Raw genomic sequence first — 115,343 nt, 5'->3', positions numbered from 1 at the left:
CAACGCCCATTGGGTGCACTGCGCAAGGTCTTCCCGCGCGACACGATCGTGGTGGTCGGCTCGGGCAATACCCAGGGTGCGGTCAAGCAGACCTTCCCGGTCTACACCCCACGCACGCACCTGACCTCCGGCGGGTTCTCGTCGATGGGCTGGGCGGTACCGGCAGCCATCGGCGCCAAGCTCGCCGCGCCGAACCAACCGGTGGTGTGCATCCTGGGTGACGGTGACTTCCTGATGACCTCCCAGGAAATCGCGATCTGTGTGACCAACAATATTCCGGTGGTATTCCTGATCCAGAACAACGCAGGCTACATGTCGATTCGCGGTGGCCAGCGCAAGCAGACCAGCCGCCATATCGGCACCGAGTTCAACCACCCGGACGGCACGCCGTACAGCCCGGACTTCAAAGCAGTGGGCGAGGCCTTCGGCTTGAAATCCTACCGTGTCGAGCGCCCGGAAGACCTCGAACCCATCCTGCAGGAAGCCCTGGACCTGAACGTGCCGGTGCTGATCGAAGTGCCGACCGACCGCGACGCGGCAGGCCCGTGGGTGCCGGGCTGGTGGGACTTCCCGATCCCGGAATACATCACTGACGAACGCCAGGATGAATACTGGCAAATCCGCAACTCCGAACAACACCTGTAAGCGCTGGAGCAGCTCAACATGAGTGATGCATTGATTTCGCATCATGCAGAGCTGACACCACACCCGAGGGCGCCCCGCGCCCTCGACGTGGTGACACCTGATGCAGATGGCACTATCCATTGTGACGTGGTGATTATCGGCTCGGGCATGGGCGGCTCAACGTTCGCCCACGCCCTGCGCGACAGCGGGCTGGATATCGTCATCGTTGAACGCGGCGACTTCCTGCCGCGAGAAATCCAGAACTGGAGCGCCGAAGCCGTCTTTGGCCGAGGCCGTTACCGCAACGCCGAAGCCTGGCTGGACCACAATAACCAGGCATTTTCTCCCGGCGTGTTCTATTACGTCGGCGGCAATACCAAATTCTATGGCGCCATGCTGCCGCGGTTTCGCGAGGCGGACTTTGGCGAAATCAGGCATGCCGAGGGCGTTTCCCCGGCATGGCCGATCAGCTATGCCGAATTCGAGCCCTGGTATGCCGAGGCCGAGAAACTCTACCGGGTGCATGGCGAAGCCGGCGTGGACCCCAGCGAACCCTGGCGCTCCGGCCCCTACCCGCAACCGGCGCTGGCCCATGACCCGGCGCTGGCCCCGCTGGCCCAGAGCATGCGACTCGCAGGGCTTACACCGTTCGTGATGCCGGCTGCGGTGGACTATGGCGACGGCGGTGAGTGCGTGCTGTGTTCAACCTGCGATGGCTACCCCTGCCTGGTCGACGCCAAGGCCGACGCCGAAGTCTCGGCGCTGCGACCTGCCCTGCTCGGCAATGTCCGCCTGCTCACGCGAACCACTGTGCAGCGCTTGGTTAGCGATGGCCGCACGGTCACCGAGGCCCACGGCCAACTGGACGGGCGCGACATCACCCTGCGTGCCAAACGCTTCGTGCTCGCATGCGGCGCGGTGAACAGTGCCGCGCTGTTGTTCAAGTCCTCCAGCCCTGAGCACCCGGACGGTTTGGGCAACAGCTCAGGCCAATTGGGGCGCAATTACATGGTGCACAACAGCACCTTCATGCTGGCCGTGGACCCTCGGCGCAAGAACACCGTGACCTTCCAGAAAACCCTGGCCATCAATGATTGGTACGGCAGTGGTCCACACAACGCGTTTCCCTTGGGAAATGTGCAGATGCTCGGCAAAATCCGCGAGCCGATGATCAGTGCCATGCGCCCCTGGCTGCCCAGGTTTGCTTCACGCTACATCACCGACCACAGCGTCGACCTGTACCTGACTTCCGAGGACTTGCCGGTGGTGGACAACCGCGTCACCTATGACAAGGCACGCGGGGCGATCAAGGTGCAGTGGACGCCCAACAACCTCAAGGCCCATGAGGGCCTGGTCAGCAAAACCAGTGAAGTGCTGCGCAAGGCCGGCTACCCGCTGATCCTGAAAGCGCGCATGGGCATCGCCACCAACTCGCACCAATGCGGCACCGCTGTGATGGGCAGCGACCCGGCCAGCAGCGTGCTGGACCTTAACTGCAAGCTGCATGACCTGGACAATGTGTGGGTGGTGGACAGCTCGTTCTTTCCTTCCTCGGCGGCGGTCAACCCGGCGCTGACCATTGCCGCCAATGCCTTGCGCGTGGCGGCACACTTCAAACGCGAGCCAGTCAGTTAAGAAGCAGCAAGAGCGAAAAGTAACCTGTGGCGAGGGAGCTTGCTCCCGCTGGACTGCGTAGCAGTCCCAGGCTTTTTAAACAAAGAGCCGGGGCAAGCTCCCTCGCCACAGGAAAGGCCGAGTCAAGCCTCTGTGGGGGCCAGGGCTTGAGTCGAGGTGCGCACCACCAGCTTGGTCGCGAAGATTTTCTGCTCGGGCGCCAGCGGTGCGTCCGCCGGCGCATTGAGCTGGTCGGTCAGTAGCCGCGCGGCATACACGCCCTTCTCGACCATCGGCTGAGCGATGGTGGTCAGGCCCAGTTGTACGGCCTCGGGAATGTCGTCAAAACCAATCACCGAAAGGGTCTGCGGCACGTTGCGATTCAGCGCATGGGCGGTTTTCATGCAGGCAATCGCCATCACGTCCGAGCACGCCACCACCGCGGTGACCTCGTTGGAGGTCAGCAAGGTGAAGGCCGCCGTTTGCCCGGAGGTGGAGTCCAGCCCGCCCGCCTCAATCACACTCAAATCCTCGAAAGCCAGGCCTGCGGCATTCGCCGCTTCCACGTAGCCGGTCAGGCGCTCGCGCACGATGCGTTCGCTGGCGTTCTTGAAACGCTGCTTGTCGATAGGGCCGCGATACCCGTCGGGGTTGAGACGGTCGATAATCACGCCGATCTTGCGGTGGCCCAGGTCGAGCAGGTGCTGCACCTGTGCACGGGCAGCGGCGCGGTCGTCGATCCCGACAAAAAACGAATTTTCCACCAGTGGAGAATCGATCACCACAAACGGCAGGTTCTGCTTGACCACTGCCAGCACGGCCGGATGGTCATCGGGCAAGGTCGAGATGATCAAGCCGTCCACCAGGCCACGCAGGGCCAGGCTGCTGTGGCTGGCGGCCTGGGCGCGGCCGACCAGGCGGTTGTTGTTGAGCGGAAACAGGGTCAGCGCGACGTTCTCCAGCTCACCCACCTCGCTGATGCCGCGCAACAGCGCGATGGTGCAAGGGTCAGCGAAGGCCAGGGACAGCTTGTCCATCATCATCAGCCCGATCGCGCCGATCTTGCCCGAGCGCAGGCTGCGCCCCAGCACATTGGGGCCTGGGTAGCCCAGTGACGCGGCTACCTCAAGGATATGCTCACGCTGGGCCGGGGACAGTTTGGAGGGGCGGTTATAGGCATAAGACACTGCAGGCTGTGACACCCCTGCCGCCAGTGCAACGTCTTTCATTGATACGGCTGCCATCGCGTGTTTCCCGATCTTTTTGAACACCTCAGACGAGGTCCGTGAAAAAACAATGCGCTCAGTGTACCTGTTGCGGGGAAACCTTCGGAACCAGCCGTGTGGCACTGAACATGACCGCAATCATCAACGAGGCCACCGCCAGCAGCGCCCAGGATAAATTCGTTGCATGGGCGAACAGCCCGATCACCGCCGGGCCCATCAAAATGCCGAGGTAACCCAGGCTGGTCGCGGCGGCAATCGCCAGTTCTCCCGGCATCGTGCGTTGCGCGCCGGCCAGCGACAGGTACACCGGGGCGATGTTGGCCAAACCGATGCCGATGACTGCAAACCCCACGAGGTTGATCAGCCAGTTGGGCGCGAGCACCACCACCAGAAAGCCGAACACCACAATCAGCCCGCCGCCGATCAGTACGGTTCGTGCACCGAGCTTTTGCAGGATGCGGTCGCCACTCAGGCGTCCCAGCGCCATCATGACGGCAAATGCGGCATAACCGAGGCCAGCAATCGAATGTTCGACGCCGCGCACTTCGGTCAGGAACACCGCGCTCCAGTCCAGAATCGCGCCTTCCGCCAGAAAGGCAAACAGACACAGCACGCCCAGCACCAGGACTTTGCCGGTGGGTCGCACAAAAATCGGGCTGCCTTCTTCGCCGCTGCGGCCGAGCATCTGCCGACCGTAAGTGAGCACAAACGCCGCCAGCGCGGCCATCACCGCGCTGGCCGCCAGCAAGGGCGTGGCGCCAGACCAGAGCAAGGCAGTGATCCCGCCCGCACTGACAATCGTGCCCAGGCTGAACAGGCCATGAAAGCCCGACATCAACGAACGCCGCGTGGCGCGCTCGACCATCACGCCCTGAACATTCATGGTCACGTCCACCGCACCGCACCCGGCGCCGAACACCGTCAACGCCAGCATCAAGCCGACGAACGAATGGGTGGTACACAGCACCGGCAAGCTCAGCAGCACCAGCGCAATCCCCACGTGCATGGTAAAGCGGCAACCCTTGCGGGCATTCAAGATGCCCGCCAGCGGCATCATCACCAAGGAGCCCAGCCCCAGACACAGCAGCAACAGGCCCAATGCACCGTCATCAACCCCCGCGCGGCTGCGCGCATAGGGCACGAGCGGCGCCCAGGCGCCCATGCACAGGCCGGACATCAGGAAGGTCAGTCGATAGGCAACCATATCCGGGGTAGAACGGGGCAACAGCAATGCTTGAGACGACACGGCAATCCTCGGTGCTTGTACAATTCAGGTTATACGTATAACTCAAAATAATTACCGAATCCATACCGTGCGTTTTAGCGGATTGACAGCTCATCGGATGAGAGTGTTATTTTGGAAGAGTTATACGTATAACTCATCATCAAGCATCACCCCCCAACAACAATAAAAGGGACCCAGCAGCGTGATAAACAACGTCCGGAAAACACCGATTCCCCCGCGTATTCGCAAAGCACGTATCGCGACCTTTCTTGGTTTCATGATGATCGGCGCGATGATGTACATCTGGTCCACTGGCGTCAGTGTGTTCAGAAGCCAACTGGGGCTGGGAGGCGAATTGGGGGATGCCGAGTTCGGCCTGATCGCCCTCGGCGTTGGCGTCGGTTCCGCCGCAGGTGCCTTGCTGGTCGGCCGCCTGCTTGACACCTTTGGCGCCAGGCCGGTGATTACGGTGGGCGCCCTCGCCTATCCGCTGTCGATTATCCCGCTGGGTTTCGCCGAGGGTTTCTGGTTTGCCTTGTGTTTCGGCGTCGCCCTCGGCCTGTTGCGCGGGGCGCTGGACACGGCGCTGAACGCCCACGGCGTGCAAGTCGAGCGGTTTTACCGGCGCTCGATCATGTCCAGCTTCCACGCGTTCTATTCCCTGGGCGGTTTTTTGCTGGGGATGGTCTGCAGCTGGCTGACGGGGCATTACACCGACAGCGTTTTGGTGCCTTACAGCGTGCTCGGCCTGGCGATGTTTGTGCTGGGCTGCGTGTTCAGCCGCTGGTTGCTTGGCAAGCACGATGTGCCCGACGCCGGGCTCGAAGACTGGCAGGCCCACGCGCCAGCAACGAATGAAACCGCCAAAGCCTCTGCCACCAAGACCCTGCTGGTGATGATCGCCTTCGGCACCCTGTTGCTCGGCAGCATGATGGGCGAAAACGCGATTGCCGACTGGGGCCAGGAATACATTCGCCGCGAGTTCGCCACCGGCACGTCCACCGCAGGCATGGCGGTGTCCCTCTTTGTGGGCGCCGCCTTTATCGGACGTTTGTTTGGCGATCGCCTCGCGGCCGCGTTCGGTAATGCTCAGGTGGTGTTCGGCTGCGGCGTGGTGTGCGTGCTGGGCATGATCATCACCCTGGCCGGTCACTCGGCAGTCACCGGTATTTTTGGCTTTGCGCTGTTCGGCCTCGGCTTGTCCTGCATCGCCCCGCTGATGATTTCAGCCGCCGGGCGCCGCGACCCCGCCCAAGCGGGGCGCAATATCGGCATCGTCAACGGCATCGGCTTTTCCGGCATGCTGGTGGGGCCGGCGCTGATCACCCTCATTGTCAGCAACTTCGGCCTGGGCAAACTGATGTTTTTCCCGTTGATCATGCTGGGGTTGCTGGCTACGTTCGGTCCGTTTTTGATGCGTGCGCCGAAGGCCGCTGCGTCCGATGTGCAGCCTGTGGTCCACGGTTCCACACCGTGAGCCGCAGGCCGGTGTTGAGTACATTCAAGGCCACTGAACATGCTCCAGACGAGATGGCTACAGCATCCTTGAGTCATGGGGGATATTCGTTCAGATGCCCTGGCCGCCGGACACTTCAATACGTTGCGCGTTGACCCAGCGGTTGTCTTCGGACAGCAAGTTGGCGATCATCGGGCCGATATCGTCTGGCACACCGGCGCGTCCCAGGGCAGTCATGTCGGCAAAGATCTTGTTCACTTCGGGGTTGTCGCGTACCGCGCCGCCGCCAAAATCCGTCTCGATCGCGCCGGGCGCCACGGTGTTGACGGCAATCGCGCGGCTGCCGAATTCCTTGGCCATGTAGATCGACAACACTTCAACCGCCGCCTTCACCGCGGCATAAGCAGCGTAGCCCGGGAAGGACACGCGGGTGAGCCCGCTCGACAGGTTGACGATACGCCCACCGTCGGCAATCAGCGGCAGCAGGGCCTGAGTCAGGAAATACACACCCTTGAAGTGTACGTTCACCAGCCCGTCGAACTGCGCTTCGGTCGTCTGGTCGATCAGCGCGTGGTCGCCATGGCCAGCGTTGTTCACCAGGTGGTCAAAGCTGTCACGCTGCCAGGTATCGCGCAGCACCGAGCGCAAGGCGGTGGCGAACGCCTCGAAGCCTGTCACATCGCCGGTATCGAGTTGCAAGGCCACCGCTTTGCGGCCCAGGGCCTGGATGTCGGCGACCACGGCCAGTGCGTCTTCGGCACGGCGCTGGTAGGTAATGATCACATCCCCGCCATGGCGGGCAATGCTCAAGGCGGTGTTGCGGCCGAGGCCACGGCTGGCGCCGGTGACGATAGCGATCTGGGTCATGGCAAAACTCCTCAGTGGGTGTGAGGCCATGATAGGAAGCCGCCCGCCAAAGAGCGTTGCCGGAAACTGGAGGTTGTTTGCCCAATCCGCCCAACTGTGTAAGCGGGCGCTTGCGACGGCCCCCTTTGGCAAGCGGGCTTGTTGTGGCAAGCGGGCTCCTGTGGCGAGCCGGTTCACCATAGAAGCCCGCTCGCCACAAAAGTTGATGAGTCAGGCGGACGCTTTGGCCCAGCCCTTGACGGCTTCGACGTCCTTGATCGGTGGCAAACCAAACATGCGTGCGTATTCACGGTTGAATTGCGAGACGCTTTCATACCCGACATTGAACGCCGCGCTGCTCGCCGAAGCGCCTTCGGCCAGCATCATTCGTCGGGCCTCAATCAAGCGCAGGTTTTTCTGGAATTGCAGGGGCGACAAAGAAGTGACCGCGCGAAAATGCCGGTGGAACGATGACGGGCTCATGCCGGCGGTAGCCGCCAGTTGCTCAACCGGCAATGGCCGCTTGTACTCGGCCCGCAGCACGGCCACTGCCTGGGCCACTCGCTGGGCCTGACCTTCAACACAGCCAAGCTGACGAATCGCCGCGCCATGGCGCCCGGCCAACAACCAGTAATGCAACTCACGCACCAGCTGTGCGTGCAGAACCGGCCCGGACGCCGGGAAATCCAGGATGCGCATCAACCGCAGCGCCGCATCCGCCACCTCAGCGTCGGTGCGCTCAGCCGCTTTCACCGGCATTGCGGCCGACGTGGTTTGCAGTTTCATCTGCAATGACAGTTCGGCAATCACCTCCGGGGCCAGGTCCAGCACGATCGACAGGTATGGCGCCTCAGGGCTGGCCTGGGTGATCTGGCTCACCGTCGGCACATCGGCAGTGATCAGCAATGAGTCCCCGGCCTGAAAGGTGAAAGTCTCAGTGCCCAGGGTCACTTGTTTGGTGCCTTGCAGTACCAGGCAGATCAACGGGTTGGGCATCGAATGGATCAAGCCGCTGGGCGCTGTCGAACGAATCGTGGTCAAACCCGGAACGGGCGTTTGGGCCACACCGGTTGCATCGGCATTGGCCTCGACGTATCGGCTAACCGCGTCAAGCAGTGTGGAGTTCATGGAGGCTTCTTCCGTTTCGGTCAGGGTAGCGCCGTGTGGGTTTCACCCTACTGTACCAAGCATTCGGGAATAAAAGCGCGGCCCGTACGTCGTACCCGGTAATGATTATACAGCGAGCTTTAATTCAACTTTTGTTAAAAAGTGAACACTCTTTCAAGTTAGCTACCCACCCGGTTGTATAGACGTATTACATCACTGGAACGTTATATATCTGAACGTTAACTGAATAGCCTCGGTATCGAAAAAGATGTGCTTGACGACACTTAAAGCGACACCCTATTGTTTGTAAAAGCATTACATTATTTCACTTGCTTTCAGGAAAAACGGGCGTTTCAGCCCGACCATCAAGGACTTCGACTAAATATTCAGCCATACGAAGGCGTGCATATTTATTCGCATCGATACGTCTTAAAAGTTCCCACTCATTTCTACGCAAGCGAGATTAATCGATGATCCGATGTGTACGTATCTGGACTAACGCGCAAGGCGATTCAGTTTTTGAAGAAGGCATTATCGATCTTCCCAAGGGAGAGCGCGGCGATGTGTTGAGTGCCATGGCGGCCACCTCATCCATTTCCTTTCGTGAAACCCGCGCGGGCGGTGCGTTCGATCCTCACACCGCGCCAACCCGCCAATTCGTCATCACCCTGCGCGGTTCCCTGCTGTTCAAGACCCGCAGCGGCGACACCTTTTCCATCACCCCGGGTGACATTTTGCTGGCCGAAGACACCGTCGGCAGCGGCCACAGCTGGCAACTGGTGGATGACGAGCCGTGGCTGCGCGCCTACGCGATTCTCGCGCCGGATGCCGCCCCGCTGTTCAAAGCCAACGCCTGACTTTCCTACTGAAGGTAACCCCCATGTCCCAAGCAAACGTTTCCCGCACGGCTGATGTACTCCTGATCGGCGCCGGCATCATGAGCGCCACCGTTGGTACCCTGCTCAAGGAGCTGGAACCCGGCCTTGAGATCGCGATGTACGAGGCGCTGAACGATTGCGCCCAGGAAAGCTCCGATGGCTGGAACAACGCCGGTACCGGCCATGCGGCCAACTGTGAGCTGAACTACACGCCGCTCAAACCCGACGGCACGGTGGATATCGCCAACGCGCTGGAAGTGAACGTGGAATTCGACATTTCCCGCCAGCTCTGGACCTACCTGGTTCGCAAAGGCGCGATCGCCGACCCCGCCGCGTTTATTCATGCCTGCCCGCACATGAGTTTTGTGACCGGCGAAGAGAACCGCGACTTCCTGCGCAAGCGCTTTCAGGCCATGTCGGCCCACCATTGCTACCACGGCATGGAATACAGCGAAGACCCGCACGTCATCGCCGGCTGGGCGCCCTTGGTCATGGAAGGCCGTGACCCCAAGGAAATTGTCGCCGCCACGCGCATGATCACCGGTTCCGACGTGGATTATGGCGCCCTCACCCACTTGCTGGTCGCCCAACTGGCCAGGCAGCCTGGTTTTACCGTGCAGTACCAGCATCAAGTCGTTGACCTGAGCCGCAGTGACGATGGCCAGTGGTTGGTCAAGGTGAAAGACCTGGCGACCGGCACTGCGCAAATCACAAAGGCCAAATTCGTGTTTATCGGTGCTGGCGGTGCGTCCATCGAGCTGTTGCAGAAGTCCGGTATTCCCGAGGGCCACGGCTACGCGGGCTTCCCCGTCAGCGGCATCTGGCTGCGCTGTGATGTGGCAGAAGTCGCCGCGTGTCACCAGGCCAAGGTCTATGGCAAGGCGCCCCATGGTTCGCCGCCGATGTCGGTGCCGCACCTGGACACGCGCATTATCGGCGGTAAACGTTCAATGTTGTTCGGGCCGTATGCCGGGTTCTCCAGCAAGTTTCTCAAATCCGGCTCCTACCTGGACTTGTTCAAGTCGATCCGCCCGGCCAACCTTGCGCCCATGCTGGACGTGGCCGTGCACAGCTGGGACCTGGAAAAGTACCTGATCAGCCAGGTCACCCAGACTGCCGATGAGCGCTTCGCCTCGCTCAAGGAGTTCTTCCCCAACGCCACCCAGGCCGACTGGAAAGAAGCCGTAGCCGGCCAGCGCGTACAGATCATCAAACCGACCGGCCATGGCGGCGGCCAACTGGTATTCGGCACCGAACTGATTGCCGCGCAGGACAAATCCATCGTGGCCCTGCTCGGAGCTTCACCGGGCGCGTCCACCGCCGCGCATATCTCGCTGCAAGTGCTGCAAAAATGCTTTGCCGACAAGCTCACGCCCCAGGCGTGGCTGCCACGCTTGCAGGCCATCATTCCCACCTATGGCATGGATTTGAAAACCGATGGCGATGCTTGCCGCACCTCCCGCGCCGACACGGCGCCGGTACTGGGCTTGCAGAATGTCTGAGGCGTCACTCGAACGCGTGGCCCATCTGACGGCGCGCATCGGGCGAATCCTGCTGACCCACGGCGCCGACACCCCTCACACACAACGCATCCTCACCGACGTGGCCCGCGCACTGGGCCACCCGGTGCAGGTCATGGTGACGGCTGAGGCGCTGCTGGTCACGGTGGGCTCCGAAGCACAGTTCCAGACCAAAGTGGGGCATGCGCTGAGCGCAATGACGGTGGACATGGGCACGTTGATGGCGCTGCAACAGGTGGTCGACGGCATTTGCCTGGGCACCCTGAAAGCGCAGGCAATCGATGCGCAACTGGATGCCGTGGAGCAGGCGCGACCGGAGCATTCCCCACTGGTCATGACGCTGGGCATTGCCATAACCGCAGCCTCGCTGGCACGCCTGTTCGGCGCGCAGTGGTCGGTGGTGCTCGCGGCATTTATGGCGGGTTTGCTCAGCGTCGTGCTGCGGCGGTTGATGGGCCGTTATTCGCTCAATGGCGTGGCGACCGTGTTTATCACCGCGTTGCTCAGCGGCGTGGGCAGCATCCTGGTGTTGCGCGCGTTTCCGGGCGCTTCGCCGGTGCTGTGCCTCACGGCGGCCGGGATGATTCTGGTGCCCGGTGTGCCGCTGATCAATGGCGTACGCGATCTGGTCAGTGGCCACCCCGGCAATGGCTTGGCGCGCATTGCCACGGGAGCGATGACGGTACTGGTGATCAGCTTTGCGCTGTTTGTCGCGGCCGCCTCTGCCGGCGACAGCCTGCCGGTGGGCACTGGGCCAGGCTCGCTGGCGCTGGGCCAGGACGTGCTGTTTGCCGCCACTGCCGCCTTGGGTTACGCGCTGTTTTTCAATGTGCCCTGGCGTGTGCTGTGGGTGTGCGTGCTCTGCGGCATGGCGGCGCACGGCACTCGCACGGTGGCGCAACACCTCGGGCTGGACCTGGCCTGCGCATCGCTGCTGGGTGCGTTTGCTGCGGGCTTGGTGGCGTTGCTCGCTGCCTCGCGTTTTCGAGTGCCACCGGTGGCATTTGCCTTCCCCGGTATCGTCGCGCTGATCCCCGGTTCCTATGGGTTTCGCGCCGGTATCGGCGGTTTGCAGTTGATGTCTCTGGGGGCCGATTCACCGCTGGCGTTGATCGCCGACACCACCTCGCTGGCCATCACCACCGTGATCGTCAGCGCCGCCATTGCCGTGGGCTTGTTGCTCGCGCTGGCGATTCAACCTGAACGCCATTTATCTGAGGGTTAAGAGATGACAGACATTCCAATCGGCCTTGATGCCACCGGCAACCGCAGTGAATTCGACAGCATGGGCAACGTCGATGTGCCCGCCGACAAATACTGGGGCGCGCAGACCCAGCGCTCGCTGCAGCACTTTTCCATCGGCAATGACCGCATGCCCAAGGCGGTGTATCACGCCTACGGCGTGGTGAAAAAAGCCTGTGCACTGGTCAACGCCAGCGCCGGGCGCCTGCCGCAATGGAAAAGCGAGGCCATTGTGCAGGCTGCCGATGAAGCAATCGCCGGTAAGCTGGATGAGCACTTCCCGCTCTACGTGTGGCAAACCGGCTCGGGCACCCAGTCGAACATGAACGTCAATGAAGTGCTGTCCAACCGTGCGATCCAGTTGCTCGGCGGCACCCTCGGCAGCCAGCAGCCTGTGGGCCCGAACGATGACGTGAACATGGGCCAGTCGTCCAACGACAGTTTCCCCACCGCCATGCACATTGCTGCCGTGACCCTGATCGATGAGCGGCTTGTACCGGAGCTGAACCGGCTGGCCGAAACCATCGAGAAAAAGGCCGAGGGCTGGATGGACGTGATCAAGGTCGGCCGCACGCACCTGGAGGACGCCACACCGCTGTCGGTGGGCCAGGAATGGAGCGGCTGGGCCGCGCAGATTCGCCGCTGCAGCGCCGAGATCGAACACAGCCGTGAAGGGCTCTATGAACTGGCGCTGGGTGGCACTGCCGTCGGCACCGGCTTGAACGCACCCAGCGGTTTTTCAGTACACATCGCGGCAAAAATTGCCGAACTCACCGGCAAGCCCTTCGTCACCGCGCCGAACAAATTCATGGCACAAGGCTCGCTGGACGCCATGGTCCGCGCCAGCGCGGCCTTGCGTGGCGCCGCCGTGGCACTGATGAAGATCGCCAACGACATGCGCTGGCTCGCCTCCGGCCCGCGCTGCGGCTTTGGCGAGTTGCAACTGCCGGCCAACGAGCCGGGCTCCTCGATCATGCCCGGCAAGGTCAACCCGACCCAGTGCGAAGCCATGGTGATGATCTCGATCCAGGTGATCGGTGACGACACGGCAATTGCTTTCGCGGGCAGCCAGGGCAACTTCGAGCTGAATGCGATGCGCCCGATCATCATCAATAACTTCCTGCACTCGGCGACCATCCTGGCCGACGGCTGCGAGAAATTCCGCACGTATTCGGTGGAAGGCACGGAGCTGAACCGCGAAAAGATCCAGAGTTATCTGGACAACAACCTGATGCTGGTGACGGCCTTGTCGCCGGTCATCGGCTACCAGAACGCGGCGCATATTGCCGAGGATGCCCAGGCGACAGGCTCGACCCTGAAAGCCGCCGCGCTGAAATCCGGCAAGATCAGCGAGCAGGATTACGACCGCATCATCGTGCCGAAAGATATGGTTGGCGACGGTGTAGCAGGCGCCTGACGGCAAGAAAACCTGTGCCGGGTTCCGGCACAGGTGTTTATCACTCAGTAGTTGACACTCGGATTTCCCGCATCCACATAGCCATTTTTCGGCGCGATGATCACATCCAGCGGTGGCGGCGTGATGCCGAACCCCTTGAATTGATCGCTGAGCCCCTTGTACCAGTCTTGCTGCTGCTTGGCGCGCGCATTGTCGGCCTTGATGTCGGCAATGATCGCGTAAATCAGCCCGCCCACCGCCGCAATCCCGCCCACGGCACCGGCCAATGCACCGGCGGCGCCACCGATGACACCGGCGGCTTCGGCCACGCCTGCCGCCACGGTGGTAATGCGCGGCACCACATAGGTGGCAACTTCGACAGCACCGGCCACGGCAGACAGGCCATTGAGGCCCGCAAAGGTGCCCTGGAAGCCTGCCGCAACCTTGTCGCCACTCTGCGCCGAGTTTTTTGCGGAAATCGCCCCGGTCACCAGACCCAGCACGTTCCCTGCGACGCCGCCGAGGCTCTTGCCGACGTTCTCCACGTCTTTCACAAATTTGGGAGCATCAAACTTGTAAGTGCCTTGTTTGGTGCGGTCGAACTGGTCCTGGACGAACTTGGCGCCGCCTTCCATAAACAGCCCGGCCGCCTGAAATGACTGGCCCACCGTTTGCGCGGTGCTGCCGCCTTTGCCGCTGGCAATCCGCGTGCCGATGGCGCCGGCCAGCAACACGCCGGAGACGCCGTGCATCACCCCGGCCTTGTACGTTGCACTGACGCCGGCGGGCAGCTTGCCGCCCCAGGTGCTTTGGACTTTCTTGATCGCGTCGTCGAACTTGGCTCCGCCGCGCATGGCGTCTTCCACCGCGCGAATACCGCTGATGATATCAGCGGTTTTTGGCGGTGCTTCGCCGGGCGCGGTGAACGCGGCAATGTTGTCGTTGATGACCTGCTCAAGGCGCGGATCATTGGCGCCGGTAACGCCCAGGCCACGGTAAAAGTCGTCGATGGACTGGCCCTTGAGCAAGTCCTCGCGGCCCAGTTTGGCGGCAGCGTCGTTGAAGGAGGCACTGCCCGCCTGCACGGTTTTGTCGTCGAGCACCGCGTCGTAGACCGCCTTGTTCACCCCGGACTGAATAACCGCCTTGTCCGCCGGCACGCCGCTGGCGATCAGGTCGTTGATTTCCTTGCCGGAGGTGATGCGCTCGTACTCGGCCTTGACCTTGTCCTTGATGTCTTGCGGGGCGTTTTCCAGGGCTTTTTTGTAGTCCGGCTGCTTGCCCAGGGCCTGGGCGTAAAAATCCGGGTATTTGATAAAGCTCGACAGCGCATCTGTGGTGCTGGCGCCCTTGACCGCAAACGCGCTGTCGAGCGCGTCGGTGCTGGAAGAAGCCTCGAGGCGACGCTCCATCTCGGCTTTGAGGGCCGGGTCGGCAGCCACGGTTTTCTGCAACTGCTCGGTGCCCTGGGTATTGAGGAACTGCTGGACGTCCGGGTCCTTGCTGAGTTTGTCGATGCGGCTTTGCACGTCGTTGATAAAATCTTCACGCTGCTGGCCCGGCGACTTGCCGTCACCGGCCCACTCATTGGCCGCATCCGGCCCTTGGTGGGCAAAGGCGTCGGCACCCGCCTTGTAGTTGGCCAGCCCGGTGGACAGTTGGATGATTGCGGCGGTTTTATCCGCGCCGCTGGCACTGCTGTTGCCACTGACGAAATAGTCGGCGCCGACCTTGGATGCATCGCCACCGGCTGCCTTCACGGCTTCTTCGGTGGCCTTGGCGTTGAGGTCCTTGATCTGGTCGTCGGCGCTGTTGCCGTCCAGGCCCTTGAGGTTGTCATAACCGTATTTGCCGAAGTCCTGCAGGCGCCCCGCTTCGGTGCCGTGGCGTGCTTCGCCATCCTTGGTGAAGCCGTCGATGCGGCCATTGCCCACGTTGCCACCGTCAATGTGCTTGCCGGTTTCGTCGTAGTTCTCCACGTAATTGAGTACCTGTGCCGCGCGCCAGGCGGCGTCCGGGTCGTGCTCGAAATCGCCGACACGCTCGCGCAGTTTGTCTTTCACGCCACTTTGGTTGCCGAGGTTCTTCAACAGCGGGTTGTCGTCGATGATTTGCTGTGCGCTGCGCGTGTCACCCACCGGGCGCCCTTCGCCAGGCAATGGCAGGTGATTGGAGGGCGCATCGCCCTTGGGCGGGGTTTTGGGTTTGCTGACCGGCAAATCACCCTTGAGTGTGTCCCAGCCGTACTTGCCGAAGTCCTGCAGGCGCCCGGCTTCGGTGCCGTGGCGCGCGTCGCCGCCTTTGGTGAAACCGTCGATCTTGCCATTGCCGGCGTCATTGAGCTCTGCGCGTTTAACCGTGGGTTTGCCGTTTTCGTCGAGTTTTTCGATGTGCTCCAGCACGCGGCTCGCACGGTAGGCGGCATCCGGGTCGTGCTCGAAATCACCCACGCGCTCACGCAGTTTGTCTTTCACGCCGCTCTGGTTGCCCAGGTTTTTCAGCAAGGGGTTGTCGTCGATGATTTGCTGCGCGGTGCGAAAGTCACCTTGAGGCCGCTTTGTATCCGGGCCGAGACTGTTGTCGCCAGCCTGATTGTCCACCGCTTTGGACACCGCTGCGTTCCAGTTAGGGTTGTTGCCCGTTTTGGGCGTGCTGTCGACCGGGTTCACCTGCATGACCTTTCTCCTGTTTCGGCGTGGGAGAAGGATTATTGGATGGCAAGTGCAACAGTCTTGTTACATGCGGATAATCGGTATAAATAGAGTCACACTGCCACTACTCGGGCAGTATGTTTATTTATTAAAAATTAGTTACTTTAGTTTAACAAGCAAAAAAATCCGCCGCAGAGCCTGCGGCGGCAAACCAAAGGTTTTTGTCGAAGCAGAGCGGCTAAGACCCCATCAACGCTACACCTGTGGCCGATTAAAAAACGTGAAGTTTAATTAATCGAGTTTAATCAGTTTCATGGCTGCAGGCCGCGCAAACTGTGCTTAGAATCAGCTTCGGCAAACACGCCGACTACAATAAGAACGGCTACGCCTCACTTCAAACCCTGCCCATAAAACCTTATGCAATATCCAAATAAAGTGCGGTGTTTCTGTGCGCGCGTTAATTATTCCGGGGAAGTAAAAACATGATCAAACAGTGGAGCCTGTTAACGCTGGCGGTGTGCGCCGGTATCAGTCAAATGGCCTTCGCCGATTCGGTCACCGACCAGGCGGATTCCAAAGGCTTTATCGAAGGCAGCAGCGTCACCGGGCTGTTGCGCAATTATTATTTCGACCGCGACCGGCAAAGCGGCAAGGCCGACAACCGCGACTGGACTCAAGGCGCGATGCTCAACTACGCCTCGGGCTTCACCCAGGGCACCATCGGTTTTGGCGTGGATGCCTACGCCTACGGCGCAATGAAGCTCGACGCTACCCACGAAGACAACAACACCGGCAACCTGCCGACCGACCGCAATGGCGACCCCAAAGATGGCTACGGCTCAGTCGGCGCTGCGGTGAAGATCAAAATCTCCAAAACCCAGCTCAAATTCGGTGACATGCAGCCCACCGCCCCCGTCTTCGCTACCGGCGGCACACGCATTTTGCCGCAGACCGCCACCGGTTTTGACCTGACCAGCAGCGAAATCGCCGGGCTGGACCTGGAAGCCGGGCACTTCACCAGCACCAACAGCGGCATGACCAGCAACCATGACCACGATATCTACGCGACCTACGCCAACGTGGCGGCCAACAGCGCGAGTTTCGTCGGCGGCAAGTACACCTTCACGCCGTCTCTGAGTGCGACGGTGTATGCCGGTGAATTGGAAGACATCTGGCGCCAGTACTACACCAACCTCAACTATGTCCTGCCGTTGGGCCATGACCAGTCGCTGGCACTGGACGGCAACCTGTACCGCACCCTCGACACCGGCAGCGCCAAAGCCGGTGCGATCAACAACACCACCTACTCGGTGGCAGCGGCCTACTCCTTCCTGGCGGCCCACACCCTGACGTTGTCGTTCCAGAAAGTGCACGGCGACACGCCGTTTGACTACATCGGCACCGGCGACAACGGCGCGGGTGAAGGCGGCGATTCGGTGTTGCTGGCCAACTCGATCCAGTGGGGCGACTTCAACGGCCCGGGCGAGCAGTCCTGGGGCATTCGTTATGACCTCAACATGGCCAGCTACGGCGTGCCGGGCTTGAGCTTCATGACCCGCTACGTCAATGGCTCGGACATCAACGGCACCCACACCCCGGCCAACAGCGCGTATGTCGGTGACTACGGTGCCGATGGCGACCACCATGAGACGGACGTGGAAGCCAAATACGTGCTGCAAAGCGGTCCGGCGAAAAACCTGTCGTTTCGCGTGCGCGACGCCATGGTTTCATCGAATGCCGACCAGCGTGACGGCAAGCTGAACGAGCTGCGGGTGATCGTCGACTACCCGTTCACTCTGCTGTAACTGACTCCAGCCGCTGGCGCATTCCCGCGCTGGCGGCTGGACCGGCCTGCAACCTGCACTGATCCAGCGCCACAACCTCCCCCTCGGCATTCGCCAGCATCGGCTTTACAAGCCGGCCCGTCTCGCGATCCACCAGTTCAACGCTGGCGCCTTCCTCGGCGAAATGCCGGTTGCCGAACGCGACCAATGCCATCAACACCATCCGAAAATCCTCGCCCTTGGGCGTCGGCGCATATTCGTAGCGCGGCGGGCGTTCGCTGTACTGCCTGCGCTCAAGCATCCCTGCCTCCACCAATGCCGTCAGACGCCGCGTCAACATGTTCGGCGCAATGCCCAGGCTGCGGGAAAATTCATCGAAGCGGCGCAAGCCCTGCAACGCGTCGCGCATGATCAACATGCTCCACCATTCGCCAACCCGTTCGAGGCTGCGGGCGATGGGGCATTCGTCGCTGGTAAGGGACTTGCGTTGCATGAGTGTTCCTGTGGGTGATTACAAAGTTGCGTGACGCCATGTTACTTTCATGATGATAGTGACGTCCACAGGTGTGTATCCCTCAACGCAACAGGAGTCGATTGATCATGAGTAAACGTATCGTCGTGACAGGCATGGGCGCGTTGACGCCACTGGGGGCGAGTGTGGAAGCCACCTGGCAACGCCTGCTGAACGGGCAGTCGGGGATTCGGCGCCTGCCTGAGGCATTGATCGGAGATTTGGCCGTGAGCATTGGCGGCCAGGTTCAGGATGTACAGCAAGACCCGGAGGCCGGGTTTGATCCGGATCGACTGCTCGCCGCCAAAGAGCAGCGCAAAATGGACCGCTTCATTTTATTCGCCCTGGCGGCAGCCGATGAAGCGCTGAAGCAAGCGGGCTGGGCGCCGACTACGCCCGAACAACAGGAACGCACCGCGACCATCATCGCCTCGGGCGTTGGCGGCTTTCCGGCGATTGCCGAGGCCGTGCGCACTACCGACAGCAAAGGCCCACGGCGCTTGTCACCTTTCACCATCCCCTCGTTTCTGAGCAACATGGCGGCCGGGCATGTGTCGATCAACTACGGTTTGAAAGGCCCGTTGGGCGCCCCGGTGACCGCCTGTGCTGCCGGGGTACAGGCGATTGGCGACGCCGCGCGGATGATTCGCGCCGGCGAAGTCGACGTGGCCGTGTGCGGCGGTGCCGAGGCGGCGATCCACCGGGTCAGCCTGGCCGGGTTTGCGGCGGCGCGGGCGCTGTCGAGTGACTTTAATGAAACACCTGAGCTGGCTTCGCGTCCTTTCGATCAGGCCCGCGATGGTTTCGTCATGGGCGAAGGCGCCGGGATTCTGGTGATTGAATCGTTGGAACACGCTCTGGCTCGGGGCGCGCAGCCGATTGCCGAGTTGGTCGGTTATGGCACCAGTGCTGATGCCTATCACATGACCGCAGGGCCTGAAGACGGTGACGGCGCGCGTCGGGCGATGATGCAGGCGTTGCGTCAGGCCGGTATCGAAGCGTCCCAGGTCCAATACCTGAATGCCCACGCCACCTCCACCCCGGTGGGTGACAAGGGTGAGCTCGCGGCGATCAGGACGGTATTCGGTGCCGGCGGCAGCCCGGCGATCAGCTCAACCAAATCCGCGACGGGCCACTTGTTGGGTGCAGCGGGCGGTATTGAAGCGATCTTCACCGTGCTTGCGTTGCGCGATCAGGTTGCGCCGGTCACGCTCAACCTGGAAAACCCGGACGCCTTGGCAGACGGGCTGGACATGGTGCGCGGTAAAGCGCGGCACTTGCCGATTGAATACGCACTGTCCAACGGCTTCGGCTTTGGCGGGGTCAATGCCAGCGTGCTGTTCAAGCGCTGGCAGTCGCAGTAATTTTCGGGGACCATGGGCGCTTTTCCGTTCCTGCCAACACGAGGCGCCCATGGCCAATCACGACCTGTCCTTCACTCCCGATCCGGATGCCGACTCCATCTCTTCCGACGTCATCGGCTTCAACGGCATCCTGGTTTCGACCCAAGTGCCAACTCGCGCCGATGGCAGTCTTGAGCTCGGCGACATCACCCTGCAAAGCGAATGCACCCTGCAAGCGCTGAAGGTCGCGCTGGAAAAAGCCGGCAGCTCCATGGACCGGGTGATGCACCTGACCATCTACCTCACCGACATGGCTGATCGGGCGGCGTTCAACGAAGTCTACAAACGCTTTTTCGCCAAGCCCTGGCCGGTGCGTGCGGCCGTGGGTGTGGCTGCGTTGGCAGTCGAAGGCATGCGCGTGGAAGTCACTGCGATGGCGGCGAAGGCCTAGGTTCTCACTCGCAATACAGATCAAATGTGGGAGCTGGCTTGCCTGCGATAGCCTCACCCGGTGCAACTGACACACCGAGGTGTCTGCATCGCGGGCAAGCCCGGCTCCCACACAAGCCCGCTCCCACAGTTGATTGGGTTTTCAGTCCGAAAGTATCGAGCGCACGGGCTGCGCGACCCGGCTGTCCTGCGGTAGGTGCCCGCCCAGCATTTCACAGCTACAATGCGCGCCTCAACCGTGACAAGCCTGACTAAAAAAACTATGTCCTTGCCCAAGCATCACCTGGAATTGCTCAGCCCGGCCCGCGATGTCGCCATCGCGCGCGAGGCTATCTTGCATGGCGCCGACGCCATCTACATTGGCGGCCCAAGCTTTGGCGCCCGCCATAACGCCTGTAACGAGGTGAGCGAAATCGCTCAATTGGTCGAATTCGCGCGCCGTTATCACGCCCGTGTGTTCACCACCATCAACACCATCCTGCATGACAACGAGCTGGAACCCGCGCGCAAGCTGATCCATCAGCTCTACGACGCCGGCGTTGACGCGTTGATCGTGCAAGACCTGGGCGTGATGGAACTGGATATTCCGCCCATCGAGCTGCACGCCAGCACCCAGACCGACATCCGCACCCTCGACCGCGCCAAGTTTCTCGATCAGGCCGGTTTCTCGCAGCTGGTATTGGCCCGTGAGCTGAACCTGCAGGAAATCCGCGCCATCGCCGATGAAACCGAGGCAGCCATCGAGTTCTTCATCCACGGCGCCCTGTGCGTGGCGTTTTCCGGGCAGTGCAACATCTCCCACGCGCAAAATGGCCGCAGCGCCAACCGTGGCGACTGCTCCCAGGCGTGCCGCCTGCCGTATACCCTCAAAGACGACCAGGGCCGCGTCGTGGCCTTTGAAAAACACCTGCTGTCGATGAAAGACAACAACCAGAGCGCCAACATCCGCGCGCTTGTCGAAGCGGGCGTGCGTTCGTTCAAGATCGAAGGCCGCTACAAGGACATGGGCTATGTGAAGAACATCACGGCCTACTACCGCCAGCGCCTTGACGACGTGCTTGAAGACCGCCCGGACCTGGCCCGTGCGTCCAGCGGCCGTACCGCGCACTTCTTCTTGCCGGACCCGGAAAAAACCTTCCACCGCGGCAGCACCGACTACTTCGTCACCGATCGCAAGATCGATATCGGCGCCTTCGACACCCCGACCTTCACCGGCCTGCCGGTGGGTGTGGTGGAGAAAGCCGGCAAGCGCGACTTGCAGGTGGTCACCCATGAGCCGCTGTCCAACGGCGACGGCCTGAATGTGCTGATCAAGCGCGAAGTGGTGGGTTTTCGCGCCAACATCGCCGAACCCAAGGGCGAGTTCGAAGAAGACGGCGAGAAGCGCTACCGCTACCGCGTCGAGCCGAATGAAATGCCGGCGGGCCTGCATCAACTGCGCCCGAACCATCCGCTGAACCGCAACCTGGACCATAACTGGCAACAGGCGCTGCTCAAGACTTCGTCCGAGCGCCGTATCGGCTTGTCCTGGGCCGCACGGTTGCGTGAAGAACAGCTGGAAGTCACCGCCACCAGCGAAGAAGGCATCAGCGCCAGCATCACCCTGCCCGGCCCGTTTGGCGTGGCCAACAAGCCGGAACAGGCGCTGGACACTTTGCGCGACCTGCTCGGCCAACTCGGCACCACTGAGTATCACGCCACTGACATCCAGCTCGACGCGCCGCACGCGTTCTTCATTCCCAACTCACAGCTCAAGGCCTTGCGCCGCGAAGTGATCGAAGCGCTGACCGCGGCCCGTGTTGCCGCTCACCCACGTGGCGGGCGTAAAGCCGAGACCACGCCGCCGCCGGTGTACCCGGAAGCGCACCTGTCGTTCCTTGCCAACGTCTACAACGCCAAGGCGCGCGAGTTTTACCATCGCCACGGCGTGAAGCTGATTGATGCGGCCTTTGAAGCTCACGAAGAAACCGGCGAAGTGCCGGTGATGATCACCAAGCACTGCCTGCGGTTCTCGTTCAACCTGTGCCCGAAACAGGCCAAGGGTGTGACGGGCGTGAAAACCAAGGTGGCGCCGATGCAGTTGATCCACGGTGATGAAGTGCTGACCCTGAAATTCGACTGCAAGCCGTGCGAAATGCACGTGGTGGGCAAGATCAAGGGGCATATCCTGGGTTTACCGCAACCTGGCAGCGTGGTTGGTTACATCAGCCCGGATGACCTGCTCAAAACCATCCCGCGCGGGATGCACTGACCGAACCCCGCTGGTGTACCGACAGGCACCACAGCGGGAACGGCAAGGTCACCAGCAGCAGCAACCACAACAAGGCGTAGACACTGTCTACGCCTTCGTTTTGCAGGTTGACGAACAACTTCACCGGTATGCCCTGCGGAAAGTAGGCAAATACCATCACAATCCCGAACTCGCCAATCACCCGCACCCAGACAATCGCCAATGCGTTGGCCAAGGCGCGTCGGGTCACGGGCAAGGTCACCCGACGAAATACTTCAGCTGGCGAGCAGCCCAGGCTTCTGGCCGCATCCACTATCGAACGCGGTACGGACTCGAACGCCGTGCGGGCGCAGAGAATGTAATACGCCAAACCCCCATAGAGCTGCGCGAGGATAAACGCCGGCAGGTTGTTGCTCAGGGTAATGCCCAGTCGGCCCAGCGTTTCGCCAAGGGTGGCGTAAGGGCCGTAGGCGGTGACCAGTAAAATGCCCATCGCCAGCGGCGGCGTCAGCAGAGACACCAGCAGCAGCGCCTGCAAAGCGCCACGCCATGCAGATTGACTGCGCGCGAGCCACAGGGCAAGCGGTGTGCCAAGCAGCACGATCAATAGCGTCGACACACTGCTCAAGCCCAGCGAGACCGCCACCGCAGCGCCATCGCCGTAAGCCAACTGCAGCTGCATCCAGTCTGTGGCGCCCATCAGCGCAACAAAGGGAATCGCCAACAGGATTGTCGCCGGCAAGCCCAGCCATAGCGCTCGGCTCAAAGCACCCCGCCTTTCGGCTGGCCATACCCATTGGCTTCAAACAGCTGCTGGCCGTCAGCCGACTGCAAGAACTTCACAAAATCTTCAGCCTGTTGTGGATGCGCGGCGTTTTTCAGCACCACGGCGTAGAACACCAAGGGTTGTGGTTTAAGGGTCTGCGGTTGGCCGTTTTTATCAGGCAGTTGCAGGTCGACGGTGTCGTACCAATCCTTCGCGAAGGCCGGGTTGCTCAGGTTGATTTCATCGGGCAGCGCAACATACGGCAGCTTGGCGGATATCGTCGCGCTCTCGTAGCCCGAGGCCGCATCGATTTGCCCGGCTTGCAGGCGGGTCAGCAAGCCGCCTTCGCCGAAGACCTGCTGCGGGTTTTGCACATCGCCGAGGATGTGTTGAGCCAGGCCCGGTTGTTTGTAGTACTTTTCCGCGAGTTTCATCGTGAATACGATGTTTTGCCCTTGAGGATCAGTGCCCGCATCGGTACGACCAAAGCGCAGGCCGGGGGTTTGCAGCACTTGCCACCAGGTGCCGCTGGCCAGTTGCGATGCGAAACGGCTTTTGGGGTTGTAGGCAATGACCATCCGAGTACTGGCAACCGGAATCCCATGGTCGGCCAGACCGGCCTTTTGCAGAATCTCGATCGGCCCCGGCGTGATTGAAACGAAGACATCCGCCTGCAACTTTTTCGACGCCAGCAGCCGCGCCAAACCATAGGCGCCCTCACCCTGCCCCTGATACGTCACCTTCTCACGCTCGGCAAACGCCGGGCCCAGCGCCTTGTCCATCACCACGCCCATGGAGCCGGCGTAGGTCACATGAATTTGCCCCTCGGCGTGGGCCGACATCGCGGCGCTCAACAGCAGGCTACCGAGTAGCCATCCCGTGGTTTTGCTCAGCATTGGCTCGCTCGCTATAACCATTGATATATAGCGGCGAATAGTAGCGAAGCCGTCGCAGGCGCTTCATGAAACCTGTGGCAGCGATACTTTCGCGCGCCACCACCAGCCGCGCTGCAAGCCTGCCGCTGCCAGCAGAATCGCCGCCACGCCCAGCCATTGCAGCCAGCCCAGGCGGTGGCCGAAGGCAAACCAGTCGACGAAAATCGCGGCGATGGGGTAGATAAACGACAGCGCCCCGGTGATGGCCGTCGGCAGTTTCTGGATCGCGCCGTACAGCAATACGTACATCAAACCAGTGTGCACCACGCCCAGCGTCGCCAGTGCTGCCCAGGCCTGCGTCGAGGCCGGCAGGCTGTTCCACGGCACCAGCGGCGCCAGCAATAGCGCGCCGGTGGCGACTTGAATCAGCGCCATCAAATGGGCTGGCACTTCCTTTAAACGCTTGATGATCAGCGCAGCAATCGCATACAAAAATGCCGCCCCCAACGCCAGCGCAATACCGGACAGATAATCGCTGCCACCGCTTTGCTCCTCACCGTGGGCGGTGACAATCGCCAACATGCCGAGGAATGCCACGCTCAACCACGCGAGTTTTTGCACAGTGATTTTTTCACCCAGAAACACCGCCGCCAACAGCACCAACATGAACGGCTGCAGGTTATAAACCGCCGTGCTGATGGCGATCGAGGCATGGGAGTACGATTCGAACAGCAACAACCAATTACCGACAATGGCCACGCCGCTGAGCATCGCCAGACCGAATTTGGCCCACGTCAGCAAATCCAGGCGCAGGTAACCCAACCAGGCACACACCAGCAGCAACGTCAGCCCGCCGATCACACAGCGCCAGAACACCACCTCGATCACCGACACGCCCGACACCAGCACAAACCAGCCGATGGTGCCCGAGATCAGCATGGCGGCGACCATTTCCCACGACCCGCGACGGATAGATGTGTCCACGATGAGTGCTCCTCAAATGAGGCTCAATTATGGCAATCTGTTTGGCAGCAGCTCCAGCGACTAAAAAAGGCAAATCCTGGAAATCACCTTTTCTTATTAGGCAGGCACCATGATTGACACCATCGACCAGCAACTGATTGCCGCCCTGATGGACGATTCGCGCCTGTCCCTCAAAGCCCTGGCGGGGCTCACCGGGCTGTCCTCGCCCAGCGTCGGCGAGCGCCTGCGCCGCCTCGAAGAACGCGGCGTACTGACCCACTACACCGTCGATATCGACGCCAAACACTTCGGTTACCTGCTGCAAGCCATCGTTCGCATTCGGCCATTACCCGGCAAATTGCAGGAAGTGGAACGCCAGATCCAGGCCATCCCGCAGTTCACCGAGTGCGACAAGGTCACCGGCGAAGACTGCTTTATCGCCCGCCTGCATGTGCGCACCATGGAACAGTTGGACACCCTGCTCGACCGCCTGAATGTCTACGCCGAAACCAACACCGCCATCGTCAAGAAGACTCCGGTGAAACGCCGGTTGCCGCCGTTGGCGGATGAGTGATTTCACCTCACTGTGGCGAGCGGGCTTGCCCCGCGTTGGGCTGCGAAGCGGCCCCATACCAGCCGATGAAATATGCCTGGAAAAACGCGGTGACTATTTTGGGGCTGCTGCGCAGCCCAACGCGGGGCAAGCCCGCTCGCCACAGAAAGCCCGCTCGCCACAAAAAGCGCTCAGCCGTGCAGTCCCTTCGCGGCGTTTAACAAACCCTGGAATTTACGATAACGAATCTCCAGCACCTCCTGCTGGGAGACATCAGGCAAGTACCGCGCCTTTACCGGCATGCCCGCTTGCAGCAATTGCGCACCCTGCCCAATCGCCAGGAACCCAAGCTTCGCCGCGCCAATGCACGCGCTCAGTTCACTGCCTTGCAGCGTAAAAATCTCCCGCTGCAGGATATTCGCCAGCAACTGCGCCCAATAATCGCTGCGCGCGCCGCCGCCCACCAACGCGCAGGCGCCGACGCTGGCACCGGCTGACTGCACTGCGCGCAAGGCATCCAGCAAACCAAAACCTACGCCCTCCATCACCGCGTAACCGAGCATCGCCGGCGTGCAGTCATGCCCCAGGCTCATAAACCCGCCGCGCAACAAAGGATCGTTGTGGGGCGTGCGCTCGCCGGCCAGGTAGGGCAAAAACAATGGCGTATCCAGCGGCACCGGCTGTGCGATCGGCAATTGCGCTTGCACTTGGTCCAGCAGCGTCTGTTCATCCGCCGTACCGGTCAGGCGTGTGACCCAGCGCAAGCAACTGGCACCGGCCAGCATGGCGCCCATGGTGTACCAGCGGTCTGGCAGCGCATGGCAAAAACTGTGCACGGCGCTCGCCGGGTTGCCGGCGGCGTGGTCGGTGATCGCGACAATCGCGGCGCTGGTGCCCAGGGTGATAAAGCCGTCACCGGCGTTGATCGCGCCGATGCCAACCGCAGCCACCGGGTTATCCCCACCGCCGCCGGCGATAACGACCTCGGGCGACAACCCCAAACCGGTCGCGGTTAAAAGCCCACTGGCCGCGCCGCCTTCCACCAGTCTCGGCATCTGCGCAGGTGTCAGGCCCGTCGCGCGCACCATCGGGGTGAACCATTCACGGCGTGCCACATCCAGCCACAGCGTGCCGGCAGCGTCCGACATCTCGCTGATGCGCTCACCGCTCAAGCGCAAACGCAGGTAGTCCTTGGGTGACAGCACGCAATCAATCGCCTTGAACACCTCAGGTTCATGTCGCTGCAACCATAAGAGTTTCGGCGCAGTGAGCCCGGCCATGGGCAGGCTGCCGGTCACCTCGGCAAAGCCCGCGCCGAGTTGTTCGGCCTCGGCGACGGCACGCGAGTCATCCCACAGGATCGCCGGATATAACACACGGTTGTCATCGCCCAGCAATACCGCGCCGTGCATTTGGCCGGACAGACCGATGCAGGCCACCCGCCGAAACGCTTCATGGCCACGCAGCTCCGACAGCGCCTGCAAACAGGCTTGCCACCAATCTTCAGGGGCTTGCTCGGACCAGCCGCTGTGACGGCGCAAGACGCTCAGGCGCACGCCAGCGTGGGCCAGCACGACGCCATCGGCGTCCATCAGGATCGCCTTGAGTTCAGAAGTGCCCAGATCAATGCCGAGGGAAACAGGACTGCTCATACGAGGGTGGTTCCAATCAGATACAGCCACAGGAATTACGCCATTGCAGGCTCGGCGTCAGGCGCACGCTCTGAGTCGGCGCGTCTGGCGTTGCCATGCGCTGCAACAGCATCTGCACCGCGCGAGCGCCCAGCGCCTTGACCGGCTGGGCGATCAGGGTCAGGCGCGGCACGAAAAAATCCGCCCAGTCAAAATCATCAAAACCGACCAGGGACATCTGCCCTGGCACCTCAATGTGCGCATCACGCAGAGCGTGCATGGCGCCCAGCGTCATCAGGTTATTGCCCGCCATAATCGCCGTCGGTGGCACCGGCAACCCCAGCAATTGCGCAGTTGCAGCCCGGGCCGGCTCGCTGTTGGAGCCGCCGTTGACCAGCAACTGCGGATCAAAATCCACGCCAGCCACCTCTAACGCGGCGCGATAACCCGCGACGCGCTCATCGGTCGTCCCAAGCCCCGCGCGCCCGGCGATAAACCCGATGCGGCGGTGCCCGTGTTCAATCAAGTGCGTGATCAGCGCCTGCGTGGACAGGGTGTTCTCCACCCCGACCTGATCAAATTGATCGCTCATCATGCGATCCACCAGCACCGTCGGCATCTCGTTCGCCTGCAAATATTCCAGGGCCCGCGAGCCGGTGGACGGTGCCAGTAAAATTCCGTCGACACGCCGGTGATGCAGCGCCGTGACCACCCGCAGCTCCTGCTCCGGGTCGTCGTGGGTGTCGACAAACAGCATCATGTAGCCGTGCTTGGCGCACTCGGTTTCAATCGCGTGCACCGTCTCGCTGAAGTAGTGGTTGGACAGCGCCGAAATCGCCACGCCAATCGTGCTGGTGCTGGAACGCGCCAGCGAGCGCGCCAGGGTGTTGGGGATGTACCCCAACGCCTGAATCGCCCGCTGTACCGCCTGCACCGTATCGGGGCTGACCTTGCGGGTGCCGTTCAACACATGGGACACCGTCGATGTCGACACCCCCGCTCGGCTTGCCACGTCATCCATGGTGACCACAGCGCTGCTCCCCTTTCAGTGGATCAATGTTTGCTCGACCAGCCGCTGTACGACCCGACGTTGTCACGGGTGATCAGTTTTGGCGTAAGCAGGGTTACCGCTTCGGCCGGGGCCTTGTCATTGAGAATGTCATTGCCCACGTTGACGGCGGTTTGCGCCATGGCCCACGGGTCCTGGCTGGCGGAGGCCTGAATTTGCGTGTCGGTTTTCAGCGCGTTCTCGATGTCCGGCGCACCGTCCACGGAGGTGATGATGATGCCGCTGCGTTTAAGCTGCTTGGCCGCCAGGTCGCTGCCGATGGCTTGCGGGTCGTTGATCGCGAACAGGCCGTCGATTTTCGGGAAGCGCGTGAGGTAACCCTGCATCACGTTCAAACCGCCTTCGCGCGAGCCTTTGCCGTCCTGATCATCGGACAACACCTTGATGTCCGGTGCAGCGGCCAGCGCGGCCTTGCAGCCTTTGACGCGGTCGGTCACCGCGGTGACTTGCGGGCCGTTCTGGATGATCACATTGCCTTTGCCGGAGAGCTTGTCCACCAGGAACTGGCAGGCCAGTTTGCCGGCTTCGACGTTGTCGGTCTGCACGGTGGCGTTGACGCCTTTGGCGTCCACATCCACGGCCACTACGACAATCCCCGCATCGCGGGCTTTCTTGATCGCCGAGGCCATGGCAGACGGGTCAACCGCGTTGATCAGGATCAGGTCGACCTTGGAGGAGATGAAGTTGTCGATCTGCGAAAACTGCTTGCTCAGGTCATAGTCAGCCGACACCGAGGTCACTTTGACGTTGGGGTTCAGCTCCTTGGCCCGGGCTGTGGCGCCGTCGGCCAGGGTCACGAAATACGGGTTGCCGAGCGAGCCCATGCTGATGCCGAGGGCTTTGAGTTCACGGGCTTCGACGGCTTGGGACATCAGGGCAGCCAAGGCAATAACGGGAAACAGGCGTTTGACGTTCATGCGGGTCTCTCTTGTGATTGTTGTTTGAGTGAATTCAGGTCCGCGCACCGGACTGGCGATAACGATCCAGCGCCACCGCGCCAATGATCACGATGCCCTTGATGATGTACTGCCAGATATCCGATACGCCCAGCAGCACCAGGCCATTGGTGAGTACCGCGATGATCAGCGCGCCAATCAGCGTGCCGCCGATGGTGCCGACGCCGCCGGTAAAACTGGTGCCGCCAAGGATCACCGCCGCAATCGCATCCAGCTCATAGGATTGCCCGAGTTGCAGGCCATTGGCGGCGAACAGGCGCGAAGCGCTCATCACCGCACCGAGCCCGGCGAGTGCACCGGACATGGCGTAGACGAACAGCAACACCTTCCACACCTTGATCCCCGACAGCCGCGCCGCTTCCGGGTTGCCGCCCACCGAATAGATCTGCACGCCCATCACCGTACGGCGCAGGATGAACCACGACAGTGCCACCACGGCCACGGCAATGATCACCAGCCAAGGCACACCGAGCACCGAGTCGTTGCCGATAAATGCAAACGGCAAGTCGGGGTTGAACACGGTTTTGTCATCGGCGAGCAAGCGCGCCAACCCGCGCATGGCGGTGAGCGCACCCAGGGTCACGATAAACGGCGGCAGGCGCATAAACGCGATCAAGCCGCCGTTTACCAGGCCGAGTAACAGGCCAAAGCCGATGCCGGCAGCAATCCCGAACATGCCGAACTGCGGCGACATCGAGGCCTGCAAGGCAACCACGGCCGAGGCCGCGAGAATCGCGCCCACCGACAGGTCGATGCCCGCCGTGAGGATCACAAAGGTCATGCCCGCCGCCAGCACCACGTTGACCGAGGCCTGTTGGGTGATGATCGACAGGTTCTGTACCGTCAGGAAGTTCTCGCTGGCCAGGGCAAAGCCCACCAGCAACAGGATCAGCACCGGCAGCATGCCGACCGTGCGCATCAGCTCGCGAACCCGCTCGGCTTTACCTGTTGTTGCAACGTTCAACTCAGCCATTGGCTACCACCTGATCGCCACCGGTGGCGAGGTCAATAATACGTTCCTGGGAAATGACGTGGCCGGACGCCCCGCCAACTTCGGCCACCAACTGGCCTTCGCGCATGATCAGCACACGGTCGCAGGTACCGATGATTTCCGGCAGCTCGCTGGAAATCACCACGATGCCGACACCGGCCAGCGCCAGTTGATTGATGATGCGGTAGATCTCGGACTTGGAGCCGATGTCCACACCCCGCGTGGGTTCGTCGAGTATCAGCACGTGCGGCTTGACCTCCAGCAGGCGAGCCAGCAAGACCTTCTGCTGATTGCCGCCGGACAGCGCGCCGACGTTGACCTTGCCCGACGCCACACGAATCGACAGCGACTTGATGGCGTCGTTTGAGCGCTGCAAGGCGTGGCCACGGTCGAGCACGCCACCGGCATGGGCGTCCGGCACGCAGGCGCAGACGTTGATGTTGTCCGCCACGCTCATGTCGAGGAACAGGCCCTGAGCCTTACGGTCTTCGGTGAGGTACACCACGCCCGCGCGGATAGCATCTGCCGGGGTGCGCAATTGGGTCACGGTCTTGCCGACCACTTCAAGGGTGCCGCTGGTGCGTGGGTCGGCGGCGAAGATCAGCCGCGCCAATTCCGTACGCCCGGCCCCGACCAGCCCGGCAATGCCCAGCACTTCACCGGCGTGCAGGTCGAAACTGCAGTTGCGCACACGCTTGCCGTCGGCCATGTCACGCACGCGCATCACCACGTCTCCGGGGTTGTAAGCGGCGTGTTCCTTCTTGTAGAAACCGGAGAGGTCGCGGCCGACCATCATTTTCACCAGCACTTCGGCCGACAGCGCATCGCGGGTCAGTTCGCCGATGTATTGGCCGTCGCGCAGCACCGAAACCCGGTCCGACAACTCGTAGATCTCGGCCATGCGATGGCTGATGTAGATAATCGCCAGGCCCTGGCCTCGCAGTTGTTTGATCAGCGCGAACAGGCGGTCCGTCTCGCGTGAAGACAGCGGCGTGGTCGGCTCGTCCATCACCAGGATTTTCGCGTGGCCGTGCAGGGCGCGGGCGATTTCGACCAACTGGCGCTCGGCAATCGACAAGCTGCTGACCGAGGTGGAAGGTTTGAATTCGGCGCCCAGGCGTTGCAGCACTTCCACGCAACCGGCCTGCATGCCTTTGCGGTCGATGGTCCAGCCCCGCCGCAGTTCACGGCCCAGGTAAATATTTTCGGCCACGCTTAGGTTCGGGCACAGGCTCAGTTCCTGATAGATCACGGCGATGCCGAGGGCTTTGGCGGTGGCGGGGTCGAAGGTGGCGACAGGCTGGCCGCTGATGCGGATTTCACCGCCAGGGTCGGCCTGGTAAGCGCCGGAGAGGATTTTCATCAAGGTCGATTTGCCGGCGCCGTTCTCCCCCATCAAGGCGTGAATTTCACCGGGGTAGACCTTCAGGCCGACATTCTTGAGCACGCGCAAACCATTGAAGGTTTTGCTGATGCCCTGCATCTCAAGCAAGGGTTCAAGGCTCATGGATGAGCTCCTGGATTTATTATTTTTGTAATCGAGTGCCGCCGACTCTAGTCAGTTACATTTCCTTACGCAAGCGCTTGCGTATGCCGTTTATCGCTTGATGAATCGTTTCATCAAGCGCACAAGCCAGTAATCCGCAGATTCGGCACGCTCATGAAATGAATTTTAAAAGACAGCGGAATAAACCCGTCGGCCCAGCCGTTTCTCCTGCATTCACTGGAAGACATCAGGATGCGTCATGACCTCACCCTCAAGCGTCGTCGTTTATATCTGGTATCCCCATGGGGCCGACGTGGGCCATGCGGCGATGTACATCGGCGATCCCGTGATCGGCAAAATGATCGAAGTGCGCTATGACCGTTATCGCAACGAAGGCGAACGTGATCGCGACCGGGCGTTTATCGAGCAATACAACACCGCGTATGTGAGCTGGTGGCCGGAGGGTCGAGCGGCCATGACCGGCAAGCAGCCGCAGGAACGCAATTTGTTCCTGGAGTCGGACATCCGCGCAGAGGGCTGCAAACCGCACGTGGTGTACACCATTACCGGGCTGAATATGCAGGCGATGCAGGCCGAGTGGTACAACATCCGCAGCAAACCCAACGCCAATTACCAGATGCTGCGCAAGAGCTGCTCGACCATCGTGCTGCGCGTGCTCAAGGCCGGTGGCGCGATGGAAGAACTGCCGCTGATCAAGCGCGCATGGTTCTCCAACAACCTGTACGTCACGCCGAAAAACATTGCGCAGGTCTGTAACGAGCTGCGCGACAGGGGCCTGGCGACCAAAGCCAAAAGCGCGTTGTGCCCGGAAAAAGGCGCCTTCATGTTTGGCCTTCGATAGAGGCGCAGGGCTGTATAACCAAATCAAATAGCGTAAATAAACAGATACGCCTTCCACAGCGAGCGGCGCGGGTGAATGATCCGCTGAAAATTCCTCCCACCACCCTGCAGGTCGCACCATGAGCTCAAACCAAAACTTCACCTTGCTACTTGGCCGTGCGTTGCTGGTCGCGCTGTTTTTATTCAGCGGGATCGGCAAACTGATGGCGCCCGAAGCGACCATCAGCTACATCGCTGCGTCTGGCGCGCCCTTCCCTTCACTCGCCTACGGCATTGCGCTGATCGTCGAGCTCGGGCTGGCCACCGCCTTGTTGCTGGGCTATCGCGTGCGCCCGGTGGCGCTGTTGATGGCGGCCTTTACCTTGCTGACCGCGTTGCTGTTCCACAACCACTTCGGTGACAAGGGCCAGTTGATCAACTTCCTGAAAAACGTCGCGATCACCGGCGGTTTCCTGCAAATCGCCGTGTTTGGCGCCGGCACGTTCAGCCTGGATCACCTGCGCGCGCAACGCGCCGTCCACGCCTGACCGCTCTGGGTTGAGGGCTGAAAGCTTCCGGGGGGACGCTTTCAACCCTCAAAACGCCATAATCTCTGCTATTGTCCAAAGACCTCATCTCCTCCTCGTCGCCTCTGTGCGATCTTCTGTGAGCATGCTCTGCGCCATCTTCTGTTGACGATGGCGGGCCTGAAGTTCACGGATATCTTGCGATGGCTACACGCTCAACCGACCAACCGCCCGAACCGCAATCGCGGGCTGAAAAAATAGTCGAATTCAAACGCCAGAAAACCCTGCTCAAGACCGGGGCCCTGCAAGACGCGATCTTCAACAGCGCGTACTTCTCAAGCATTGCCACCGATGAAAAAGGCGTGATCCAGATCTTCAATGTCGGCGCCGAACGCATGCTCGGTTATGCCGCCGCCGATGTGGTGAACCGCATCACACCCGCCGATATTTCAGACCCCGCAGAGCTGATTACTCGCGCCGCCGCCCTCAGTGCAGAACTGGACACGCCCATCACTCCAGGCTTCGAAGCCCTGGTGTTCAAGGCCTCGCGCGGCATCGAGGACATCTACGAGCTGACCTATATACGCAAGGACGGCAGTCGGCTGTCGGCGATGGTGTCGGTGACCGCCCTGCGCAACCGCCATGACATGATCATCGGCTACTTGCTGATCGGCACCGATAACACCGCGCGCAAACAGGAGGAAGCCGAACGCAAAGGCTTCGAGCGAGCCCTGGAAGAAAAAAACCTCGAGCTGGAACACGCCAGCCACATGAAGTCCGAATTCCTCGCCACCATGTCCCATGAACTGCGCACGCCGCTGAACGCGGTGATCGGTTTTTCCGAGGCGCTCAAAGATGGCCTGGTCGGAGACATGAGCGACACCCAGCGCGAATACATCGGCGACATCTTCACCAGCGGCCAGCACCTGTTGTCGTTGATCAACGACATCCTCGACCTGTCCAAGGTCGAGGCCGGCATGATGGAGCTGGAACTGGAGCCCGCAGAGCTTGCCGGGCTGCTGGCCAACAGTTTGCTGATCGTGCGCGAAAAAGCCGCGCTGCAACGCATTCAGCTCAAGCTCGACTACACAGACGACGTCGGCTGCCTGGAACTGGACCTGCGCAAGACCAAGCAAATCGTCTACAACCTGCTGGCCAACGCGGTGAAATTCAGCGCACACGGTAGCAGCGTCACACTGGCTGTGCGCGAAGTGGACCGCGAGCAGGTCGGGCAGATTTGCGGTGATTGGCCGGCCCACAGCTTCGCCCTGCAACCCAGTACGCATCAGCGGTTTCTGGAGTTAAGCGTCAGCGACACCGGCATCGGTATCGCCAGGGACGACATGGGCAAGCTGTTCAAGGCGTTCAGCCAGATCGACAGCAGCCTGGCGCGCAAATTCGAAGGCACGGGCCTTGGGCTGGCGATGGTCAAGCAGCTCACCGACCTGCATGGCGGCAGCGTGGCGGTGGCCAGTCGTGAAGGCCAGGGCGCACGGTTTGTCGTGTGGCTGCCCTTGCTCCGTGCAGTGGAGGCCTCATGGCCGAAATCCTGATCGTCGAAGACAACGAAGCCAACATGCGCCTGGCGCGCTTGTTGTTGGTGAATGCGGGCCACAGCGTGTTGTGGGCCGCGGATGCCGAAACCGGCCTGACCTTGGCCCGGGACGCGCAGCCGGCGCTGATCCTGATGGATATTCAGCTACCGGGAATGGACGGCCTGGCCGCCACCTCACTGCTCAAGAGGGACCCGCTGACGGCGCACATCCCGGTGATCGCCCTGACGGCCATGGCCATGAAGGAAGACCGCGAGAAAACCCGGCTGGCCGGCTGTGATGCCTACATCATCAAGCCGCTGCGCTACAAAGAGCTGTACCAGGTGATCGACACCTTGCTGCATACGAACATCAGCCCTCTTACATGAGTCCTCTCCATGGCCAGCCAACCCGCAACGCTGTTGATCGTTGATGATGAACCCCAGGTTCGCAAACTGTTGGAAACCCTGCTGCAACACGAGGGCTACCAGACTCTGTGTGCGAGCAGCGGCGAAGAAGCCCTGCAACTGGTGGCGCAACAGCCACCTGACCTGATCCTGCTGGACATCATGATGCCGGGCATGGACGGCTACGAAGTCGCCAGCCAATTAAAGAAGGACGAAACCACAGCAAACATCCCGATCATCATGCTCTCGGCCCTCAGCGAGCCCAGCGCACGCGTCAGCGGGCTGGAAACCGGCGCAGAGGAATTTCTCAGCAAGCCGGTGGAGCGCGTCGAATTATGGCTGCGGGTGCGCAACCTGCTCAGGCTCAAGGCTCGCGGCGATCAACTGAAAAACCACAGCCTGATGCTGGAGCAGCAATTGCAGCAAAAAACCGGCGCAATGGCCGGCATGAACGTGCATGACCTGGCCCGCCATGACCTGGAGACGGCCCTGCGCCTGGCCGTTGAGCAGCGTGATTTTACGGTGCATTACCAGCCCAAGATTGAACTGGCGGGCGGGCAGATTTGTGCGCTTGAAGCCCTGCTGCGTTGGGAGCGCCCGGGCTACGGCGCGGTGTCCCCCGCCGTGTTCGTGCCGGTGCTGGAGAGCCTCGGGCTGATTGTCGAGGTGGGCCGCTGGGTCATCGAAACCGTGTGCCAACAGATTGCCGAATGGCAGCGCGGCGCGATCGGCGCCGTTGAGGTCTCGGTGAACGTCTCCGGCCATCAATTGATCGAGGGCGACCTGATTGCCGATATCGAGCGCATCCTCGTGCAAACCGGGGTCGAGGCGCACTGGCTGGAGGTAGAACTGACCGAAGGCTCGCTGATGGAAAACACCCAGCACACCATTGCCAGCCTGCAGCGGCTGCGCGCCATGGGCGTGAAGATTTCCATCGACGACTTCGGCACCGGCTATTCGAGCCTGGCCTACCTGCGACGCTTTCCGATCGACACGCTTAAAATCGATATCGCGTTTATCCGCGAAGTCACCAGCAACCCGCAGGACGCCGCGATCACCCGCACCATCATCGAGTTGGCCCACAGCCTCAGCTTGCGTGCGGTGGCCGAAGGCGTGGAAACCCAGGCGCAGCTGGCATTTTTGAAAGAGGCCGGTTGCGATCAGATCCAGGGCTATCTGTTCAGCCGCCCCTTGCCCGTGGACACCCTCGAGCGCTTATTGCTGGAGCGTCTACAGGGAGCGTGAAAGATCCTCGCGCAGGCACTCGATCAAGCCGCGGTGGGTCGCACTCAGGCGCTCCGCGCCGCTGATCAACGCCAGTTCGGACGGCGGTACCGGCGGCAGTTCCGTGCAAATGCGGTGGCTGGGCAATACTGCCGTGTTGGGCAAGATGCTGATACCCAACCCGGACGTCACCGCCGCCTGGATGCCCGTGAGGCTATGGCTGCCAAACGCGACGCGCCAGCTGCGCCGGGCTTTGTCCAAGGTACGAATGGCGCGCTGGCGATAGATGCAACCTTGGGGAAACAACGCCAGCGGCAGGGTTTCGGCGCTCAGGTCCTGGCCTTCGCTGCACACCCACACCAGCGGCTCCGGCCAGCTGGCATGGCATTCGCCGCTGCCGGCTTCGCGCTTGACCAGGGCGATGTCGATCTCGCCGTTGTCCAGCTGACGCCGCAGATCAGTGCTCATGCCGCTGACCGTTTCCAGGCGCGCTTCGGGGCGGGCGCGCACAAATTCAGAGAGCATCGAGGCCATGCGCGTCGCGTCGAAATCTTCAGGCACGCCCAGGCGCACAGGCACCACGCTGGCTTCGGTGCTCAGGGCATCACGCGCTTCCCGGGACAGGTTCAGCAGGCGGCGCGCGTAGTGGGTCAACAGTTCGCCGTGTTCGGTCGGGCTGACCTGCTGGCCCGATCGATCACGTACCAGCAACGCCTGGCCGACGTTTTCTTCCAGCTTGCGAATCTGTTGGCTCACGGTGGATTGGGTGCGATGCACGCGCTCGGCAGCGCGGGTGAAGCTGCCTTCGTCCACCACGCAGACCAGGGTTTGCAGCAGTTCAAGATCAAACATGGCGGGCGTCCTGCTTATCGATAAATCAACTGTATAAAAGAGGTTAATTTAATTTCCAACTAACCACCAGACTTCCTATGCTCTCTCTGTCCCCACCATTGCCTGCAGGTGCCCCATGTCGCTTGATAACTCCCCTCGCCCGCTGTGGCTGACCTTCGACTGCTACGGCACGCTGATCCAGTGGGACGAAGGCCTGCGTGCAGCCGTGGACCGCATCCTTGAAGAAAAAGGCGAGCATCAGGTCGACCGGGATACCCTGATCAGCGTCTACGACCATCACGAACACGCGCTGGAACAAACCCCGCCGCATCGCAGCTTTCGGACCTTGGCGGGATTGGGGCTGCAACTGGCGCTGAAGGAACTCGGCCTGCCGGCCAACGAACACGACGGCGCGACCCTGACCGACAGCATCAGCGCGATGCCGCCATTTCCCGAAGTGGTGGGCACGCTCAAACAGTTAAAGGATTGGGGTTACAAGCTGTGCATCGTCTCCAACACGGACGATGACGTAATTGCCGGCAACGTCGCGCAGCTGGGCGGCTATATCGACCGCGTGATTACCGCGCAGCAGGCCGGCGCCTACAAACCCAATCGCCGCTTGTTCGACTACGCGCATGAGCAACTGGGCGTGAGCCTTGAGCAGGTGGTGCATATTTGCGCGAGCCCGCACCTGGATCATGCCGCGGCGCGGGATATCGGCTTTCGGTGCGTGTGGATCGACCGCGGCACCGGGCGTCAGTTGTTGGCGGATTACACGCCGGATGCGATTTTGCCGACACTCGACGGGGTGCCTAAACTATTCAAATCGATCAATTGGTGAACTTGATCGCGGGTGCCGTGTGTGTGTGCAAATGCCGAACCGGTTCTCGTCTTCGCGATACGGTAAATAAAAATGGGCAGCCACCTTGTGGCCACCCCTGTTTATCCAACGCCAGACTCCTTCATTTCATGGAAAGTACTTTTCGACCAGCGCATACAGAATGGCCGCTGTTTCAGGGTCCAGCACGCCGTCGTACGTTTTAGCGCGAAAATGCAGTTGAAAGGCTCGTATCAGATTCTCGTAGTTCTTTTGAACGTTTGCTCCAGACACGTCATACCCGTATCGACTCAAATTCGCCAAGACATTCGCTTGCGTCGGTAAGAGATTATCAAATTGCACCTCGTAGTTTTGCTTTGTTGCCTCGTCATACCATGCTCCAACTCCAGCCTTATAAAGTTCTTTCCAGGGAAATGCAGCACCCGGGTCAGATTTCCTGCCAGCTGAAATATCACTGTGTCCGAGGACTTGGGGAGGTGTGATATCGGGATAACGGTTCAGGATGGCTTGTAATAGCTCTATCACTGCATCAATCTGTACGGGGTTATAAGGCGGAAATGTAAAAACACCTTTATTGTCGGTGGCAAGATTAACCATCTCGATCCCAATGGACGTGTCGTTAAGGTTACTGCGTCCGGCCCAACTGCTGACGCCCGCATGCCAAGCCCGTTGTGTTTCGTCGACCAGGTTGAAAATGGTCATACCCGTGAACCCTGCGTTAATGTAGGTTTGGTCGGTAGGATCTGGCAGCGAGTAATGTGCGCTCACAGTGCCGCCTGTCAATGCGTTTATAGAGTCTATGAAGTTGCACGCTGTATAGTGCAGTACAAGAAATCGAATTCGACTGTTAAATCCTTTAACAGAGCGATAGCTGGTGGTGTCAATCTTATACATAAAAAGTCCCTTTAATTTGAACGAGCGACAATTAGTCAGCCGATGTGCCTCACTGTCACAGCACGCGTCTTTCGTGCTGCGCTACTTAATTTGAGTGATTGACTGGCGCCGCACATCTGTCAGGTATGACAGTTTTTTAGGCTTATTCGAAATAACCAACAATCGCAACTGGCTTCATTTACAAACTTGCCAGGTTGAACCCTCCTGGGGACACAGAACGCGCGCGCCCACACATCTGCAGCTGCACCTACCGAGTTATTGAGTGCTAGCCCTTAGTGATCGCAACGACGCATTGCGTCAAGGGTCCAGCACACCGCCGCTGTAGCTGTCGGATAAACGCGTGCCGGTGAATTTGGCCACCACCGAGCCCTGTGCTGCGAGGCGTTCGCGGTGGCCGGTGACCATACGGCCGGTCTGCGCTGCGTGCAGGATGACTTCGGAATCCGGGTCGCCGGGGCGCGCGATAATCCGTGCGAATGGCTGGCCTTCTTCGACGTAATCACCCAGGCCTTTCTCGAACACCAGCACGCCGGCGCAGGGCGCAAGGATGGTTTCCATGCAACCCATGTCCACCACGTCGCCCTGCCATTCGTTGATGACCGCCACTTCGTCGATCACTCCATTCACGCACAGCCAAGCCCACAGGCCATCGGCGTCCTGCTGCGCCAGTGCGTCGCTCACGTCTGCTTGCCCGCGCAGTTCAATCGTTGCGGCCAGGCGCGGGGCGCCGTGATTGATGATGGTTTCTTCGAAAGAGCCGTCGCCGCCTTCGTCCCAGACGATCACCACGTCCACCTGCAACGCCGCCGCCAGTGCCAGGCCTTGTTCCGGCCAGAAACGGCGGTGGATGTAAAGGTAGGGCAAGGCTTCATCGTCGGTGTGCAGGTCGAGCACCAGGTCCGCGTCAGCGGCGAGTTGCACCAGCTGTTTTTGCCACTGTGCGAGGTTGCTCGCCGGGCGCTCCATGGCCAGGGAATGGTCGAAGGCGCGGTTGAAGTTCTGCCCGGTGGCTTCATGGAACCGCCCGAGCAGTTTGCCCTGGCGAAACTGGCCGATGCCGAACGGGTTGGCTTGCGGCACCACGGTGACACTGCCGCGCAGCAAGCCCTGCGCCTGGCAGGCCTGCAAGCGCGGCAGCAGTTGGTGCAGCACCAGCATCCCGGCGATCTCGTCAGCGTGCACACCGGCCTGCAGGTGAACCGAGGGCCCGTTACCGTTACCGTCAAAGCGCCAGGCACCGATGTTCAGCGTATTGCCAGCGTCGCCGGTGACCTGCCACGAAAGGTCTTTTGCCATGCCTTGCCCTCCTCCGATCATTTTATCTGTAGAGATTGAACACACGTTCAACTAATCTTGACGCTCTGGCTTTTATCAAAGGCATTCCCGTGAGCATCGACCCTCCCAAACTGCGCCGCGCCGACCCCGATGAACGCCGGGACCTGCTGATTGCCGCCACCCTGACCAGCCTCGCCCGCGACGGGCATGCGGGTATTTCCGTACGGCGCATCGCGGCAGAGGCCGGGGTCTCCGTGGGTTTGCTCAACCACCACTTCGGCACCATCGATGCCTTGATTGCCGAGACCTACCACAAGCTCGCCAGTGAATTGACCAGCGCCCTTTGGCAGCAAGTCGAACTGGCCGACGGCGCCGCAGCGCGTCTGGATGCGTTCCTCAGTGCCTCGTTTTCGCCAAGGGTGATGGACCCCGACCTGCTCGGCGTGTGGGTGGTGTTCTGGAGCCTGATCCGCCACTCGCCCCACGTAAACCAGTCCCACGAGAACAGCTACCGCGCCTACCTGGCCCTGATCCAGCAACTGCTCGACGACTTGGCCCGCAGCGAGAACCTCGTTATCCACGACAGCCACCTCGCCGCCATCGGCCTATCGGCGATGCTCGACGGGCTCTGGCTTGAGGGGTGCCTCAACCCCGGCACCTTCAGCCCCGCCAACGGGCTGCACATCTGCCGTTGCTGGGTACAAGGGCTGCGTCACGGAGCATTCGGCGCCGACCACGTCTTGTGATTCGGGGTGGCGCGCGCTGAGCATGGCCAGCGTGCCGCTCACGGCAATCAGCACCGCGCCGATGATCAATGAAACGTCCATCAGCGTGCCCCAGATCAGGCTCGACAAGATGAACGCCCAGATCAGCCCGGTGTACTCGAACGGCGCCAGTAGCGTCGCCGTGGCGCGACGGAAACTGGCAAACAGCAAAAACTGACCGATACCGCCAACCAACCCTGCCGCCAACATGCCCAGCCAAGCCGGTGTCGGCGCCGGTGTGTGGGTCCACGGCAGGGTCACCGCCATGCACACCACAAACACCACGTTAGTGATCAGCATTTGTTCGAGCACCGAGGTGGTGGGGTCAACCTGGCGCAGCTGGATATAGGTAAACGCCCAGCACAACGCGGCGGCCAGGGTCAGGGCGATGGGCAACGGGTCGACCATGTTGCTCGGCCGACAGGCGATCACTACGCCGACAAACCCGATGATCAACGAGACCCACTGGCCCCGGCTGGCGCGCTCCTTGAGGATCAGCGCCGCGAGCAGGGTCACCATGATCGGCGCGGAGAAATACAGGGTGGTCATTTCCGCCAGGGTCAGGTCCTTGGCGGCGGTGTAATACAGCAGCCACGCCAGCAACGACAACAGCCCGCGAATGATCAGCAGCGTGCGGCTGGCCGAGGTCCAGGCCCGGCGCAGCAGGCCCATGCGCCCGGCGATCACACACGCGCCGACCACCACCAGGCTGCGCCAGAACAGGATGGTGAATACCGAGTAATCGGCCACCAGCCATTTGATCGCCGCATCCTGTAAGGCCAGAAACGCGTAGGCCAGTGAGCACAGGGCAATCCCTTGCAGCGCGCGATCCTGTTTCATCCGGCCGACCTGCGCAGCGGCGTGCCGCGTCGTTCGGCAATCGCATAGACGCCTTCAATCAGGAACGTTAGGCACAGATACACAGCGGCCACCAACAGCAACGGCTGATAAATCTGCAAGGTTTGCGCGCGCACCACGTTGGCTGCGCCAAGCAGGTCGACCACGGCAATGGTCGAGGCCAGTGCAGTGGACTTGAGCAGCATCACGGTTTCCCCCGCCAGCGTCGGCAGCAACAGGCGCATCGCCCGTGGCAAGCGTACCCGCAGCAGCGCCTGGCGCGCGGTCATGCCAAACGCCGAAGCGGCTTCCATTTCGCCCTTGGGCACCGCCAGCAGGCCACCGCGAATCACTTCACCGACGTACGCGCCCACCGACAACACCAGCGCAAACACGATGTACCAATAACCGTCGCGCAGAAACGGCCACAAAAAGCTGCCGCGAATCATCGGGAACTGCGCAAACAAGCTGCCCAGGCCGTAGTAAAAAATATAGATCTGGATCAGCAGCGGCGTCCCGCGCAGCACACTGGTATACGCCAGCGCGCCCCGGGCCAGCCACTTGCGCCGGGACAGGCGCGCCAGTGCCACCAGCACCGCCAGGCCAAAGCCCAGCACCGCCGAAATGGCCAGCAGCGACAAGGTGGTCTGCAAGCCTTTGGCGATCAACGCGGCGTAGTAACTTATCCAATCGGGCATGAATCCCTCACTCGACAACCGGCATCCAGCGACGAATACGTCGCTCCAGGCGCCCGGAGAGGTGGTTGGAAGCCAGCGTCACCAGGTAATACAAGGCGGCGGCGGTGAGGTAGAACAGCAAATAGTGGCGGGTCGAACCCGCGGCCTGCTTGGCGGTGTAGAGCAGCTCGTTGGTGCCGACCACGCTGATCAGCGCGCTGTCCTTGATCAGGTTGATCCACAGGTTTGACATGCCGGCCAGGGCGTACGGCGCCATGATCGGCAAGGTCACCCGGCGGAACAGGCCAACGCCGCTCAAGCCAAAGGCGCGCGCCGCTTCGATCTGGCCGTGGGGAATCGCCAGGATCGCCGCGCGGAAAATCTCCGACGCGTAAGCGCCCTGCACCAGCCCCAACACCAAAATCGCCACCAGCGGCCCGCTGATGTTGACCTGCTCAAACCCCAACCACAGCATCAACGCGTTGAGGCCCATGGAGCCTGCGTAATACAGCAGCAGAATCAGCAGCAGTTCCGGTACCGCACGAAACACCGTGGTGTAGCCGCGCATCAGCAGGGCAATCGGGCGTGGCGCACTGAGCTTGGCGCAGGCCACCACCAGACCGATCAGCAAACCCACCGCAAACGAGCCGGCGGAGATTTGCAGGGTCATCCATAACCCTTTGAGCAGCGCGTTGCCCCACCCTTGCTCGCCGAAGCTTAAGAGGTCGAACATTATTGGCTCTGCTGGGCGATTTGCTGGTACGGGCTGTCGCAGACCTTGCTCACATACGCCGGGGTGTCAGCGCGCTTGCACGGGCTCACGGACACGCCGAAGTAGTGCTGGGACAGGTCGTCAAAGTCCTTGCTCACCAACAGCTCGCCGATGGCCTTGTCCAGACGGGCCTTGAGCGCGGTGTCTTCCTTGCGCAAGCCGGCGCCGACGCCACGGCCGATGATCGGGTCATACGGCACGCTGGCGATGTGGGCCAGGCCACTGGCTTCCGGGGTTTTGACCATCATCGCGATGGCGGTGTCGTCAGCCATCATGTAGTCGATGCGCCCGGCAATCAGGTCGGCGTTGGCCGATTCCTGGGTGTCGTAGTACTTAAGGTCAGCGATGTTTTCGTAATACTTTTTCAGGTAATTGGCGCTGACGGTTGAGATCTGCACCCCAATCAACTTGCCCTTGAGGCCTTCAGGCGTAATGTCCACGGTCGCGCCCTTGGGCCCGGCCACGCCCAGCAGCGAGTCGTAATAAGCACGGCTGAAGGCAATCTGTTTTTCACGCTCGTCGGTGACCGACATGGAAGAGAAAATCACGTCGATCTTCTTCGCCAGCAGCGACGGGATGATGCCGTCCCACGCCACTTCCTTGATCTGGCATTCGGCTTTCATGCCTTCACACAGCTTGTGGATCAGGTCCACTTCAAAACCGGACCACTGGCCATTGCCGCCTTTTACGGTAAACGGCGGGTAAGGTTCCGCTGCTACCGCAAACACAATGGGCTTTTCCGCCGCCTGCACAAAACCTGCGGCCAACATCAATACTGCACTGCTCAACCACGTTGCCATGCTTCTGGATTTCATGATTTGCCCCGTCTTTTTTTGGAGTTAGCGAGTTTGATGCGCGTTGACGAACTGTCGGCAACGTTCACTGCGTGGGTCGATAAACACCGAGTCCGGCGTGCCGCTTTCCTCGATCATGCCTTGGTGCAAAAAAGCCACTTTGGACGACACATCCCGCGCAAATGCCATTTCATGGGTCACCAGAATCATGGTGCGGCCTTCCTCGGCCAACGAGCGGATCACCCGCAGTACTTCGCCCACCAGCTCCGGATCGAGCGCCGAGGTGGGTTCGTCAAACAACATGACTTTGGGACGCATGGCCAGCGCACGGGCAATCGCCACGCGCTGTTGCTGGCCACCGGAAAGGAACGCCGGGTATTCGTTGCGCTTGGCGGCAAGGCCGACGCGGTCGAGCAAGGCTTCGGCGCGCTCGATGGCCTCGGCACGGCTTTCGCGGAGTACCTGAGTGGGGGCTTCTATAAGATTTTCGAGCACCGTGCGGTGCGGCCACAGGTTGAAGTTCTGGAACACCATGCCCAGGGTGGAGCGGATGCGCACCAGTTGCTTGGCGTCCGCCACCAGTGGCGCGCCGGGGCGGCCGTAGTTGAGCTTGATGCTTTCACCGTCCACCTGAATGCTGCCCTGGTCGGGCACTTCGAGCATGTTGATGCAGCGCAGCAAAGTGCTTTTGCCCGAACCGCTGGCGCCGATCAGCGAGATTACTTCGCCTTCGTGGGCGGTGAGGGAAATGCCCTTGAGCACCTCGATATTGCCGAAGCGTTTGTGCAAGTCGATGACTTCGATCATCTTCCTCGCTTCGGCGGGTTGCACCACTTCGATTCTGGGCGCCGGCGCGAGACGAGGCTCGCCGGCCAGCTTGGCGACAAACGCGGCGATACGCTGGCAGGCTTCGGCCAGGCGGTCTTCGCCCAATGTGAAGGACAACCGCACAAAGCCCTGCGCCGGTTCACCGAACGCGGCGGCGTCCAATACGGAAACCCCGGCTTCGCGGAACAACCGCCAGGCAAAATCCAGCGAGCCCAGGCCGGTGCCTCGTATGTCCACCAGCACAAACATGCCCGCTTGCGGCGCTTGCACCTTGATGCCCTGACAAGCACTGAGCCCCGCCACCACCAGATCACGGCGGCGGCGGTAGATTTCGCGCATGCCGACCGTCACTTGATCATGGGCCAGCACCGCTGCCGTGGCCGCCTCCATGACAAAACCCGGCAAGCCATAAAGCATGCTCAGCACCAGGGTTTCGGCGTGTACGACCATCTCTGGCGCGGCGACAATCCAGCCGATCCGCCAGCCCGTCATCGCGTGGGATTTGGACAAGCTGCCGATGACGATGCAGCGCTCAGCCATCCCCGGCAACGCCGCGAGGCTGTGGTAGTCACCGTCGAACACCAGGCTTTCGTAGACCTCATCCACCACCACCCACAGGTCATGGGCGATGGCCAGGTCGGCAATGGCTTGCAGTTCTTGTGGGTTGAGTACCACGCCGGTCGGGTTGTTCGGGTTGGAAAAGAAGATCGCCCGGGTGCGCGGTGTGATGGCGGCGGCGAGCAAGTGCGCATCCAGGCGAAAGCCCGATTCCGGCGAGCACGGCACGCGCACCAGCGTCGCGCCACTGGCCTTGAGCGTGGCTTCGTAGGTGACGTACATCGGGTCGAGCACCAGCACTTCATCACCCGCCTGCAACAGGCACAGCGAGGTGACGAACAGCGCGTTTTGCGCACCGGCCACGGTAATGACGTTGTCGGCGTTGAGCGGGCGTGACAGGGTTTTGCTGTAGCGGGCGGCGATCGCCTCGCGCAGCGCTGGGCGGCCCGGGATTTCGGTGTAATGGGTGTCGCCATCGCGCAAGGCGCTCACGGCGGCATCGGTGATGAACGAGGGCGTGGCGAAGTCAGGGTCGCCGACGCTGAGGATGATGATGTCTTCGCCCTGGCTTGCGGCATGAAACGCGGCGTGGTGGATGTCCCAGGCGGCGACGCCCTGCCCTGCAATTCGTTCGGCGAAGGGGGAAAACCGCATGCCAGAGCCTCTCGTTCAAGAAGAAAAAGCGCGAACCCGCTCTCGTGAAAGCGGGTGGATGCGGTCAACATAGTTCAAACTGAACAGTCGTTCAATGGCTAAGTTTGAGGGGGTGTCGTTTATCGCTCAAACAGGTCGTGAATGAAATTTACCTATCGCAACTGTGGTGTGGGAGCCGGACTTATGTGGGAGCTGGCTTGCCTGCGATGGCATCACCCCGGCTTGCCTGATAGACCGAGTCGCCGGCATCGCAGGCAAGCCAGCTCCCACACAAGCCAGCTCCCACCGTTATCTCATTTCAGATTGGAATCAGCGCGCTTTCAGGCCGATGGTCCCGGCCGCCTGGTCATAGAGCACCGCGTTATCGAAGTAGGTCAGCAAGCCCGCATTGATCCCGTGGAAGTTATGTTCGCCTTGCGCGGTGATGTAGCGCACATAACGCCCGCCACGATTGTCGACCCTGAAGTGCTGGCCCATCTGGCTGCCATCGCCCAGGGTCAGGCTGAAATGCGCAGGCGTGCCCACGGGCCAGTTGGGCTGCAAGGCATCCGCGTAGATATGAAACCCCGCCGCGCCCGTGTCCAGAATGCTGTTGCCGCAGACCTGCTGGTGGGTGTCCAGACGTTGCAGGCAACCCTGCACGCCGTGGTCTTTCCAATACGCGCTCGCATCTCCCGGCTTCACCGGGATGCGCTGCAGGCTGATGGTGCGCAAGCCCTGGGTTTCCGCTGCCGTGGGGTTGATGATCAACTGCCCTGTGCTCTGCCCCGGCCGGGGCAATACCACCAGCCAGCGGCCGCCCATGGCCACCAACGGGTTGGACGCCGGATTGCGCAGCATGCCGACGCCCAGGATCGCCTTGAAGCCTTCACCGCGCAGGGGGTTGCCGCCCATCAGGAAGTCTTTGGTGCCGACCTTCGAGGCCGAGCATTTGGGCCGCGCGTCACTGCAACTGATGCTGTCCACCAACTGCATCGGCACTTGCGCGGTGACATTGCCCAGGCTGACGTTGGCGGTCGCCAGCGTGCCGCTCAGGCGTACGCCGCTGCCGTACTGGATCCTCGCCGGCGTGCTCCCCGCTACCGCATCCTGGGGTTTCAATACGCCGGGCAGTACACGCAAGCCCACCGAGCCAGTGTCGAACTGGGTTTCCACCGAAGTGCCGCCGATCTTCAAAGTGACGCTGTAGCGCAAGTCACCATTGGCCATGGTCGCGCTGTGGATCGGAACGACTTCGCGGGTAGCCGCTTGGGCACCACCGGCGAACAGGAACAGCGAGGCCAACACAGTCAAACGCATGGAGGTAGTTCCAAGTCAGGTTAAGAAGGCTTACAGCTGGTTCATCAAGTCACAGCGATAGTCCTGCAGCTCACCGGCAGAACCCAGGTTCAGTTCGGTCAACGACAGCTGGGTGGTCAACAACAGCAGGCTGCCATCGGCGCGAGGCGTCATCAGCAGGCCGTAGTCGCTCATGACATCGGCTCTGGCATCCACGTATGCACGCAAGACTTCCAGCGGGTCGAGCGTATCGGCGTCCGCCGCCGAGAGTGTGCGGGCGGCATAGGTATGCCCGTTCAGTCGAGTCGGCAGCACACGCCACTGCTCATTAATGGCGGCGCTTTGCTGAGTGAGGGTGTTGAACACGTCCGGGTTCAGGCAGGCGATATGCACATGCAGCTGGTTCTGGCTGCGGCCATACCGAGAGTTGATCGCCACCGAGACGAACTGATCCGGAATCGGCTTTTTCAAGCCGTCGGACAACACATTGCGGTGCCGCCAGGCCTGGGCGAAGTAATGCGGCAGCAAATACCGGCTGAGTGCCGGGTCCTCGATGCCGCTGACTTTGTCCACGGGAATCAACAGATCGTGCAAGGGGCCGTTCTGGTCCTTGAACAGCGTGTAGCCACGGTCCAAGTCGACCTCCAGGCACGGGCTGGGGTTTTGCCGCTGCTGCTGATCAGGCACACATTGCTGGCTGACGATGTGCCACAGGGCGTCGGGGTTACCCCGCCACTTCCAGACCCCGACAAACACCAGCCCACAGAGCAAACCACCCGCAATTGTGAATACGGCACCGCGCTTCATGCAAAAACCTCAACGTACAGAAATGTCAGTTATTTTTATCGCTGACATCCCTGTCGCTAGGGTTAACGTTTTGCGGGGGCCATAAATTCCGGCCCGATCGGATCTTTTATCGTGCTGGCGAGGATCCGGTCGATATGGGTCAAATCATCGGCCGTCAGATGCCAGCCAAACGCTTCTTCATAGCCTTTCAATTGCTCCGGCCGACGCGCGCCCCACAGGGCGATGGTCGGGCCCTGATCCAGCACCCAGCGCAAAGCCAGCGCCAGCACCGATTTGCCGTGGCACTCGCGGGCATACATGTCCAGCGCCGTGACCGCCGCCAGGTATTGCTCGAAGCGTGGCGCCTTGAATTTGGGGTCAAGCTTGCGCACGTCATCACCGGCAAAGCTGGTGGCCGAGTGCATGCTGCCGGTCAGTAACCCCCGGCACAGCGGGCCGTAGGCCAGTACCACAAGGGAGTGTTGTTTGGCATACGGGAGGATGTCGCTGTCGATAGCGCGCTCGAACAGGTTGTAGGGCGGCTGCACGGTGGCGAGTGCGGTGTGCGCGCTGAAATCGTCCATTTGCACGGTGGAATAGTTGCTCACACCGACGGCGAGAATCTTGCCCTCGCGGCGCAGGCGCTCAAGTGCCTCGGCGGTTTCCTCCTGGGCCACCAACGGGTCGGGCCAGTGAATCTGGTACAGGTCGATGTAGTCAGTCTCCAGGCGCAGCAGGGAGTCCTCAACTTCCTTGCGAATGCGCTGGGCAGTGGCATTGCGGCGGGTGGTGCCGTCATCCCATTGCAGGCCGGCCTTGGTGGCGATGACCGCACTGTGGCGCACCCCGCGCAGGGCCTTGCCGATCAACTCTTCGGACAGGCCCAGGCCATACACCGGCGCGGTGTCGATCAGGTTGATGCCGCAGCTCAACGCATGGCGAATGGTCCGGATCGACTGCTCGTTATCCGCACCACCCCACAGATGCCCGCCCATGGACCACGTACCGAGCGCAATCCGCGAAACCGCTTTTTGGATGCCGGAGATCCGGATGGTCTCGATACTCATAAAAAAAACCCTCTGCCTACAACATTGCTTAGAAAAGCAATTACTCTAGATCATCCGAGGTTGAATAGGGCTCAACGCCCCATGCAACCGAACCCCTACAAAAGAGGCTTGAAATGGCGGCGTTCAATCGTTCCGAATTGGCAGACCTGAATGTGTTCATGGCGATTATCCGGCGCCGCAGTTTTCGCCATGCCGCCCATGAACTGGGGGTGACCACCTCGGCGCTGAGCCACACCATGCGCAACCTCGAAACCCGTCTGGGCGTGAAACTGCTCTACCGCACCAGCCGCGCCGTGGAACCCACCGACGCCGGCAGCCTGCTGGCTGAAAAGCTCACTTTGGGTTTCGCCACGATCCAGGACGGGCTCGACACCCTGGAGCTGTACCGCGAAGCACCTATTGGCCGCCTGCGCCTTAATGTGCCAAGGGACGCGGCCGTTCTGCTGGTTTCGCCGATTCTGGGGGAATTCACCCGTGCCTACCCGCAATTGCGCCTGGATGTGATGGTGGAAGACCGCATGATCGATATCGTCGCAGAAGGCTACGACGCCGGTATCCGCTATGGCGCCACCGTGCCCCAGGACATGGTGGCTGTGCCATTGACCGGTGAATTGCGCTGGGTCATGGTCGCCTCCCCGTCCTATCTGGAAAGTGCCGGCACACCGAAAATACCCACCGACCTGCTGCAGCACTCCTGCGTGCGCATGTATCTGGGCGATAAAACCACTTACAAATGGGAATTGGGTAACGGCGCCCGTCAACAACGCATTGATGCACCCGGCCATTTCAGCGCGGCGGACACCCAGACCATTGTCGACGCGGCGCTGCAAGGTGTAGGCATCGCCTACTGCCTGCAACACCGTGTGCAGCAAGAGCTTGCGGACGGACGCCTGGTAGAGGTTTTGCCCGATTGGGCCTGCATCGGTGCCCCGCTGTGCCTGTATTACCCCAGCCGCCGCCAGTCACAGCCTGGGCTGCGTCAACTGGTGGATTTGATTCGCCTGCGCGCGCTGGCGGCTCAGGCGGTAAAAACCGGAAACGTTTGAACGCAAATCCGAGGGAATCGTCTCAGGATGTTTGGACACAGAGTCTTACGCCATCACGTGGCGAAAACTTTTCCGTCCCTGATGAGAACTGATCATGCCGTCTGTTTCCCTCGCTCCCTCCAACCTGCAGTACATAACATCCAGGAATTCTGCCGAGCCAACGCTCAACCGGCAAAAACGCGAAACAACGGTGGAACCCTCAGACCTCCCTCCCCGTGAGAAGGGAGACCGTGAGCTGGCAGTTATGTATGGCCAGGCACTCGCTCGCAGTACCGGCGTCGTAAACCACGACATCTCGCTGATGATCGAAAATATCCCGTCGAGTTCGACGTTTGGTCAGTGGTGGTCACAGCTCGGGCAAGCCTTTGAGTCGCCGAATGTCGCCGAGTGGATGCGTCATCTGGGTATCAATCCCCAAACGCTTAAAATCAACCCGACCTCGGGGCAAGTTACCTTTGAATTCCAGCGCCATCTCGGCAGGCCCGGTGTGCACGCGCGTGGCCTGGATGACCCAATGTGGTCAAAGGTCTGCGGCCCGGTCATTGCCGCAGCAAAAGTCGTCGGCGGGTCTACCTTTCGTAGCTATAAACCGGCGCTGACCGAGCACAGCACAACAGCACCCTTGTGGCTGGTACAGCGGTTCTACCGGGAAAACGAGGGTCTTTTTATCCCTCAAACCCAGCAACGCGCGGCGCAACTTCAACAGGGCGAGCCTTTCCCCGTACTCGAACCCGCTCACTTTTCAGCCTTGATCGAATCGCGCAGCGAAGAGAGGCTTGAAGAGCAAAAAAAGCACATCGCAAACCTGCGCATCCGCCAGGACGTTGCTCAGTCTTTACGGTACTTCATCAACTTTCTGAAGGAGGGCACCCGAACCGTCGGCCAGATCCCCCACTACCTGAACACCAATAAAGTGAATATCGCTCCGGGTAGCACTTACAGCCAGCTTCATCTGGATAAATGGAACGACACTAGCCTCAATCAGTTTCTGCAAGACAATGACCTGGATGTACCTGCAGACCAGGCAGAAATGGAGAATCTGGCCACTGCCTTGTCGAGGCCAGAAGCAGTGAGCCCGATCAATGGCAATTACAAAGGTGCTCTCGATTGGCCAATGCCGCTGGATTCGACCAGCCAGCGCCAATTGCGCGCTGATATTCGCCACGGTAAGTTCGGTGACATCGACTTGAGCCCGTTCAAAAACGTATTGGAATACTTGCTGCAACATTCACCGATCTCCGCTGCGCAGGCGAACAATCCGAGACTGTTGATCGACGCATTGGTCCAGTCGCCCAAAGGCGACGCATTGGGGAAAGCCATCCAAGCCAAATTCGACCAGCGCAATGTCAAAGGCAGTGCCACTGACTGGTTGCTCGCAGCGTTGAGTGCAGATCAGAACGACGAGGTAAATGGAACGCCGGCACTCCTCAAGTTGAAGTCCAGACAATGGGTTGCCGGTTACCCGCTTTCCTCGACCGCCAATGACGGCAAGAGCGCGCCAACCATCGTCAAAGACCTGGCCGCTCACCTGCTGAAAGCCGGCAAGGCCTCCAGCATCGAAAAAGCGCATATTCAGGCCCACGTATTGCTGTCCGGCCGGGCACCGGAATTTCTCGTGAAGGACATCCCCTCCTCCGTCACCCCGGGTTCTCACAGTTGGGTGAGCTTTGTCACCGCCGTAGAACGTATCGAAGCCCAAGCCCCTGGGGCAACCGCAATGATGAGTTACGGCCAGGTGATGCTGGCGGCGGATGTAGCGCCTATCTCTGCGCGCGAGCGCGAGATCGAATATGCAGCGCAGGCCAATGCGTTGAGGGACTGGGGATCTGCCAATGGTTTTGACTATGCGCTGAATGACTCAATGCTAAACGCGGTGCGCGAGGCTTACAACGAACAGATCCAGGCGCTGCAAAGCGCCAGCAACGCACAGAAAACGCCGGTACCGGAGGCGCGGGAGATTGCCATTGAACAGTTGAAAAAAGCCTTGCCGGAGATGGACCTCGCACTCTTCGACAAAAAGTGCATCACCGTGAAACCCGCTCATCAAGATTTCCCCGGCCCCTACTCGGTGCTCGACCTTTACATGGATGGGCGCAGCCAGTACGGCTCCACGCCGGCGGTGCAAAGGCGGATTGTCGGCGTAAGGGGCCGGCTCAAGCCACTTCCAACGACCAGCCAATGGGTGTCCTCATCCACTGATATAAACATCAGCGAGGTGCTTGGAAAACTCAAAGATCTACCTCGCTTGTCGAACCTGTTTGATAACGCATTCACAGACTTTTGCGCGCAGTCTGAAAAAAGTTCGGCGACACAGGTGAAGCACCTGATTTCAAAGCTGCCACTCAAAGACCGGGAAAATCTTGAGTTCGGGAAAATCACAATTCTTAAAGAATGGAAAAACAGCTACGAAGCCTACAGTCGCACCAAAACATCCAGGCCAGCCTCCGAAGGCAGCAACTTACTGGTGAAGACTGAAGTCGACGGCAACATAAACACCTACGAAATAGATCTTAAAAACAACAAGATCATCAAGCGTACCGACTTGGGTGACGTCGAACCTGGGGACTATCCAACGGGCGTGCGCGAGCCGGGCAGGAGTTTTCAAGAGGTGGTTCCCTCAGGCGTCTACGCTGAAGGGTTAGCCGAGGAAAAGCGCTGGGGACGTGCCCCTCCGAAAAGTTTCGGCAGCGCGAAAAGCGCCTATATTGCAGACGCCATGATGAAAGAGATAAATATCCGGTCGTTGAGGGAACTTGCCCTGGGAAGTACCACCTTCGATACCGAAGTGCCGTTCTACAAAAAAGCCCATGAGTTCATGCTCAACCTGATTCCTTTGAGGTCGGCGATCAAGAATTTTGCGAACGGCAACATCGGCGAAGGCATTATCGATCTCACCCTGGACGTCTTTGGCTTTGTGGTAGGCCTGGGTGCTGCGGCTAAGGGTGCCAAGGCTTTGCAAGCCGGTGTTTCAGCGTTTGGCAAACTGGCCCATGGCGCCAAAATAGTCGGACGCGCGGCGATCGGCAGCCTCAACCCATTGAGTGGCATCGATGATCTGGCACGCGGCGTGGCAAACACCGGCCGCAAGGCAGTAACCACCGCGCGCAATGGCTTGACAACCGTGCAAAACGTCTTCGGCAAAATCGACCCGGTAGCACTGGTGAAAACCCCGGGGATTGCCGAGGGTGTGATCAAACCGGCCAATGCGCTGGAGGACGTCGCGATCGTTGCCCGGCTTGACGAGGGAACGGGCAATTGGCACGCCATCAACCCGGCGACCCGTCAACCCTACGGGCCAGCGCTGAAGGATTTCAAACCCAAGGTGCTGTCCAGTGATGAACTGAGTGACAACCTCAATACGATGCATCGCACGCTTGGTAAAGATGAGAAATTCAGCATTTGTTACGCCACGGCATTACGCAGCGCTCAAGCCGACAAAAAAATCACGCAGACCGCCTACAACCGCCTCCTTCCCGAATTCAAAGGTGGCGGAACGCAGCACTATAAGCGCGTGTTGAAGATTGAGCCGCAGACACTTAAAAGCACCTTCAACACGGCCGATATCACAGAGTCAGGCGTCGTCACGTTTATTAACCGAGTGGGTTACAACAAGGGCAACATGTCTCATGTTGCCTACATTCAAAAATCGCCTGATGGCCAGTTATACCTGTATCACTCCAACTCCAACGCGCTGGACCATGCGCTAGGGGGTACCAAAGTCACGCCTGCCACGGCAGGCAACGCCAGTGTCTATAAGCTAGGCCCTGACCAGCAAAAAGGCGTTCAAGCGTTTATGGACTCAACCACAAGCGGGGGCTACAACATGGTGTTCACGCCTTCCAGCGCCCTGGAGTCCAGTATCCGGTCCCTGCCCGCACCTGTGTAGGCAAACCGCCACAGCGATAAAATCACATTGAACCTGCGCCCGGCCGTCGTCCTCCAATCTGAACAGACCACGGCCCCGGTGCTCGCACGATGACTTTTATTCTATGGTTGGCCGTGCTCGGCGCTGTCTTGCTGACCCTCGCACTGACCTCTTCTTATTTACGCTGGATGCCGGTGACCACTTCAGCAGTGTGCCTGTTGCTCGGGGTGGTCATCGGGCCGTTGGGCGTGGACTTGCTGCACCTGGACATGAAAGGTTCCGCGCGCTGGATGGAGCACCTGACCGAAGTCGCGGTGCTGTTTTCGCTGTTCGTCAGCGGCTTGAAACTGCGCCTGCCCTTGCGCCATCGGACCTGGCGCATTGCATTCGGCATGGCCGGGCCAGTAATGCTCGTGACCATTCTGGGTACCTGTCTGGCGTTGCACTACCTGTTCGAGTTGTCGTGGGGCGTGTCCCTGCTGGTGGGCGCCATACTCGCGCCGACCGACCCGGTGCTGGCCGGGCTGGTGCAGGTCAACAACGCCCAGGACTACGACGCGCTGCGTTTTGGCCTGTCCGGTGAAGCCGGCCTGAACGATGGCACCGCCTTTCCCTTTGTGATCTTCGCCCTGCTGTTCATGCAGCACGGCGGGTTCGACGGCGACTGGTTCGGCGGCTGGGTCTTGAAAAACCTGCTGTGGGCCGTGCCGGCCGGGTTGTTGATCGGCTACTGGATGGGCCGGGGCATTGGGCGCGTGACGCTGCGGATGCGCATCAGCAATGCCGACAGCACCTTGTCACCCAACGACTACCTGACGCTGGCGCTGATTGCCCTGGCGTACGTGGTGGCGGAAGCCGTGGGTGGTTACGGGTTTTTGTCGGTATTTGCCGCCGGGCTGGGCCTGCGCCAGGCCGAGTTCAAGTCCAGCGGCAAAGCCGAAATTCCGTCCGAACACCTGGCATTGCCAGTGGTAGGCCATCTGGAAGTCGAACCGAAAAACGCTTTGCAAGGCGACACCACTCAACTGGCGGATACGCAAATTGCCGCGGGCGTGATGATGGGCGACATGCTCGCATTCGGCGGTTTGGTGGAGCGCTCGATGGAAGTCTTTCTGGTGACTGTGCTGGGGATTGTCCTGGCCAGTCATTGGGATTGGCGGGCATTGGCGGTGGCGGCGTTGCTGTTTTGCGTGATTCGCCCGATTAGCGTGTTCGCCATGCCGTGGGGCAGCCTGATCAATCGGCAGCAACGCGGGTTGATGGGCTGGTTCGGCATCCGCGGGATCGGTAGCATTTACTACTTGTTTTACGCCCTCAACCACGGGTTGATGGGCACCAGCAGTGCAGTGGCGGTGAACCTCACCTTGTCGGTGATCGCCCTGAGCATCGTCGTTCATGGGTTGAGTACCCAGCCAATGCTGGCGTGGTATGAACGACGTGCCAGGGTGACAGATCAGTCCTGATTTTCGGTATTACCCACGTCGGCCGCCTCATCCAGATCATTGAGCGGCACTTCGGCATCGTCCATCAACGATCCAGGGTCTTCATTGCCCGGATCGTTGAGTTCTTCATCCAATTCTTTTGACATGACCGTCTCCTCTAACCACCTTGGGTATCGATATCCGCGTCGGTTTCAGGCTTGGCCTCAGGCTCAGGCTTGAAGTCTGGACTGTAGTCGTTTTCCTTGGCCTTGGGGTCGGCGGCAGGCGTGGGGTCTTTCGGCGCATCGGCAGCCGTGCCGGGGGCCGGCTCACCGCCGTCGATCGCCGGGTCGTTGCGCCCGCTCACTTGGGGATCGTTGTCTGTGCTCATGGGTCACCTCTTCGCAGTGTCTGAAAACGCGTGCTGCGTAAGGTTAAGGTCCCGCGCGGGGCCGTGAAGTTCCAATTGCTTACGAACCCGGGTTATCCACCTGGATGTAAAACGCGTAGGCGCCGAGCAGCACCCAGAACACCATGAAGATCCAGGGCGTACGCACCGAGAACAGCAGCGACTTGCGATAGCCCTTGTGCGAAGACTCGACTTCGGAAAACAGCGGGGATTCGTCATACGCCAAGCCCATTACCGGTTCGCTGCGCAGCAACTCACTTTGCTTGAAATGCCAGTGGTCGATGATGTCATACGCCGCACGGATGCCCGGCCAGGCGTTCAACGAACTGAGAATCCCCAGCGCCGCGAGGAATACCGGCACCACCACCGTGAACAACTTGCCCCATTCAGGGTTGAGGTTGCCCATGCCAGAAACGAAGGCGATGACCAGGAAGGACTGGGCGGTGAGGTAAGCGTCGGTACGGTTGGCCAGGATGGTGGTTTCGTACTGGATTTCGCGGCGGTAGAAGTCGAGACGGTCTTTGGGCGAGCCAAAAATCTTGGCCGTGTGCTCGCTGTGGTCGTTCACAGCCGACTCGGGGGTGTCGGGGGAGATGATTCTGGGCACGACGGTGCTCCATACGGGATCGAGTCACGTTAGAAGAATCGCGGTGGAGTGAAGTTCAAGTTTGTTCATGCACCGATTTGGAACACAGCACGCACCTGTGGCGAGCGGGCCTCCTGTGTTGAATTGGCTTGTGTGGCGAGCGGGCTTGCCCGCGTTGGAGTGCGCAGCGCTCCCGCTTTTTTTGGGGCCGCTGCGCAGCCCAACGCGGGCAAGCCCGCTCGCCACACAAGCTAGCTCGCCACAGCAAGCCCGCTCGCCACAAGGGTTTTTCAGCGTGCCTGCTACCGTTCCGGCACAACCATTGCTTTATCCATTCATCTGCCCGCAAACAGGAGCATTCGTTACCCCCCGACCCAGAGCCGACCCCATAAGAAAGTTAGGACCAGGCCCGGTGGCACCCTGCGCCACGGGCTCATAAAAAAATGCGTTTTTTTTAGCGGCAGTGCCATCCATGCAACGCTGGGCACTGACAAGGTACTGGAATGGCTCGATCTTTCTTTGATGAAATGAATGACGCAGACGGCGCATGCCGTGCGCACTATCAGGATTTCTCCCGCTGGCTGGCCAACACGCCGCCGGAATTGCTCGCCCAACGGCGCCGCGAAGCCGATTTGCTGTTTCACCGCGCCGGGATCACCTTCACCCTCTACGGCGACGAACAGGACACCGAGCGCCTGATCCCCTTCGACATCATCCCGCGCAGCATCCCCGCCAGTGAGTGGGCCGTGATTGAACGCGGCTGCATCCAGCGCGTGAATGCGCTGAACATGTTTCTCGCCGACATCTACCACGACCAGCGCATCATCAAGGCCGGGATCATTCCCGCTGACCAGGTGCTGGGCAACGAGGGCTACCAGAAGGCCATGGTCGGCCTGGACCTGCACCGCGACATCTACTCGCATATCTCCGGGGTAGACCTGGTGCGCGACGGCGACGGCACCTACTACGTGCTTGAAGACAACCTGCGCACCCCCAGCGGCGTGAGCTACATGCTCGAAGACCGCAAAATGATGATGCGCCTGTTCCCCGAAGTGTTCGCCAAACAGCGCATCGCGCCGGTGGACCACTACCCCAACCTGCTGCTCAAGACCCTGAAAAGCTCCAGCCGCCTCGACAACCCGAACGTGGTGGTGCTGACGCCTGGGCGCTTCAACAGTGCGTTCTTCGAACACGCGTTCCTGGCCCGGGAAATGGGCGTGGAACTGGTGGAAGGCGCCGACCTGTTCGTGCACGACCTCAAGGTGTTCATGCGCACCACCGATGGCCCCAAGCCTGTGGACGTGATTTACCGGCGCATTGACGACGCCTTCCTCGACCCCAAAGCCTTCAACCCCGACTCGATGCTGGGCGTACCCGGGCTGGTCGCCGCCTACTGCGCAGGCAATGTGGTGCTGGCCAATGCCATCGGTACCGGCGTGGCGGATGACAAATCCATCTACCCCTATGTGCCGGAGATGATCCGTTTCTACCTGGACGAAGAACCGGTATTGCAGAACGTACCGACCTTCCAGTGCCGTAAACCTGATGAGCTGTCCCACGTACTGGCGCACCTGCCGGAACTGGTGGTCAAGGAAACCCAGGGTTCCGGCGGCTACGGCATGCTGGTCGGTCCGGCGTCCACTGCGGCCGAGATCGAAGACTTCCGCCAACGCATCAAGGCGCGGCCTCACGCCTACATCGCCCAACCGACCCTGAGCCTGTCCACCTGCCCCACCTTTGTCGAAAACGGCATCGCGCCGCGCCACATTGACCTGCGCCCTTTCGTGCTTTCCGGCAAGGAAACCCGGCTGGTGCCAGGCGGCCTGACGCGCGTGGCGCTGAAGGAAGGCTCGCTGATCGTCAACTCGTCGCAAGGCGGCGGAACCAAGGACACCTGGGTGGTGGAGGGCTGAGTATGTTGAGTAGAACCGCCGCAGATCTGTACTGGATGTCCCGTTACCTGGAACGCGCCGAAAACCTGGCGCGCATGCTGGAAGTCAGTTACTCGCTGTCGTTGATGCCGCAGGCCGGGCGCAGCGATGGTCTGGATGAGCTGGCGATGTCGTTGCTCAGCAGCGGCACCCTGGAGAGCTACCTTGAGCGCCACAAGCAACTGGATGCCGAGCGCATGCTGCACTTCTTCGCCCTCGACGAAGAGAACCCCGCCAGCATCTACAACTGCCTGCGCGCCGCCCGGGGCAATGCCCACGCAGTACGCGGGCGCATCACCGCCGACATGTGGGAAAACCTCAACGCCACCTGGCTGGAAATGCGCAGCATCGCCGCCGGCGGCCTGGCACGCCATGGCATCAGCCACTTCTGTGACTGGGTCAAGCAGCGTTCACACCTGTTCCGGGGGGCGACCTCGGGCACCATCATGCGCAATGACGCCTACCGGTTTATTCGCCTGGGCACCTTTGTTGAGCGCGCGGATAACACCCTGCGTTTGCTGGATGCGCGCTACGAGATGTTTGGCGAGGAGTCGGAAGAAGTCAGCGACCTGTCGGCGCGTGGTTATTACCAGTGGAGCGCCCTGCTGCGCGCATTGTCGTCGTTCGAGGCGTATACCGAGCTGTACCCGAACGCACTGAACGCGCGCTCGGTGTCCGAGCTGTTGCTGTTGCGCAGTGACGTGCCGCGCTCGTTGCACGCCTGCATCGAGGAACTGAGTCATATCCTCGCGGACTTGCCGGGCAGCTATGGCCGGACCGCGCAGCGTCTGGCGGCCGAGTTCGAAGCGCGGCTGCGCTACACGGGCATCGACGAAATTCTGGAAGACGGCTTGCACAGCCGCCTCACGGACTTTATCGACACCGTGCGCGAACTGGCGCGGGCAATTCACAGCTCGTACCTGGAAGTGGTGTGAGTGCAGTGCAGTCACTTATCTGTCAATTCGGGTGATTGACCCGTGTTCTGTACCGCTCTTATGTTGGGCAGGTGAAAGGCCTTCCCCTCATAAGAACAGGTACAGAGCATGCCCGAGTTAACCCTGGCCCCGGCCGCCGCCCAAACGCTGCAGCGTTGGCACACGATGTTGGCCAATCGCGATCTGAAAGCCCTGCCCGAACTGTTGGCACCCGATGCCGTGTTTCGCTCGCCCATGGCCCACACGCCCTACCCTGGCGCGCCTGTGGTGTCGATGATCCTCAATACCGTGATCAAGGTGTTTGAAGATTTTGCCTATCACCGTGAATTGGCCAGTGCTGACGGGCTGAATGTGGTGTTGGAGTTCAGTGCGCGGGTGGGTGAGAAGCAGTTGAAGGGCATCGACATGATTCGCTTCAATGAACAGGGGCAGATTGTTGAGTTTGAAGTGATGGTGCGGCCGTTGAGCGGCTTGCAGGCGTTGGGTGAGGAAATGGGGCGACGGTTGGCGCCCTTCCTGACCAAAGTCAAACCTTGATGATCGTTCCCACGCTCTGCGTGGGAATGCATCCTGCGACGCTCCGCGTCGCGACGTTAAGAGCGGACGCAGAGCGTCCCGGGCGGCATTCCCACGCGGAGCGTGGGAACGATCAACAGTGGTGTTATTGGTTTTTCACCAGGACTGGCTCTGCGCGGTATTGGTCCGGGAACAGTTTTTTGAGCTGCGCGACTTTTGGCAGGTCGTTGATCACGATATAGGGGTAAGACGGGTTCTCGGTGAGGAAGTCCTGGTGGTAGGACTCTGCCGGGAAGAACGCTTTGCCGGTCTCGACCTTGGTGACGATGGGTTTGTCGAAGGCTTTGGCGGCGTCCAGCTGCGCAATGTAGGCCTGGGCGACTTTTTGCTGTTCGGCGTTCTGCGCGAAGATTTCCGAGCGGTACTGCGTGCCGCTGTCCGGGCCTTGGCGGTTCAGCTCGGTGGGGTTGTGGGCCACGGAGAAGTAGATCTGCAAGAGCTTGCCGTAGCTGACTTTGCTCGGATCGTAAGTCACCGACACGGACTCGGCGTGGCCAGTATCGCCTTCGCTGACGGACTCATACTGCGCGGTGCCCGCTGCGCCACCGTCATAGCCGGAGACCGCATTTTTCACGCCTTGAACATGCTGGAACACACCCTGCACGCCCCAGAAGCAGCCGCCCGCAAAGACCGCAGTTTGCAGGTTGCCGGATTCGGCGGGCAGGTCGAGTGCCGGCGGCGCGATCATCACCGCGTCTTCAGCGCCACTAAAGGAAAATGCTGAGCTTTGGCCGACAAAAGCAGCGAAAGCGAGCACCGGTACAAACTTGAGTAGTTTCATCACTATCACTCCAGAACACGGTTAACTGTGGGAGCTGGCTTGCCTGCGATGGCGGTGCATCAGTGCCAGATGAAGTGGCTGACCCGGCGCTATCGCAGGCAAGCCAGCTCCCACAGTGATTGGGTTTTCAATTCAGCCGAAGGTGAAGGCGTAGGCCGAGACGTTCGGGTCTAAAAATTCGATGCTGAAGGTGCGGTCCTGCACGGCGCCGCTCTGACGAACAAGTTGGTACAAGCGCTGCTCGGTCACGCTGCCGGTGCCATCCGGCGCTACGTCGGTGCCGTGGGCATCACCTGGGGCCTGGCCGTCGATGCTGACTTTGAAGCGCACCGGCTTGCCATCCGCGCCCGGGCCCAGCACCAGGTGCAGGTCCCGGGCGTGGAAGCGGTAGACGATGCGCCCACCCGCCTGGTCGAGGGTGGCTTGCTGACCGCCTACATTCCATTGGCCTTCCAGGGTCCAGTTATTCAGGGCCAGCTTGCCGGCGGCCGGGTAATTGACCACTTTGTCGGTACCCAGGGTGCCGGTGGTCACGAAGTTTTCGGCACGCTGGAAGCCCAGGTAGGTTTCTGGCGATTGCACTTCATTGCTGTCCGGCGCCTGTTGCACGCCCTTGGCGTCGGCCTCGATCAAACCGCCCGCCACGTTTTTGGCCCCGGCTTCGCGCAGCAGTTGCTGGATCACCCGCTCGGACTCGGCGTAGTCACCTTCACCAAAGTGGTGGTAACGGATCTGGCCCTTGGCATCGGCAAAGTAATGCGCCGGCCAGTATTGGTTGTTGAAGGCGCGCCAGATTTTGTAGTTGTTGTCGATCGCCACCGGGTAGGTGATGCCCAGGTCCTTCATGGCTTTGGTGACGTTGTTAACGTCGCGTTCAAAGGCAAATTCCGGGGCGTGTACACCAATCACTACCAGGCCTTGATCGTGGTACTTCTCGGCCCAGGCTTTGACGTACGGCAAGGTGCGCAGGCAGTTGATGCAGGAGTAGGTCCAGAAATCCACCAGCACGACTTTGCCCTTGAGCGCTTCGGCGGTCAGCGGTGGGCTGTTGAGCCATTGCACCGCGCCGTCCAGCGACGGCAACGCGCCTTCAATCGGCAGCGAGTCACTGTGGTTGGCAGCCGCCATCATTGCACCGCCCGCCATCATCGCCCCGCCCTTCGGTTCAGGCTTGGCGTTCAGGTGATCGACCAGGCTTTGTTCCAGGCCACCCGTGGACGCGGTCGACAAGCGCGACAACACACCGGTGTCCAGCCCCAACGCGATGGCGGCCACACCGGCCAGCATCAACGCGCCGAGCCCACGACGCAGCCATTCACCGGCGCCGAGGGACTTCTTCATGAAACCAAAGACTTTACCGCCGACCAGCAGCGCCAAGGCCAGGGAGGTAGCAGCACCGGCGGCGTAGGCCAGCAACAGCAAGGTAGTGCCGATACTGGCGCCCTGCAGCGCGGCGCCGGTCAACACCAAGCCGAGAATCGGCCCGGCGCAAGGCGCCCACAGCAAACCGGTGGCCACGCCGATCAGGAACGAAGCGCCCGGACGGGGTTTGGCATCGGCCCCGGCGGCTTCCGACAGGCGACTGCCGGCGGCCACCAGCGGCCGCGTCAGGCGCTCCGACAGTTGCGGCAGCAAAAGCGTGAGTCCGAACAGGGCAACGCACAGCAACGCGAGCCAACGCCCGTACTGATTGACTTGCACCACCCAACCGCCGCCCACCGCCGCCAGTGAGGCCACCAGGGCGAACGTCACCGCCATCCCCGCCAAGAGCGGCAAGCCACTGCGCATAAACGGCTGCCCGGTGCGAGCGAAGACAAAAGGCAGAACAGGCAGGATGCACGGGCTGACAATTGTCAGCACGCCGCCCAGATACGCGAGAACCAGAAGCCACATGGGATCTTCCCTTATACAAATTGATAGACATCGGCTTAAGCCGCCGTGAAGGTCATGGCGGCGCCATTCATGCAGTAACGCAGACCGGTAGGGGCCGGGCCGTCGTCAAACACGTGCCCTTGATGACCGCCACAGCGGCGGCAGTGAATTTCCTTGCGCACCACGCCATAGGAGGTGTCGGTGTGGCTGGCGACCGCGTTGTCCAGCGGTTGCCAGAAACTTGGCCAGCCGGTGTGGCTGTCGAACTTGGTGGCCGAGGAAAACAGCGGCAACGCGCAACCGGCGCAGGCGAAGGTGCCGGTGCGGTGTTCATCATTCAGCTTGCTGCTGTAGGGGCGTTCGGTGCCTTCTTCGCGCAACACGTCGAACTGTTCGGCTGTCAGCAGGCTGCGCCACTGGGCTTCGGTGTGGGTCACCTCGAAAGTTTCGGCGGCTTCGACTTCGGTGATCATGTTGATTTGTTTCAGCAGGCCACCGGCCAGAACGGCGACACCCAGGCCACCACCGGCCAGCAGCATTTGTCGACGTGAGTACATATGTTTCTCCTCAACCCATAATTGGATGCGAACCTTCTGTGGCGAGCGGTGCTTTTGTGGCGAGCGGGCTTGCCCCGCGTTGGGCTGCGTAGCGGCCCCAAAAAAAGCGGGAGCGCTGCGCACTCCAACGCGGGGCAAGCCCGCTCGCCACAACAAGCTCCTCGCCGCTACCAGTAAGCTAGCGATGGGCTAATCCTGCACTCCGGGCGGTCGCGAAATCCTCACGCAGAGTTAAACAATTCGTGATAACTACACTGTTGCAAAACCCGCACAATGCGCGGACTACAAGTGAAGGTTTCTCTACATGGATCAGCCAAAACGTGTCCTGGTGGTTGAGGACGATGCGCATATTGCCGACTTGATCTGCCTGCACCTGCGCGATGAGCAATTTGAGGTGGTGCACAGCGCCGACGGCAACGAAGGCCTGCGCCTGCTGGAGCAGGGCGGCTGGGATGCGTTGATCCTCGACCTGATGCTGCCCGGCGTCGACGGCCTGGAAATCTGCCGGCGTGCCCGCGCCATGACACGCTACACACCGATCATCATCACCAGCGCCCGCTCCAGCGAATTGCACCGCATCCTCGGCCTGGAACTCGGCGCCGACGATTACCTGGCCAAGCCGTTCTCGATGCCGGAGCTGGTGGCACGGGTCAAGGCCCTGCTGCGCCGGGTGGATGCCATGGCGCGCAACCTGAAAATGGACGCCGGCAGCCTCGACCTCGGCCAGCTGTTCATCAACCCGCTGACCCGCGACGTCACCCTGCAAGGCCAGCGCCTGGACCTCACGCCGCGTGAATTCGACTTGCTGTACTTCTTCGCTCGCCAGCCGGGCAAGGTGTTTTCACGCATGGACCTGCTCAACGCCGTGTGGGGTTACAGCCACGAAGGCTACGAACACACCGTCAACACGCATATCAACCGCCTGCGTGCCAAGGTCGAGGCCGACCCGGCCAACCCGGCGCGCATCCTCACGGTGTGGGGCCGTGGCTACAAATTTGCCGAGAGCACGCCATGAAGCTGACCCTGACCCAACGCTTGTCGGTGGTGTTCGCCGTACTGCTGGTGATTTGCAGCGGTACCTCGGCGTGGCTGCAAGTGCGCTCCAACCACATGCACGAGTTGGAAGTGGTACAAGGCCTGTCCCGCGACCTGGCGGCGCACATTGCCCGTGACACCCAATTGATGGACGCCGACGGCCTCAAACCCGATGCCGTGCGCAACCTGTTCAGCCAGTTGATGCTGGTGAACCCGAGCGTCGAGGTGTACCTGCTCGATATCAATGGCCTCGTGGTCGGCAATGCCGCGCCCAGCGGGCATTTGTTGCGTGATCATGTTGATTTGGCGCCTGTCCGGCGCTTCCTCAGCGGCGCCATGTTGCCGATCCTCGGTGATGACCCGCGCAGCGTCGACGGGCGCAAGGTGTTCAGCGCTGCGCCGCTCAAGGCCAACGGCCAGCAAACCGGTTTCCTGTATGTGGTGCTGCTGGGCGAAGCGCATGACGTGTACGACGCCAAGGACGCCACCGGCATGGCGCTGAAAATCGCCCTGTGGTCCATTGGTCTGGTGGCGTTGCTGTGCCTGATGGCTGGCCTGATTGCCTTTGCCTGGATCACCCGCCCCTTGCGCCAGTTGACCGACAAGGTCGGCCAGTTCGACATCAATGGCGCGCCAAAACCGCAGCAAACCCACGCCCCCGAACTCGACAGCAGCGATGAAATCGCCGTGCTCGACCACGCCTTTGTGCAGATGGAAAACCGCCTCGGCGAACAATGGCGGGCCATCACCCACCAGGACCAGGAGCGCCGGGAAATGGTCGCGAATATTTCCCACGACCTGCGCACGCCCCTCGCTTCGCTGCATGGTTACCTGGAAACCCTGTCCCTCAAGGATGCCAGCCTGACCCCGGAAGAGCGCCGCCGTTACCTCGGCATCGCGCTGGACCAGAGCCGCAAAGTCGGCGGCCTGGCCCAGTCATTGCTGGAACTGGTGCGCCTGGAACACGGCTTTGTGCAACCGGTGATCGAAGGCTTCTCGCTGCCGGATCTGGTGCAGGACATCTTCCAGAAATTCGAACTGACCGCCGAAGCCCGTGGCATCACCCTCACCGCCACCCTGCCGCCGCAGGTGCCGACCGTGCTGGCGGACCTGGGCCTGATCGAACGGGTGCTGACCAACCTGCTCGACAACGCCTTGCGCCACACGCCGCTCAACGGTGAAGTCGAGGTGATCCTCTCCCCGGAGGCAAACGCCGTAGGCGTCACGGTCAGCGACAGCGGCCCCGGCATCGACGCCGAGTTGCGCGAAGGCCTGTTCCTGCGTGCCTTCACCATCGGTGGCGCACGCCGCGATGGCGGCCTGGGCCTGCGCATCGTGCACCGCATCCTGCAATTGCACGGGCGCAGCATCCAGTTGGTGGACCGCCCAGGGCATGGCGCGACATTCAGCTTTTCCCTAGAAACCCGAGCATCAGCGCGTTGACCTGCTGCCCTTGCTCGTTCTGAATCCAGTGGCCGCAGTTGGCCAATACATGCTGCTCCAACTGCGGCACTGAGTCGGGCATGCGCTTGATCGTGTGCGCTTCAAACACGCCGACCGGGTCACGGTCGCCGATCAGGAACAGCGTGGGTTGCAGCACTTGGCGGCCAGCGAGAAATTCAGTGCGTTGCCAGTTGCGTTCGAAGTTGCGGTACCAGTTCAGCGGGCCGCGAAAGCCGTGTTCGGTGAAGGTGTGCACATACACGTCCAGATCCTTCTGGCTGCACCAACCCGGCAACGCCCCTGGCCCCGAAACGCCTTCGAGCAACGTGGCGGTGGGCGGTTTCTTTTGTAGAAACACGTCCTGATCACTCATGAACAGCCGCAACGTGCGTTCGATATCAGCGTTCAACTCCTCCTCGGCCACACCGGGTTCCTGGAAATACAGGATGTAATTGAACCGGTCGGCGTACAGCTCACGCATAATTTCGATCACCGGCCTGCGGGCACGCCCGGCGAAGGGGACGGACATCGCAATCAAGCGCGTGACACGCTCAGATTCCAGCAACGCCAGGTGCCAGGCGATCACGGCCCCCCAATCGTGGCCGACCATCACCACGTGTGTATGGCCGAAATAATCCATGGCCTGCTGGATATCGGCACACAGGGTCAGCACATCGTAATCGGCGACTGCAGCGGGTGAACTCGATTGGCCATAGCCACGCATTTCGGGGGCAAACACACGATAACCCCGGGCAACCAGCGGAGGAATCTGCTCGCGCCAGGAGTGCCAGCACTCAGGAAAACCATGCAGCAGCCATATCGGTTTACCGTGTTCAGGGCCAGCAATGTGCACGCACAACTCAATACCGTTGACGGCAATCTGTTGCTCAATCAGGGGGCTCATGGGCGTGGCCTTTCTGAGGGTTTTGCGCAGCGTGCAGCATTGCGTGCATCGCAGCCAGCATCATTGATGCCAGGAATGACTCAGGCCACCGCCCACCAACGCGGCAGCAATTGCCTGACGCGGGCCTCGCCAAAGCGGTCATCAATCAACATCACCACGCCCTCGTCCTGCTGGCTGCGGATCACCCTCCCCGCCGCCTGCACGACTTTTTGAATGCCGGGATACAGGTAGGTGTAGTCGTAGCCCGCTCCGAAAATCGCGGCCATGCGCGCTTTCATCTGCTCATTCACCGGGTTCAGTTGCGGCAAGCCCAAGGTGGCAATAAACGCTCCGATCAAGCGCGCGCCGGGAAGATCGATGCCCTCACCAAACGCGCCGCCGAGGACGGCAAAGCCAATGCCCTGGCTGTGCTGGGTGAATTGATCGAGGAAGGCCTGCCGCTCGGCCTCGGCCATGCCGCGCGATTGCAACCACAGCGTGACATTCGGGTGCCGCTCGGCCATCAACTGCGCCACCTGCTGCAGGTAATCGAAGCTGCTGAAGAACGCCAGGTAGTTGCCGGGCCGTTGTGCAAATTGCCGCGCGATCAGTTCAACGATGGGCTCCAGCGACGCTTGGCGGTGCACGAACCGCGTGGAAATCTCATCGACGATACGCACCTGCAACTGCTCGGCCTTGAAGGGTGACTCTACGTCCACCCATGCGGTGTCGGCCGGCAAGCCGAGCAAGTCGGCGTAGTAATGGCGGGGGCTCAAGGTGGCGGAAAACAGCACGCTGCTGCGCGCGGCGGTCAACCTGGGCCGGATAAATTCAGCGGGCACCACGTTGCGCAGGCACAGGGTTGAAGCGCTGCGCTTGCCCCCGAACTCGCGTTTGCTGATATCGAAGATGAAGTGCTCATTGAACAGCTCGGCCACCTTGGCAAATTGCAGCGCTTCGAAATAGAAGGCTTGCAGGTCGCCGCTGAGGGCTTCGGGGTGGTCGTTGAAATAGTCGCCCATGGCGCTGGCGCACAGGCTCAGGGCCTGGAGCAATTTTTCGGGCCGGGTCGCGTAGGCCTGATACGGCGCGACCTGCTCCTTGTGCAGGGCATTCCATTCGCGGTTCAAGCGTTGCAGGGGTTTCTTCAGCGGCTCGGGCGCCGTGTCGCGCAGGGTCTTGAGGCTGTATTGATCGAGGCTCGCGCTGTACATCGAACGGGCGCGTTCCACCAGGTTGTGCGCCTCGTCCACCAGCACGGCGGCGCGCCACTGATTAAGCTGGGCGAGACCAAAGAGCATGGCGCCAAAGTCAAAATAATAGTTGTAGTCGGCGACGACCAGGTCGGTCCAGCGCGCCATTTCCTGGCTCAGGTAATACGGGCATACGTCATGCGCCAGGGCCACTTCGCGCAGGTTGCGTTGGTCGAGCAGGCGCACCTCTGACGCAGCCACGCGCGCGGCAGGCAGGCGGTCGTAAAAACCTTTGGCCAACGAGCAGGAATCACCGTGGCAGGCTTTGTCCAGGTGCTCACAGGCCTTGTCCCGCGCCACTAGTTCAAGCACGCGCAGGGGCAAGTCGGGGCTGCTGTCGTACAGCACCTGGGCGGCATCCAATGCCAACTTGCGCCCAGGTGTCTTGGCGGTGAGGAAGAACACTTTGTCCAGCTGCTGGGGCGCCAGGGCCTTGAGCATCGGAAAGATCGTGCCGACGGTCTTGCCGATGCCGGTGGGCGCCTGGGCCATCAGGCAGCGGCCGGTGCTGACGGCCTTGTAGACCGTCTCGGCCAACGAGCGCTGGCCAGGGCGAAACGCGGCATGGGGAAATGCCAAGCCTTGTGCGGCCCTGTTGCGCGCGTCGCGGTGCTGCATTTCCTTTTCGGCCCAGCCGAGAAACAGCGCGCATTGACGGTTGAAGAACAGCTCCAGATCCGCTGCCTGAAAACGCTGGTTAAGCAAGGTTTCGCCTTCGCCGACAATGTCGAAGTACACCAGCGCCAAGTCGATTTCAGCGAGCCCCAGCTTCTGGCACATCAACCAGCCATAGACCTTGACCTGCGCCCAATGCAATTGGCGATGGTTGGCGGGCTGGGCGTCAAGGTCGCCACGATAGGTTTTCACTTCTTCCAGGCGATTGCTGTCCGGATCGTAGCCGTCCGCCCTGCCCCGCACCTTGAGTTGCTGATACTCGCCTTCCAGCGCCACCTCATTTTGATAGTGCGCGCTGCGCCGGGAAGCCACGGTGCGATGGCCGACAATGCCTTCCTGAGCGCTGGGCGACGGCGTAAAACGCAAATCGAGGTCGCCGACCTTGGCGGTGAATTCACACAGCGCCCGCACGGCCACGCTGTAACTCAAGCGGTTTCTGCCCAGCGCACGTAGCACACGGTGACCGGCATCTGGTACTCACCGCAGAACTCCAGCCAACGCAGCTGGTTGTCCTGCAAACGGTCGCCGGGGCCCTTGACCTCGATCATGCGGTAGGTTTTTTGCGCCGGCCAGAACTGGATCAGGTCCGGCATACCGGCGCGGTTGGCGCGAATGTCCAGCAGCAAGCGTTCAAACCAGTAGCGCAGATGGTCGGCGGGCAGGCATTCCAGAGCTTGCTCGAGCAATTCCTCGCTTAGCAGGTTCCAGAACACGAACGGCGATTGAATGCCCCATTTGTCTGCGTAGCGTTGGCGGATGGTGGTTTTGTAGCGTTCGTCCTGCAGTTGCTCAAAGCACGCGGTGAACAATGCGGCGCGGCGTTGGTGGAAATCCTCACTGTGCAAATCCACCGGCCCGCGCTGAAACGGGTGGAAAAACGAACCCGGCAACGGCGCGAAAATCGCTTCCCAGCACAGCAGGCCAAACAGTGAATTGATCAGCCCGTTTTCGACGTAATGCACTGGCGCATCCGGCTCGCTCAGGTGGGCCTGAACGCAGTATTCCACCGACATCAGCGGCTCAGGGATCGCCAATGCCAGATCCAGGCGCGTGACGGCCCGGGGCTTGACCTTGGGCAGCGCCGGTTCGCCCAATTTACGCCGCAGGCGTGGCAGCACGCGCAACACATGCTGCGCTTCGGCGGCGCTTTCCGGGGCCTGTTGCGCGGCGCACGCCAGGGCCATGGCCTGCGCGTAATCCTCTTGGCGTTCCAGAACACGGATCAGCCGTGAGCGTGCGCCGGGGTAAGCACATTGGCGGTAAATCTGCTCGGCCAAAGCCAGTTCGGCGCTGCGCTCGCAATACTGCCCGACCTGAAACAACAACTTGGCGCGACGTTTTTCCAGCCAGGGATTGTCGGTGTGCAACGTGGCGATTTGCGCCAGCACCCCCTCCAGCGCTTCACCCGCCTCATAGGCCTGCTGGCACCCGTGCAGGAACAGAAAGCCGTGCACGTCCTCACGGTTACGCAGGCCACGGGACTCGGCGCAAAATTCGACTTTTTCGTAGGTGTAGATGCCCAGGTCCGCCAGCACGAATTCCGACCAGTCCTGGTAAAGGTTGCCGAAAAACATCAGGCGCAGGCGATCGCACAAATCCATTACGGTGAGGCTGTACAGTGCATCGCTGAGGTCCGGGCACCATTGGGCAAAACTGCGGGTTTCGGTGAACTGCGCTGCCAGCGCCTCCCGCCAGTCAGCCTTCTTGGCCTTGGGCTGGTCGATCCAGGGTTTGAAGGTTCCGAGGATTTCGCCCTTTTGCAGCAGCGCGAACAGCTCTTCAAACGCGAGCAGGCCCCTGTCATCGACCCAGCCCTGTTCCACCAACGCCAACGCGGCGGTGTGGGTGCAACCGATCTCGAGGTAATTGAGCTTGCTCGCCCGAAAATGCGCGCCCTTGCGCATCACCATGCGCACCAAAAGTGCCTGGGACGCCTGCGGCAACCTGTCAAATTGCTGAATAAACTGCAATTCGTCCGGGTCGAGCAAATCGGCATAGCGCTGCCCCAACCACAGCAGCACTTGGCGGAAGTTATGCAGGTAATACAAGGGATCGTCGAGGGGGTTGGCCATGTCGCGCGCTGATCAAATACTGGTTATGCATACAGAGTGCCGTCGCAAACGCCTTGTTGCAATCGGTAATAGATAAATGGCGCACGCAACTTTCCGTATAAAAGTGATCAGATGAGGATGTTGATCGCGTAACATTTGCTACTCGCAGCCCATGGCGCGGGACTTTTCAGGGCTAAAGGTAAGGGTTATGAACATGAAGAATTTGGGTCTGCCGCTGGTTGCACTCACTTTTCTGGTATTGGCCGGTTGCTCGACGCAAACCGTGGTGACGTTGCAAAACGGCACGCAGTATTTGACCAAGGACTCGCCGAAAACCAAAACCGTCGACGGTTTCTACGAATTCACCGACATCGCCGGCAAGCACATACGTGTCAAAGCCGACGACGTGGCGACGGTACGCAGCGAAAAATAACCACAAAAAAGCCCCGCAAATGCGGGGCTTTTTTTATGGCGTTCAATACCGGTAGTACGGGTGGTAATACGGGTGATAGTAGGGATGGTAGTAGTAAGAATGGTAGTACGGCCGGTAGCAGCATGGACTTGGGTACGCCGGGTACACCGCACACCCGCCGAGCCCCAGCAGCAACAAGGCGCACAGCAACAATCGAATTCGGGACATGCTCAGCTCCTCACATGACGCGCGAAACATCTCGCGGTTAGTCATTGAACGTTTGAGCCGGTGTAATCCCGTCGCCCTGTTCAGTGAAGAATTATTTACCGAAGGATTCCCTGCGCTGCGCCGTTTAACCGTCAAGTCGCCTTCATCTTCGAGGGCGCAGCACGGAGATCGACAGCCATGGCACGCATGCCCCAAACACTACGCGCGCTTTTTCTGATTCCCTTGACCCTGGCAGCGTTGGCGAGCACGCCGGCGTTTGCCGACACCATCATCGTTCGCCAGCCACCCCGGGTGGTCGTGGTGAAAGCCCCGCCGCCGCCGGTGTATTACGGGCATTGGGGCTACGCGCCACGACCTTACTACTATCCGCATCATTATTACGGCTATGGGTATGGCTACCCCCACCCGTACTGGCACCGCGGCTGGTAAGGGCAGCGCGTTTTATCAACTGATGGAAATGCCATCCGCCCACAGGCCGCCGTGCCCGACGCCCACCAGTGTCACCGAGTCGGCGCCAAACGTGAGCACCGTATCGGCGCCGACCACTTTGGCGTGGTCACGCAGGTCGGTGCTTCCTTCCACGTCCTTGAACACCAGTTTGTCGCTGGTCTGGTAGCCAATCACGCGGTCGTTGCCGAAGTGGCCGCTGAACAGAAAAGTGTTATGCCCACTGTTGTCGCGGATGGTGTCGTTGCCCTTGCCGCCTTCGATAAAGTCGGCGCCCTTGCCGCCCTGGATCAGGTCGTTGCCGTTGCTGCCGATGATAAAGGTGTTGCCCTTGTGCGCCTCGGCGTTGCGGTTGAGGTCCTGCACCCAGGTGTTGGCCCGCGCCGGGTCGGACAGGTTGGCGACGATCACCGTCGAGTCGCGGTTCATCTGGTCGTAGAAGCCTGATTCAAGGATGCGCGTCATGCCATCGCCATAGCCGGTGGGCAAATGCGAGACCCAGGTCGGCAGGTTGACGATGGAAAACGGTAGCACATTCCACAGCGACGAGGCGTAGTGGTCGTTGAAGCTGACGATATTGTCGGTGGTTGACTCGTGGGGTTTGTCATGCACGCCCAACGACGACAGGTTGAACGATGAGCCGTCCAGCGCGCGGAACACCGGGTCGTTCTCGTAGCCGATATTCAGCACCTTGTCGCCACTGCTCTGGGTCGGCGAGGCATAGGCCACGTAGTTGGAATCCTTGTAGAACCCCGACCATTTATTGGTGCTCAAGTCCGCCATGCTGTTGACTGCCAGCCCGCCCAGGCTGTGGCCGCTGACCACCACGTCCTTGCCGGTCAAGCCATGCGCGCTGGCATAGTCAGCGACGTTTTTGAGCAAGCCGCCAAACGCTTCGCCGGAATAGTTTTTCGCATAATCCTTGGGACCCAGCGCGGCGAGCAGATCGCTGATCAGGTCGCCGATGGAGTCGCTGATCAGGGTTTCCCGTGGCCCCGAGGTGCCGCGAAAGCCGATGCCGATTTCGAGCAGCTTGCCCGCGTCATCGTATTTGCCCAGCACCTCGACCTGCGCCGTGGTGTAGCCGGCTTTTTCGCCGAAGAAGGTCCCCCGAGCATCGACCTTGCCGCCGTAGCCCAGGGCACTCGCGCTGATCGGCGTCCACCCGGCTTTCTGCACCGCCTCTAGGGCGGCTTTTTCCGAGTCGGGGTTCCAGGGAATGCCGGGAATTACACCCTGTGAGTCAGTGCTGCCCAGTAGCGCCCCGACCAGCGTGGCCGGCAAACCAAGCCCCAGGCCGTTGTGCTGGTAGCCCACGGCAAAGCCGTTATCCAGGTTGTGGTAGGAATACAGCGTGATCGCCATGGCATCGGCGAACAACGCTTTGGAGCCCTCGGTCCCGAGGTTTTTATAGTCAAAGATACCCATGGTAGTGCCTCTCTGTTGTTGGATTTGTAGAGAAAGCGAAAATACTCATTAGCCTGTTTAAGGGCCGAGCTTGTGTGGGAGCTGGCTTGCCTGCGATGGCATCACCTCGGTCTGACTGACTCACCGAGGCGCCTGCATCGCAGGCAAGCCAGCTCCCACAGAAGCCCAGCTCCCACACAAAGTTTTTTTAGAACGCCCAGTCCAGGCTCAACCCCACCCCATGCACCTTGTCCTTGCTGGCGAGCAAGCCGTTGTAGTCAAAATTCACCCGCGCATCCTTGCTCAGCGCCAGGCTCACCCGCGCACCGACCAGCGCCGCATCGCGCACCATCGGCGCACTTTCCACCGCAAACGACGGGCCGCCCGAGGCAAACGCCAGGTGCTGCTCCGAATCCGTGCTGCTCAGGTTGTGCTGCCAGCCCAGGGTGCCGGACACCTCAAGCTGCTGATGGTCATTCACGTTGAAGGTTTTCAACGCACGCACACCCAAGGTGCTCAACACCACGTCGCGCGTATCGTCGTGGCCCTTGAGCGCGGCGGCATCACCCTTCTCGGTGAACCCATCGGTGTCCAGGTGCACGTAAGCCAGGTTGGCGAACGGCTCCAGAGCCAGGGGTTGCAGGTTGACGCGGTATGCCGCTTCACCGAACACCTGAGTGCTGGTCGCGTCCGTTTTGACTTTCTGCTTGCCGGCGACATCACCGTATTGCAGGTCACGTTTCACGTCAGCGCGGTGCCAGCTGTAGGTCGCGCCGCCGCTCAGACGCCAGGCGCCGATTTCATGGCCCGCGTATGCGCCAAAGTGGTAGCTGTCCACCGAAGCGCGGCTATGGGTGTCACTGCCCATGTTCAGCGAGGTATCGCTGTAGCCGGCCACGAGGCCAATACGCGTTGACTCATCGAGCGCACCGTCTACACCGGCGAGCAAGCCGCCGATTGAAGTGGTGTAACCCGCCGTGTCACTGCGGCTGTCCGTCTTGCCCCACGCCCCCAATGCCTTGACCCATACGTTGCCACGGCTGTCGACGGTCTGGCTCGACGCGCCCATCTCACCGTTGCGCAGACGCTCGCCCACGGCTTCGCGCACGTAGCGGCTGTCGTTGACCAGCGCGCTCTGCAGCGCCGGGTAGATTTCGCCGGACAGTTGCTGGAACGCGCCTTGTGCCGAAGCGGCCGTCGGCGCCAGCAGCAGGCTTTCATACACCGCATTGCCCGCGCCCAATTGCTCGGCAGCGGCGGCCACGGAGCGCTGGTTCGGCGTGGTAGCGACACTGGCGAAACTGTTGGTGCGCACCACATCCAGCTGCACACCGGTCGGCGCGTAGTTCAGCGTGCCGCCGACAAACAGGTAATTGGGCACTACCGCAGCAAAGCTGCCGGTAATGCCGCCCGCCGCTTGCAGGATGTTGTACTGGCGGCCGATCAGGCTTTGCGCCTGGGCGTTGGTCAGCAGCGTCGGGCTGTTTTCCAGGGCCAGGGTCACGGTGCCGCCGTTGAGCGTGGCGGTGCCGCCTGCGACGATGCGGTCGCTGCTGGTTTGCGACAGCTCTACCGCGTAAGTGGAGCCCGCATCAAAGGTGACGTTGCCCGCCACATTCAGCGTGCCGATGGAGTTGCCCGGCGCCACGGTACCGCCGCTTTTTGCGGACAACGAACCGATTCGCCCCGAACCGCCCACCACGCCGTTCTGGCTGACAGTGACGTCGGAAGTGACCGAGCCATTGATTGCCAGCAAGCCTTGGTTGACCAGCGTGGGGCCGCTGTAGGTGTTGGCGCCGGTCAGCACCAGCGTGCCGATGCCTTGCTTGGTCAGGCCGCCATGCCCGGAAATGTCATTGCTCCACACGTCGCGCCCGCAATGCACGTCGGTGCACAGGCGCTGAGTCGGCTTGCCGGCGTCCACCACGGCGCCGACACCTGGCAAGTCCGCAACAAACTGCCCGCTGCCATAGGCGCCGTCGATGCGAAACTCGGCCGGGATATCTTCAGCGGTGATGAACATCCCCGGGCCATTCACTGCCTTGCCCAGGTTGATCATGCCCCAGCCGTACAGCGAATCGATGCCCGGCGCGCCGAGGTCGGTGGCGGTTGTTTTGAGCAGCGTGGAGATCTGGTCGCCGCTCATGTAGGGAAAGCGTTCCATCAGCACGGCGGCCGCGCCGGCCACGTGGGGCGCCGCCATGGACGTGCCGTTTTTGTTGGCCCAGTCGGTGGTCAAGTTGCTCAGGTCGGTGCCGTTGATGATCGAGCTGAAGATCTTGGTGCCCGGCGCCGACACGCAAAAGCTCGCCGCATAACCGCAGCGCGTAGAGAACGTGCTGATCACGTAGGGATCAGGGCTCGCGGTGTTCGGGTTCTGCTGCAACGCCGCGACCGACAGCCAGTTCGGCGCGATCTCCGGCACAAAGTACGCCAGGCCCGACATCGCATCCGGGTTGTTAAGGTTGTAGTCGTTACCCGCCGCAAAGATGGTCAGCACGCCACTGCGCGCCGCATCGATTGCTCCCTGATAAGCACCGCCGGCGAGGGTGCCGAGGAGTGGCCGGATGACGTTGAACTGGGCCTGCGCTTCATTCACCGTGAAGTTCGGGAACGCCGGATCGCGACCGCCCTTGGCGTACTGATCGCCGATGCCGATGCCCCAGCTGTTGTTGATGATCCGCGCGCCGCTGGCGACCAGCCCGTCCCAACCCGCTTTGTACACCGCACCGTCGTTGCCGAGGATGATCCCGTCTTCCGGCCCCGGGTCGCCGTTTTCCGCCGTGATGATTTGCGCATTGAACGCCACGCCATGCATCGGCCCGCCATCGCGGTTACCGGCGGCAATCCCGCCGACGTGGGTGCCATGGTTGCCCAGCTTGCCGTTGGAATCCTTGGACGGCGTGCCGTCATAGCGGAACGCATCGCCCGCCTTCACCGGAATGTACGGGTCGGTGTATTGGCGAATGCCCTCGGTGACCACTGTCACGACTTTGTCGGGGCTGGCGAATTCCGGGTGCTGGGCGTACACCGGCTGGTCGAAGATACCCAGCTTGACGCCCTTGCCGGTGTAGCCGGCGGCGTAGGCGTCATCTGCATGCACCGCGCCCAGGCCCCAATCGGCCTTGAACTCGTTGCTGCGCCAACTGGCGGCGTCGCCCAGTTTGCCGGTTTCCACATAGGGTGCGGCCTGGGCGGTCCCCAGGCTTGCCAGGCAGCACAGCAGCGCGCCGTATGGCACGCAGCTCAAAGCCTTGAGCGGGTAGCCCGGGCCTGTGTGAGTGGCGGTAGTTAACCCTGACTTGCGTTTGTTCACGGTGACCTTCCTTAGTTTTCTTATTGCACTTATTTGAAAATCATCTCCACCCAACACCGCCGATCCAATGTGGGAGCTGGCTTGCCTGCGATAGCGGTGTGTCAGCCAGCATCTTCACCACTGACCCGCCGCTATCGCAGGCAAGCCAGCTCCCACATTTTTTGATGAGCAGTGTTGTTTAGAACTGCCAGTTCAGGCTCAAACCCACCCCCTGGGTTTTCTCGCGGCCACCCAACTGCCCGTTGTAATCCAGGTTCACCCGCGTGGTCGGGCTCAGCGCCAGGCTGGCCTGCACACCCACCAGCGCGGCGTCACGCAACAACGGCGTACTGCGCACGGCAAACGACGGCCCGCCCGCGACAAACCCCAGGTGTTCCTCGGACTCAACAGCGGTCAGGCTGTGCTGCCAGCCCAGCGAACCGGAAAGCTCCAGTTGCTGATGGTCATTCAAGGGCAAAGTTTTCAGCGCACGCACACCCAGGGTGCTGAGCACCGCATCACGTCGGTCGCTGCCGCGTTCCAGCGCAGCGGCATCGCCTTTTTCGTGGAACGAATCACTGTCCAGGTGCACATAGGCCAGGTTGGCGAACGGCTCCAGCGCCAGGGGTTGCAGGTGAATGCGATAGGCCGCCTCGGTGAACAGCTGGGCAGTACGCGCATCCAGCTTGGCTTTTTGCTTGCCGCTGACGTCACCGTATTGCAGGTCACGTTTCACATCGCCGCGATGCCAGCTGTAGGCACCGCCGACGCTGACGCGCCAGTCGCCCAGTTCACGCCCGACGTACGCGCCGAAGTGATAGCTGTCGACGGAGGCCGACGAGTGCGTGCCGCTGCCCATGTTCAGTGAGCTGTCGCTGTAGCCGGCGACCACACCCACGCGGGTTTGCTCGTCCAGCGCGCCGTCCACACCGGCCAGCAGGCCACCGATGGAAGTGGTGGAGCCCGAAGTTTCGCTGCGGCTGTCAGCCTTGCCCCAGGCCCCCAGGGCTTTGAGCCACAGGTTGCTTTCACCATTCACCGGCACATGGCGCAAGCGTTCGCCCACGGCGTCGCGCAATTGCAGGCTGTCGTTGATCAGCATCGCGCCCACCGCCGGGTAGATTTCGCCGGAGAGCTGCTGCAAACCTTGCCTGGCGGTGGCAATGGAATCCGACTGCAGCACGCTTTCGTACACCGGGTTGCCCGCGCCCAGTTGCTCGGCGGCGGCGGCCACAGCGCGCTGATTGCGGTTGGCGGCGACGCTGGCGAAGGCGGTGTCGTTGCGCCCCACCGCCAGTTGCACGCCATTGGCCGCATAGTCGAGGGTGCCGCCGACGAACAGATAGCCGGGCAACACTTGCCCGAACTGCCCCTGAACGCCGCCTGCCGCTTGCAGAATGTTGTACTGCCGGCCGATCAGGCTTTGGGCCTGGCTCTGGCTGAGCAAGGTAGGGCTGTTTTCCAGCGCCAGGGTCACGGTGCCCCCGCCCAGAACCGCCTTGCCGCCTGCCACAATGCGGTCGCTGCTGGTGGGGGTCAGTTCCACGGCATAGGTGGAGCCCGCGCCCAGGTTTACATCACCTGCGACCTGCAAGGTGCCCACGGAATTGCCCGGCGCCACGGTGCCACCGTTGTTCACCGACAACGCTGCAATGCGCCCGGAGCCACCGAGCGTACCGCTGTTGTTCACGGTCACCGCCGAGGTGAGCGAGCCGTTCACGGCCAATAAGCCGCCGTTGACCGTGGTCGGACCGCGATAGGTGCTGTCGCCGCTCAGCACCAAACTGCCAGCGCCGGATTTGATCAGGCTGCCTTCATACACGCGGTTCGCGGCAGCCAAGTCACGCGCAGTGCCGACGGCGTAGTCGGTTTGATCCTGCTGGCTGGCAGTCGCGCCCACGCCGTTTTGCCAGCCCTTGTCGATCAGCGTTTGTTGCCACGCGGTGTGCTCGGCACGGTCCTCTGCCTGGCGCTGAATCAAGGCCTGATCGGTGATGCCGTTGCTCCACACATCGCCCTGCCCTGCGGCCAGATTCACGTTCATGGCGCCAAGCAATTGCCCAGGCCCCCGCATCGCGCGGCCCAGGTCCGGCACGCCCCAACCGACAATGGCATTCGGCGCCTGGGTGATCGAGCCGTCGAGCTGGGTCGCGGTGGTCAACAGCACCTGCAACGCCTGCTCGTTGGTCATGTACGGATAGCGCTCCATCACCAGCGCCAACGCGCCGGTGGCATGCGGCGCCGACATCGAGGTGCCGGATTTCACGCCATAGCCACCGCCAGGAATGGTGCTATTGATCAGCGCACCGGGGGTGGAAATGCACCAGTACTTGGCGATGCCGCACTTGTTGTATTTCTGGTTATTGGCCTTGTCCAGCCCCGACACCGCGAGCCAGTGGCCCTCCAGTTCCGGCTGAAAATACGGCAGTGCCGAACGCACGCTGGCGTTGGCGTAGCCACTGTTACCGGCGCTGAACACGTTGATGACGCCCGCCTTGGCGACATCCGCCGCCGCGTCCAGCCAGGTGCCCTTGTTGTAATGCTGCGCATAGGCCGCATGCAGGTCGCCGAGGGTCTGGTAGCTGACATTCGGCGGCTGGCTGCCCCAGCTGTTGTTGATCGCACGCACGCCGGAATCCACCAGCGCGGTGTACACCGCTTTGAAATACTTGGGGTCTGGCGTCGGGCCAAACAGAAAGCTGTCGTTGGCGTTGGTATTGCCCACATAGACTTGCGCGTTGTAGGCAACGCCGTGCATGCCCACGCCGTCGCGCGCCGCGCCCATGGTGCCGGTGACGTGGGTGCCGTGGGAGTCGTTGTTCGGGTTGAGCGCACCGGTGGTGCTGAAGGCGCTGCCATCAACATACGTGCCGGTGGCGGTGACCGCGTGAAAACGCTCTTTGGAGGCTTCCGGGTGGGTGGGATCAAAGCCCGAGTCCAGCGCGCCGATTTTGACACCACTGCCAGTGATCCCGGCGGCGTAGGCTTCATCCGCCTTCATGCGACCCAGGCCCCAGTCGCTCTGGAACTCGGCAGAACGCCAGCTGGCGGGGTTACCCGGCTGGCCGGTCTCGGTGTATGCCGCCTGTGCCGCAACGGACAACAGCAGCAACGAGCCTGCGGTGAAGGGTTTGAAACGTGGTGAATCGGTGATCATTTAAACCATCCTTATTGTTTTTATACGTGCTCATTTCACCGGGCCGAAAGCCTCATCCACCTTGGCCAGGTCGGTGTCGCGCAAGTTGCCCGCGTAGTAGTGCAATTTGGTCCAGGCCATCAGGTAGTCGTACCGCGCCTGCGCCAGGTCGCGACGCGTGCTGTAGAGCTGCTGCTCGGCGTTCAGCGCGTCGAGGTTGACCCGCTCGCCGCCGAGAATGCTTTGCTTGGTCGAGACCACCAGCGCTTCGGCAGAGGTCAGGGCCTTTTGGTAGGCGCGCAGCTTGCTCACACCCGACAGACACGCGCTGAACTGGCGACGCAGCTCGATCAGGGTTTCGCGGGTCTTGCCTTCCAGCTCGTACTCGGCCTGCTCCATGCCGCGGCTGGCCTGGCGGGTAGATGCCGAAATGCCGCCACCGGCATACAGCGGCAAGCTGACTTCGATGCCGATGGTGTTGGTGTCATAGCGCTGGTTGTAGGTGTTGCCGCTGTCCGACTCTTGCTTGCGTGAACTGGCGTAGGCCGTGACTTTGGGCAAGTGCCCGGAGCGGTTACGCTCGACTTCATACCGCGCTATTTCCACGGCCTGACGCTGGGATGCGAGGGTCGGGTTATTGCTGATCGCCAGTTCGTGCCAGGTGTCGTAATTGGCCGGGGTCAGGGTGAACGCGGCAAAGCTCTGATTCAGCGGCGCAAGGTCGTTGATGTTGACGCTCTGCACGCCGATCAATGCGCCCAACTCCCTCAACGACGCATCCTGTTCATCCAGCGCCTGGATCTCTTCGGCGGTGGCCAGCTCATAGCGCGACTCGGCTTCCAGAATGTCGGTGCGCGTGCCCTCACCCTGCTGGAACAAGTGCTGGTTTTGCTGGAATTGCTGCTCGTACGCCTTCTTTTTGGCGCGGGCGATGTCGATCTGGTCCTGGGCAAACAGCGCCTGGGTGTAATAGCTCAACACCCGCACCAGCAACGCCTGGCTCTTGTCGCGAAAACTTTCATCGGCAAACAGCGCCTGGGCCACGCCTTTGCGGTAGTTGGCGTAGGCTTCGTAGTCGAACAGCGGCTGTTGCAGGCTGAAGGTCGAGCCGTAGCTGTTGTAATTGCGGTCGTCGCGATAGCTGCCGCCGCGCCCGTCCGGCAGATGCGCCTCGGAGTTGTTGCGGCCTTTGTTGTAGTTGTAAGACAGCCGCGGCAACAGGCCGGCGCGGCCGATGGTGCGGTTTTCCAGGCCCGCATCGCGTTCCTTGATGGCGCCGAGAAACACCGGATCGTTACGCAAGGCTTGCTCATACACATCGAACGGGCCCATGGCCGCCTGGGCACTGCCACAGGCCAACAGCAGGGAAATGAACACTGACTTCATGCTCATTCCTCAGTCAACGCGGAGCCGGCGCGATCGAGCAGCGGCTTGAACAGGTAATTGAGCAAGGAGCGCTCGCCGGTGCGCACGAACATCTCGGCAGGCATGCCGGGCTTGATCACCAGGCCATGGAGTTTGGCCAGCGCGTCCTCGCTGACGGTGGTGCGCAGCACGTAATACGGCTGGCCGGTTTTTTCATCGAGCATCTGGTCGGCGGAAATCAGGCTGACCTCCCCCGGCACACGCGGGGTGCGGCTCTGGTTGAAGGCGGTGAACAGAATGTCCACCGGCAAATGTGTGCCGACCTTGTCCACCAGGTGCACCGGCAGATGCCCTTCCACTTCCAGGCGCGTGCCCTGAGGCACGATTTCCAGCAGAGTTTCACCGGCACGCACCACGGCGCCTTCGGTGTGCACGCCCAGGTTGACCGCAATGCCGTCGGCTGGCGCGTTGATTTCGCTGTGTTGCAGGTCGAACCCGGCCGAGGTGAGTTGCTGCTCCAGGGTCAGGCTGCGCAGTTGCGCGTCGGCCAGTTGGCTGCGCACCTCCTTTTGATATTCCTCGCTGTGCTGCTGCAACTTCAGGCGTGATTCAAGGATGCCCTGCTCCACCCGGCCACTCTCTCCAGCGTTTTGCGCCAGGTCCTGCTGCACCTGGGACAGTTGGCGCTGGTAATCGAGCAAGCGGTTGCGCGGGATATAGCCGTTGTCGGCCAAGGGTTGCAGGTTGGCCAGTTGATCACGCAGGGATTGGGCCTGGTTCGACAAATCACTGCGGGCGCGGCGCATGCCACCCAATTGCGAGGTGGCGCCGTCGATGTTCGCGCGAATGCCTGCCTGTTCACGGGCGAAGGCTTCGCGGCGGCTGCTGAACAGTTGGCGCTGGCCTTCCAGCACCAGCGACAGGGCCGGATCAGGATTGGCGCTCAGTTGGGCAGGAAAGGTAATCGCCGAGTGGTTATCCCGCTCACTCTGCCAGCGCGCGACGCTGGCCCAGGCCATGCGGTATTGGGCTTGCAGGGACTGCACATCCGCCTGGTTCTGGGTCTGGTCAAGGCGGAACAGCGGCTGGCCTTGTTTGACCAGTTCGCCCTCCTTCACCAGAATCCGGCTGACCACACCGGGGCTGAAGGTTTGCACGGCCTTGCGCTTGCCGGACACCACCACCGTGCCCTGCACCGGGATGCCTTGGTCCAATGGCGCCAGGCTGGCCCAGAGGAAGAAGCCGCCAGCGCCGACAATCGTCAGCAACCAGCCCATTTTTACGAAAAACCCGGCGTCACGCTGTTCAAAAGTAAGGCTGCTCATGCGCCTGGATTCCTTCCGGCTGAATACTGACGGCTAAGGCTCACGCCGGCCTTTTCCCGTGGTGCTTCCTGCTGCTGGCCCGACAACGCGCGCAGCACTTCCTGGCTTGGCCCGAACGCCTGCAAACGGCCATCGTTCAACACCAGCAATTTGTCGGCCTGGGCCAGTGCCGAGGAGCGGTGAGTGACCAGCACCACACTGCTGCCCTGGGCTTTCATCTGCACAATGGCGCTGGCCAACGCGGCCTCGCCGACGGTGTCGAGGTTGGAATTGGGCTCATCCAGCACGATCAGGCGCGGCCCGCCGTACAGCGCGCGGGCCAGGGCAACTCGTTGTTTCTGGCCGCCCGACAGGCCGCCGCCGTTGTCGCCCAGCACGGTGTCGTAGCCTTGGGGCAAGCGCAGAATCAGCTCGTGCACGCCAGCTTGTTGCGCGGCCTGCACGACCAGCGCCGGGTCTGCGTCGCGAAAGCGCGCGATGTTGTCGGCGATGCTGCCGCTGAACAATTCGATGTCTTGGGGCAGATAGCCGATATGGGGGCCGAGGTCGTCGCGGTCCCAGCGATGGATGTCGGCGCCGTCCAGCCGTACGGTGCCCGCCAATGTTGGCCACACCCCCACCAGCACACGGGCCAGGGTCGATTTGCCAGAGCCGGACGCGCCCAGCACGCCAAGCACTTCGCCCGCCCCGAGGTTGAAGCTCACTTGATGCAACGTCGCCACGCGCTTGCCCGGCGGGCCTGCGCTGACCTGCTCGAAACTCACGTAGCCCTTGGGTGCCGGCAAGGCCATCTGCTCGACTTCAGGCGGGAACTCGCGCAGCAATTCGTCGAGGCGCTGGTACGCCAACTTGGCCGAACTCCACTGCTTCCACACGGCAATCAGCTGGTCGATCGGGCTCAGTACGCGCCCCATCAGAATGGAACCGGCAATCATCATCCCGGCGGTGATTTCGCCCTTGATCACCAGAAACGCGCCCAAGCCCAACACCAGAGACTGCAGGCACAGGCGCAGGCTTTTACTCAGCGAAGTGATCACCGAACCGGTATCACTCGCCTTGTTCTGCAAACCGAGAAACTGCGAATGCACGGCAAACCAGCGTTTGCGCAGCGCGCCGAGCATGCCCATCGCCTGAATGGTCTCGGCGTTGTGCAAATGGCTGGTGGCCAACTGGGTGGACTGCTGGGAAAAGCCGCTGGCCTCGCCCAAGGGCTTTTTGGTCAGGTATTCGTTAAGGCACGCCAGTGCAATCAGCAGCACCGCGCCCGCGGTGGCCAACACGCCGAGCCATACGTTGAACAGGAAAATCACGAACAGGTAGATGGGAAACCACGGCGCGTCGAAAAATGCGAACAACGCAGGCCCGGTGAGGAATTGGCGAATATGGGTCAGGTCGCCCAACGATTGCCCGGCGTGCCCCTGACCGCTGCGCAGGTTGCGCTCGAAGGCGGCTTTGTACACGCGCAAGTTGAAACGCCGCTCCAACTGGCTGCCGATACGAATCACGATAAAACTGCGCACGACTTCCAATGTGCCGATAAACGCAAAGAAGCCCACCACCATCAGCGTCAACATCACCAGTGTTGTTTCATTCTGGGAGGACAGCACGCGGTCATACACTTGCAGCATGTAAATCGACGGCACCAGCATCAACAGGTTAATCAATGCGGTAAAGCAGCCGACACTGATCAAAATACTCTTGTATTCACCCAACGCCCGAAACAAGGGCGCAACCGCATGGGACTTCGCCATATCGTTTGATCTTCCCTGAAGGAATAACGCGCAATAGTTGCCCCAACCCCTGATTAAGAGGCAGCCAACTAATAAATCAAGTTATATGCTTATAACTTTTTATTAAGGAGTTCGTTGCAGCACAACTTCAGCGCCAGACGGCGTGCGCCCTTTGTATTCGCCTTCTTTCTGGCGATTCAAATGGGTGATCCCGCTGCCTTCGGCATTCATCAGCCAGATACCGTCGGGGGTCGGCGACCAGCTCAGGGGTTTGTCGCCCAGCCATTGTTCGGCGCACGCCACATCACCGGCCAGGCCGTTGGCCTGTTCCAGCAGGTCCAGCGCGCAGACCTGATCCTGTTGCTTCAACTCCCAGTGCCCGGCCAGTTGGGCGGTGCTGGGTAATACGAGACTGCTCGCCATTGCTTGGGCTCCTGCCGACACGAACAACACCTGCAACACACAGGCGATCAAATGGGAAAAACGCGGCATTTAAAGCTCCGTCCTGGAACGCGGCGCCGGAGCGCCGCGCGTTTTACATCACGCCACGATGTCGCTGACGGCTGCCTGGCCAACGGTGGTGACGAGGAAATCCGCCACGCCGTGACCCGAGAAGTCGACGGCCAAGGTGCCCAGGTTGGTACCCGAGGCATAGCTCAGCACAGCATCGCCGGCATGTCCGGTGAACGCATTGACGAAGGTCAGGCCTGCACCTTTGGTAATGCCGGACAGGTCGATCTTGTCCGAACCCGAGGTGAAGTCAAAGATCTTGTCGGCTGCACCCGGCTTGGAGTCGGAGCTGGCGCCGTACACGAAGGTGTCGTTGCCCGCGCCGCCCCACAGCTGGTCTGCACCGCCACCGCCGTAGATGATGTCGTTGCCGGCACCGCCTTTGATGAGGTTGGCTGCGTTGTTACCGATGATCAGGTCATTGCCCGCACCACCAAACGCGTTCTCGACGGTCACGCCCTTGGCGATGGACACGTTGCCCACCAGGCCGCCAACGTCGGAGAACGAACCTTCAGTGAGGTTGATCTTCTGGTTCTGGGTGAAACCGGAGAAGTCCAGGGTGTCGTTGCCGCCACCGTCCCATACCGAAAACACCAGCTTGTCGGCATTGGATGTGGCGCTATAGAAATCACGCCCGGTGTTGGAGTTGAACCCGTAGGTGGTGTCACCGGCGCGGGTGCTGTAGTTGGCGCCGTAGAGCTTCTGGATCGCGGCAATGTCGTCGATCAGCGGGCCAGAAGCGTAAGCCTCGACGCCGCCTTTGCTGAAGTTCTGGTTGGTGTTGCTCTCACTCCAGTAACTCATGACGCTGTAGCCACGCGTGTCCTGTCCATAGTCCGCGTCTTGATAGGTTGGGTTGCCGGTCCCGGCGTTGTAGTCGCCAGGGTGCGCCAGGCCCAGGGTGTGGCCGATTTCGTGGGTCAGGGTCTGCCGACCATAGTTGTTCACGTCCGGCGTTTTGTTGACCGTGTAGCTGTTGTTGGTCAGGTACCACGAAGTGCCGTCGTAGCCTGCGCCGGTGCCGGGCAGGTAGGCGAAGGCTGCTGCACCGGCCTGGCCACCACTGTAGTTGGCGAAGGTCATGTGCGTGTCACCGCCCGTGGCGCTTTCGGTAAAGCTCACGTTGGCGACATCCGACCAGGATTGCATGGCCAGTACGGCCTGTGCTTTCTGCTGGGCGTTGAACTGGCTGAACCCGGAGATGCCATGTTTGTTCATGGTTGCCGTGGAAGCCGAGGTGAGGAAGGTGTAGGTCAGATCGATCTTGCCGTTGTGGTTCACGTCTTTGTACGAGGCGCCATCACGCAGCAGGTGGTCCGCTGCCTGGTCCACGGTCCAGGACGGTTTGCCATTGACCGTGAGGTTACCGCCACGGTCGTACAGGTGGCTAAAGCTATCGATTTGCGAGTAAGCAGTGCTGGCTTGCGCGGCAGATACAATAGCTTTGTCTTTTACTTTTGACATAAACGTACTTCCTTGTTTGCAAGTGCATCAGTCTTTGGTCGATAGGAACCTCGCGGGCGAGATCGTCCTATCACTCGCCTCTTTTGAAGGCGTATCGAAACTGACACAACTTGAAATCTTTCGTCTACAAATATTTCAACGATGAAAATGTGACGTAGATTCAACTTGAGGAAGTGCCGTGCAGCGTTTGTTGGGGGTGATTGCGTTTACTGCAGAAAATTCCGCGCACTCATATTTAAATATTAAATAGCGCTAAAGCCGCCTCTGCCAGGCGGCGTACTTAGATAATGGATCCAATATATTGTCACGGTGTCATTAGCAACATTAAAGAGCCACTACTTACACTAATAATTAAACTTGCCCCCTATTACCGGGACACACTCCCTTATTGGTGCACACTCAGTCAAACAGGTGGGAGCGGGCTTGCCCGCGATAGCGCAGCGTCAGTCACCATCCAGGCCAACTGACGGGACGCTATCGCAGGCAAGCCAGCTCCCACATGGGTGCTGTATCACGCCTACTTGCCGGTCCGAATGGTGTTCCACACCCGCGTACGAATCCGGTCGATGTTCAGCGGCATCGCCTCCAGCGCAAACAGCTTGCCCATCATTTCCGGGCTCGGGTACACCTTGGTGTCCGACTTGATCGCCGGGTCTACCAGGCTGTCGGCCGCACTGTTGCCGTTGGCGTAGTGCACGTAGTTGGTAATGCTGGCCATCACTTCCGGGCGCAACAGGTAGTTCATGAACGCATAGCCCGCCTTTTCATCCGGTGCATCGGCGGGCATGGCGACCATGTCGAACCAGATCGCGGCGCCTTCCTTGGGAATGTTGTAGCCAATGTTCACGCCGTTCTTGGCTTCCTTGGCGCGGCTTTCGGCCTGCAGGATGTCGCCGGAGAAACCGACGGCCACGCAGATATCACCATTGGCCAGGTCAGCGGTGTATTTTGAGGAGTGGAAGTACGCCACGTAAGGCCGCACTTTCATCAGCAAGTCTTCGGCTTTTTTGTAGTCTTCAGCCTTTTTGCTGTGGTGCGGCAGGCCCAGGTAATTCAGCGCGGCCGGCAGCAGTTCCGGGCCGTTGTCGAGGATCGCCACGCCGCATTTCTGCAGTTTGGCCATGTTCTCGGGTTTGAAGATCAGGTCCCACGAATCCACAGGGGCGTTGTCGCCCAGCACCGCCTTGACCTTGTCGATGTTGTAGCCGATGCCGGTGCTGCCCCACAGGTACGGGAAGCCGTGGGCGTTGCCCGGGTCGTTGTTTTCCAGGGCCTTGAGCAGCACCGGGTTGAGGTTTTTCCAGTTCGGCAACTGGCTCTTGTCGAGCTTTTTCAGCGCACCGCCCTGAATCTGCCGGGCCATGAAGTGGTTGGACGGAAACACCACGTCGTAACCGGATTTACCGGTCATCAACTTGCCGTCGAGGGTTTCGTTGCTGTCGTACACGTCATAGGTGAAACCGATGCCGGTTTCTTTCTGGAAATTCTTGGTGGTGTCCGGCGCGATGTAGTCCGACCAGTTGTAGATCTTCACCGTCTCGGCGGCCTGGCTGATAGAGGCCACCAACATCAAGGGCAACAGGGCAATGGCTTTCATGGTTCGATTTCCTGGCGGTTTTAGGGCTGTTTTTATGGCAGGCGATCAAGGATCAAAGCGTTACAGAATCAGTACGTAGGTCTTGCGCACGGTTTCCTGGATATCCCAGATACCGGTGCTATTGGCTGGCAACATCAGTGCATCGCCAGCTTCTATGTGAACCACTTCACCGCTGTCAGGGGTGAAGGTGCAGCGGCCGCTGATGAAGTGGCAAAACTCCTGGGATTTGATCTGCCGACGCCAGCGGCCCGGGGTGCATTCCCAGATGCCGGTTTCGACGCCGTCGGAGCGCTCCACGCTCAAGGTCGAGGCCACGGCCACCGGTTCGCCCAGAGGCACGGCCACCGGTGAGGCGTCCGGCAAGTGGGCATTCAGCGTGTCTTTGAATTGAGTGATGCTCATGGGTTTTCCCGTGTGAGTGAAACGGATTAATGCATGAAGCCTTCCATGAACCCGGCCACGCTCGTCGCCAATTTGCGGCGCCAAGGGGCGGTGTTGGGGTTCGCCAACACCTGGTCTTCATGGACAAAACTGCGAATGATCGCGTTGTAGCCCAGCCAGCGGCACGGTTCGGGTTCCCAGGCCTTGAGCGCGTCGAGGCCGCGCTGGCGGATCACCCAGGGTTGCGTGGTTAGAGGCGTGTCGAGGCCGAGGATCAGATCGGCCAAGGTGCGGCCACCCAGGTTGGTGGCACCGACGCCCTCCCCGCCATAACCACCGGACAGCGCGATGCCGGTTTTGTGGTCGCAGAGCATATGGGGTCGGAAATTGCGCGACATGCCAAGGTTGCCGCCCCAGGAATGGGTAATCCTGACCTTTTTAAGCTGTGGGAAGAGTTCGCCGAACAGGTAGCGACGCAGCTCCACTTCGCTGTCCGTCAAATCGAAGTTGTGGCGCAGTTTTCCGGCGAACTGGTATCCGCCGCGGGCGCCGAACACCAAGCGGTTGTCTGCCGTGCGCTGGCCGTAGGTGACCTGACGGCTGCTTTCGCCAAACGCCTGACCGTTACTCAAGCCGATTTCATCCCAGACGCTCGCGGCGAGTGGCTCGGTGGCGACGATCAAGCTCTGCACCGGCAACTGATAGCGCCCAAGCGGCGGCAAGGTGTTGGCGTAACCCTCCACTGCCGGCACCACCCAGGCTGCCCGCACACTGGCCTTGGCGGTGCGCAGGCTGCCGGATTGCCACGCGGTGACCGGGCTGTTTTCGTAGATCGCCACACCCATGGTTTCCACGACCCGCGCCAGGCCACGCACCAACTTGGCGGGGTTAATGGTCGCGACATGGGGTGCATAGATACCGCCATAAGGTTTGGCGATACGAATCTGTTCGGCCAATTGCTGTGGGCTCAGCCAGCGGTAGTCATCGTCGGTGAGGCCTTGGGCGTGAAGTTTGTCCAGGTAGCGACGCAGGCTGCCTTCCTGCTCGGGGTAGCGTGCGGCGCAATACAGCGCGCCGCCTTTGCGGTAGTCGCAATCGATGCCTTCGCGGGCCAGCACGCGGGCCACTTCATCCGGAATGCCGTGCAGCAAGTCATACGAGGCGCGGCGCTGTTCAGGATTGAGGCCCGCCAGCAAACGGTCTTCGCCGAGCAAGTTGCCCATCAACCAGCCACCGTTACGGCCCGACGCGCCGAAACCGGCAGTCTGCGCTTCGATAATCGCGATTTTCAGCTCGGGCGCCTGGCGTTTCAGATAGTAGGCGGTCCACAGGCCGGTGTAGCCAGCCCCGATAATGGCCACGTTGACGTCCAGGTCATGTTCCAGCGACGGTCGCGCGATCAGCGGATCGTCCAACTGGTCCATCCATAAACTGATGTTGCGCCATGCCGGCATGCCAAGCTCCCCTACCTCATTTCGATAGGGTCGATCCTAGAGCGCCGGGTTACGGGCTGTCTTGCGCGCGTGCACGCAGGGAAATTTGTTTGACGTAGGCTTTGGGCGATTGGCCGGTGTGCTGGCGAAACGCGCTGTAGAACGCCGACAGTGAATTGAAACCGGCGGCAAAGGCCAGATCATCGATTTTGATCGGCGGCGCCGCCGTTTCCAGCGCAGCGAGCAAATGCTGGAGCCTGGCACTGTTGACGTAGCGGTAGAAGCTTTGCCCCAGTACCTGGTTCAACAGGTAGGAAATCTGGTTGCGGCTGTAACCACACTCCCTGGCCACGCGTTGCAGGTCCAGTTCGGGGTCGAGATACGGTTGCTTTAGCTCAAAATACTGCTGTAAATCCTTGGCCATATGCCCCAGTTGCTGGGGTGACAGGCCGAGGCGGCTGACCGTCGGGCGCATCGCCTGAGCGGGCTGTTCGTGTACCAACGAGGCGTATTCATTGACTCGCCAGATCAACCCGTCACGCACGGTGATGGCTTCGCTGGTACGAAACGACACCAGCCCCTGGCCGCCACGCAGCGTAATGCGGTACTGAATGAACGCGGTGTCGCCGTCGGCGCGAATGCGGTCGGTGTGCTCGATCGCCTCGTCGGCGCCACGCGGCATGCTGGCTTGCAGGTATTCACGCAGCTCGGCGTAACCCACCACGCGGTTCTGGAAAAAGTCGTGGTATTGAATGTCGGGGTGGTAGTAGGACATCACGCCATCCAGGTCGCGATGACGCCAGCACAAGTGATGTCGCAGAACCAACTCGCCGGTGGCTTGGGAGTGTTGGCAATCATCGGCTGGGGCGATGTCTGGCATAGGAGGTTCCAGGGCGGATAAACGGTTGAGGTTGCCGAATTTTACCGGCGCCTTCAATGGTCAATTGGCACTTCTGACTAGTGGCCTTTCGCCTAGTTTTTTACAGGACATGACCCACGTCAAACTATCCGAAAAGAACTGCCGAACGGAGCAAAAAAACTCACCTTGGGGGTGCGAACGAATGCTATTTTGGACTGTATCGACGCCATGACCAGTGAAGGTCTGGCCCCTGCCGCGAGCTAAAGGAAGCGCTCAATGAAACAGGTGGGCAACATGAACAAAGTGACGTTCCCCAACGCTTGCCAGCTGATGCGCTGGCATTTTCATCCAATGGGCTTTGAGGGGAGCATGGATGCCCCCGGCAGTATGGTCGCCCGCCTGTTTGACCGCGCCAGCGGCGAGACGCTGATTGCCATTGCCGGCATTCCCTGCGCTACCGTGATGAATGCCGCGGATGTGGAGCGGATCATTGAAGCCGTGGAAGATGAATTGGAGTGTTTCGTGCCGCCGCTGTCGTTGCGGGCCTGATCCCAAATTATCAGGCGACAACTCTCCAATGTGTGAACCGGGCTCTGTGGGAGCTGGCTTGCCTGCGATAGCATCACCACGGTAAGGCTGATACACCGAGGTGTCTGCATCGCAGGCAAGCCAGCTCCCACAAAAGCCTACCCCCACAACAGCCTGCCCCCACAGTTAACTTGGATTCGACGTCTAGCGGCGCTGATCATCAAAAAACGCCTTATTGCCGTCAACCCGCTCCGACGCCCGGGGCACATTCACGCCCTGGCCTTCCGGCTTTTCCACATACCAGTAGCAATGGCTCACGGCCCGAGTGATACCGACATAGGCCAGGCGCAGCACTTCGTCTTTTTGCGCGGTGTCATACGGCTCGCTGTCGCCGCTATTACCCAGGCCGGCCATGCGGTAGACCTGGTTTTTGTAAGGCGAACTGGTGACATGCTGGCAATCGCCAAGCAGAAAAACCGCGTCCGCCTGCAGACCCTTGGCACTGTGATAGGTCAGCTGTTTCAATCTTCTGGAGTGCGACGGCAAACTAGAATCCACATTAACTACGGACTGAATATGCTCTTGAATCAGTAGCTTATCGCTACTTTTTCGATACAGCATTAACACTGAATCACCTCTCTGATAGTGCTCCATCAGCTGGCGACCCAGCGCTGCATCATCACGCTCAAGCACCTTGACCGGCACCAGCGCTTTCGGTACACCGCAGGCCTTGGCTTTTTTGCCGGGGATTGCCGGGGCTGCGCGCACGATATGTTCGGCGGCATCAATAATGTGCTGGTGGCTGCGGTAGTTCTCACCGAGCATCACGCGGGTAGTGCTCGGCGAGACAAACTCCTTGTTGAATTCCATGAAGTACTTGGGCGCACTGCCGCGCCAGCCATAGATGGACTGCCAGTCATCCCCCACACACAACAAGGAGGAACGTTGCGCGCCCCGGCCGACGTGCATGGCCGGACCGCGGCTACGGATTTCGCGCAGGCTGGCGCGAACCCACGAGACAATCTGTGGCGACACGTCCTGAAACTCATCGATCATCAGGTGCGACATGGGGCGCAACAACGGATCGCTAAGCAATTTGAGGTTTTCCGGGGTGTTTTCGCCGAACAACGAGAACATGCGGTTATAAGTTATGATCGGCGGCGACTGGTCGAGCAAGTGGTCTTCCAGCGCCTTCCAGAAAATGCTCAAGGCTTCGAAATAAAAACGATCCGGGTCGTCCTTGGCGAAAGTCATCTGCCCCACAGCGGTCGGTACGTCCAGGCCGAGGTTTTCGATAAACCCGGCAGCCATGACGAAACTGTCCAGTAACGGCGCTGAAGCCAGCTCACCCTTGACCTTGTAATCAAAACCAGGCCCGGCTGCCGCATCGCCTGCCAGGCTGCTTGTAAGTCGCCTTGATGAATCGTAACTATCCATCCATATCAATGGCTTACGGCAGAAAGCTTGAAACAGGGTACGCTTTACCGCCCACTCTGCGCGCACCGACAGTTTCGAGTTCGGCCGGCTGATCTGGGCGTTTTCCCGCGAATCAAAACCCAGCACTACCCAGGCATCCAGCTCCGGGATATAGCCATGGCAGTGAAATTGTGCGCCATTGATTTCGAAGGTCTGGCGACTGGGCTCAATGCCTTTGATCGGCCAGGCACCGGCGCGAAACCACAGGTCTTCGATCACGTCACACAGTTCGTCGTCGCGCTTGGCCGCCAGCTCGGTCACGGCCATGCGCTTTTGCACGTCCGGGTGGTCGCGCTCCAGCTCCTTGAGCTGCAGGCCATGGCGCGCCAGGGGCACGATCAGTTCACGGAAACGTTCATGCTGGCTGTGCAGCCGGTGGTAGCAGGCGTTCATCTGCTGACGTTGGGCATCGTTGATGCGCAGGTCGAACGGGTTGCTGTCGGCGTCTTCGACGCCGCTGCCGAGGTTCTCAAACGCTTGCAGCCGCTCGAACCCTGGCAGGCTGCGCACCATGGGCAGAATCCGCGAGTGAAAGGTCCGCACCACGGCCTGAGCCTCTTTGATGCCAAGGGGTTGCCCCCACACACCGAGTATTTCCATGAGCTTGTCGATGAAGTCCTTGCGCGATTCACGGGTGAACGTCACCACGGTCATCGAGCTCAGCTCAAAACCCAGGTAATGGGTGAGCAGCAGAATGCGCAGCACCAGAGAGGTGGATTTACCGGCACCGGCGCCCGCAATCACCGAGGTCGAGGGCGTATCGCTGAAGATCATCTTCCATTGCGCGGCGCTCGGCTGTGCATGGGCCGGCAGCAGCCGCGCCACATCCACCTTCATGCGTTTTTTGACGTCGGCGGTCAGCGGCAGGCGCCAATCGTCGAACAGGCTGTCATCTACGCCCGGTGCTTTGTGCTCGTCCGGACGGTAGTCGCGGATCAGCAATACCTGCCGGCCTTCCTCGATGCCGTCCGCCTTGCCCTCGCGATAACCATACTCCACGCCCGCCTCGTGGCCGCTGCGGAAGCCGTCGGCCTGCCCGTGCAGCCAGGAAAACCGGTGCTGCGCACGCAAACGGGTCAAGCCATGGCCGAACAAGCGGGCGGCCAGGCGTTTGAACAGGGGCATTTCTGCCAGAGGGAGCAGTTCGGGGGGCAAATCAGGCGTTTGTTGCGGCACGCGGACTCCAGCGATGAGGATGGTTTTGGCGAATGCCCCATGGTCGCCGGAATCGGCGCCGAGTTCCAGCCAATTACTTTTGTGTCATACAGTTAGGCGATGAAGTGAAAGTCAAAACGCCACTTATCAATCGAATTAATGGATAGTAATCCAGCATTTTTTACGCTTTTTATCGATCATGCACTGCTGGATGATGGCCACCATCCACAGGAGACGACCATGCTTGAACTTCGACCTTTCACTTCGCTGGGCGGCGCCCACCACGGCTGGCTTGACGCCCATCATCATTTCTCTTTCGCCGAGTACCATGACCCCAAGCGCATGCACTGGGGCAACCTGCGGGTATGGAACGACGACATCATCGCACCCGGCACCGGCTTCCCGCAGCATCCGCACCGTGACATGGAGATCATCACCTACGTGCGTGAAGGCGCCATCAGCCATGCAGACAACCTGGGTAACAAGGGCCGCACCGAAGCCGGCGATGTGCAGGTGATGAGCGCTGGCACCGGGATTGCCCACAGTGAGTACAACCTGGAAGCTACGCCAACCAAGATTTTTCAGATCTGGATTATTCCGAACGAAGCCGGGCTGCCGCCTTCATGGGGGGCCAAACCGTTTCCAAAAGGTGATCGCGAAGGGTTTGTGACCTTGGCCAGCGGCAAGGCCGGTGACAGCGAAAGCCTGCGCATTCGTGCGGATGCACGCCTGGTCGCCGCCAACCTGAAAGCCGGGGAAAGTGCCGAGTATCGACTGGACAGCGGACGCCGGGCCTATCTGGTGCCGGCCACCGGGGTGATTGAGGTCAATGGTCTGCGTGCGCAAGCGCGAGACGGTGTGGCGGTTGAGGATGAGCAGGTGTTGCGGGTGATGGCGGTTGAGGACAGCGAGATCGTGTTGGTCGACCTGGCCTGATCCACAGCCCTGCCCCAATCAAACTGTGGGAGCTCAAACTCTCCCACACTTCGAAAGTGGCCTGCCCACAGACATTGCAGGCAAGCCACAATTTGCAGCTGAGTGTCAGTTGGCGCTGATTGCGCCATCTACCAGCACTTGCGCCTCTTCCACCAGTTGCTTGAGGTGATCTTCGCCAATAAAGCTTTCGGCGTAGATCTTGTAGATGTCTTCGGTGCCGGAAGGTCGCGCTGCGAACCAGCCGTTTTCGGTCATCACTTTCAAGCCGCCAATTGCCTGGTTGTTGCCCGGCGCGTGGCTGAGGATCTGCTGGATGCTCTCCCCGGCCAGTTGGGTGCTAGTGACCTGCTCAGGCGCCAGCTTGCCCAGCAAGGCTTTCTGCGCGGGTGTGGCTTTGGCGTCGACGCGAATCGCGAAGGGCTCGCCCAAGGCGTCGGTCAAGCCACGGTAGATCTGGCTTGGATCCTGGCCTTTGCGTGAAGTCATTTCAGCGGCGAGCAAGGCCGGAATCAAGCCGTCCTTGTCGGTGCTCCACACGCTGCCGTCCTTGCGCAGGAACGACGCTCCGGCGCTTTCTTCACCGCCAAAGCCCAGCGAGCCTTCGAACAAGCCATCGGCAAACCACTTGAAGCCCACTGGCACTTCGTACAGGCGACGGCCGATACGCGCCGCCACGCGATCAATCAGGCCACTGCTGACCACCGTCTTGCCCACGGCCGCATCGGCGCGCCAGTCAGAACGGTTCTGGAACAGGTAGTCAATGGACACGGCCAGGTAGTTATTCGGCGCCAGCAGGCCACCGGACGGCGTGACGATGCCGTGACGGTCGTGGTCCGGGTCGCAGGCGAAGGCCACGTCGTAACGCTCCTTGAGGCCGATCAACCCTTGCATGGCGTAGCTGGAGGATGGGTCCATACGGATCTGGCCGTCCCAATCCACGCTCATGAAACGGAACGTCGAATCGACTTCGGTGTTCACCACATCCAGGTTCAAACGGTAGTGCTCGGCAATCGCCGACCAGTAGCGCACCCCTGCTCCGCCCAGCGGATCCACACCAAGGCGCAGGTCGGCGCTGCGGATGGCGTCCATGTCAATCACATTGACCAGGTCGGCCACGTAGCTGTTGAGGTAATCATGGCGATGCGTGGTGTCGGCCTTGAGCGCCTGGGCGTGGGTGATGCGCTTGACGCCGGCCAATTTGTTGGCCAGCAGCTCGTTCGCCTTGGCTTCGATCCACTTGGTCACGTGGGTGTCGGCCGGGCCGCCGTTTGGCGGGTTGTACTTGTAGCCGCCGCTTTGGGGCGGGTTATGCGACGGCGTGATGACAATGCCGTCCGCCAGGCCGCTGGTGCGACCACGGTTGTAGCAGATGATGGCGTGGGAAATGGCCGGGGTCGGCGTGTACTCATCGCCCTCTGCAAGCATCACGTGCACGCCGTTGGCGGCCAGCACTTCCAGGGCGCTGGCGCCCGCGGGTGTGGACAGCGCGTGGGTATCCAGGCCGACAAACAATGGGCCATTGATGCCTTGGGCTTCCCGGTACAGACAGATGGCTTGGCTGATTGCCAGCACGTGCCATTCGTTGAAGCTCAGCTCGAACGAGCTGCCACGGTGCCCGGAAGTACCAAAGGCCACGCGTTGGGTGGAGATCGCTGCATCAGGCTGGCCGGTGTAGTAGGCCGTGACCAGTCGCGGGATATCCACCAGCAGTTGAGCTGGCGCCGGCTTGCCCGCAAAAGGACTGATTGTCATGCATGAACCTCGAAAAGAAGGGTTTGGAAAAAACGACAGTTTACTGAGAGTTCGACTGCTGCGCGACGGTATCGATCCCACTTCACAAAGAGAAATTTCGTACACTCACGCCATCTGAGCCTGGCGCAGTGCCTCGCCCACGGCCGCCAGCGCGATCTCCATGTCCGGCTCCTCCAGGAAGCTATTGCTCACGCGAAGGTGCTGGTGATGCAGGCCGCCGACGCTGAACAGCTCGCCCGGCGCCACCACCACCTGCCGGGCCAGCAAACACTGGAACACTTGGCGCATGTCCACCGCGTGGGTCGAGCCCAGCCAGAAGGTGGCGCCGCCTGCCGGCATGCGGTAATTGACCTGCTCCCCGAGGTGCAGATCCAGACGACGGCTCATCTCAACCGCTTGTTCGTGCAGCACACGGCGCAAGGCGCGCAAATGCTGGTCGATCCGCCCACTGTGATACAGCCGGGCGATCGCGCGCTGGCGGATGGCGGACAATCGAAACGAGCGCAACAGGAATTGGCGCTGCAACTCGCCGCTCAAGTGCCGGGACAGCACGTAACCATAGGGCGCTTCCGGGCCGAGCACTTTTTCGAAAGACGAAAATACGATCACGCGTTCAGGGTCCATCAGATCGCGCAGTGCCGCCGTTTGCGGCGTGAAACTCAGCTCGCCATAGGTGTCGTTTTCGAGCAGCCAGCAACCGTGCTGGTCCAGCAGGTGCGCCACCTCCATTCGGTCGCGAACCGACATGGCAACCCCCGAAGGCTGGCTCACGGCGGATGACAGCAGCACCAGTTGCACCGGCTCGTCCAGCAACACCCTCTCGAGCGCCGACAGGTCCAGACTGGCGTCAGGCGCCCAGGGCAGTTCGATCAGGCGTATCCCGGCGCTCTGCAACAACCGCAGGATCAGCCAGTCACAGGGGGACTCGACAATGATCGTAGTGCCCCTGAGGCCCAGCACATCGATCAGAATATCCAGCACGCCTCGCAGGTCGGCGCCGACATATACGTCGTCCGCATGCCAGCAGCGCGTGGGCGATGAGGTGTAGCGCGCCGCGAGCGCCGCGCGCAGTTCCCAGACACCGCAAGGTTGAGTCCAGGGCTGCGCTTGACGCGGGTACTGGCGCACCAGGTCCCGCTCCAATCGCAGCAGCGTAGCGTCCAAAGACGCCAATAACGCCGGTTCATCGCCGCTGAGTACCACCATGCCCGGGAGCCGCGCGGCACCGTAGAGGCGTTCGAGCAAATCGCCGCCCTGCCCGACCGCCTGGCTGCCAGCCAGCGGCCAGGCGTAGTAGCCCGACTTTGCCACCGAGTACACCCGACCCTCTTTCTCCAGCAGCGAGTAGGCGTACTGGATGGTGGAAATCGAAACATTCAGGCGCAGCGACAATTGGCGCAGGGACGGCAGCTTCACCCGAGTATCGGTGCTCACTTCATTGATCAGGTTGACCATGTAGCGATACACCGCTTGATAGGCGAAATCTGCCTGCCGTTCACCACGCAGCGTCATCGACCGGACAGCTGGAAGGCCATTTTGCCGGTCTGCGCACGACGCTCGCTGGCTGCACTACCGGGGTTGCGAGTGACCGGACGCTTGCGATACAGGTGCTGGAGCAAAGGCAGCGGCAACCCGCTGGCATCGCTCACCCACTGCTGCAACATCTCGGCGGCGGGTTTGCCCTGCAATACTTTGTGCAGTTCAGGCAAAGCCACCAACATCCCCGGGTGGCACTGGCGCAAATAGCCTTCAAGCCGTTCACCGTGATGGATGAAAGGCGAAAACAACAAGCACATCAATTGCCCCTCATCCAGCCCGAAAAACGCTTGGGCGTGGCTGACCGATGCAATCCGCCCTTCGCGACTGGACACCTCGGAAAGCAGCGCTTCGGGCGCCTGGCGATGGCGCAGGTACGTTTGCGCCTGCATGAGGAACTCTTCGACGCCCGCCTCATATTCCAACGCCCGCAAGCATTCGGCTTGCAAACCTCGCAGGTGCGCCATCAGCGGCGCGAGGGCGTAGTCCGGGTGGCTCAAATGAAAGCCCAGCGGGTCCGGGGCGTAGGCCATGAACTCGGCCAACAACGGCCCACGCGTACGGTCGCTGCCCTCCAGCAGGTCGGCTATACCGATGTACGCCAAGTGATGGTGCCCGCCCGGGCTGGCATCCGGCTTGGGTGCATAGTGCTCGCCGAACAGGTCACGGGTGACGTCTTCGCTCCATTGGCACATGCGCGCGAACACCCCGTTGAGCGATGAGGGCTTGCTCGTCGGCATCTGCGCGCCCGCCGCCTGAGCGCTTTTTTTCAGCCAGGAGAGGAACTGGCCTTGCTTGCGCGCCGAATCACCGCTGACGACCGCGTGCACGCCACCGTTCCAGGCGGTGACACGCTGAAAGAAATCTCCGAGGGTCAAGTAGGTGTCGTTACACAGTGTCGCGCGAATATCGCCCGAACTCAGGTGCCCCACCATCAACATGTTGCGCTGGCTGGTCTCACGCCCGGAGGCAGACGCCGGGCGCTGGTGGTTGAAGGGCAACACCTCGTCATTTTCCACCATCAACAACTCAACCCGCGGGTCATCATGGAAAAACAGCCGGCCGTAGCCGCGATGCAGCGTGTCGAGTGTGCCCTGGGTCATACCCGCGTGGCGCAGTGTGGCAACCCGCAGCTGGAACGTTCTGGGGGCCCGCCCGGCAATGGTCAACTGCGCAGCGCGCAACATCGCGAGGGTGTAGCTGCTGACTTCGCCGCCACCATGCGCCACCAGCACCTTGTAATCCCCCACCTGCTCCGTGCCTCCGGCGGCCACAACAATACGCTGGATCAATAATTGAAGTGCCGTGCGTTCTGCGCGATTGAAGTACCCAAGCAAACGTTGCAGAACTTGCTGGTAAACATAATTCATCGCTTGTTCGTGAATAGCGCTCATCGTTCGACTACCTGAGTTGTAATATCAGTTTCAAGCAACTGTTAAAAGTATTTGCTCGTTGTATTGCGTCGGCAAACAGGTCGCAGAAGCACAGTGTCCCGATAAACAACACTAGCACCCTGCAACAAACCGACATGGGCTGCTGACTTGACTGCTTTCAGCGCTTCCCGGCGCCAAAAGCCCCAGCACCAAGCCCCAGGCAGCTGCCTGCAGCGAGCCTAGGAATATTCCGACGGCCTCCTACAGCCCTTTAGCTCTAAATTAAAAGAACTATCCGACAAATAATACGCACCTGCCTTTACGGTTCGCACACCTCTCGAATTCAACTTTTGTTGAAAGTAGCCGTTCCCTCGACGGCATGCAGACGCCGTATTGAAAGTTGCCGGAAACGCTCGCAGCACTATCAGAGATTCAATCATTACTCAGTCCTTGAGATGAAAGTGAAGTCACAATTATCAGGACTGAAATCTTGATTAACAGACACAGAAGTTGGCCGAAAACCAGTTCAGATAAACATCGGCCGAGGCAACGGTGGCGCACACGCAAAGACGCCGCACTGAGATTCAGGGCGGCGCCAAGGGGAAAGGTATCTTTTGCTGGCCGAAACGGCCGTTGCCCGACTCAGGCAGTGCGTGGGTTAAGCCCTGTCAAATGGCGTATTTGTCCCATACGCCGGGCTTGGGGAATACTCGTTTACGAATATTCCTACACGTCAAACAGCTTCAACCTGCAACGCAACGCGCTCGCGGCACGGGCATTCGTCCATATAACGGTGCGCTTCCACGAACTGGTTGAACGGAAACACCGTGGTTTTCAGGGGAACCAACACGCGGTCTGCCGTCAGCTGGTTGATATCGCGCAAGGCACGCTGCAGCGCCACCTGATCCTGGATAATGCCCAGTTCCGGTTTGCCCGTGAAGTTGCCGATGCAGTGAACAAAGAACTGAATGTTCTTCTGAAACGCTGCACACGCCGGGAACGGGGTCTGATTACCACCCTGCAGGCCGTAAAGCACCAGACTGCCACGCGGCGCCAGTACATCACCGAGCAACGACATCTGCGGGCCACCCAAGCCATCAAACACCACGTCAACACCGCGGTTATCGGTGAACTTGTTGATTTGCATCAGCAAGTCCTGCTCTTCAGTGACGATGACCTTTTCTGCGCCGAGGGACAACAGGTACTCGCGTTCCGCGCTGTCCTTGGTTGCAGCAATCACTCGCACACCCAAGGCCTTGCCCAGTTGCACAAACGACGGTCCGGCACAGTGGCTGGCGTCGGTTACCAGCGCAAACTGGCCGGGTTTGACCCGCGCCAGGTCCACATAGGCAAAATAGGCAATCAGCAGCGGCGTGTAGTGCACGCTGGCTTCAATCGGGCTCAAGACGTCCGGGTAACGGGTCAGGGCCGAACGGGGCAAGACGATCTGTTCGCCATACACCGGGTAATCATTGGGGCTCTCGGCCGGAAAACTGGCCACTTTATCGCCCACTGCCAAATCATCCACGCCGTCACCGAGGGCAACCACCACCCCGGCCATCTCATGACCAAGGCCAGACGGCAAGCGTGCATGGGAGGACGCCAGGTTCTGGCGCCACAGAATGTCGTACCAGCTGATGCCAATCGCATCGACACGCACCTGCACTTCGCCCGGTGCAGGCTGCGCGGCTGCATGCTCTTCGCACTTGAGCACCTCGGCCGGACCAAACTTGTGAAAACGGATCGTGCGGGACATCGCAAACCTCGTCAAAGTAACCTCTAATGCCATGAACTCTATCTGGGCTTTCCGGGTAAGACCACCGGTCGCCGTTAATAGTCGACATGCCTGTCATTGATTCCGCAACTGAGGAATAGACCTCAAGTGTCGTAGGAAAACTCAATTATCTTGTGCAGAGTACCAGCCTTTCCCCGTAAGATTCATGCTGGTCATCGATTCTACGTGGCCGCTCTCGTCAAGTTTGCTGACTCTTCCAGGACACAAGATGAACCGTAACGACCTGCGTCGTGTCGACCTTAACCTCTTGATCGTATTCGAAACCTTGATGCACGAGCGCAGTGTGACCCGCGCCGCCGAGAAACTGTTCCTCGGCCAACCGGCCATCAGCGCGGCCCTGTCACGCCTGCGCGGGCTGTTCGATGACCCACTGTTTGTGCGCACCGGGCGCAGCATGGAGCCATCCGCGCGTGCTGTGGAGATCTTCGCCCTGCTCTCGCCGGCCCTGGACTCCATTTCCACCGCCGTGAGCCGCGCCGCCGAATTCGACCCTGCCACCAGCACCGCGGTATTCCGTATCGGCCTGTCCGACGACGTCGAATTCGCCTTGCTGCCGCAATTGCTCAAACGCCTGCGCGCCGAAGCCCCCGGCATCGTACTGGTGGTGCGACGTGTCAACTACATCCTGATGCCCGGCTTGCTCGCCTCCGGCGAAATCTCCATCGGCGTCAGCTACACCGCCGACCTCCCGGCCAATGCCAAGCGCAAAGTACTGCGCCGCAGCCTGCCCAAACTATTGCGGGCCGACAGCGTGCCGGGCTCATTAAGCCTTGACGACTTCTGCGCCCGCCCCCACGCACTGGTGTCTTTCGCCGGCGACCTGAGCGGGTTTATCGATGAAGAGCTGGAAAAACTCGACCGCAAACGCCACGTGGTGCTTGCTGTGCCGCAGTTCAACGGGCTGGGCACACTGCTGGCAGGCACTGACATTCTGGCCACCGTGCCGGACTACGCGGCAGACGCGTTGACCTCGGCGGGCGGCTTGCGGGCTGAAGACCCACCGTTGCCGGTGCGCAGCTTTGAATTGCATATGGCCTGGCGTGGGTCGCAGGACAATGATCCGGGGGAGCGTTGGTTGCGGTCGCGGATTCAGATGTTTTTTGGGGATCCGGACAGTCTTTAGGCGTTGTCGGAGTCATACGCTGCTATTCCCACAACGCTCCATAGACCGTCAACGACGGTCAGTGGAGCCACATCACGTACACCGGGTAAATACCAAGCGCAAGGCCGCACCGATATCGGCAGGGGGGCTCTCACAGGGAACAGTGACATGCAAACTTTCGCTGATACCCTTACCGCTCCAATACTCCAGTTTTTCATGATGACTGGGACGAAACGTTATCTGGCCTCCCCTACGCTCGATACTGCACTTTTTCATGTCTTTGAATAGTGCACGCCGCGTCTTATAGCCAAACCGCTCCAACGTATTGCCCACCCACTGCTTATACCGTTGAACGGTCAAAGTGTTGTCGTACAGGTCCCGATCAAACGTAGCCTCAGGGTGAATCCACACATCCTTGCGCGGCTTGGGAAGCACAAAGCGGCTATGAGCCAATGCGTCCAATACAGCCTCACCCAGTGCCTGATCACTGATATCCGGACTGGCGTGATGCTCGACCCCCAACGGGTCTGCTCGGCTGGATCGATAGCCGGAGTAAGTCTTGACATACACAAGCTCGTTGTTCATGCCTGCATCCGCCCAGGCCGTTTTCACTACATCATTCATCTTAATGCACCACGGTGATTTTTACGGTAACGCCCTTGCTGCGCCCGTATTCGATCGCTTTATCGATCTGTTCCCACTGAGTGCCAGTCATGGCCCTAGGAAGCGACGGATTCCAGCGGATCACAAACAGCCTTAAGGGAATTCCACCTGACAATCTGACAGGGCAATCGAGCGCCCATCGGACACAACAAACTGGTCACCGTCGATTCGGGCAAGGAGCAAACCACGGGCCTTTGCTCCAGTCTCAACAGCCTCGCGCCAGCCCTCTAGATCACCATGGAAAGAGAGAGCATGGAACTGAAGGCCATCCGGCAGATGAATGCTGCAACTGTCAGAAACAACCCCACCGCTGGTGGCCCTTATCACACCTGCCGCGTCGAGGAGGGCGTTGAACTGCTTCTTTGCCTTACTCTTTCCATCATCCTCGTAGTAAACAAACTCTACGCCCTCAACAGGACTCAAGCCTGGTACGGCACGCTGCCCACGCTGTTCAATGGCGCCGCCCAGGATTTTCTCCAATGCTTCCCGATCACTGCTCATTACCTGCCTCCCTTGGCTGCTGGGGTCATTGCGATCATTCCACGCTGGAGCGCGGGAGCGATCAATCAGCCGATGGCTCATTTTCATTAAAGAAAAAATCTTCTCGAAACAGACTCTTAAGCTCGGCCCGGCGCTTTGAGAACAGTGCAAAGTCACTTGCCACGTCCCGAATATTTTCTGTAACCCTTACAAGATACCCATTATTCAGTTTTTCAATGGGAAAGCCTGATGCAGCAATCCGCTCAGCATCGACCTCTCCAGCAAATTCATCGCCGTAGACCATGGCCCACCCCATATCCGGCACGACCGGATTCAAAGCCGCTCTGAATGAGCCGATTTGAAAACTATTGTTTTTCGTACCAGGGCCGAGTTCGGGTTTACTGAAAAGGTGCAGCATTCCAAGCTGAGGGGGAAAAACTTCACACCATGCCTTGAAGAGCGAATACCAATCGACTCTCTCGCTAATGGCCGAGTGGAGGCGGACTGAGCCTGGAACCACTCGCCCCCTGGCATTTCGCATCGTGTGAACAACGCTCCCGGTGCTTTTGATCGTCGTCTTTCTCCGCCAGGCGAAATCCTGGTGGAAGTCAGACGATACGCCATCTACTCGTAGGATTGCCTTGGAAGCCCACCACGCCTCAGTCGCGGCTACGCCCATGAATGACTCGACGAATTTATCCGCGTTGTGCGACACCTGCTCCGGAACAAGTAACCCCCCATCCCGGCTTAACGTCGCAAGGAGCGCCTCTCCAACGCCCCAACCACTGGTTTCAGACTTCGTCCTGATTGCGATCTGCACATAGGGCTTCATATATTTTTAAGATCTCGTCGATTCACGCGCGGCAGTATGCCATCTAACAAGTACACCTTTCGTTCAAAGATCCGTCATAGGCAGCCAATGGTGATACGCGAAGCGTGATTGAGCGTATCGGTAGGTTTTTTGACTGGCTGGGTCAAAATGCACATCGGCCCTCACCCTAGAATAAGCGCTCACTCCCCCACCAGGCTCGACCATGAAACTGAGCAGCCACGCCTTCGCCGACAACACGGCCATCCCGGGCGAATACGCCTTCGCCGTTCCCGATGCAGCCCATCACTACGCGCTCTCGAGCAATCGCAACCCCCACCTGGCCTGGGTTGACGTGCCGCCAGGCACTCAGTCATTCGCGCTGGTGTGCCACGACCCGGACGTACCCAGCGTCGGCGACGACGTCAATCAGGAAGGCAAACGCGTGGCCCTCGACCTGCCGCGCGTGGACTTTTACCACTGGCTACTGCTGGACATCCCCGCCGGAGCCCGTGAAATAACCGCCGGCAGCCACAGCGCAAGCATCACCGCCCATGGCAAAAGCGGCCCGCAAACCATCGGTGGCCTGCGCCATGGCTTGAACGACTACAGCCTGTGGTTCGCCGGCGACCCACACATGGCCGGTGACTATTTCGGCTACGACGGCCCCTGCCCACCGTGGAACGACGAACGTCTGCATCACTACATTTTCACGCTGTATGCACTGGACGTTGCGCACCTGGAGGTACAAGGTGCACTCAATGGCGCCGCCGTGCTGGCTGCGCTGCAAGGTCATATTCTTGCCCAGGCCAGCCTGACCGGCACTTACACCCTGGCCCCTGACGAGCTGCTCAGCGTTGACTAAACCGCTCCCCGACCTGCGTGCCCAATGGCGGTTGCCATCCGGCGCGCTGCTGCAACCTCAAGACGTGTGTAGCCTCGCGCGGCCGCAGTTGACGCGCGGGCATTACGCGCGGGACTTCCGTTTTTTCGAAGCCACATTGCTGGTGGTCACCTGTGGCGCGTTGGTCGTGGAAAATGCCGTCGGGCGCTGGATGTTGGAAGACGCCGGAAGCCTGCTGGCCGTGGCCAAAAACACCCAGGTCAACGTGCGAAAGACCCTCGCCGATGACGGCGCGCCCTACACCGCGCAGTTCCTGACGTTTGCCCCGGCACTGCTCACCGAATTTCATCAGCGTTACGGCCATATGCTCGCGCCAGCCTCTACAGTCGAGGTCTGCCAGCAAATTTCGCTGGATGAAGGGCTGAACGATTCGCTGCAGTTCTGCATTCGCGGCATTGAGTCACCAGACGTCTCGGAACTCCAGCACACCCACCGCGCACTGGGCCTGCTCCTGGCGCTGCAGGAGCGCGGCATTGTCTACTCACGGCCCTCTGCGCCAGGCCTTGCGGAACGCTTGACCCAACTCTTGGCCAAGTCACCCGAACAGCCCTGGACCGCCGCGCTGGCTGGCCGTGAATTAGCGGTGAGTGAAGCGACCTTGCGCCGTCGGCTGGCAGATGAAGGGGTTAGCTTCAGTGCGTTGCTGACGGAGATTCGTATGCACCACGCGATGATGTTGCTGCAGACGACGCACCTGGGCGTGTCGCAGATTGCGGATGCGTGCGGGTATCGGGCGTTGTCGCGGTTTTCGATGCGGTTCAGGAGTCGGTTTGGGTTTTCGGTGCAGGATATTCGGTAGGCGTGAAGGCGACCATTAAAAATCATAGTCTGAACGCGTTGCTTGTTTCATCCATTCTTCTCGGAACTCAACCAGAATATTTATAACATTAGAGTAAGACAAGAACGGTACAGAGAGCGAAATGCTAGATGATGCATGCCTGATATCTAAAGGAACGTAAAAATCCAAATCACCTGAGCGGCCGGCATTCGAAAACAGCTCTGCGTTCAGGTGACTGTCAATACTGGAAACATCCGCAAAGAAAACCCTGGACATTAGTTTGTCTTTCCCAAAAGCAAAACCGCCCATATAAATATCTAACTGCCCATCTTCCAGGCGAGTAGAAAACAGGACCTGGCCCTCTTCAGCCTCCGCATAGAAGCACCCTCGCCCTGAGGCTTCCATATCTTTCATCCTTTTCTCAAGAGACCGACGAATCTTGATTTCCCAATCCCCTTTAAAAATGCTTTCAAGCCTTCCTTTGTCGCCGGAAAACTAAAGAGATCCCTTAGGGTCAGACCCCATTGACGCTTCAAAACTTCGTACGGCGCCCAAAATATCAGATCAAAGCTTTAATTCTATGATTTAATCTGAGCACATTCAATTCCATCAATAATCTTCTGCAGCTTAACTGGATCGACAGCAAAACCAAAGTGATACTGTAAAACGATAGAACAGTCTGCTGCTGCCTTTTTTACAACCCAATAAGGAATATAAAGCTCACCTTGCAAAATTTTCTCAAGCCACGCAGGCTCAGCGTCCTCAATGATCTGGATAAAAGGCCCATATTTTTCATCTATACAGACCATTACTCTTTGCCCAGATATTTTATCAATCATAAAAACCCCACACAACAAAACAACTTCAACTTAAATCAATAGAGTCAAGTATAGCTTGCAACTTAGCAACGTCCACAGCACAGCCAAAGTAATACTCATTTCCACCCGACTCAAGCAGTTCTTTAGTTTTCCTGGTCCAGTATGGAATATGATATACACCATCAAATAATTCTTCCAGCCCCATCGCATCTTCATAACAGCGCAATCGTATATAGGGGCCAAACTCATCATCATTAAACAACACAACAAGCTTTCCAGTGACAGAGTCAATCATACGATTAATCCCATTTAATATTATTCCAACTCCTGCGGAGTTGGCGCGCCCCCCCTGAGTTGTCAAGCGTATTTTCAAATTTAACTGACCACAAGGCTTCTTCTACGTAAAAAAACTGGAGTCAGACCACGATTAGAATGCGAAATGGTAGAATCAAATTAAATCGTGGCCTGACCTGTCTTTTTCTTAACACTAGAAAGGACTCTGCGTGACGAGGCGTGCCACCAAGCGTAGAGCCTAGAATAGCGTTGTGGCGCCCCTCAAGGGCCGACCTTTTTTTCGTTTTACTTAATCTTCTTAATCAATGTAGCAACCATCAGCTTAACAGTCCGTGTTGAACCCTCAAACCCCTCGTTTAATGCGAGCACTACCCGAGCCGAATCAAAAAAGCATCCGGCAGAAAAAATAGACTCAATTGACTCAATAGCATGAATGATGATGGACTCATCTTCAGACTTAGCCAACTTCAACAAAATATTTATAGCCCTCTCATCATTTGAGTCACTGAGAGATTCCGCGCATCGAATCTGCCAATCATCAGGCTTCACATTAAGTACGGACTCAAGCTTGATCCAGTCCGAATTATCAAACTCCAAAACTTTGGCGCGGGCGATATCCATGCCCACGTCTGACCAATAGTTCTCTGAACCAATAGAGTCCAAAAAAAGCTCATACTCGTTAAACATTTTTCACCTATCAGAACTTTGTCGGGTCAGTGCAACCCTTGGCACAAGGATAGCCGGGTCACCCGATCTCCCACCTTGCTAAGCTCGCCGTTAACTCCATTTACGGACAAGGGAGACAGGTTTATTTTTCGCCCCAACCACAACACACAAGGCCGTTCTCTGAATTTTTTGACGTCATTAACTAGAAATATAGATCGGTCCCTTTTCTCCCCTTAACCTTCTATTTTCATCCACTATCCGTCCTTTCTATCCTCCTCGGCAGTGTGTGTTTTGCAGCGCTTACGTTCCTTGAGCAAATACAATATCCACACCCCCACAGCGACAGGAAGGGCATAAGCCAAAGCGCCTAAAACCAGACGAAAAATATCAATTTTTGTAAATTCCCAATCACCACTTTTAAAGTAATGCACAACGACCGCAGCAAACGTCCCGAAGAACGCTAAAAACACAAACAAACCCACGCAATAAAGCACTAACAGCAGAAACAGTTTGATTTTTGATCCTTGCCCAGTCACTTCTTGGCTCCCAAAAAAAAGGCGACATATTTATTTTCGACATCCAACCTCGGTACCCCACGACTTCGATGATCGATACGAACACCTACAATTTTTTCAGCGCGATCAACAAAAGAAAAAAATATTTCAAAAATCCAATCTGTCCTCTTTTTAATTATAGGGTCAAAGACAAAACCGCTTCCTTTCATTCTATTTTCCATTATCTTTCCCCCCATTATCTGCTTCAGCTGATTGGCGCTTATTACGCTTCTCAAGTCTAGACAATACCCAGACTCCTACGGTGGTAAAACCTGTATATATCAAAACTCCGGCAACAACACCTGAAACGTCTTTCCAGCCGAATGCCCACACATCAATTCTCACGTAAACGATCACTGCCTTTAAAAATAGACCGACAACACTCCCAACCATGAACACCAAGAAGCAATAAACAAACAGTAGTAAAAACGCTTGTAATTTTGACGTGGGCTTAATCATTTACTCGCTCCTAGCAATTCAACTCACCCCCATAAATGCCCAAACCCCTGAGCTTGCCATATTGCCAAGCACGTTGGTAGCATTCCCAATATAGGGTCTCAGCGGAATTTTAGCCAAGGGTAAGAAAAAGGGAACAGATTTATTTTTCGCCCCGACCACAACACACAATGCCATTAGTAGAAATTTCTGACGCCATTAATAATTAAAGATAAAATAACCCACTTTTTTCACGCCGTCTTTAAACCACAACTGCCAGAATGTGAGACAAACACCATATTCATCCAAAAGATCGTCAGCAATTTCAAACTGTAAACGTGACCTACGTATGAAAAAAATTCCGGAGGTTAATAACATGGAAAACAGCTCAACATCCATGCCTTACCGCTAAAAGACAAAGCACCCAAACTATCTATTTATCCGCCCTACTAAAATCCAACTCTCCAGGCAATGTAATACTCCTTTGACATGCCCAAGCATAAGCTCATCATCCTCACTAACTTCCTCATTAAGCGTCAGACAGTGTAACTTGGAGTACGCAACAGAAAGCTCTTCAATCACATCACGAACGAAAGGATCGCTCAACTCAAAACGCATGCCGCCTTCAATAGCAACGATGAACAAAGCCGTAAATGCCATCACTTGTACTTTGTTATCCTGGGCAGTCAAATGAATATACATTTCATCATAAGCCATCGCAAATGCCTGAGGCAGAATCAAGCCGATATCATTCATTGCCCGCCCATATTGAGCTTGCATTGCGTAATGCAGGTCTGAATAGCTCATATACCTTCACCTTCAACGTCAATCGCATGCAAATACATTAAGTTTAATATTCGGATATCTCATAAAAAATATATAATTTTCGTGCCGCTACAACTGTGTATTCCTCAACGCGGCAAAACACGCCTCTATATCGAGCCAATTGCAATCTTACGAATGCCCCACGCGGGCGTTATGACTTGACCATAAATAATCCGCTGGATCAGCCACCCCTGGAGTTCTTCAAGACCCCGCTGAACCCAGGCAAAAAATAGCGGACAGCAGACTAAACCTTGTCCGACGTGCAAAACGCCACATCGCTAGATCCCTCTACATGGCGTTGCGCCATCAATTTCAGGCGATCATAGGGTGGCGCTTTGATGGCGTCAATTAAATGTACGGCTTTGTATCGCAATACATACACAGCCAAATCGAGTCATTTTTTGCGCAGTTCTGACGCGGCTCTCTAAACCGGCTGTTTCAGCCAGTTCCCCGGTTATGTGGGGTTATGAGCTCAGGTTTAACGTCGGCGCGGCAGCCGACACTCGGAATACCGCCAGGGTTCCTTGCAGCCTGCGCAATAGAGTGTTGCCATCACGCCTATTGATAGCACCCTAACGAAACCCGCATTCTAGAGGGCTAACTCCGCGCTTATATCATTCCGAATGATAGTTACCTTTGTTTCATTCGATTCGTGACATAGCACCCCGCCGCGCATGATCCGCCCATCTCAAATACATTGGCGGATGCACCTCATGGAACAGTCACTCAAACATTTGCGCTTCCCCTTGGCGATTCTGGCCGTGGTGGTGATGAGCGCATGCGGCAAGACCCCGGAACAAGCGGCCGCCATGCCCCCTGCGAAAATCAGTGTGGCCAAGGTGCTCGAACAACCGGTCAACGAGTGGGATGAATTCACCGGTCGCCTCGAAGCCCCGGAAACCGTGCAGATTCGTCCGCGCGTGTCTGGTCAGATCGATCAGGTTGCCTTCACCGAGGGCGCTCTGGTGAAGAAAGGCGACTTGCTGTTCCAGATCGACCCGCGTCCGTTCCAGGCTGAAGTGCGCCGCCTTGAAGCCCAACTTGCCCAAACCAAAGCCGCCGCCAGCCGTAGCGATAACGAAGCGCAACGTGGCGAACGCCTGCGTCAGAGCAACGCGATCTCCGCCGAATTGGCTGACTCGCGCACCACGGCTGCCCAGGAAGCCCGCGCCGGTGTCGCCGGAATCCAGGCCCAACTGGATCTGGCCAAACTGAACCTGAGCTTCACCCGCGTGACTTCGCCGATCAGCGGCCGTGTCAGCCGTGCCGAAATCACCGCCGGCAACCTGGTGACCGCCGACACCACCCCCCTGACCAGCGTGGTATCCACCGACAAGGTCTACGCCTACTTCGACGCCGATGAGCGCGTGTACCTCAAATACACCGAACTGGCGCGTGAAGGCCGTCGTGGTGCGACCACCCCGGTGTACCTGGGTCTGTCGAATGAAACCGGCAACCCGCACCTGGGCCAGATGAACTTCGTCGACAACCAGGTCAACCCGGCCACCGGCACTATTCGTGGTCGCGCCGTGTTTGATAACAGCAAGGGCGAATACACCCCTGGCCTGTATGCACGCCTGAAGCTGGTGGGCAGCGGCACCTACTCCGCCGTGCTGATCAACGACGAAGCGGTCGGCACCGACCTGGGCAAAAAATTCGTGCTGGTGATGGAAGGCGACAAGCCAGCTTATCGCGCAGTGGAACTGGGGCCGAAGATCGAAGGCCTGCGCATCGTGCGCAGCGGTTTGAACAAGGACGACACCATCGTCGTGAAGGGTTTGCAGCGCATTCGCCCGGGGTCGCCGGTTGCTCCGGAAACCATCCCGATGGCCAGCAAGGAAACCCTCGCCGCCTTGGCACAACAACGACAAGCGCTTGAAGCCAGCAACCTGGAGCAAGTGGCGCCGGAAAAAACCGCGCCCAAGCTTGCCAGCGCTGCGACTCCACGCGGTTAAGGGATACAACTCAAGATGAATTTTTCCAAGTTCTTCATTTCGCGTCCGATCTTCGCAGCGGTGCTGTCGCTGTTGATCCTGATCGCCGGTGCGATCTCGCTGTTCCAACTGCCGATCAGCGAATACCCGGAAGTGGTACCGCCGACCGTGGTGGTACGTGCCAACTTCCCGGGCGCCAACCCTAAAGTCATCGGTGAAACCGTGGCGGCCCCTTTGGAGCAAGCCATCACCGGCGTCGAAAACATGCTGTACATGTCTTCGCAGTCGACCGCCGATGGCAAGCTGACCCTCACTATTACCTTCGCCCTGGGCACTGACCTGGACAACGCGCAGGTGCAGGTGCAGAACCGTGTGACGCGGACTCAGCCAAAACTGCCTGAGGAAGTGACGCGCATCGGTATTACCGTGGACAAGGCCTCGCCAGACCTGACCATGGTGGTGCACTTGACCTCCCCGGACAAACGCTACGACATGCTGTACCTGTCCAACTACGCCTTGCTCAACGTGAAGGATGAGCTGGCACGTTTGGGCGGTGTGGGTGACGTGCAACTGTTCGGTATGGGCGACTATTCCCTGCGTGTATGGCTGGACCCGAACAAAACCGCTTCGCGCAACCTGACCGCTACCGATGTGGTCAACGCGATTCGCGAGCAGAACCGTCAAGTGGCCGCCGGTGCCCTGGGTGCGCAACCTGCACCGAGTGCCACCAGCTTCCAGTTGTCGGTGAACACTCAGGGCCGCTTGGTCACTGAGGAAGAGTTCGAGAACATCATCATTCGCGCAGGCGATAACGGTGAAATCACGCGCTTGAGAGACATCGCACGGGTAGAACTGGGTTCCAGCCAATATGCCCTGCGTTCGTTGCTTAACAACCAGCCGGCGGTGGCAATCCCGATCTTCCAGCGCCCGGGCTCCAACGCCATCGAGATCTCCAACGAAGTGCGCGGCAAGATGGAGGAGCTGAAAAAGGGCTTCCCGCAAGGCATGGACTACAGCATCGTCTATGACCCTACCATCTTCGTGCGTGGTTCCATCGAAGCGGTGGTTCACACCCTGTTCGAAGCGCTGATCCTGGTTGTACTGGTGGTGATTCTGTTCCTGCAAACCTGGCGCGCCTCGATCATTCCGTTGGTGGCGGTGCCGGTATCGTTGATCGGTACGTTTGCGGTGATGCACCTGTTTGGCTTCTCGCTTAACGCGCTGTCGCTGTTCGGTCTGGTACTTGCCATCGGTATCGTGGTGGACGACGCCATCGTGGTGGTGGAGAACGTCGAGCGAAACATCGAACTGGGTCTGGAACCGTTCCAGGCCACTGAAAAGGCCATGAGCGAAGTGACCGGCCCGATCATCGCCACGGCCCTGGTGCTGTGTGCAGTGTTCATCCCGGCTGCGTTTATCAGTGGTTTGACCGGGCAGTTCTATAAGCAGTTCGCCTTGACCATTGCGATCTCGACAGTGATCTCGGCCTTTAACTCGCTGACCTTGTCCCCTGCCCTCGCGGCGGTGTTGCTCAAGGGCCACGACGCGCCGAAAGACCGCTTCTCCAAAGTGCTCGACGCGGTCTTTGGCGGCTGGTTGTTCCGTCCGTTCAACCGCTTCTTCGAGAAGGCCAGCCATGGTTATGTCGGCACCGTACGCCGTGTGATTCGCGGCAGTGGTATCGCGCTGTTCCTGTACGCCGGCCTGATGGTTCTGACCTGGCTGGGCTTTGCCCACACGCCAACCGGTTTCGTACCGGCCCAGGACAAGCAGTACCTGGTGGCCTTCGCGCAACTGCCGGACGCCGCCAGCCTGGACCGTACCGAAGACGTGATCAAGCGCATGTCCGACATCGCCCTGAAACAGCCGGGCGTGGAAAGCGCCGTGGCGTTCCCGGGCCTGTCGATCAACGGTTTCACCAACAGTCCGAACAGCGGCATCGTGTTTGTGACTTTGAAGCCGTTCGATGAGCGTAAAGACCCGAGCATGTCGGCCGGTGCGATTGCCGGTGCGCTGAACGGCAAGTACAGCAGCATCGAGGAAGCCTACATGGCGATCTTCCCACCGCCGCCGGTACAGGGCCTGGGTACGATCGGCGGGTTCCGCCTGCAAATCGAAGACCGTGGCAACCTGGGCTATGACGAACTGTACAAAGAAGTGCAGAACATCATCACCAAGAGCCGCACCACGCCTGAACTGTTCGGCCTGTTCACCAGCTACACGGTCAACGTGCCCCAGGTCGATGCTGCCATCGACCGCGAAAAGGCCAAGACCCACGGCGTGGCGATCAGCGACATCTTCGACACCCTGCAGATCTACCTGGGTTCGTTGTATGCCAACGACTTCAACCGCTTTGGCCGTACTTACCAGGTCAACGTGCAGGCTGAGCAACAGTTCCGCCTGGATGAAGACCAGATCGGTCAACTGAAAGTGCGTAACAACAAAGGCGAGATGATCCCGCTGGCGACCTTTATCAAGGTCAGCGACACCTCGGGCCCGGACCGCGTGATGCACTACAACGGCTTCATCACTGCTGAAATCAACGGCAACGCCGCACCGGGCTACAGCTCCGGCCAGGCCCAGGCCGCGATTGAAAAATTGCTGAAAGACGAACTGCCTAACGGCATGACCTACGAGTGGACCGACCTGACTTATCAGCAAATCCTCTCGGGCAACACCGCGCTGTTCGTGTTCCCGCTCTGCGTACTGTTGGCGTTCCTGGTACTCGCCGCCCAATACGAAAGTTGGAGCCTGCCACTGGCGGTGATCCTGATCGTACCGATGACGCTGCTGTCGGCCATTACCGGGGTGATCATCTCGGGCGGCGACAACAACATCTTCACCCAGATCGGCCTGATCGTACTGGTGGGCCTGGCCTGTAAGAACGCGATTCTGATCGTCGAGTTTGCCAAAGACAAACAGCAGGAAGGCCTCGACCCGCTCGCCGCGGTGCTGGAAGCCTGCCGTCTGCGTCTGCGGCCGATCCTGATGACCTCGTTCGCCTTCATCATGGGTGTGGTGCCACTGGTGTTGTCCAGCGGTGCCGGTGCCGAAATGCGTCATGCCATGGGCGTGGCGGTGTTCTCCGGGATGATCGGTGTGACCTTCTTCGGTCTGTTGCTGACGCCAGTGTTCTACGTACTGATCCGTCGCCATGTGGAACGCGGCGAAGCCCGCAAAGCGGCCAAGGCCTTGAAGCTGGAGACACAGCAATGAGCGTGAAAGTATTCCTGCCGAGCTTGCTGGTACTGGCGCTTGCCGCCTGTGCCGTAGGCCCGGACTACAAAACCGAGAAGCTGGAGGCGGCCAACATCACGGCCGCCGCCGACACCAAAAGCTACGACCACGCCAAATACGAAGGCATCTGGTGGCAGCAGTTCGAGGACCCTACCCTCGACAGCCTGGTGACCCAGTCATTGGACGGTAACCGTGATCTGCGTGTGGCGTTTGCCCGTCTGCGGGCGGCACGCGCCATCCGTGATGACGCAGCCAACGACATCATGCCGGTCGTCACCAGCCGGGTCAGCAGCGACGTGGGCAAAGGTCAGATTCCTGGCCAGACCACTCAGCGTGTGAACAGCGAGCGCTATGACCTGGGCCTGGACATGGCCTGGGAAGTGGATTTGTTCGGCCGCATCCGCCGCAACCTGGAAGCCAGCGACGCTGACCAACAGGTGGCTGAAGCCGACCTGTACCAACTGCAAGTCACCATGATTGCCGAGTTGGTGGACGCCTACGGTCAACTGCGCGGCGCTCAACTGCGCGAACGCATCGCTTTGGACAACCTGAAGAACCAGCAGGAATCGCGCACCATCACCGTCAGCCTGCGTGATGCAGGCGTGGGCGATCAGCTCGACGTTGAACGTGCCGACGCGCGTTTGGCGGCGGTTGAAGCCAGCGTGCCGCAACTGCAAGCCGAGCAAGTGCGCGAGCGTAACCGCATCGCCACCCTCCTCGGCCAGCGCCCCGACAAGCTGAGCGTGGACCTGAGCCCGAAAGACCTGCCGGCGATTGCCAAGGCGTTGCCGATTGGCGACCCGGGGCAACTGCTGCAACGGCGCCCGGACATCCTCAGTGCCGAACGCAAACTCGCCGCCGCCACCGCGCGTATCGGCGTGGCCAAGGCCGACCTGTTCCCACGGGTGAGCCTGAGCGGCTTCCTCGGCTTTACCGCCGGGCGCGGCTCGCAGATTGGTTCCGCCGCGGCGAATGCCTGGTCCCTGGGCCCAAGCATCACCTGGGCTGCGTTTGACCTGGGCAGCGTGCGTGCGCGGTTGCGTGGCGCGAATGCAGAAGCCGATGGCGCTCTGGCGACTTATGAGCAGCAGGTATTGCTGGCCCTGGAAGAATCGGAGAATGCCTTCAGTGATTACGGCAAACGCCAGCAGCGTCTGGTCTCGTTGATTCGTCAGAGTGAGTCCAGCCGTGCGGCGGCTGATCTGGCGGCCATTCGTTATCGCGAAGGGACGGTGGATTTCCTCGTGCTGCTTGATGCGCAACGTGAGCGTTTGGCCGCCGAGGATTCGCAGGCTCAGGCCGAAGTGGATCTGTATCGCGGGATCGTGGCGATCTACAAAGCGTTGGGCGGTGGCTGGCAGCCGGACACGGTGGTGGCTAGCAGCAAGTGATTTGAAGAGCTCCTTTGGTTGGTCGCATCCAGCCAATTTTTAGCCCTGCGGCCCATTTGGTTGTGGGGCTTTTTTTTTGGCCTGTGTGGTGGTTTGCTGGGGGCATATCCGTTGCTGCGGTCACGGCTGATATGGGTTCCGCCCTTACGGCGGGTCACTTTTGGAAAAGAGCCCCAAAAGTAACTAAAAGGGCTCTTGCCCCAACACTCGGCACCTCGC

At 60.1% G+C, this 115,343-nt stretch carries 100 protein-coding genes and 1 pseudogene (1 of these 101 running past the window's edge); 38 read left to right on the top strand and 63 right to left on the bottom strand.

The genetic code is table 11. The annotated features are described in order from the left end of the window. Together BFW87_RS25120 and BFW87_RS25115 are read left to right on the top strand one after the other, a co-directional pair. Positions 1-645, top strand: partial view of a thiamine pyrophosphate-binding protein gene (locus tag BFW87_RS25120; protein WP_078742405.1) — the end only. The gene continues 1,143 nt to the left of window position 1, outside the view; the window shows 645 of its 1,788 coding nt (coding positions 1,144-1,788); its start codon lies off the left edge, out of view; its stop codon occupies positions 643-645. A gap of 18 nt (positions 646-663) precedes the next feature. Next, positions 664-2,259, top strand: a complete 1,596-nt coding sequence (locus tag BFW87_RS25115) for a GMC oxidoreductase (protein ID WP_078742404.1) — start codon at positions 664-666, stop codon at positions 2,257-2,259. 122 nt (positions 2,260-2,381) lie between these two features. On the opposite strand, the gene BFW87_RS25110 is transcribed toward BFW87_RS25115, so the two are convergent. Further along, positions 2,382-3,482 (bottom strand): LacI family DNA-binding transcriptional regulator, encoded by a 1,101-nt coding sequence (locus tag BFW87_RS25110; protein WP_078742403.1) that lies wholly within the window; start codon positions 3,480-3,482, stop codon positions 2,382-2,384. A gap of 58 nt (positions 3,483-3,540) precedes the next feature. Next, complete coding sequence (locus BFW87_RS25105; protein ID WP_078742402.1) at positions 3,541-4,668, bottom strand: MFS transporter; 1,128 nt, start codon at positions 4,666-4,668, stop codon at positions 3,541-3,543. A gap of 226 nt (positions 4,669-4,894) precedes the next feature. Between BFW87_RS25105 and BFW87_RS25100 the strand changes: the two genes are divergently transcribed. Then, positions 4,895-6,166 (top strand): MFS transporter, encoded by a 1,272-nt coding sequence (locus tag BFW87_RS25100; protein ID WP_078742411.1) that lies wholly within the window; start codon positions 4,895-4,897, stop codon positions 6,164-6,166. Between the two features lie 90 nt (positions 6,167-6,256). On the opposite strand, the gene BFW87_RS25095 is transcribed toward BFW87_RS25100, so the two are convergent. Then, the gene (locus tag BFW87_RS25095) at positions 6,257-7,012 is read right to left on the bottom strand and encodes an SDR family NAD(P)-dependent oxidoreductase (protein WP_078742401.1); all 756 of its coding nucleotides are present in this window, start codon (positions 7,010-7,012) and stop codon (positions 6,257-6,259) included. Positions 7,013-7,222: 210 nt separating this feature from the next. After that, positions 7,223-8,119, bottom strand: coding sequence for an AraC family transcriptional regulator (locus BFW87_RS25090; protein ID WP_078742400.1), 897 nt, complete (start codon positions 8,117-8,119; stop codon positions 7,223-7,225). 449 nt (positions 8,120-8,568) lie between these two features. Here BFW87_RS25090 and BFW87_RS25085 point away from each other — a divergent pair, with 449 nt between their 5' ends. The 4 genes from BFW87_RS25085 to fumC are packed head-to-tail and all read left to right on the top strand — an operon-like array spanning position 8,569 to position 13,155. Continuing rightward, on the top strand, positions 8,569-8,955 hold the full coding sequence (locus BFW87_RS25085; RefSeq protein ID WP_078742399.1) for a hypothetical protein: 387 nt from the start codon (positions 8,569-8,571) through the stop codon (positions 8,953-8,955). Beyond that, a complete protein-coding gene (gene mqo / locus BFW87_RS25080) occupies positions 8,892-10,478 on the top strand; it encodes a malate dehydrogenase (quinone) (protein ID WP_303047329.1) in 1,587 nt (528 codons plus the stop codon). The genes BFW87_RS25085 and mqo overlap by 64 nt, the downstream gene beginning before the upstream one ends. Beyond that, positions 10,471-11,721, top strand: a complete 1,251-nt coding sequence (locus BFW87_RS31735) for a threonine/serine ThrE exporter family protein (RefSeq protein ID WP_176159820.1) — start codon at positions 10,471-10,473, stop codon at positions 11,719-11,721. The genes mqo and BFW87_RS31735 overlap by 8 nt, the downstream gene beginning before the upstream one ends. Before the next feature lie 3 nt (positions 11,722-11,724). Next, positions 11,725-13,155: a class II fumarate hydratase gene (gene fumC, locus BFW87_RS25075; RefSeq protein WP_139372493.1), complete on the top strand. Its 1,431-nt coding sequence runs from the start codon at positions 11,725-11,727 to the stop codon at positions 13,153-13,155. Between the two features lie 44 nt (positions 13,156-13,199). Here the strand turns inward: fumC and BFW87_RS25070 are convergent, their stop codons facing one another. After that, positions 13,200-15,809 (bottom strand): hypothetical protein, encoded by a 2,610-nt coding sequence (locus tag BFW87_RS25070; protein ID WP_078742397.1) that lies wholly within the window; start codon positions 15,807-15,809, stop codon positions 13,200-13,202. A gap of 458 nt (positions 15,810-16,267) precedes the next feature. On the opposite strand from BFW87_RS25070, the gene BFW87_RS25065 reads away from it, so the two are divergent. Then, entirely contained in the window at positions 16,268-17,590 is a 1,323-nt protein-coding gene (locus BFW87_RS25065) for an OprD family porin (RefSeq protein WP_078742396.1), read from the top strand. Here BFW87_RS25065 and BFW87_RS25060 read toward each other — a convergent pair. Then, entirely contained in the window at positions 17,577-18,062 is a 486-nt protein-coding gene (locus tag BFW87_RS25060) for a winged helix-turn-helix transcriptional regulator (protein ID WP_078742395.1), read from the bottom strand. The two genes, BFW87_RS25065 and BFW87_RS25060, sit on opposite strands and share 14 nt — an antisense overlap. Positions 18,063-18,169: 107 nt before the next feature. Here BFW87_RS25060 and fabF point away from each other — a divergent pair, with 107 nt between their 5' ends. The 3 genes from fabF (at position 18,170) to BFW87_RS25045 (ending at position 22,124) form a co-directional block, all read left to right on the top strand. Then, positions 18,170-19,444 (top strand): beta-ketoacyl-ACP synthase II, encoded by a 1,275-nt coding sequence (gene fabF, locus BFW87_RS25055; RefSeq protein WP_078742394.1) that lies wholly within the window; start codon positions 18,170-18,172, stop codon positions 19,442-19,444. Positions 19,445-19,493: 49 nt separating this feature from the next. After that, positions 19,494-19,874: a RidA family protein gene (locus BFW87_RS25050; protein ID WP_016973982.1), complete on the top strand. Its 381-nt coding sequence runs from the start codon at positions 19,494-19,496 to the stop codon at positions 19,872-19,874. A gap of 261 nt (positions 19,875-20,135) precedes the next feature. Further along, on the top strand, positions 20,136-22,124 hold the full coding sequence (locus BFW87_RS25045) for a peptidase U32 family protein (protein ID WP_078742393.1): 1,989 nt from the start codon (positions 20,136-20,138) through the stop codon (positions 22,122-22,124). Here BFW87_RS25045 and BFW87_RS25040 read toward each other — a convergent pair. The 3 genes from BFW87_RS25040 to BFW87_RS25030 all read right to left on the bottom strand — a co-directional run bounded on the left by BFW87_RS25040 (position 22,096) and on the right by BFW87_RS25030 (position 24,728). Continuing rightward, positions 22,096-22,869, bottom strand: coding sequence for an ABC transporter permease subunit (locus BFW87_RS25040; protein ID WP_078742392.1), 774 nt, complete (start codon positions 22,867-22,869; stop codon positions 22,096-22,098). The genes BFW87_RS25045 and BFW87_RS25040 overlap by 29 nt on opposite strands. Beyond that, positions 22,866-23,765 (bottom strand): extracellular solute-binding protein, encoded by a 900-nt coding sequence (locus BFW87_RS25035; RefSeq protein WP_078742391.1) that lies wholly within the window; start codon positions 23,763-23,765, stop codon positions 22,866-22,868. Before BFW87_RS25035 ends, BFW87_RS25040 begins: the two co-directional genes overlap by 4 nt. A 63-nt stretch (positions 23,766-23,828) precedes the next feature. Then, entirely contained in the window at positions 23,829-24,728 is a 900-nt protein-coding gene (locus tag BFW87_RS25030) for a DMT family transporter (protein WP_078742390.1), read from the bottom strand. Positions 24,729-24,837: 109 nt separating this feature from the next. On the opposite strand from BFW87_RS25030, the gene BFW87_RS25025 reads away from it, so the two are divergent. Continuing rightward, a complete protein-coding gene (locus tag BFW87_RS25025) occupies positions 24,838-25,281 on the top strand; it encodes an Lrp/AsnC family transcriptional regulator (protein WP_078742389.1) in 444 nt (147 codons plus the stop codon). A 170-nt stretch (positions 25,282-25,451) separates the two neighbouring features. On the opposite strand, the gene xylB is transcribed toward BFW87_RS25025, so the two are convergent. From xylB to BFW87_RS25000, 5 genes are read right to left on the bottom strand one after another with little or no spacing between them, the layout of a single operon-like run. After that, positions 25,452-26,912, bottom strand: a complete 1,461-nt coding sequence (gene xylB, locus BFW87_RS25020) for a xylulokinase (RefSeq protein WP_078742388.1) — start codon at positions 26,910-26,912, stop codon at positions 25,452-25,454. Between the two features lie 16 nt (positions 26,913-26,928). After that, entirely contained in the window at positions 26,929-27,921 is a 993-nt protein-coding gene (locus BFW87_RS25015; protein WP_078742387.1) for a LacI family DNA-binding transcriptional regulator, read from the bottom strand. Positions 27,922-27,944: 23 nt separating this feature from the next. Beyond that, a complete protein-coding gene (locus tag BFW87_RS25010) occupies positions 27,945-28,877 on the bottom strand; it encodes an ABC transporter substrate-binding protein (RefSeq protein ID WP_078742386.1) in 933 nt (310 codons plus the stop codon). A gap of 34 nt (positions 28,878-28,911) precedes the next feature. Beyond that, complete coding sequence (locus tag BFW87_RS25005) at positions 28,912-29,889, bottom strand: ABC transporter permease subunit (protein WP_078742385.1); 978 nt, start codon at positions 29,887-29,889, stop codon at positions 28,912-28,914. Beyond that, on the bottom strand, positions 29,882-31,414 hold the full coding sequence (locus BFW87_RS25000) for a sugar ABC transporter ATP-binding protein (RefSeq protein ID WP_078742384.1): 1,533 nt from the start codon (positions 31,412-31,414) through the stop codon (positions 29,882-29,884). Before BFW87_RS25000 ends, BFW87_RS25005 begins: the two co-directional genes overlap by 8 nt. 238 nt (positions 31,415-31,652) lie before the next feature. Between BFW87_RS25000 and BFW87_RS24995 the strand changes: the two genes are divergently transcribed. From BFW87_RS24995 to BFW87_RS24975, 5 genes are all read left to right on the top strand, one after another. Continuing rightward, entirely contained in the window at positions 31,653-32,255 is a 603-nt protein-coding gene (locus tag BFW87_RS24995; RefSeq protein ID WP_254865944.1) for a hypothetical protein, read from the top strand. 118 nt (positions 32,256-32,373) lie between these two features. Continuing rightward, positions 32,374-32,781 carry a DoxX family protein gene (locus BFW87_RS24990; RefSeq protein WP_078742383.1) on the top strand — a complete coding sequence of 136 codons (408 nt, stop codon included), beginning with the start codon at positions 32,374-32,376 and terminating at the stop codon, positions 32,779-32,781. A gap of 182 nt (positions 32,782-32,963) precedes the next feature. Further along, positions 32,964-34,313 (top strand): sensor histidine kinase, encoded by a 1,350-nt coding sequence (locus BFW87_RS24985; protein WP_078742382.1) that lies wholly within the window; start codon positions 32,964-32,966, stop codon positions 34,311-34,313. Next, a complete protein-coding gene (locus BFW87_RS24980) occupies positions 34,298-34,681 on the top strand; it encodes a response regulator (RefSeq protein ID WP_078742381.1) in 384 nt (127 codons plus the stop codon). Before BFW87_RS24985 ends, BFW87_RS24980 begins: the two co-directional genes overlap by 16 nt. 9 nt (positions 34,682-34,690) lie before the next feature. After that, the gene (locus BFW87_RS24975) at positions 34,691-35,944 is read left to right on the top strand and encodes an EAL domain-containing response regulator (protein WP_078742380.1); all 1,254 of its coding nucleotides are present in this window, start codon (positions 34,691-34,693) and stop codon (positions 35,942-35,944) included. On the opposite strand, the gene BFW87_RS24970 is transcribed toward BFW87_RS24975, so the two are convergent. Continuing rightward, the gene (locus BFW87_RS24970; protein ID WP_078742379.1) at positions 35,930-36,775 is read right to left on the bottom strand and encodes a LysR family transcriptional regulator; all 846 of its coding nucleotides are present in this window, start codon (positions 36,773-36,775) and stop codon (positions 35,930-35,932) included. The genes BFW87_RS24975 and BFW87_RS24970 overlap by 15 nt on opposite strands. Positions 36,776-36,890: 115 nt before the next feature. On the opposite strand from BFW87_RS24970, the gene BFW87_RS24965 reads away from it, so the two are divergent. Further along, positions 36,891-37,595, top strand: a complete 705-nt coding sequence (locus BFW87_RS24965; protein ID WP_078742378.1) for a haloacid dehalogenase type II — start codon at positions 36,891-36,893, stop codon at positions 37,593-37,595. A gap of 126 nt (positions 37,596-37,721) precedes the next feature. Here BFW87_RS24965 and BFW87_RS24960 read toward each other — a convergent pair whose 3' ends face one another. Together BFW87_RS24960 and BFW87_RS24955 are read right to left on the bottom strand one after the other, a co-directional pair. Next, complete coding sequence (locus BFW87_RS24960; protein ID WP_078742377.1) at positions 37,722-38,486, bottom strand: N-acetylmuramoyl-L-alanine amidase; 765 nt, start codon at positions 38,484-38,486, stop codon at positions 37,722-37,724. 297 nt (positions 38,487-38,783) lie between these two features. Next, positions 38,784-39,782: a succinylglutamate desuccinylase/aspartoacylase domain-containing protein gene (locus BFW87_RS24955; protein WP_078742376.1), complete on the bottom strand. Its 999-nt coding sequence runs from the start codon at positions 39,780-39,782 to the stop codon at positions 38,784-38,786. An 89-nt stretch (positions 39,783-39,871) separates the two neighbouring features. Here BFW87_RS24955 and BFW87_RS32380 point away from each other — a divergent pair. After that, positions 39,872-40,411, top strand: a pseudogene (locus BFW87_RS32380) (TetR/AcrR family transcriptional regulator); the annotation flags it as partial. On the opposite strand, the gene BFW87_RS24945 reads toward BFW87_RS32380, so the two are convergent. The 8 genes from BFW87_RS24945 to BFW87_RS24910 form a co-directional block, all read right to left on the bottom strand. Continuing rightward, positions 40,367-41,365 carry a DMT family transporter gene (locus BFW87_RS24945; RefSeq protein ID WP_078742374.1) on the bottom strand — a complete coding sequence of 333 codons (999 nt, stop codon included), beginning with the start codon at positions 41,363-41,365 and terminating at the stop codon, positions 40,367-40,369. The pseudogene BFW87_RS32380 and the gene BFW87_RS24945 sit on opposite strands and share 45 nt — an antisense overlap. Then, positions 41,362-42,060, bottom strand: coding sequence for an ABC transporter permease (locus tag BFW87_RS24940; RefSeq protein WP_078742373.1), 699 nt, complete (start codon positions 42,058-42,060; stop codon positions 41,362-41,364). The genes BFW87_RS24945 and BFW87_RS24940 overlap by 4 nt, the downstream gene beginning before the upstream one ends. A gap of 7 nt (positions 42,061-42,067) precedes the next feature. Then, entirely contained in the window at positions 42,068-42,772 is a 705-nt protein-coding gene (locus tag BFW87_RS24935; RefSeq protein ID WP_078742372.1) for an ABC transporter permease, read from the bottom strand. Then, on the bottom strand, positions 42,772-43,626 hold the full coding sequence (locus BFW87_RS24930; protein ID WP_078742371.1) for a transporter substrate-binding domain-containing protein: 855 nt from the start codon (positions 43,624-43,626) through the stop codon (positions 42,772-42,774). The genes BFW87_RS24935 and BFW87_RS24930 overlap by 1 nt, the downstream gene beginning before the upstream one ends. Before the next feature lie 24 nt (positions 43,627-43,650). Continuing rightward, positions 43,651-45,645 (bottom strand): aminotransferase class I/II-fold pyridoxal phosphate-dependent enzyme, encoded by a 1,995-nt coding sequence (locus BFW87_RS32470; protein WP_078742370.1) that lies wholly within the window; start codon positions 45,643-45,645, stop codon positions 43,651-43,653. 309 nt (positions 45,646-45,954) lie between these two features. Further along, positions 45,955-46,944: a DUF3443 family protein gene (locus BFW87_RS24920; RefSeq protein WP_078742369.1), complete on the bottom strand. Its 990-nt coding sequence runs from the start codon at positions 46,942-46,944 to the stop codon at positions 45,955-45,957. Between the two features lie 30 nt (positions 46,945-46,974). Next, positions 46,975-47,730: a CDP-diacylglycerol diphosphatase gene (locus BFW87_RS24915; protein WP_078742368.1), complete on the bottom strand. Its 756-nt coding sequence runs from the start codon at positions 47,728-47,730 to the stop codon at positions 46,975-46,977. Positions 47,731-47,792: 62 nt separating this feature from the next. Then, a complete protein-coding gene (locus tag BFW87_RS24910) occupies positions 47,793-48,776 on the bottom strand; it encodes an aldo/keto reductase (protein ID WP_078742367.1) in 984 nt (327 codons plus the stop codon). Positions 48,777-48,889: 113 nt separating this feature from the next. Between BFW87_RS24910 and BFW87_RS24905 the strand changes: the two genes are divergently transcribed. From BFW87_RS24905 to BFW87_RS24895, 3 genes are all read left to right on the top strand, one after another. Further along, positions 48,890-49,822 carry a LysR family transcriptional regulator gene (locus BFW87_RS24905; RefSeq protein ID WP_078742366.1) on the top strand — a complete coding sequence of 311 codons (933 nt, stop codon included), beginning with the start codon at positions 48,890-48,892 and terminating at the stop codon, positions 49,820-49,822. Positions 49,823-49,916: 94 nt separating this feature from the next. Next, positions 49,917-53,708 (top strand): hypothetical protein, encoded by a 3,792-nt coding sequence (locus BFW87_RS24900; RefSeq protein ID WP_139372492.1) that lies wholly within the window; start codon positions 49,917-49,919, stop codon positions 53,706-53,708. A gap of 89 nt (positions 53,709-53,797) precedes the next feature. Continuing rightward, a complete protein-coding gene (locus BFW87_RS24895) occupies positions 53,798-55,150 on the top strand; it encodes a cation:proton antiporter (protein WP_078742364.1) in 1,353 nt (450 codons plus the stop codon). Here BFW87_RS24895 and BFW87_RS32465 read toward each other — a convergent pair. From BFW87_RS32465 to BFW87_RS24885, 3 genes are all read right to left on the bottom strand, one after another. Beyond that, the gene (locus tag BFW87_RS32465) at positions 55,141-55,275 is read right to left on the bottom strand and encodes a hypothetical protein (protein ID WP_003191171.1); all 135 of its coding nucleotides are present in this window, start codon (positions 55,273-55,275) and stop codon (positions 55,141-55,143) included. The genes BFW87_RS24895 and BFW87_RS32465 overlap by 10 nt on opposite strands. An 11-nt stretch (positions 55,276-55,286) precedes the next feature. Continuing rightward, positions 55,287-55,499 carry a hypothetical protein gene (locus tag BFW87_RS24890; RefSeq protein WP_078742363.1) on the bottom strand — a complete coding sequence of 71 codons (213 nt, stop codon included), beginning with the start codon at positions 55,497-55,499 and terminating at the stop codon, positions 55,287-55,289. Between the two features lie 79 nt (positions 55,500-55,578). Further along, a complete protein-coding gene (locus BFW87_RS24885; protein WP_078742362.1) occupies positions 55,579-56,124 on the bottom strand; it encodes a hypothetical protein in 546 nt (181 codons plus the stop codon). A 482-nt stretch (positions 56,125-56,606) separates the two neighbouring features. On the opposite strand from BFW87_RS24885, the gene BFW87_RS24880 reads away from it, so the two are divergent. From BFW87_RS24880 to BFW87_RS24870, 3 genes are all read left to right on the top strand, one after another. Continuing rightward, positions 56,607-58,016 carry a circularly permuted type 2 ATP-grasp protein gene (locus BFW87_RS24880; protein ID WP_078742361.1) on the top strand — a complete coding sequence of 470 codons (1,410 nt, stop codon included), beginning with the start codon at positions 56,607-56,609 and terminating at the stop codon, positions 58,014-58,016. Positions 58,017-58,018: 2 nt separating this feature from the next. After that, on the top strand, positions 58,019-58,969 hold the full coding sequence (locus tag BFW87_RS24875; RefSeq protein WP_078742360.1) for an alpha-E domain-containing protein: 951 nt from the start codon (positions 58,019-58,021) through the stop codon (positions 58,967-58,969). Positions 58,970-59,077: 108 nt separating this feature from the next. Beyond that, on the top strand, positions 59,078-59,506 hold the full coding sequence (locus BFW87_RS24870) for a nuclear transport factor 2 family protein (RefSeq protein WP_078742359.1): 429 nt from the start codon (positions 59,078-59,080) through the stop codon (positions 59,504-59,506). A 124-nt stretch (positions 59,507-59,630) separates the two neighbouring features. Here the strand turns inward: BFW87_RS24870 and msrA are convergent, their stop codons facing one another. From msrA to msrB, 3 genes are all read right to left on the bottom strand, one after another. Next, on the bottom strand, positions 59,631-60,326 hold the full coding sequence (gene msrA / locus BFW87_RS24865; protein WP_078742358.1) for a peptide-methionine (S)-S-oxide reductase MsrA: 696 nt from the start codon (positions 60,324-60,326) through the stop codon (positions 59,631-59,633). Between the two features lie 132 nt (positions 60,327-60,458). Continuing rightward, on the bottom strand, positions 60,459-62,219 hold the full coding sequence (locus BFW87_RS24860) for a cytochrome c biogenesis protein DipZ (protein ID WP_078742357.1): 1,761 nt from the start codon (positions 62,217-62,219) through the stop codon (positions 60,459-60,461). Between the two features lie 35 nt (positions 62,220-62,254). Continuing rightward, positions 62,255-62,755 carry a peptide-methionine (R)-S-oxide reductase MsrB gene (gene msrB, locus BFW87_RS24855; protein WP_078742356.1) on the bottom strand — a complete coding sequence of 167 codons (501 nt, stop codon included), beginning with the start codon at positions 62,753-62,755 and terminating at the stop codon, positions 62,255-62,257. A gap of 304 nt (positions 62,756-63,059) precedes the next feature. Here msrB and BFW87_RS24850 point away from each other — a divergent pair, with 304 nt between their 5' ends. After that, positions 63,060-63,770 (top strand): response regulator transcription factor, encoded by a 711-nt coding sequence (locus BFW87_RS24850; RefSeq protein WP_078742355.1) that lies wholly within the window; start codon positions 63,060-63,062, stop codon positions 63,768-63,770. Next, entirely contained in the window at positions 63,767-65,233 is a 1,467-nt protein-coding gene (locus BFW87_RS24845) for a sensor histidine kinase (protein WP_078742354.1), read from the top strand. Before BFW87_RS24850 ends, BFW87_RS24845 begins: the two co-directional genes overlap by 4 nt. On the opposite strand, the gene BFW87_RS24840 is transcribed toward BFW87_RS24845, so the two are convergent. The 3 genes from BFW87_RS24840 to BFW87_RS24830 form a co-directional block, all read right to left on the bottom strand. After that, on the bottom strand, positions 65,196-66,137 hold the full coding sequence (locus BFW87_RS24840) for an alpha/beta fold hydrolase (RefSeq protein WP_078742353.1): 942 nt from the start codon (positions 66,135-66,137) through the stop codon (positions 65,196-65,198). The genes BFW87_RS24845 and BFW87_RS24840 overlap by 38 nt on opposite strands. Positions 66,138-66,217: 80 nt before the next feature. After that, on the bottom strand, positions 66,218-68,473 hold the full coding sequence (locus BFW87_RS24835) for an ATP-dependent DNA helicase (RefSeq protein ID WP_078742409.1): 2,256 nt from the start codon (positions 68,471-68,473) through the stop codon (positions 66,218-66,220). Next, on the bottom strand, positions 68,470-70,116 hold the full coding sequence (locus BFW87_RS24830) for a VRR-NUC domain-containing protein (RefSeq protein ID WP_078742352.1): 1,647 nt from the start codon (positions 70,114-70,116) through the stop codon (positions 68,470-68,472). Before BFW87_RS24830 ends, BFW87_RS24835 begins: the two co-directional genes overlap by 4 nt. A 187-nt stretch (positions 70,117-70,303) precedes the next feature. Here BFW87_RS24830 and BFW87_RS24825 point away from each other — a divergent pair, with 187 nt between their 5' ends. Continuing rightward, positions 70,304-70,528 carry a YgdI/YgdR family lipoprotein gene (locus BFW87_RS24825; protein WP_016971788.1) on the top strand — a complete coding sequence of 75 codons (225 nt, stop codon included), beginning with the start codon at positions 70,304-70,306 and terminating at the stop codon, positions 70,526-70,528. Between the two features lie 42 nt (positions 70,529-70,570). On the opposite strand, the gene BFW87_RS32060 is transcribed toward BFW87_RS24825, so the two are convergent. After that, positions 70,571-70,735: a hypothetical protein gene (locus BFW87_RS32060; RefSeq protein ID WP_176159819.1), complete on the bottom strand. Its 165-nt coding sequence runs from the start codon at positions 70,733-70,735 to the stop codon at positions 70,571-70,573. 177 nt (positions 70,736-70,912) lie between these two features. Here BFW87_RS32060 and BFW87_RS24820 point away from each other — a divergent pair, with 177 nt between their 5' ends. Next, positions 70,913-71,164, top strand: a complete 252-nt coding sequence (locus BFW87_RS24820; RefSeq protein WP_078742351.1) for a hypothetical protein — start codon at positions 70,913-70,915, stop codon at positions 71,162-71,164. A 15-nt stretch (positions 71,165-71,179) separates the two neighbouring features. Here the strand turns inward: BFW87_RS24820 and BFW87_RS24815 are convergent, their stop codons facing one another. From BFW87_RS24815 to BFW87_RS24755, 12 genes are all read right to left on the bottom strand, one after another. Beyond that, positions 71,180-72,610, bottom strand: coding sequence for a polyurethane esterase (locus tag BFW87_RS24815; RefSeq protein ID WP_078742350.1), 1,431 nt, complete (start codon positions 72,608-72,610; stop codon positions 71,180-71,182). Positions 72,611-72,797: 187 nt separating this feature from the next. Further along, complete coding sequence (locus BFW87_RS24805) at positions 72,798-75,905, bottom strand: autotransporter outer membrane beta-barrel domain-containing protein (protein WP_078742348.1); 3,108 nt, start codon at positions 75,903-75,905, stop codon at positions 72,798-72,800. A gap of 178 nt (positions 75,906-76,083) precedes the next feature. Beyond that, on the bottom strand, positions 76,084-79,041 hold the full coding sequence (eprS, locus tag BFW87_RS24800) for an autotransporter serine peptidase EprS (protein ID WP_078742347.1): 2,958 nt from the start codon (positions 79,039-79,041) through the stop codon (positions 76,084-76,086). Between the two features lie 30 nt (positions 79,042-79,071). Further along, the gene (locus BFW87_RS24795; RefSeq protein ID WP_078742346.1) at positions 79,072-80,406 is read right to left on the bottom strand and encodes a TolC family outer membrane protein; all 1,335 of its coding nucleotides are present in this window, start codon (positions 80,404-80,406) and stop codon (positions 79,072-79,074) included. A 2-nt stretch (positions 80,407-80,408) separates the two neighbouring features. Beyond that, entirely contained in the window at positions 80,409-81,710 is a 1,302-nt protein-coding gene (locus tag BFW87_RS24790) for an HlyD family type I secretion periplasmic adaptor subunit (protein ID WP_078742345.1), read from the bottom strand. Then, positions 81,707-83,461, bottom strand: a complete 1,755-nt coding sequence (locus tag BFW87_RS24785; protein WP_078742344.1) for a type I secretion system permease/ATPase — start codon at positions 83,459-83,461, stop codon at positions 81,707-81,709. The genes BFW87_RS24790 and BFW87_RS24785 overlap by 4 nt, the downstream gene beginning before the upstream one ends. Before the next feature lie 102 nt (positions 83,462-83,563). Then, on the bottom strand, positions 83,564-83,932 hold the full coding sequence (locus BFW87_RS24780) for a protease inhibitor Inh/omp19 family protein (protein ID WP_078742343.1): 369 nt from the start codon (positions 83,930-83,932) through the stop codon (positions 83,564-83,566). A 48-nt stretch (positions 83,933-83,980) separates the two neighbouring features. Next, entirely contained in the window at positions 83,981-85,414 is a 1,434-nt protein-coding gene (locus tag BFW87_RS24775; RefSeq protein WP_078742342.1) for a serralysin family metalloprotease, read from the bottom strand. A 517-nt stretch (positions 85,415-85,931) separates the two neighbouring features. Beyond that, entirely contained in the window at positions 85,932-87,011 is a 1,080-nt protein-coding gene (locus BFW87_RS24770; protein WP_078742341.1) for a polyamine ABC transporter substrate-binding protein, read from the bottom strand. A 60-nt stretch (positions 87,012-87,071) separates the two neighbouring features. Further along, a complete protein-coding gene (locus BFW87_RS24765; protein WP_078742340.1) occupies positions 87,072-87,413 on the bottom strand; it encodes a cupin domain-containing protein in 342 nt (113 codons plus the stop codon). Positions 87,414-87,439: 26 nt separating this feature from the next. Then, a complete protein-coding gene (locus BFW87_RS24760) occupies positions 87,440-88,846 on the bottom strand; it encodes an NAD(P)/FAD-dependent oxidoreductase (protein WP_078742339.1) in 1,407 nt (468 codons plus the stop codon). 49 nt (positions 88,847-88,895) lie between these two features. Next, positions 88,896-89,705, bottom strand: a complete 810-nt coding sequence (locus BFW87_RS24755) for a helix-turn-helix transcriptional regulator (protein ID WP_078742338.1) — start codon at positions 89,703-89,705, stop codon at positions 88,896-88,898. A 255-nt stretch (positions 89,706-89,960) separates the two neighbouring features. On the opposite strand from BFW87_RS24755, the gene BFW87_RS24750 reads away from it, so the two are divergent. Continuing rightward, positions 89,961-90,233, top strand: a complete 273-nt coding sequence (locus BFW87_RS24750) for a DUF1652 domain-containing protein (RefSeq protein ID WP_078742337.1) — start codon at positions 89,961-89,963, stop codon at positions 90,231-90,233. A gap of 183 nt (positions 90,234-90,416) precedes the next feature. On the opposite strand, the gene BFW87_RS24745 is transcribed toward BFW87_RS24750, so the two are convergent. Further along, entirely contained in the window at positions 90,417-92,864 is a 2,448-nt protein-coding gene (locus BFW87_RS24745; protein WP_078742336.1) for a UvrD-helicase domain-containing protein, read from the bottom strand. Positions 92,865-93,083: 219 nt separating this feature from the next. Between BFW87_RS24745 and BFW87_RS24740 the strand changes: the two genes are divergently transcribed. After that, positions 93,084-93,779, top strand: coding sequence for a pirin family protein (locus tag BFW87_RS24740; RefSeq protein ID WP_078742335.1), 696 nt, complete (start codon positions 93,084-93,086; stop codon positions 93,777-93,779). Positions 93,780-93,884: 105 nt separating this feature from the next. Here the strand turns inward: BFW87_RS24740 and pgm are convergent, their stop codons facing one another. The 4 genes from pgm to BFW87_RS24720 all read right to left on the bottom strand — a co-directional run bounded on the left by pgm (position 93,885) and on the right by BFW87_RS24720 (position 100,196). Further along, positions 93,885-95,531, bottom strand: a complete 1,647-nt coding sequence (pgm, locus tag BFW87_RS24735; RefSeq protein ID WP_078742334.1) for a phosphoglucomutase (alpha-D-glucose-1,6-bisphosphate-dependent) — start codon at positions 95,529-95,531, stop codon at positions 93,885-93,887. Positions 95,532-95,636: 105 nt separating this feature from the next. Next, a complete protein-coding gene (locus BFW87_RS24730) occupies positions 95,637-97,043 on the bottom strand; it encodes a PLP-dependent aminotransferase family protein (protein ID WP_078742333.1) in 1,407 nt (468 codons plus the stop codon). Continuing rightward, entirely contained in the window at positions 97,040-98,461 is a 1,422-nt protein-coding gene (locus tag BFW87_RS24725) for a hypothetical protein (RefSeq protein ID WP_078742332.1), read from the bottom strand. The genes BFW87_RS24730 and BFW87_RS24725 overlap by 4 nt, the downstream gene beginning before the upstream one ends. A gap of 712 nt (positions 98,462-99,173) precedes the next feature. Continuing rightward, positions 99,174-100,196 carry a zinc-dependent alcohol dehydrogenase family protein gene (locus tag BFW87_RS24720; protein WP_078742331.1) on the bottom strand — a complete coding sequence of 341 codons (1,023 nt, stop codon included), beginning with the start codon at positions 100,194-100,196 and terminating at the stop codon, positions 99,174-99,176. Between the two features lie 247 nt (positions 100,197-100,443). Between BFW87_RS24720 and BFW87_RS24715 the strand changes: the two genes are divergently transcribed. Further along, positions 100,444-101,358 carry a LysR substrate-binding domain-containing protein gene (locus BFW87_RS24715; protein WP_078742330.1) on the top strand — a complete coding sequence of 305 codons (915 nt, stop codon included), beginning with the start codon at positions 100,444-100,446 and terminating at the stop codon, positions 101,356-101,358. Positions 101,359-101,430: 72 nt separating this feature from the next. Here the strand turns inward: BFW87_RS24715 and BFW87_RS24710 are convergent, their stop codons facing one another. Together BFW87_RS24710 and BFW87_RS32530 are read right to left on the bottom strand one after the other, a co-directional pair. Continuing rightward, a complete protein-coding gene (locus BFW87_RS24710; protein ID WP_078742329.1) occupies positions 101,431-101,961 on the bottom strand; it encodes a contact-dependent growth inhibition system immunity protein in 531 nt (176 codons plus the stop codon). Position 101,962: 1 nt separating this feature from the next. Next, a complete protein-coding gene (locus BFW87_RS32530) occupies positions 101,963-102,085 on the bottom strand; it encodes a hypothetical protein (protein ID WP_439848402.1) in 123 nt (40 codons plus the stop codon). Positions 102,086-102,252: 167 nt separating this feature from the next. On the opposite strand from BFW87_RS32530, the gene BFW87_RS32055 reads away from it, so the two are divergent. Continuing rightward, a complete protein-coding gene (locus BFW87_RS32055) occupies positions 102,253-102,591 on the top strand; it encodes a hypothetical protein (RefSeq protein ID WP_176159818.1) in 339 nt (112 codons plus the stop codon). Here the strand turns inward: BFW87_RS32055 and BFW87_RS24700 are convergent. Beyond that, positions 102,563-103,312: a hypothetical protein gene (locus BFW87_RS24700; protein ID WP_078742327.1), complete on the bottom strand. Its 750-nt coding sequence runs from the start codon at positions 103,310-103,312 to the stop codon at positions 102,563-102,565. The two genes, BFW87_RS32055 and BFW87_RS24700, sit on opposite strands and share 29 nt — an antisense overlap. A 202-nt stretch (positions 103,313-103,514) precedes the next feature. Between BFW87_RS24700 and BFW87_RS24695 the strand changes: the two genes are divergently transcribed. Together BFW87_RS24695 and BFW87_RS24690 are read left to right on the top strand one after the other, a co-directional pair. After that, on the top strand, positions 103,515-104,153 hold the full coding sequence (locus tag BFW87_RS24695) for a YbhB/YbcL family Raf kinase inhibitor-like protein (protein WP_078742326.1): 639 nt from the start codon (positions 103,515-103,517) through the stop codon (positions 104,151-104,153). Continuing rightward, positions 104,146-104,991 carry a helix-turn-helix transcriptional regulator gene (locus BFW87_RS24690; protein WP_078742325.1) on the top strand — a complete coding sequence of 282 codons (846 nt, stop codon included), beginning with the start codon at positions 104,146-104,148 and terminating at the stop codon, positions 104,989-104,991. Before BFW87_RS24695 ends, BFW87_RS24690 begins: the two co-directional genes overlap by 8 nt. 15 nt (positions 104,992-105,006) lie before the next feature. Here the strand turns inward: BFW87_RS24690 and BFW87_RS24685 are convergent, their stop codons facing one another. The 8 genes from BFW87_RS24685 to BFW87_RS24650 form a co-directional block, all read right to left on the bottom strand. Then, the gene (locus BFW87_RS24685) at positions 105,007-105,384 is read right to left on the bottom strand and encodes a hypothetical protein (RefSeq protein ID WP_078742324.1); all 378 of its coding nucleotides are present in this window, start codon (positions 105,382-105,384) and stop codon (positions 105,007-105,009) included. A 164-nt stretch (positions 105,385-105,548) separates the two neighbouring features. Then, the gene (locus BFW87_RS24680; RefSeq protein ID WP_139372490.1) at positions 105,549-105,809 is read right to left on the bottom strand and encodes a hypothetical protein; all 261 of its coding nucleotides are present in this window, start codon (positions 105,807-105,809) and stop codon (positions 105,549-105,551) included. A gap of 25 nt (positions 105,810-105,834) precedes the next feature. Further along, positions 105,835-106,083 carry a hypothetical protein gene (locus BFW87_RS24675; RefSeq protein WP_078742322.1) on the bottom strand — a complete coding sequence of 83 codons (249 nt, stop codon included), beginning with the start codon at positions 106,081-106,083 and terminating at the stop codon, positions 105,835-105,837. A gap of 284 nt (positions 106,084-106,367) precedes the next feature. Beyond that, positions 106,368-106,769, bottom strand: coding sequence for a HEAT repeat domain-containing protein (locus tag BFW87_RS24670; RefSeq protein WP_078742321.1), 402 nt, complete (start codon positions 106,767-106,769; stop codon positions 106,368-106,370). A gap of 233 nt (positions 106,770-107,002) precedes the next feature. Beyond that, the gene (locus BFW87_RS24665; RefSeq protein ID WP_078742320.1) at positions 107,003-107,284 is read right to left on the bottom strand and encodes a hypothetical protein; all 282 of its coding nucleotides are present in this window, start codon (positions 107,282-107,284) and stop codon (positions 107,003-107,005) included. Continuing rightward, a complete protein-coding gene (locus tag BFW87_RS24660; RefSeq protein ID WP_078742319.1) occupies positions 107,281-107,472 on the bottom strand; it encodes a hypothetical protein in 192 nt (63 codons plus the stop codon). Before BFW87_RS24660 ends, BFW87_RS24665 begins: the two co-directional genes overlap by 4 nt. 1 nt (position 107,473) lies before the next feature. Continuing rightward, entirely contained in the window at positions 107,474-107,761 is a 288-nt protein-coding gene (locus BFW87_RS24655; RefSeq protein WP_078742318.1) for a hypothetical protein, read from the bottom strand. Between the two features lie 405 nt (positions 107,762-108,166). Then, positions 108,167-108,544, bottom strand: coding sequence for a hypothetical protein (locus BFW87_RS24650; protein ID WP_078742317.1), 378 nt, complete (start codon positions 108,542-108,544; stop codon positions 108,167-108,169). A gap of 731 nt (positions 108,545-109,275) precedes the next feature. Between BFW87_RS24650 and mexE the strand changes: the two genes are divergently transcribed. The 3 genes from mexE to BFW87_RS24635 are packed head-to-tail and all read left to right on the top strand — an operon-like array spanning position 109,276 to position 115,124. After that, positions 109,276-110,517 (top strand): multidrug efflux RND transporter periplasmic adaptor subunit MexE, encoded by a 1,242-nt coding sequence (mexE, locus tag BFW87_RS24645; RefSeq protein WP_078742408.1) that lies wholly within the window; start codon positions 109,276-109,278, stop codon positions 110,515-110,517. 15 nt (positions 110,518-110,532) lie between these two features. Beyond that, positions 110,533-113,712 (top strand): efflux RND transporter permease subunit, encoded by a 3,180-nt coding sequence (locus BFW87_RS24640; RefSeq protein ID WP_078742316.1) that lies wholly within the window; start codon positions 110,533-110,535, stop codon positions 113,710-113,712. Next, the gene (locus tag BFW87_RS24635) at positions 113,709-115,124 is read left to right on the top strand and encodes an efflux transporter outer membrane subunit (RefSeq protein WP_078742315.1); all 1,416 of its coding nucleotides are present in this window, start codon (positions 113,709-113,711) and stop codon (positions 115,122-115,124) included. Before BFW87_RS24640 ends, BFW87_RS24635 begins: the two co-directional genes overlap by 4 nt. The last annotated feature ends 219 nt before the right edge of the window (positions 115,125-115,343 follow it).

The organism is Pseudomonas fluorescens, assembly GCF_002022275.1.
In the GTDB taxonomy this organism is placed as follows: domain Bacteria; phylum Pseudomonadota; class Gammaproteobacteria; order Pseudomonadales; family Pseudomonadaceae; genus Aquipseudomonas; species Aquipseudomonas fluorescens_AJ.
Note: the sequence above shows the minus strand (reverse complement) of the source record. Positions and strands in the feature narration are given on the sequence as shown.

Bases quoted from the DNA above. Each gene is read 5' to 3' on its own strand.
- BFW87_RS24935 (WP_078742372.1), bottom strand. From the start codon at position 42,772: ATGTTCGACCTCTTAAGCTTCGGCGAGCAAGGGTGGGGCAACGCGCTG.
- BFW87_RS25090 (WP_078742400.1), bottom strand. From the start codon at position 8,119: ATGAACTCCACACTGCTTGACGCGGTTAGCCGATACGTCGAGGCCAAT.
- msrB (WP_078742356.1), bottom strand. From the start codon at position 62,755: ATGTACTCACGTCGACAAATGCTGCTGGCCGGTGGTGGCCTGGGTGTC.
- BFW87_RS24825 (WP_016971788.1), top strand. From the start codon at position 70,304: ATGAACATGAAGAATTTGGGTCTGCCGCTGGTTGCACTCACTTTTCTG.
- BFW87_RS24820 (WP_078742351.1), top strand. From the start codon at position 70,913: ATGGCACGCATGCCCCAAACACTACGCGCGCTTTTTCTGATTCCCTTG.
- BFW87_RS24660 (WP_078742319.1), bottom strand. From the start codon at position 107,472: ATGAAAGGAAGCGGTTTTGTCTTTGACCCTATAATTAAAAAGAGGACA.
- BFW87_RS25010 (WP_078742386.1), bottom strand. From the start codon at position 28,877: ATGAACGTCAAACGCCTGTTTCCCGTTATTGCCTTGGCTGCCCTGATG.
- BFW87_RS24740 (WP_078742335.1), top strand. From the start codon at position 93,084: ATGCTTGAACTTCGACCTTTCACTTCGCTGGGCGGCGCCCACCACGGC.
- BFW87_RS24900 (WP_139372492.1), top strand. From the start codon at position 49,917: ATGCCGTCTGTTTCCCTCGCTCCCTCCAACCTGCAGTACATAACATCC.
- BFW87_RS24910 (WP_078742367.1), bottom strand. From the start codon at position 48,776: ATGAGTATCGAGACCATCCGGATCTCCGGCATCCAAAAAGCGGTTTCG.
- BFW87_RS24875 (WP_078742360.1), top strand. From the start codon at position 58,019: ATGTTGAGTAGAACCGCCGCAGATCTGTACTGGATGTCCCGTTACCTG.
- BFW87_RS24695 (WP_078742326.1), top strand. From the start codon at position 103,515: ATGAAACTGAGCAGCCACGCCTTCGCCGACAACACGGCCATCCCGGGC.
- BFW87_RS24880 (WP_078742361.1), top strand. From the start codon at position 56,607: ATGGCTCGATCTTTCTTTGATGAAATGAATGACGCAGACGGCGCATGC.
- BFW87_RS24635 (WP_078742315.1), top strand. From the start codon at position 113,709: ATGAGCGTGAAAGTATTCCTGCCGAGCTTGCTGGTACTGGCGCTTGCC.
- BFW87_RS25035 (WP_078742391.1), bottom strand. From the start codon at position 23,765: ATGCTGAGCAAAACCACGGGATGGCTACTCGGTAGCCTGCTGTTGAGC.
- BFW87_RS25065 (WP_078742396.1), top strand. From the start codon at position 16,268: ATGATCAAACAGTGGAGCCTGTTAACGCTGGCGGTGTGCGCCGGTATC.
- BFW87_RS24680 (WP_139372490.1), bottom strand. From the start codon at position 105,809: ATGATTGATAAAATATCTGGGCAAAGAGTAATGGTCTGTATAGATGAA.
- BFW87_RS24915 (WP_078742368.1), bottom strand. From the start codon at position 47,730: ATGAAGCGCGGTGCCGTATTCACAATTGCGGGTGGTTTGCTCTGTGGG.
- xylB (WP_078742388.1), bottom strand. From the start codon at position 26,912: ATGAGCAGTCCTGTTTCCCTCGGCATTGATCTGGGCACTTCTGAACTC.
- BFW87_RS24955 (WP_078742376.1), bottom strand. From the start codon at position 39,782: ATGGCAAAAGACCTTTCGTGGCAGGTCACCGGCGACGCTGGCAATACG.
- BFW87_RS32055 (WP_176159818.1), top strand. From the start codon at position 102,253: ATGGAACTGAAGGCCATCCGGCAGATGAATGCTGCAACTGTCAGAAAC.
- BFW87_RS24755 (WP_078742338.1), bottom strand. From the start codon at position 89,705: ATGCCAGACATCGCCCCAGCCGATGATTGCCAACACTCCCAAGCCACC.
- BFW87_RS24980 (WP_078742381.1), top strand. From the start codon at position 34,298: ATGGCCGAAATCCTGATCGTCGAAGACAACGAAGCCAACATGCGCCTG.
- BFW87_RS24845 (WP_078742354.1), top strand. From the start codon at position 63,767: ATGAAGCTGACCCTGACCCAACGCTTGTCGGTGGTGTTCGCCGTACTG.
- BFW87_RS24675 (WP_078742322.1), bottom strand. From the start codon at position 106,083: ATGATTGACTCTGTCACTGGAAAGCTTGTTGTGTTGTTTAATGATGAT.
- eprS (WP_078742347.1), bottom strand. From the start codon at position 79,041: ATGATCACCGATTCACCACGTTTCAAACCCTTCACCGCAGGCTCGTTG.
- BFW87_RS24780 (WP_078742343.1), bottom strand. From the start codon at position 83,932: ATGCCGCGTTTTTCCCATTTGATCGCCTGTGTGTTGCAGGTGTTGTTC.
- BFW87_RS24840 (WP_078742353.1), bottom strand. From the start codon at position 66,137: ATGAGCCCCCTGATTGAGCAACAGATTGCCGTCAACGGTATTGAGTTG.
- BFW87_RS24985 (WP_078742382.1), top strand. From the start codon at position 32,964: ATGGCTACACGCTCAACCGACCAACCGCCCGAACCGCAATCGCGGGCT.
- BFW87_RS24710 (WP_078742329.1), bottom strand. From the start codon at position 101,961: ATGAATGATGTAGTGAAAACGGCCTGGGCGGATGCAGGCATGAACAAC.
- BFW87_RS24700 (WP_078742327.1), bottom strand. From the start codon at position 103,312: ATGAAGCCCTATGTGCAGATCGCAATCAGGACGAAGTCTGAAACCAGT.
- BFW87_RS24895 (WP_078742364.1), top strand. From the start codon at position 53,798: ATGACTTTTATTCTATGGTTGGCCGTGCTCGGCGCTGTCTTGCTGACC.
- BFW87_RS24960 (WP_078742377.1), bottom strand. From the start codon at position 38,486: ATGTATAAGATTGACACCACCAGCTATCGCTCTGTTAAAGGATTTAAC.
- BFW87_RS24655 (WP_078742318.1), bottom strand. From the start codon at position 107,761: ATGATTAAGCCCACGTCAAAATTACAAGCGTTTTTACTACTGTTTGTT.
- pgm (WP_078742334.1), bottom strand. From the start codon at position 95,531: ATGACAATCAGTCCTTTTGCGGGCAAGCCGGCGCCAGCTCAACTGCTG.
- BFW87_RS24870 (WP_078742359.1), top strand. From the start codon at position 59,078: ATGCCCGAGTTAACCCTGGCCCCGGCCGCCGCCCAAACGCTGCAGCGT.
- BFW87_RS24640 (WP_078742316.1), top strand. From the start codon at position 110,533: ATGAATTTTTCCAAGTTCTTCATTTCGCGTCCGATCTTCGCAGCGGTG.
- fumC (WP_139372493.1), top strand. From the start codon at position 11,725: ATGACAGACATTCCAATCGGCCTTGATGCCACCGGCAACCGCAGTGAA.
- BFW87_RS24990 (WP_078742383.1), top strand. From the start codon at position 32,374: ATGAGCTCAAACCAAAACTTCACCTTGCTACTTGGCCGTGCGTTGCTG.
- BFW87_RS25070 (WP_078742397.1), bottom strand. From the start codon at position 15,809: ATGCAGGTGAACCCGGTCGACAGCACGCCCAAAACGGGCAACAACCCT.
- BFW87_RS25000 (WP_078742384.1), bottom strand. From the start codon at position 31,414: ATGAGCCTTGAACCCTTGCTTGAGATGCAGGGCATCAGCAAAACCTTC.
- BFW87_RS24715 (WP_078742330.1), top strand. From the start codon at position 100,444: ATGAACCGTAACGACCTGCGTCGTGTCGACCTTAACCTCTTGATCGTA.
- BFW87_RS25105 (WP_078742402.1), bottom strand. From the start codon at position 4,668: ATGGTTGCCTATCGACTGACCTTCCTGATGTCCGGCCTGTGCATGGGC.
- BFW87_RS24775 (WP_078742342.1), bottom strand. From the start codon at position 85,414: ATGTCAAAAGTAAAAGACAAAGCTATTGTATCTGCCGCGCAAGCCAGC.
- BFW87_RS24975 (WP_078742380.1), top strand. From the start codon at position 34,691: ATGGCCAGCCAACCCGCAACGCTGTTGATCGTTGATGATGAACCCCAG.
- BFW87_RS24765 (WP_078742340.1), bottom strand. From the start codon at position 87,413: ATGAGCATCACTCAATTCAAAGACACGCTGAATGCCCACTTGCCGGAC.
- BFW87_RS25085 (WP_078742399.1), top strand. From the start codon at position 8,569: ATGATCCGATGTGTACGTATCTGGACTAACGCGCAAGGCGATTCAGTT.
- BFW87_RS24750 (WP_078742337.1), top strand. From the start codon at position 89,961: ATGAAACAGGTGGGCAACATGAACAAAGTGACGTTCCCCAACGCTTGC.
- BFW87_RS32465 (WP_003191171.1), bottom strand. From the start codon at position 55,275: ATGTCAAAAGAATTGGATGAAGAACTCAACGATCCGGGCAATGAAGAC.
- BFW87_RS24760 (WP_078742339.1), bottom strand. From the start codon at position 88,846: ATGCCGGCATGGCGCAACATCAGTTTATGGATGGACCAGTTGGACGAT.
- BFW87_RS32060 (WP_176159819.1), bottom strand. From the start codon at position 70,735: ATGTCCCGAATTCGATTGTTGCTGTGCGCCTTGTTGCTGCTGGGGCTC.
- BFW87_RS24790 (WP_078742345.1), bottom strand. From the start codon at position 81,710: ATGAGCAGCCTTACTTTTGAACAGCGTGACGCCGGGTTTTTCGTAAAA.
- BFW87_RS24770 (WP_078742341.1), bottom strand. From the start codon at position 87,011: ATGAAAGCCATTGCCCTGTTGCCCTTGATGTTGGTGGCCTCTATCAGC.
- BFW87_RS24730 (WP_078742333.1), bottom strand. From the start codon at position 97,043: ATGACGCTGCGTGGTGAACGGCAGGCAGATTTCGCCTATCAAGCGGTG.
- BFW87_RS24930 (WP_078742371.1), bottom strand. From the start codon at position 43,626: ATGAAATCCAGAAGCATGGCAACGTGGTTGAGCAGTGCAGTATTGATG.
- mexE (WP_078742408.1), top strand. From the start codon at position 109,276: ATGGAACAGTCACTCAAACATTTGCGCTTCCCCTTGGCGATTCTGGCC.
- BFW87_RS25115 (WP_078742404.1), top strand. From the start codon at position 664: ATGAGTGATGCATTGATTTCGCATCATGCAGAGCTGACACCACACCCG.
- BFW87_RS32470 (WP_078742370.1), bottom strand. From the start codon at position 45,645: ATGCGGTTTTCCCCCTTCGCCGAACGAATTGCAGGGCAGGGCGTCGCC.
- BFW87_RS24920 (WP_078742369.1), bottom strand. From the start codon at position 46,944: ATGCGTTTGACTGTGTTGGCCTCGCTGTTCCTGTTCGCCGGTGGTGCC.
- BFW87_RS24785 (WP_078742344.1), bottom strand. From the start codon at position 83,461: ATGGCGAAGTCCCATGCGGTTGCGCCCTTGTTTCGGGCGTTGGGTGAA.
- BFW87_RS25060 (WP_078742395.1), bottom strand. From the start codon at position 18,062: ATGCAACGCAAGTCCCTTACCAGCGACGAATGCCCCATCGCCCGCAGC.
- BFW87_RS24650 (WP_078742317.1), bottom strand. From the start codon at position 108,544: ATGAGCTATTCAGACCTGCATTACGCAATGCAAGCTCAATATGGGCGG.
- BFW87_RS24860 (WP_078742357.1), bottom strand. From the start codon at position 62,219: ATGTGGCTTCTGGTTCTCGCGTATCTGGGCGGCGTGCTGACAATTGTC.
- BFW87_RS24685 (WP_078742324.1), bottom strand. From the start codon at position 105,384: ATGAAAGATATGGAAGCCTCAGGGCGAGGGTGCTTCTATGCGGAGGCT.
- BFW87_RS25045 (WP_078742393.1), top strand. From the start codon at position 20,136: ATGTCCTTGCCCAAGCATCACCTGGAATTGCTCAGCCCGGCCCGCGAT.
- BFW87_RS25005 (WP_078742385.1), bottom strand. From the start codon at position 29,889: ATGGCTGAGTTGAACGTTGCAACAACAGGTAAAGCCGAGCGGGTTCGC.
- BFW87_RS24815 (WP_078742350.1), bottom strand. From the start codon at position 72,610: ATGGGTATCTTTGACTATAAAAACCTCGGGACCGAGGGCTCCAAAGCG.
- BFW87_RS24995 (WP_254865944.1), top strand. From the start codon at position 31,653: ATGACCTCACCCTCAAGCGTCGTCGTTTATATCTGGTATCCCCATGGG.
- BFW87_RS24850 (WP_078742355.1), top strand. From the start codon at position 63,060: ATGGATCAGCCAAAACGTGTCCTGGTGGTTGAGGACGATGCGCATATT.
- msrA (WP_078742358.1), bottom strand. From the start codon at position 60,326: ATGAAACTACTCAAGTTTGTACCGGTGCTCGCTTTCGCTGCTTTTGTC.
- BFW87_RS24905 (WP_078742366.1), top strand. From the start codon at position 48,890: ATGGCGGCGTTCAATCGTTCCGAATTGGCAGACCTGAATGTGTTCATG.
- BFW87_RS24970 (WP_078742379.1), bottom strand. From the start codon at position 36,775: ATGTTTGATCTTGAACTGCTGCAAACCCTGGTCTGCGTGGTGGACGAA.
- BFW87_RS24725 (WP_078742332.1), bottom strand. From the start codon at position 98,461: ATGAGCGCTATTCACGAACAAGCGATGAATTATGTTTACCAGCAAGTT.
- BFW87_RS24795 (WP_078742346.1), bottom strand. From the start codon at position 80,406: ATGAAGTCAGTGTTCATTTCCCTGCTGTTGGCCTGTGGCAGTGCCCAG.
- BFW87_RS31735 (WP_176159820.1), top strand. From the start codon at position 10,471: ATGTCTGAGGCGTCACTCGAACGCGTGGCCCATCTGACGGCGCGCATC.
- fabF (WP_078742394.1), top strand. From the start codon at position 18,170: ATGAGTAAACGTATCGTCGTGACAGGCATGGGCGCGTTGACGCCACTG.
- BFW87_RS25050 (WP_016973982.1), top strand. From the start codon at position 19,494: ATGGCCAATCACGACCTGTCCTTCACTCCCGATCCGGATGCCGACTCC.
- BFW87_RS24965 (WP_078742378.1), top strand. From the start codon at position 36,891: ATGTCGCTTGATAACTCCCCTCGCCCGCTGTGGCTGACCTTCGACTGC.
- BFW87_RS24720 (WP_078742331.1), bottom strand. From the start codon at position 100,196: ATGTCCCGCACGATCCGTTTTCACAAGTTTGGTCCGGCCGAGGTGCTC.
- BFW87_RS24940 (WP_078742373.1), bottom strand. From the start codon at position 42,060: ATGCCCGATTGGATAAGTTACTACGCCGCGTTGATCGCCAAAGGCTTG.
- BFW87_RS25025 (WP_078742389.1), top strand. From the start codon at position 24,838: ATGATTGACACCATCGACCAGCAACTGATTGCCGCCCTGATGGACGAT.
- BFW87_RS24890 (WP_078742363.1), bottom strand. From the start codon at position 55,499: ATGAGCACAGACAACGATCCCCAAGTGAGCGGGCGCAACGACCCGGCG.
- BFW87_RS24670 (WP_078742321.1), bottom strand. From the start codon at position 106,769: ATGTTTAACGAGTATGAGCTTTTTTTGGACTCTATTGGTTCAGAGAAC.
- BFW87_RS24830 (WP_078742352.1), bottom strand. From the start codon at position 70,116: ATGGCCAACCCCCTCGACGATCCCTTGTATTACCTGCATAACTTCCGC.
- BFW87_RS25095 (WP_078742401.1), bottom strand. From the start codon at position 7,012: ATGACCCAGATCGCTATCGTCACCGGCGCCAGCCGTGGCCTCGGCCGC.
- BFW87_RS25110 (WP_078742403.1), bottom strand. From the start codon at position 3,482: ATGGCAGCCGTATCAATGAAAGACGTTGCACTGGCGGCAGGGGTGTCA.
- BFW87_RS24945 (WP_078742374.1), bottom strand. From the start codon at position 41,365: ATGAAACAGGATCGCGCGCTGCAAGGGATTGCCCTGTGCTCACTGGCC.